Origin of the sequence: Thermococcus litoralis DSM 5473 (genome assembly GCF_000246985.2) — an archaeon.
GTDB classification, from domain to species: Archaea; Methanobacteriota_B; Thermococci; order Thermococcales; family Thermococcaceae; genus Thermococcus_A; species Thermococcus_A litoralis.
This window is the reverse complement of sequence record NC_022084.1, coordinates 223796-339138: the sequence shown is the minus strand read 5'-3', so window position 1 is coordinate 339138 and position 115343 is coordinate 223796. Positions and strand designations below refer to the sequence as shown.

Below are 115343 nucleotides of genomic sequence, written 5' to 3'. Positions count from 1 at the left end.
AGAAAAAAGAACTTTTAGCTCAAACAAAGTTCCCAGGAGTAATTAAGATATTCCCAGATGAACGCTACATCTTCCGGAGAAGCCATCCAGCAATAGTTGGAATAGAGGTTATTGAAGGTAGGATAAAGCCGGGATACCCACTAATGAAGCAAAATGGAGAGCGGATTGGGGTTATAAAATCAATAAAATCCAAAGAAGACTTCCTGCAGGAAGCAAAGAAGGGAGATCAGGTTGCTATAGCCATTGAGGGTGCAATAGTCGGAAGGCACATCCATCCTGGGGAGATACTTTACGTCGATATAAGCAGGGATGATGCAATAAGACTCGTGAAGGAGCTCAGAGATATGTTGGATGAGACCGACATAAGGGCACTAAAGGAAACAGCAAAAGTGAAGGCCCAAAAGGATCCATTTTGGAGTGCCCTATGATTTTAACCTTTTTTAACAGCTGGTGAACCCCATGGAGGTTTATCACCTCTACAGCGGAGGGAAAGATTCTTCGCTTGCGGCTTATATTTTGAGAAAGATTGGATACGAGGTAAAACTCATTACTATTAACTTTGGAATCCTCGACAGCTGGAAATATGCTAAGGAAACAGCTGAGGCTCTTGGCTTTTCTCATGAGGTAATCTTCCTTGACAGGGGGATTCTTGAGGAAGCGGCTGAGATGTGCATAAGGGACTCTCATCCTAGCAATGCAATTCAGTTTATCCACGAAAAAGCTCTAGAAGAGGTTGCAAAGCTTAGGCATGTGGAGAGGATAAGCGACGGAACAAGAAGAGATGACAGAGTGCCCTTCCTTGATCAGAGAAAAACGAGAAGTCTTGAAGATAGATTTAACGTTCAGTACATAAGACCTCTTCTCGGTTTGGGTTATAGGACGATACGGGAACTTACGGATAAGCTTTTCGTAGTGGAGCTTAAAGAGAGCGAAAAGCTCGAGAAATCCGACTATGAAGTGGAGCTGAGATATCTTTTAAGGGAAAAAGGGATAGATCCTCTCACAATTTTTCCGAAAAAGCATCTGCAGTCGAGGGTATTGGGGTGGAAAAAAGAAAAGGGTCACTTGTGAGCAAATATCGCTATCACTTTGTCTCCCTCAACTTTGTCCACCCTTACGAAACCAAAGCGTTCAAACTGCACGATATCATCGACCTTTAAGTCCGCATCCCTCTCAAGTAGCCCCTTCCTCACGATAAGTTCATCTCCTTCTGGGACGAGAACTTCACACGGCTTGCCCTGGGGAACCCAGTGAATCATCCTCCACCTGTGCTCCCTAGCTTTCTCATATTCAACGCTGTCGAACTCCGCTATGATTTTTTCTTCGCTAACTTCGACTATTCTGACGTTGAATAAGTCCTTGAGCCTAACGTATTCGTTGCTCTTCAAGAGCTCAAGGTCGTCCTTTGAGACATAGATAGGCTTTCCGGGGATGAACTTGAGTTTCCTAACCCCTCTCTCTGGGTAATCTGGATGGAGAGGAATCTCCGCTGTAAACTCTTCTTCATAACCTCTAATCTCCATTGGAATTGGGTCAGCAACGAAAAAGTATCTGTTCGCTATTGGTTCGATTATCCTTCTGTTTATTGCAGCTAGGTTGTCCCAGCTTATTGTGGTGTCGCTCTTCTTGAGCCCGACCTCGATTATAAGCTCCCTAATAGCCTCCGGCTGAATGCCTCTCCTCCTCAACGCCCTAATTGTTCCAAGTCTTGGGTCGTCCCATCCGAGGTACTTACCCTCTTCAATACCTTTTCTTGTCTTGGACTTGCTTAGAATCACTCCTTCGATGGAGAGCCTTCCATGATGAACTGTTTCTGGGTATTCCCATCCAAAGTATTCGTAGATGTATCTCTGCCTTGTCTCGTTTTCGGCATGCTCTTGCCCTCTGAAGATGTGTGTAACACCGAGCTCGTGGTCATCTATAGCGGAGGCAAAGTTGTAGAGAGGCCATACGCGATACTTGTTTCCGGTTCTTGGGTGATTGGGGTTATCAATTATCCTAAGGGCAGGCCAGTCCCTAACTGCAGGGTTTGGGTGATTTAGGTCGGTTTTAATTCTAACAACAGCTTCACCCTCTTTGTACTCTCCGCTGAGCATCTTTTTCCACTCTCTTAGCTGAACTTCTGGAGGAAGGTCTCTGTGGGGACAGGCTTTTCCTTCGTCTCTGAGCTTTCTGAAGTGTTCTGGGTCACAGGTGCAGACGTAAGCTTTCCCCATCTCAAGAAGCTTCTCTGCATAGGAATAATAAATCTCCAACCTGTCGCTTGCGTGGTGAATCTCATCTATTTGAAAGCCAAGCCACTTCAAATCTTCAATAATCCATTCGTAGAATATGGGCTCAGGTCTCTTGACCTTCGGATCGGTGTCATCAAACCTAAGAATGAACTTTCCATCATAAAGCCTTGCATATTCGTGGCTTAAGATAGCTGCCCTCGCGTTTCCAAGGTGAAAAGCTCCATCCGGGTTCGGTGCAAACCTCGTGACGACTTTTCCCTTTTCTGCCTTTGGCAGCGGTGGGAGACCTTTCTTTTCTTCTTTTTTCTCCTTCTTCTCCTCAAAGAACTCTGGATAAATCTCTTTGAGTTTTGCCTCTTGCTCCTCCTTGCTCATGGAGTTAACTTCTTGAACAACCTCATTTACAAGGGGGATTATTTCCCTCGCCCTTGGCCTCAGCTCTGGGTTCTCGCCGAGTATTTTCCCTATGACAGCCTTTGGATTTGCCTTTCCATCGTGTTGAATCGCATTGATGAGCGCATATTTGAGTATTGTTTCCCTTAACTCCATTTTCTTCACCAGAGAAAAAAGGCAGAGATGAGTTATAAACCTTGTGCGGGATTGAAAAGAATTTTAAATCTTCAAACTTATTCTTCTCGGTGTTGCCGATGAACAAGACGGAAAGGACTCTTGTGATTATAAAGCCCGATGCCGTTGTTAGGGGTCTTATAGGTGAAATTATAAGCAGATTCGAAAAGAGAGGCCTTAAAATAATCGGGATGAAGATGATCCACATTGATAGAGAATTAGCGGAGAAGCACTATGAGGAACACAAGGGGAAGCCCTTCTTTGAGCCTCTGATAGACTATATTACCAAAGCGCCAAGTGTAGTAATGGTTCTCGAAGGCAGGTATGCCATAAGCGTCGTTAGGAAAATGTGCGGTGCAACTGACCCCAAGGATGCAGAGCCGGGAACCATAAGGGGCGACTACGGTCTTGATGTTGGAGATGCGATTTACAACGTGGTTCATGCCTCAGACAGCGAGGAAACCGCAAAGAGGGAAATAGCACTCTACTTTAAAGAGGACGAGCTCTTTGAATACTGCAAGGCTGCTGAGTGGTTCTACCACTCCCACTGGGACAAGGAGAAAGGGGAGTACTTAGACTCCACAGATTGCTTGAAGCTTTGATGCTTTTCCAAATTGTTAAAAACATCTACCTCTAATCTTTTTTAGGTGCTGTGGATGTGCGATATTCTCGTTGCAATTCCCGAAGCAACTAAAGAAAAGGTTATGCTCTTTGCGAAAAACAGCGATAGAGATCCAAACGAGGCTCAGATTCTGGAGGTTATTCCAAGACAAAAACATGAGGAAGATGCTGTTAAGCTGACCTACGTTGAATTTCCTCAAGTCAAGGAAACCTATGCGGTAATTCTCTCACGCCCTTGGTGGATCTGGGGTGTGGAGATGGGGGTGAATGAATTTGGTTTAGCTATAGGCAATACTGCAGTTTTCACCAAGGAGAAGATTCCAGATAAAGGTATCTTGGGAATGGACATGATAAGGCTCGCCCTTGAAAGAACAAAAACCTCTAAAGAGGCTCTTCATTTCATAATTGATATAATCGAGAGCTATGGGCAGGGAGGAAATGGTAGCTACGAGCACAAACTGCTCTACAGTAACTCATTCATAATTGCGGACCCAAAAGAGGCGTGGGTTCTAGAAACTGCCGGCAAACACTGGGTTGCAAAGAGAATTGAAGATGTATACTCTATTTCAAATGCTCTCACGATAGAGAATGACTGGGACTTAGCTTCAGAGAGCGTCGAGAGGCTTGCCAAGAGACCAAAGTTTAGTTTTGCCAAGCATTTCTCTGATAGATTCTATACCCACTTCGCCCATGGAAGGGAGAGGAGAGCCTTCACATATCGGAAACTCAAAGAAAGAGAAGGCGAAATAACTCTCGAGTACATGATGGAAATCCTGAGGTCTCACCGCTTTGAACCGTATTCCCCAGAAAAAGGCTCCATGAGGGATATATGCATGCACTATGGTGGTTTAACGAGGCCTTCTCAAACCGCCTCATCCCAAATCTCGGAGCTTGGAAAGGATATACACTGGTTTACCGGGACTTCGCTTCCATGTTTAAGCATTTTCAAGCCAATATCTTTTGAGGGTGGAATTCCAGAGTCAGAATCACCTACGAACCTCTATAATCCCAAAAACTACTGGTGGAGGATTGAAAAGTTCCACAGGTTGTTCCAGACCAACTATCAAAAGTATATTGGGAAATTCTCAAAGGAAAGGGATGAGCTGCAGAGGGAGATAATAAGAAGGACGAGGGAACTTAAAGAGAACGAAAGCCTTGCAGAACTCACAAAATGGGCTTTTGAAAGAGAAAAAGAGCTTGTGAAAAAATGGGAGAAGCTTATTGTTCCCGGCAAGTTCCCCTTTTTGTATGGGATGAGATGGAGGAAGGTGAACCAAAAGGCTGGCTTGAGATAAGTTTTTTAACTTCTCTCCATTTACGTTTTTGGTGTTAAAAGTGAACGGTCTGCTTGAGGTGTTTTTACTCTCACTCCTTCCAACATTTGAGGGAAGATATGCCATAGTTTATGGGATTGGTAGGGGTTACTCTCTCTCTGGCACTTTAATCATGGCATCGCTTGGAGTGCTGCTTCTCTCCTTAACTTTACCACTCCTTCTGCATCTGATAGACTGGGTAATGCTTAAACTTGAAGATACCCCTTTAGGGAAGTTTGCGGAGCTCTATTTGAAATATGTGGAAAGAGTTAGAAGGAAAGCTCATCCCTACGTGGAGAAGTGGGGGTTCTTAGGCCTAATTGTTTTTGTTGCCATACCTCTTCCAGGAACTGGTGTATGGACGGGAAGCTTAGCGGCTTACATATTTGGAATGGAAAAAAGAAAAACAATCCCTGCGCTGATAATTGGAGGGCTTTTGAGCATCTTGATAACCCTCATACCAAGCTTAGGTCTGGTAAAAATAATTTAAAAAGAAATTCGCCAAAGAAGAATCACTTTGTAGCCTTTGTTATTCCCACATCCTTTACGAGAACGTAGGGGGTGAACACGGGGGTAGCTACTTCCCACCAGTGGATGTGATAGAGATCTTTTCCTAATGCTTCAATGCTCTCAAGTATGTGTTGGAAGTTGTCGCTTACCCTTATATTTCTTATGGGCTTTACTATTTCGCCGTTCTCAATTAAAAACGCTCCATCCCTTGGAATTGTTGAGAAATCCCCGGTAACATAGTTTTGGAACCTTGTGTACCATACGTTGGTTATGTAGATTCCACGCTTAACCTCGCTGAAGAGCTCCTCCTTTGAATAATCGCCGGGCTCTACATAGACGTTCCAAGCTTCAGGCATCAATAAACCTGCGTTTGCCGTGGTTTCCCTCTTATATTTCCTTGCAAAGCTTGTGTTGAGGAGGTAAGTGTTCAGAGTTCCGTTCTCAATGATTGTGGTTTCCCTTGTAGGAACACCCTCATCATCAAATTTCCTTGTGCCATAGGCGTTTGGCATGTTTCCAACGTCCTTGATTGTTACGATATCGTTTGCAACCTTCTGTCCGAGTTTGCCAACCAAGAAGCTGAACCCAGCCTCTACGGCAAAAGCTGAGGCCATGAAGCTCATGTAGCTCATTAGGTTGGCGAATGCTAGCGGGTCGAATATTACATCAAAAGTCCCAGCTTCGCCTTGGACTGGATTAACGGCCATCTTTGCAATTTCCCCAGCTTTTCTTCCCGCGCTTTCTGGATCAAACTTTTTGAGAACCCTTACCGAATTAGTCCCATGCCCGCTCTCTTCATCGCCTATAAATGCCCTTATGCTTATCTCTATTCCCGTTCCCTCGTCAAAAGCCTCGACGCCGTTGCTCGTTGTTAGGTAGAGCTTATTGTGATCTGTGTAAAGGACACCTGCGGTTCTCTTTGCCCCCTCTTCAAGAGCAGCGTTTATTGCGACCTCAACGTATTCGTTTGGCTCATCAAGCTCTACTATTGCCTTATCGAAGGTCTCTGGAATGTCTTTGTACTCAAAAGGCCCCTCGGCTATTCCGTAGTAGTCCTCTTTGGGAGCGAGGTTTTTAACGCTCTTCATCAACATCTGAAGGGTTTTTTCTATCGTCTTCTCATCCAGAGCTGTTAAAGTTGTTGAGGCCAATCTCTTCTGGTACTCAACGAAAAGGTTTACCTTTTGCGTATGCCAGTTCTTTGCAACCGTTATTTCGTTGTTGGCAAACCTCACCTGTCTTCTGTTTTGCTCGTAAGCCAATACAACAACATCGCCAAAGCCGAGCTCTTTCGCCTTTTTCAGGATTAGTTCGTTAATCTCGAACATCTTTTTCACCTCCTCAGCACTACATCCCTAAGTCTCGCATGGGCTCCTCCCATCCATACCGGGACTCCCTGTCCGGGTTCACCTTTTCCACATGTGCCCGGGTAAAATTCCACTTCCTTTCCGACGGCATCGACACTGCTCCACAACCCTTTGGTGGTTATCTCAAGAATTGGTCTCCTTACGGGGTGCTTTATCTCGCCGTTCTCGATTAAATAAGCCTCTCTACCAATGTACCTCTGCTGGTACCTCCTATCGTCTATGTTCCACTCGTTAAAGCTCACCATGTAAACTCCTAACTTAACGTCCTCAATAAGCTCCTCGAAGGAATAATCACCCGGAGCTAAGTAGGTGTTTGCCATTCTCACTATTGGCTCGCGGTTGTAGTTAATTGCCCTCGCAGCTGCGTTTGATTTCATTCCAAGATAAGCGGCGTATTCCCTGTTCATGAGAAGCTCGTTTATTATACCCTCTCTAATGAGGTACCTTGGTCTTGCTTTGACACCTTCGTCATCGTATAGGTAGAAACCCCAGCTGTTTGGAATCGTTGGATCCTCTATAACAGTTACAGCTTCACTTCCAATTCTCTCTCCAAGCATTTCCGGCTTCACAAAGCTCTCTCCAGCTTGGGCTGCCTCTCTTCCCATTATTCTGTCGAGCTCATAGGGGTGCCCAACGCTCTCGTGAACTGCTATACCAGCAACTTCTGGGCTTATGACAACATCGACTTTTCCTTCCGGCGGCTTTTGTCCTTCCTTTATAAGTCTTTGGAGGGCTTTGACGTCTTTAACAGCCCACTCCCATGGCTTATCCTTCTCAATAAGCTCAAGCCCACCGGAAAATGCCCTCTGGACGAAGGGAGCCTGCTCCATTTGCCCTTCTTCAAAAACAACAAGGTTGTATGTTACGGAAACCCTTGGGATAAGGCTCTCAACAAGTGCTCCCTCGTTGTTCATGAAAACCTTGTGCCACATGAAGTCCCCATACCTCAAAAAGCGCATTGGTACGTTTACGCCAGTCTCTTTTACCCTTTCCTCAATGAGCTTGAGGTACTCCATCTTTTCTTCAGCACTAACGTCTCTGAAGTCCTTCTTCATCTTCACTTCGTAGAAAACCTGGTGGAAGTCTTCCTCACTGAACTGTATGGGCTTATTTCTTAGTTTTGCCGCAGCTTTTGCGAGCTTTACAGCTTTTTTAACAGCCTCTTCCACGCTTTCTTTTGTTAAGACGTTTGTAGAAGCAAATCCCATCCCGCCGTTCACAAGAACTCTAATACCTATACCTCTATCGGCTAATATTCCAAGCCCTTCCGGGTTGCCGTTTTTCATGACTATCTCTGTTCCGCTCTTTTCCTCAAACCTTGCTTCTGCATAACTTGCACCCAGCTCCTGGGCTTTTTCAACGGCGAATTCAACAAGCTCATGCATGTACATCACCTCTAGTTAATGCATATAAAAGTGCTCCCTTGAAGTATAAAATCGTTTCGATGTGCATTGAAGCGAATTGAGAAAAACTGATAAACATTAAACTACAATTTTACTCGGGTGGTAGCATGTCAATTACGACCAAAACTGGAGATAAAGGAACAACGGGAATTTTTACTGGAGAAAGAATAGCTAAGTTCTCTCCGGTAATAGAGGCCAACGGCACTATCGATGAGCTGAGCTCCTTTTTAGGGGAGGTAAAGCACTATCTCGATGAAGAATTGAAGGAAATCCTCGAGAAGATCCAGGTTGAGCTCTATTCGCTCATGGCTGAAATTGCAAGCAAAGGAGAGTACAAAAAAGTTGGAGAAGAGGAAATAAGGCGTTTGGAGGAGCTCATTGAAAAGTTTGAGGGCGAGATAAAGCTCGAAGGATTTGTTGTTCCTGGTTCAACAATAGCAAGTGCAAAGCTTGACATCTGCAGAACAGTTGCTAGAAGAGCCGAAAGGAGAGTTTCCAAAGTGGTTTTGGAATATGGGATTGGCGAAGATGTTTTGAAGTATCTCAACCGCCTGAGCGATCTGCTCTTTATAATGGCTCGTTATGTTGAGCTTAAAGAGGGAAAGATCAAGTACGTAAAGTGATTGATATGGAGAAGGTCATAGGGATTTTAGGCGGGATGGGCCCTCTTGCCACTGTGGATCTCTTTAAGAGAATAGTACTCAAAACTCCCGCAAAGAAGGATCAAGACCATCCAAGAATAATTATCTACAACAACCCCAAGATTCCCGATCGAACTGCTTATATTCTCGGAAAAGGCGAAAATCCACTTCCAGAACTCATTGACAGCGCAAAAAAACTTGAGAAATGGGGGGCAGATTTTATAATCATGCCCTGCAATACCGCTCATTACTTTGCAGATGAGATTCAAAAAGCCATCAAGATACCGCTGATAAACATGATAGAGGAGACCGCATCTTATGTAGAAGCCTTGGGCGTGAAAAGGGTAGGCATCCTTGCAACGACGGGCACGATAGTGAGCGGGATCTATCAGAAAGCCCTCAAAAAGAGAGGAATTGAAGCGCTCATTCCCTCAGAAAAGGATCAGGAAAAGTCATGAAAGCTATCTATGAAGGAGTAAAGGCAGGTGATATAGAACTCGGAAGAAAACTGCTTCTCGAGGTCGCAAAAAAACTTGAAAATGAAGTTGAAGCTATAATAGCCGGATGTACGGAAGTAAGTGTAGCTTTAAAGCCGGAAGATTTAAGCGTCCCCCTCGTAGATCCTATGGATATACTGGCTGAAAAGGCCGTGAAACTTGCCCTTGGTTTATAACCATCCTTTCTTTTTGAAATAATAGCGCATTCCAATTGTGGCCGGGTAGCCATAGTACCAGTTGAGCTCGGGCATGTTGTAGGGCTGTTTCGTAGATAGTTGAAAGCGTTAAGTTTGGGTGGTTTGTATCATCAAAAAGTTTATAAACTTCTAAAGCCATATGTATGGCGGTGGATGTATGTGGGGAAGATGACTATAGTGATTGATGATGATTTAGAAGAAGAATTCAGAAGACTTGTTGCCCTAAAATACGGGACACGAAAGGGGGTTCTTGGAGCGGCAATAAGCGAGGCCATAAAAACGTGGATCAGAAAAACCAAAAAGGAGCTAGAAAATGCCGAGTGAAACAATCAAACTCACTGCAAAATTCAAACTCAAGGAGATACCTAATGGGTTAGATGTTCTCTTCTCCACCTATCGGGAGATTGTGAACTACCTCATCGGTTATGCTTTCGAGAACAACGTTACTAGCTTTTACAGGCTTAAAAAGGAAACGTACAAAAGCCTGCGCAAGGAGTATCCAGAGTTACAAGCCACTACCACTACACGGCCACCCAAATGGCTACTGCAATTTACAAGAGTTATCGGAAGAGGAAAAAGAAGGGTAAAACTAAGGGGAAGCCCGTTTTTAAGAAGGACGCCATAATGCTCGACGACCATCTCTTTAAACTCAACCTTGAAAAAAGAATAGTAAAACTCTCCACTCCAAAAGGAAGGATTGAGCTGGAGTTTTATCCTGCAAAGTATCACGAGAAGTTTAAGGACTGGAAAGTTGGGCAAGCGTGGTTGGTGAGGACGCCAAAAGGAGTTTTCATCAACGTAGTCTTTTCCAGAGAGGTTGAAGTGAGAGAGCCTGAGGCCTTCATCGGCGTGGACTTGAACGAGAACAACGTTACGCTGAGCCTTCCAAACGGCGAATTCGTCCAGATTATTACACACGAGAAGGATATTAGGGCTGGCTACTTCGTAAAGCGGAGAAAAATACAGAAAAAACTTAGAACTGGAAAGAAGAGGGAAGAGCTTCTCGAAAAGTATGGGCAAAGAGAGAAGAGCAGGCTGGACGACCTTTACCACAAATTGGCCAACAAAATCGTTGAATTAGCTGAAAAATACGGTGGTATTGCTCTGGAAGATTTAACTGAAATCAGGTATTCGATTAGGTATTCGGCTGAAATGAATGGTCGTCTTCACCGCTGGAGTTTTAGAAAACTCCAGAGCATAATCGAATACAAGGCTAAGCTAAAAGGGATAAAAGTTGTCTTCGTTAATCCTGCCTTCACGTCATCCCTGTGCCCGGTGTGTGGGGGTAATTTAAGCCCGAATGGGCGCAGGGTTTTGAAATGCGAGTGTGGTTTTGAGGCTGATAGGGATGTTGTTGGGAGTTGGAATATTCGTTTGAGGGCCTTGAAGATGTGGGGAGTTTCCGTTCCCCCCGAAAGCCAGCCAATGAAGACGGGAGTGGGGAAGGTCAGCCGTGCTGATGTTTACGAACTTTACACAAATCACGGCTGACCAGAACGGGAGACATGTGTATTGAAGTTCATTCCATATATACCTGTTATGAATGTTAGGGGTATGAATATTGTGGATACTACTGTGAGAATCCTTATGATGTCGTTTGTTTTCATGGAAAGAGTGGAATAATAGATATCGATCAAACCATTGGCCATTTCTCGGTGGTTTTCAATGATATCAAGGATTTCCATAACGTGCTCATGGAGTTCTTCCAGGTATTTCTGCGTTTCTTCACCGAAGAATTCTTTTCCCTCCAACCTTAGCCGTCTAAAGATCTCCAACAGAGGAAATATTGTTCTTCTCACAAACAGTATCCTTCTCCTAATTCCGTGTATCTTTCGAAGCACTTCTTTGTCTCCATCTTTTAGGACTTTGGTTTCTATGACCTCCATTTGTGAGCTGATGTTCTCTAGAATTGGAACGTAGTTTTCAACTATCGCATCAAGAAGTGCAAAGAGTAGGTAATCCGCGCCTTTTTTTCTAAAAATTCCTTCTCCGTGCCTTATGCTTTCCCTAATTGTGTTAAACGCATCACCAGGCCGTTCCTGCATTGTTATGACGAAGTTATCTTTTAGAAAAACCGCGGTTCTCTCTTTTTTCAAGCCCCCTTTCAGCTCGTAGACCTGATGAAGTAAAACAAAAATATGGTCTTTTAGAATGGAAACCCTTGCCCGGGTCTTTGCTCTAAGAATTGACTTAATAGCAACTTCATGAAAGTTGAAGATTTCTTTAAGCTCTTGGAGATAAGCGATTCCGTCTATGTTTACCCAAACTACCTTGTAATCTTTGTATTTGAGGACATCTTTGACCGTTTTGACCCTCTTTTCCTCAAATTTGTCTTCTGAGTATGCAAAGACTGTTATCTTTGCCTCATCCATTATGAACACCACGACGAAAGCCACTAATTTGAATTTCGCTATAATGGTAATTACAGTTTTCTCTCTTCAGGATCATTGGGGAAACATTTAGACCAAGTAAGCTCTAAAAACCTGGCATAAAAATTTTCAAAGAAGAAGAGAATTTGACCTTTACATTCCGGTAGTTGTCCTGAATCCAATCTCCTTAAGAGTTTCAATAACCTTCTTGAACGATTTCTCTATGACCTCTTCGTCCCAGTACTCTTCAAGGGCAAGGGAGCGATAACGCCGATGTTTTTGTTCCTCTGGTAGATGGGCTGATTTGGTGGAGTTTGCGAAGAGAGAAGGCATTAACATGTCGCGGTTGCTGGAAGAAGTTTTAAAAGCGTTTTATTCTGGGAGAAGGGTGATTCTGGGGCCGGGGCCGGGATTTGAACCCGGGCTAGGGGATCCACAGCCGTCTAAACTATTAAATCCAAAAAACGACCCAAAGATAGGTAAAAATGAACTATACGGACATTATATAGCTTTTTCCAGAAAATTACAAAATAGTAACGTAACTCAAGAACAATCGGAAGAAATCAAATATTTTATAACACAAGAGCATTTAAACATGCTGTTTCTAGAATTAAAAGCAAAAGGAGTTCAAGAACACCATTATAAATTTGTGGAGCGTTCAATTAAAAGATTTTTGGATTACATAACTCAAGAAGGAAATTACTACGTTTTTACACTCAATGACTTGATTTCGTACCTTGAGAAGCTCCAGAATGAGTATCATCCAGTAACATATCGTAAACAATTAACGTACATAAAGAAACTTTTCAGAATCGCTCAAATCCCTTTGGAGAGTTATCTAAAGTCAAAACGAATAGTAGGTGTCGACAGAACAGTAGTTACTGTAGATGACATCAAGAATCTGATCAACATTATAAAAAGCCTCAGAGAAAAGGGTAGACTAGCAGAAAAAACTGCAGATAGAATGCTTGTTTCACTCTTGCTGATGGCAACCAGTGGCATTAGAACTCACGAACTAATTAGATTGAAACTCAAGAATATAGACATCCGGAATAGGACAATATTTATCGATGAGAACATCTCAAAGACAAACAGGGCGAGGGTTACTTTCTTCACAAAAGAAGTTCAAAAACTTCTCAAGAGATATGTGCAAAAATACAATTTAAAGCCTGAGGATAACATAGTGACATATTTTGCCCTAGAAAAACCATTTCTCAAGAAAAACGAGCTGAAGACCCAGCCAATACGGCCAAAACATATGAGGAAGTTCTTTAGCCAAGAGTGGGATCGTAAAAATGGAAATAGTACCGTAAAAAAGCTTCTAATGGGGCATTCTATCAGAGAAGACATCAATGTGCTTCACTATTCCCACCATACTCCAGAAGAATTAAAGCAGCTATACGACACAGTCTTCGGAAACCTAAAATTCGGAGTTTAGGGGTATCTCCTCATTTTATTTTAAACTTTTAATAGTAACTGAATCATGATTTGTTGAACAACCAATAATTTTTATATGATTGTTCAACAACTTGAAACATGAGACGACTCGCAATCAGATATATAATTCTCAAAATTTGAGGGCAGTGCTATTACAAAAGAGGAATTAAAAGAGGTTAGTGAGAAGTTTAACATTGATATCGAGTATTTTGTCAATTACTTGCTATCTAGGGGTTATATAATTAGAATTCTCAGGGGCATATATTACGTTAAAACGATTGAAGAAATTGGATTAAAACAAGCGCCTGATGTATTTAGAGTAATTGCAAAGGGCCTCAACAAGCTCAACTTGACATGGTACTATGGACTATTTACAGCCTTGAGACTCAATGGCATGACTCACGAATATTTTAACATAATCTTCGTCCTCAATGATAAAGTAATCAGGTCAAAAACAATTGAAATTCTTGGAGAGAATGTCAAATTCGTAAAGATAAAACCAACTTTAGCTTCTTTTGGAATAATCAAAAGTAACGAAGTAAAGTTTTCAGACCCTGAAAAGACAATCTTGGACTTTATATATCTCTCAAGGTACAACAAACAGCTCAGACCACATGCGGAGGAGGTTTTAACACAATACCAAGACAAGGTTAACTGGGCTATTTTATGCAGTTACCTAGAGAGATATCCAAGAAGTGTACAGAAGGAGGTTTTAAAGAATGAACGAAAGGGAATTTGTTGAGCTCATAATTCAAAAACAGGAATTAAAAAGGGAAATCTCATACGAAAGGATATTATTCTGCATTCCATTTTGAGAGAATTGTACTCAAATGAGTACTTTTCTAGCAAATTACCTCTTCAAAGGAGGGATAGGTTACTATCGCTTCAGTGTTGATTTAGACTTTACAAGTAGAACTCCTCAAATATGGATGGAACTTTCAAGACGAAGCCGAGAACGGGAACTCAAGGCTGAAGCTACAAAACTTGCAAGGCTAATTGAAAATATCGCCAGTAAAAGGGGTCTAGAATTTAAAGCAGATTTGAGAGATAGGAATTACGTGGAATTTGGTGGAGGATCAAGGATGATTACTTTCAAGCTGTATTATCCTGAAGGAGTAATGCGGGAAATGATAAAAATTCAAATCAACTTGGTGGAGAAACTTCTTTTTGAACCTAAAAGAGTTAGTGCTAAATCCCTACTCTCAGACATCCAATTGAATGATGAAGAGAGGATATATTTCTCAGAATTCCTTGATAGTTATTCTGATATTCCTGTCTGGGCATATAATTTGCGAGAGATTCTAACAGAGAAAGTTAGGGCGCTTTTAACTAGAAAGAAAGTAAAGTTTAGGGACATTTATGACTTGTACTACCTTGAAAAAGAAGCAGGCTTGAAAATCGAGGATTATACTGATGAAATAACCCAGAAGATGCAATTTGCACTAAAATTTGAAAAATATTCTATTAATCTCCAAGAGGTTATACAATCACTTTCATTTCTCGAAGCTACTACACCGGAAGAGGAATTGCTTTTATTGAATGTCTCATTTAATACGGAAGACCTCAGAAAGTTCTTGGAGAAGTTACGCAACTATACTTTAACCCAATTTGACTAGAAGTGCCGGAGCAATCATAACAAATCACGAATCTAGCAAACAAGCTAGTGTTTATTGTCACATGTTTGAAAAGCATGTTAAAGGACAAGAAATGTTTTTGAGGCCATTTTTCTCATTTCCCTTTCTTCCTTTTTCTTTTTTTCCTTGACAGATATTTTGCTATTAATTTTCGTTGATCTGGGGTGAGAACAGAGAGATTGTAGTATACACGGCGATATTCTTCGTTGATTTCTTTCCAACCTAATCTAGTATAGTGGAGATAGTTTATGTTTCGAGGGGAATGCCCCATTAGCTCAAATTTTACATATAGGTTTCCACCCCTTCTCTCCCATTCCTGCGAAAAAAATTTTCGCAGGTACTTGATTTCGAATTGCGCACCTCCAATGTCGAATTTCAGCTCTTTCTTGAACTTTTTTGTTAGTTTATGTAAAAATATTGGATTTCCTGCTTTCCTTTCAGGGGATGAGAAAAGGTATCCATCTCTTTTTTCTTGGATAAATTTTCCGTATTTTTTGAGGAAAAATTTTAACCAAGCGACCGTTTCTTCTGTCAGAGGTATTCTCTTGTAACCATCCTTGACCCCTAATATTTTTCCTTCTTTTGTGTACTTTAGGGGTAGGATGATGTATCCTTCCTCCAAGTTTAGCCATTCTACTTTCATGCCCGAAATTTCTTCTACTCTCCTCCCAGTTGAAACTCCCAAAAGGACAAAAGCTACTGCCTTCTGGTACGTGTACTCCGTTACTTTTCTCTCTTCATAGAGTCTTTCCAGCCTTCTCAGGAATTCAGTGACATGGTCTTTGTATACTGTAACCCCTTTCAGCCGCGTTTCAGCATTAATCGTCTTGGAAAGCTCCTCGAGTTTCCTATCAATTATATCGTCAAATTCTTTTATTGAAGGATCAAAGTGATGCAGAAAATTCTTTAGTTGTCTAACTCTTTTTATCATAGTGCGCGGTTTTAGTTTCATTTTTTCAAGTTTTTTCAAATATTTCTCAATTTCATTTATAGAAAGGTAATATTCGTTATTTCTTTTTGGTAACTCTCCTAAAAACTCCCATATCCACTTTTCTTTTTTCTTTTTCTGTTTTTCGCTAATATTTTTCTCTAAAATCTCGTTCCGGATATAGTACTCTATATCCTCCTCGGAGAATACGTAAATCTCTCTTTTAGGCCTCATACTAACCCTAACAACATATCCTCCCTGGATTACCTCTGGTCCAACAACCTCCATTCACACCCCTCAAAATAATAAAGTAGGATGTAAAAATATAAAAATTTGCGGAAAAGCTTTTAATTTTACAATCTCCTTTCGGCGACTATTCAAGTGATGAGTAGGAAACACTTGCATTATTTTTGGTTTCTAAAAGAAAGCTCCATTCGCAGAAATCTCAAATGAACATATTGAACAAAATCTATATTGGTACTGGTGCGAGAGCATCAGAATAAACTAAATAAAGCATTGGGCATTATTATAGAACAAATGATATGAGCAAGTGCTATTTGGGGGTGGATTCATGATTGAATACTTGCTAGGTATTCTTGTTTTGATTCTAGGGTTCCTTTTATGGAGACAAAGTAGTCACCTCACAGAGTTAAAAACAAAAGTGGAGCAGATAGAGACGAATTTTCCACAAATGGTAGAATATTCAGTAATGAAAACAATCCAAGGCTCCACGGATATTTTTGAGAAAGTATTTGGTTCGGCAATATCAAAAAATACTAATGTGATAAAGGGAGCTTTTGCAGAGTCTCTAAAAGAGCTTGGAATCCAAGAAGACCTAGGGAAGTTGAAAGAAGCTTCAGGAGACCTGAAAAAAATAACTTCTGATCTAAAGTCCATGTTTGAAATAAAAAGTGCGAGAGCAAAATTCGGAGAATTACAGCTAGAGGCTATATTAAAAGACATAATTCCCTCCCAGAGGCTAGGAATTCGAAAAAGCATTGGACGCGAAATTCCTGATGCCTACATCATTGTTGATGAAAACAAGTATCTTTGCATTGATTCAAAGTTCCCACTAGAAAATTTCAAAAAATACACTGAAGAAGAAAGCCCAAGTAAAAAAGAAGAATTTTGGAAGAACTTTTTAAAGGATGTTAACAACCACGTACGGGCAATAAAAGAAAAATATGTTGGAAAAGAGAATACCATGGACTTTGCTTTTATGTTCATTCCATCCGATGCGATATATTACAAGCTTGTTTCTGAAGCTCACGAACTTGTATCTGAAGCCGCAAAATCGGGGGTAATATTAACTTCTCCATCTCTCCTTCCAGCCCACATCAGTTTGATTCTCACAAAAATCAAAGCAGAAGAAATATCAAAGAGAGCTGAAGAAGTCCAGAGAAAAATAAACATCCTTGGAACCTATATAAAAGATCTTGAAGATAAATTTGGAACTCTCACTAGGCACTTGAACAATGCAAATAGTAATGTTCATAAAGTTCAGCAAGCAATTAATGAATTAAAAACCTATTACTCGTCGCTCACTACCTTCGAGCTAGAAGAATAATCTCTAACAGGAGAAAAAGAATCTTCAAGAGAATGTTCACAGTTTAGAAGACAGATCAAATGAAAGGAGCAAGAAAAATACCTACAATTTTTCTTTTTTAACTATTGTGAATGTTTCGAAAACATCTTTAAAGAAATCCACCGTCTGCTCTACCGCCGCGTCCTTTTCTTGCAGCCATGAAAAGTTAAATTTTAGCACTTCTAGAGCATTGTTAATTATTTGCAGATTATCACTCATTTTGTTATAAAGTGAGTCCCAGCCTTTGAACTCTTTAAAGTTTGCCAAGAAAAAGTCATTTTGGGTAATTTTTTTGTATCTTTCGTTTATACGGTAAAATTCAGCAGTAACATCCTCCGTAAAACCTACGACCTCATTAACCTTTATTTTCTTCAGAGCCTCCTCTAGCTGTTGTGTATCTATCGTGAAATACTCAATATGTGACAACTCTTCGTAAAGTGCTTCTATAGCATCTTCAGGGGGATTAATAATTCTTGGAATATTCAAGAACTCAAAGTACACCTGCTCAAACAGTCTTTCTGGTTTACCTTTTGGCTGTATTATTCTAACAGGGATAAAACGAAAAATTAACTCTGCAGGCCCAATACGAGACAGGGGGACTACTTTATATGCATCGTATCTCTCAAGAGTTTCTCTTCCCCACTTGTGCCTGTATTGTTGTTCGATAACTTTCGTATTCTCTTTTATACTGCCTACTACATCATAAAGGTCCTTTAAATGCAGATCCTGAAGAATTACAGGTTCTTTCACTCCCTGAAAAACACTCCTAATTATTGAGGTTTTCCCAACCGCCTGGCTTCCAAAAACTAGTGTTTTGAATCCAGTAAACTTCGAATATATCAATGCAACTGCTGCAATCTCATGTTTTGATAATCTCCATCCGTGATTTTTCAGGATTTTTGCGATAGTGTATTTTAGGTTGTAATAATCCCGAATTTTAGAGAAATCCAGTTCGACATAGTTTTTTTCTACGAATTTGTATGTGAGGGGATTTTTTGAAACAACTTCTAAATAACCTTTATCAACGAGTTCTTTCAATGCTTGAGTCAAAACTCGCCCAGTAATCCCAGTTTGCTTGGAGATCTCGTTCCTAGTTGCTAACTTCACCTCTTCAAGGTAGGACATGATTTTTGACTTTATGTCCTCCCTACTCATACCACTACCTCAACCTATGTTAACTAGATGAGAATAATTAATCCTAGCTGTGTGATTAAATTCAGTTTTAAAAATCGTCAATTTTTACTGTTTTTGCATGATTTTACACACACAAACCTTTTTTCTGCGAAAGTAGGCTTTGGTACAGTTTAGTCACGATCTGGTATTCTCAAAACTCCCAATTCCGCAATAATACTCCTAAAAAGATAAAGATATAGATAAAAACACACGGAGATATACTTTAATTCCAAACACACTTTAGAAGAATACCTTTCCTTGTATATGTATATTTGATGTATATTTATTTATTATAATGTGACCAAGCGTACCAATGCCTCCTATTCCCGGATGAAGAATTTAGAACTGACCAAGCATTGAACAAACAAACAAAAACCTCCATTTTAATTAAAATGCCAGGGTGCTGGCTCTGAAAAGCGTCCGAGAGGACAAACACTAAACTCACCAAAGCCAAGATAGTTTTAATTTTTGTTTGATAACCCACATTCATGGGTGATCCAGATGTTAGAGTGGAAAGTAAAACAAAAGATAGAGGAGCTCGAAACAGAACTTTCAAGGAGAAAATTATCCCTGAACTCGTACCAAGATCTAAAAAAGGTTGAAAAATTAGAAGAAGAGCTAGAAATGTTAAAAAGGATGTATTATGGATTGTTAACTGCAGAAATTTGATTTCCATACGTGTCTCCTTTTATTTTACCTTTTTATGACAATAATTAGTCACCTTTAATTTTTCATCAGGTACTGTTACAATTGGTGACACGCCATGCGATAGTTCAGCATGAATTTGTAATCCATTTAGAATTTTGTTTTTGGTGGTTCCTTTTCTTTTTAATTTTTTTGAATTAGTTTGAACATGTGACTCTAACGATTCTTTTTGTGATTCATTTTTGAGGGAGGGCAATGTAATATCATAAAACACTTCTCAGAGCTAGTCCACACTATCATTCCTTGTTTGTAATTCTCCCCTAAATAGCGAAATACTCATTGTCAACTTGTCAATAATTTCCTTTATGTGTCAATGATTTATATGTGAGAAACTTCTCATATAACATAACAGAAAGAGACAAGGAAAACCTATTTTTCCCTTCACTCAGATATGCATGCGCATTATATTCTTTCTCCCTATTCCTTTTTTATCTCCCCTCTTCTTGAACTCTTTGGCAATCTTCCAGCTCTGACTCTTTCTTTAGAGCAACATTTCCCTTTACACGGGCACAAGAGAATTAACTCTGCTTTATTTAAAAGTCTGGTATATACATAACTTCTTTTAAAATTTTGAGCTAGAATTTTATTTTGTTGATCCAATACAATGAGAATTCAGGCAGACTTTTAAAAAACAAAAAGAAAAAACCCAAAACAAGGCAACTCACAAGAAAGGTGGGGGTTAGAGAGTGGAAAGCCACAACCCAGTAGTAGTGAGTCGACCCAATATAGTAGTAATTAACCCCCGGAGGTTCGAGAGTGGAAATAGTGCTCCAAAACACTGCATATTTGGTGAGCAGGTGGGGGTCCGAGAGTGGAGACATCACCCCCTAAAGAAACAGATGCTAAAGAAAAGCAAAGACAAAGTTATTTCAAAACATTTAGCTATAAAACACCAGCATTCTTCAGAATCCACTCGTATTCTTGCCCTCTCACATATCTTCCAGATACTGCTACAAATCTCTTTGGTTTTACAACCCTGGGATACCTCCTAATATTTCTCAGCACAATAGCCATCCACGGCTTGTGTCTTTCCCGACCCCAACGCTTCTGAGAAGCAACATACTCCTTGAACTCCTTCTCAGTCAGAAATAACCTATCCCCATATCTTTCCAGAATTTTTAGAGGGTTATCAAACACCTCTACACTCTCTACCTCTGCTTCCCCATGAAAACCCTGATCCTCACGAGAAGCATAAAATACAATCTTCATACCCTTCTTCAGTTTAGTTAGTGTAGCAGGCTTTACAAAGACATCCTTCTTCCCATCTAGGATTCTTTCCAAAAAGCTTTTTGGAACGGGAAACGTTGCACCAACAACATCTTCCACAGGCATCCCCTCCATGATTGGTGTATTAATTATGCCCTCCATCAAATAAAACCCTTTCTAAAAAATGGTTGATATGCGACACAAGAACCACGAAGGGTTTATAATGTTCTTTAATAGAATACTATAGGAGGGTGTAACTATGCATATGTATTTTATTGAAAACCCTGACTTTCCAGCAAAAGAAATAAATGATGCCAGTAAAAAAGAGAAAGGCCCCGGAAGACCCCCATATTGGGAAATGGTATTCTGGTGGACACGAAAACCTCTAATCGGTGCGAGAGGAGTAATCACCGGAGCCTTCCTCCCGTACAATACAGACCCCAAAAGATTCAAAACAGCCATAGGTCTCAATGAGAAGACTCCCCACCGTGTTAACCCGAAAATCCCACCAGAATGGGAGAAATACTTCAGAGGGAAAAAACTTCTCGACCCCTTCGCAGGTTTTGGATCAATTCCACTCGAAGGTCTGAGGCTTGGTCTCGACGTTACTGCCGTTGAACTATTACCAACAGCATACGTCTTTCTCAAAGCCGTCCTCGATTACCCCAAGAAGTTTAGAAAACCCCTCGTGAAGGATGTTGAAAAGTGGGGCAACTGGATTACCGAACAGTTGAAGAACGACCCTGAAATCAGGGAGCTTTACGATGATGACGTTGCCGTTTACATCGGCACGTGGGAAGCCAAGTGCCCTCACTGTGGAAGGTGGACTCCGATAATCGGCAACTACTGGCTGGCAAGAGTAAAAGACAGCAAGGGCAAGTACCAGCGTTTGGCATATATGAAGCCAAAGAAAAATGGAGATGAAATCGAGATTGAAATCATAGACTTGAACAAAATCGTGGGCGATGTCTCAAAAGCAAAAGTAAACACTAACACAGGCAAGATAATTTTTGAGGACGAGAAAACCGCGAAGGAAATTCAGCAAATGATCCAAAACGGGGAGCTTGATAGCGACATCGCTAGGGTTGAAGGTAACAGAGTGATCTTTGAGGTTCCAAAGCCGAACATTGAGGCAAAAAAGAACCAAATGGCATGTCTTTACTGTGGAAACCTTGTGAAATATGCCGATAGTGAGGGCAATCATTACCTTGCCAAGCCCAAGGGAGGGGACAAGAATGACTTTGACTTCTACGTAAAGTGGGCTTTGAGAAAATACCACGAGGGTGATGAGAGGTTCGCGAGGCAGAGAATCCTCGTTAGAGTGAAGGTAATAGATGGAGATTTAGTCTTTGAGCCTGCCACAGAAGAGGACAACGAGAAGCTCTTGAAGGCGAAGGAGAAGGTCAAAGAAATGCTCGAAAAGAAAGACCCTGACGTGCCGACTGAACCGATACCTCTTTACGAGAACCGTCGTATTACTCCAATACTCAGTGCAGAAAAATGGTATCAGTTCTTCAACCCCCGCCAGCTCTTGACGCTGATAAAAATTGTAAAACTCATCCGCGAGGTCGGGAAGCGCGTTGAGGAAGAGAAGCTCAAGGAAGGCTGGGATAAAGAGAAAGCCTTCGAGTACGCGGAGGCCGTGGCGACGTATTTGAGCATAGCAATGTTGAAGTATGCATACTACAATTCAATTGTTACTCGCTGGGATTCAACTTGGTGGAAAATTGGGGAGACGATGTCAACACGTGGAATTGCAATGAACTGGAACTGGACGGAAAGTCCTTGGTTCGGTAATTTTGGAGGGATAATCAAAACGTTCCCTGCGATTCTGAGAGGTCTTGAATATCTCACTTCTACCCTCTCTTCATCCCAAAGAACCCTTGCGGACTTCGCGGGCAACTCCATCAGAGTTCTCCAGGGCGACGCGACCTCGCTCAACCTCGGCGAGAAGTTCGACGTCATCGTAACGGATCCACCCTACGCCGACGATGTCCCCTACACTGAACTGAGCGACTTTTACTACGTGTGGCTGAAGAGGGCTTTGAGCGACGTTGAGAACGGCAAGCTAGTCCCGAGGTTCCACAAGAAAGCGTTCTTCAAGGAGATAAAGATCGGGGGCAAGAGTATCTTTAGAGAAATTCCTACTCAGTGGCAAGAATTCGCAAAGAAGGAAGTCTCAACGAACCCGGGGAGATTCATGGATCAAGAAAACAAGAAGGAAGTGGCGGAGAAGCACTTTGAAGATCTCTTTAGCCAAGCCTTTGTCTCAATGAAAAAGCACCTGAAAGAGGATGGGCTGATCGTTACGTATTATGCCCACACCGACCCGGCTTCGTGGGCGAACCTTTTAGAGGCTGGGTGGAAGAGGGCTGGGCTCCAGATAACGAGGGCGATTCCATTAACGACAGAGTCAGAGACTAATATAGTCAGCAGGGGCAAGCTATCTCTAGATACCTCAATCGTCGCAGTATGGAAAAATGTTGAACGGAAGGAGAGGGAAATCTCAATCAGGGATCTTCTCCAAAAGATGAGGGTGAAAGGAGAGGAGACCGCGAGAGTGCTAATCGATCACGGTTATCAAGAGCTTGATTTGTTGTATGGAACAATGGCCGGTATCCTTGAAGAAGTCACGAAGTACGAGGAAGTCTATGGGTCCACTGGCAGCATATCTACAAAAGAGCTCCTAGAAAAGTACGTGTACCCATCGACAATTTTGAGCATAATAAACGCTATTGCAACGGGTGAATCTGGAAGGAGTGTTTCATCGAATTATGGTGTATTCTACACTGCGTACAAGATACTCTTTGGTAGCAGGAGTTTGAGCCCCAATGACATCGTGCTACTGAGGCTTGCAACGGGTGTTGATATAGACAAGATTACAGCATCACAGAAGAAGAAAGGGCTTGCGGTATTAAAAGAGACCGGTAGTTCCGACAAGAAAGAATTTACACTCTACACGGTTGATTTGATAGCCAAAAAGAATGAACTGCCCAAACCATATGATATTCAAGCCCTTCTCTCCGAGCGGGGAATCAATATGAAAGACCCCAAGATCAGGACGTCAGTAGATGCATTGCACTTGCTCGAGTACTACGCATACATCCTGCCAAAAGAGGAGTTCAGCCGGATCCTTGAAGAATTGAAGTCCAAAGCCCCAGCCGAAGTTGAGGAAGCCATTAACATGGCATTCTTGATACACAGGTATTACAGGAGAGTGCTCGGGGGCGACGTTAGGGAATATGAAAGAGAATTGAAGGACAAAGGACTGTTGGAGCTTTATTTAATTAATAGGCTCGTGGGTATTTTATCGGGGGGTGTTGTTGTATGACCAAGTTGGGGCAGTTTCTTGAAGTTAGAGAGGACGTTATGGATGAGAGTCTTGACGGCCAAGTTGCTCCCGAAATCGGCGACGTTGTGACTGGGCAGTCTCCATACATTTACTCAGACCCAGTAGAGTTCTTTAGAAGGACGTACTTCACAGACTCGATGCTCGACATTTTCGAGAGGCTGCTTGATACTTTCGAGGGCAAGTCCAAACAGAATGTGTATCTTGTTTATTCTCTCTTTGGTGGTGGTAAAACCCACACATTGCTGGCACTCTACCACGCGTTTAGAAATCCTGAGGCACTACTAGACGATGAAGTTCTGGCAGGTTATCCCGAGGAGAAGGTGCAGAGAATAAAGGCAATCGCTGAGAGGCTCGAGAATGCCAGCGTCGAGATTGTCGTAATCTATGGAAAAGAGAACATTGGACAGCCAAGCAATCCTCTCGATTTTGGGGCATACAAGGTTCAGACGGTGTGGGGATACCTTGGCCACGTTCTTGGCAAGTATTATTTAGTTAGGGCCGACGATGATAACTTGACAGTCCCTGCTGTGAGCACGATTAGAAAGCTCTTTGAGGACAAAAAAGTCCTCCTATTAGTGGATGAGATCGCCCACCACTTCAGCCATTTAAAGAACAGCGACAACGAGAGAGATAGGAGATATGCCAAGAATGGAGCAATGTTTTTTGATGTCTTGGCGACTGCGATTTATGGGAGCAACACAGCCCTTGTGGTGACTCTACCGGTCAGTGAAAGCCTGAAAGTTGAAAAAGAGTATGATAACGAAGTTGTAATTTCACTCTGGCAAGGATTATCAAGGTCCGCGGGGCACGCAACGTTCTCTCCCCTTCGTACCGAAGGCCCAGCTGGCGGAGAAATTGCCGAAGTTCTGAAAAAGAAGATATTCAAAACTATAAAAGGAAAGGATGAAGTAATCTCGATTTACAGGGATGTTTATACGTCCAACGAGGAAGTTTTTGGAATGGCTTCAGATGTTATTAATGATATTCAGAATACGTATCCATTCCATCCGGAGTACATCTCGGTTTTGAGAACCATCATTGAGAGGGTTGGCTTGCAAAAGACGAGGGATATGGTCAGAATAACTAGAATTGTGGTTAGGAATTTAGTGAGGCAATACGAAGAGACAGGCTTTGCACCTTCCTTGATAATGCCCTACCACATTCCTCTCAAGGACAACCGCATTAGGGGTTCATTTTTCGCAAGAAAGTCTGATGTTGAAATAGACTTTAGCAGTTATGGAGTTGTTGTTGACCAAGACCTCGCGGATTCTAACTTTGGAAAAGAGTTGAAGGGGGAGCTTGGGAAGATAATAGTCACATACATATTCTTGAAGACATTCCCCTATGACCAACCAACTCCGCTTCCAGTGTTCCCAACAAGACAGACAATCGCAAAGGCGGTATATGAGCACAACCTGTTCGAAAAAGAAGGATGGCTTCCAACTGATATTGCAGATGTGGTTGGCCTGTTAACAAAAGCCGGAAAGTTTATTTACCTAAACACTAGCGATGATGGTCGTTTCTGGTTTTGGCGCATAGCTAACGTGCGGGAAATGATTAACTCAAAGAAAAAAGAAATACTTGAATCGCGTAAAGGAGAAGTTCTCGCAAGACTTGAGGATTACATAGAGAAAATGGTGTTCAAGGGCAGTGTAACAGGTAGAAAGAGAAGTGATCATAAAATACCTTTCTTTAGTGAGAAAAACATTATAGTTACCAGGGAAGTGCAGGAGGAGTTGGTGGACTCGGAGGATTACAAGCTCCTAATACTGTTAAAAGAGGAAAACTTTGTGAGCAAGGATGTTCTGAGGAATATCCTGTACAAGTCAGGCACGGGAACAAAAACGTACAAGAACACGACCGTGGTTGCATATATGAAAAATGGCTCTCTTGAGAAGCTCATGGACTATACTGCAGAAATTATCGCTTGTGATGAGGTCAAAGAGGAAATTAAAGTCAAATATGGAAATTATGGAAGGGATCCTCTTGAAAGAAAGCAGATCATAGAAGTACAAACAAGCATAGCAAGGAGGACTCAAGAAACCGCCCTAGGGAATTTAGAAGAATCTTCAGTAGAGGCTTTTGGCGTTGTTGCATATCCGGAGGACGATGATGTTTCAACAACCAACGCATCCCCAGCATCGAAGTCAATCGTGCAAAACGTGTACGACGCACTTGTTCAGGCTAGAAAGATTGAGACGGATATTAATTTCGATGGGCTTTCAAGATATCTAAAAGACAAAGCCAACATAAACCTCGAAAGAAGGAGAATTCTTTTTGAAGAACTGAGAAGGATAATTAAATCCAACACAAGGCTCCCAATGGTGGAGGATTCGAAGCTGAAAGACGCAATAAAAGATGGAGTAGTGAACCTAAAAATCGGTATCAAGAGGGGAGACAGGGTAATATTCAAGAGAATTTACAATGAACGCCCGCCATTACACGAGGAGAGGGGCGAAATCGATTCCATCAGAGATGGTGATCTAATTATTCCAGCTCGCGAGGCGCTTGAAGAGCAAATAAATAGCATCCTACCTGAAGAAAAGGAAGAAGTACGTGGCAACAAACTCATTAAAGTATGGTTTGAAGTGTATGAAACGCCCACTTCAGAACCACGATTGCTCAGAGATTTAGTTGAGAAAGAAGGGGAGAGATATAGGATCAAAGAGGACAATTATGAGTCGCTGCTTTACGGATATATTGTGAGGAAATATGAGGAGATACTCATCGAGGAGGAGAGAGACTTTTTGGTAAAACTATATCCAAAGTCAGTTGAAGGAAAACCGGGAAGCCTGGCAGAAATTAGAGTAGAAGTAACCCCATTGACGGGCGGAGAAGAGTTTGAGGTTGAATTAGAAGTTGAAGAGGGAGAACTTGAATCCACAGGTGGTAAAGTGCCGTTTAGCACAACATGGACGCTCGAAATTCCAAAAGAGAAGAGGCGTTATAGAATAACCGTGAGGGCGGATGGGCTTTCAAAGTCCGATGAAGTCACCCTGATCCCAAGAACCGACGTGGTTGAGGTTCCTGAGATAACAAAAGAACACATTGGAAGCAAGCTGCTTGAGATAAAGAATATATCAACGCTTGAAGACTTTGAAAGGATCCCAGAAACATTAGAAGGAATCGCAACGGGACACGTTGAAATCGCAGAACCGTATGAGTATGAGGCTACATTTAGAAATCTCGACGTAGCTTTGCTCAGAGAGCTCATCAAGCCCGTGAAAGACTTCAAACCACTTCTCAACCTTGAAGTTAGCACAAAAATTGACATCGAACCATTGGAGGAGATCACTATTGACGAGTGGTGGGTTGAAGCACTACGGCCGCTGGCAAGAAAAGCCATTTTCAAGATCAAAAAGGAGGGATGAAGCATGGAGGAGCTCAAGAACAAGTACATGATAAAAATAAAGTATGCAAGGCCCGTGCAAACCCCAGTAAAGCGCGAACACAAGCTCGCGGAGTTTATCCCCATAGTACCGCTGAGGACCTCAAAGGGCGTCGAGTACGTGAAGGCAAAATCGGAAGGAGTCGCCAGAATATTTTTACCCGAGTTCATAGAGTTCGCAAAGAGACTCGGCTTTGAAGTAAAGGGCAAAAAGAGACTAACACTAGTCGGGCAAGACGATTACGCATACCTCAGACTATACCTGTATGCTATGGGCATGCAGGTGCTCAGAAAACCCTCAGAATGGGCCAGATTGGAAGATCATGTTTTGCAGATGGAGCCAATTGCACTACGCTACTGGGCAGCCACTTTCAAGAATGCTTGGTGGGAGCATGAGGATAGAAGGAAACTATTGCACCTGGCTCGGCTATTCCTTGAAGTTGAAGGGGTGATACAGAAGTGAGCGAGGAAACAAAGAACGCATTGCTTCGAGAAGTTGTATTAGGGACCCCTCCTCTTTTCTTCTATTCCCTGAATAGGTATCCAGGCGTGGAAATCAAGCCCTTCTTGCACCAGATACACCTTCTTTATCATGCGGTCATGACTAGACCCGTGAGGCTTTTGATTGGAGATGAAATTGGTTTGGGGAAAACAATAGAAGCCTTGGCAATCGCGAGATACCTTGAACTGAGAGGCGAGGTTAAAAGAATACTTGTTTTAGTGCCCAAGATTCTTTTGAAGCAGTGGGAGTCTGAAGTTAAAAGAGTGGGTGGAATTCCACGGGTTGTAAAGAGCGGTGCAGACCTTGAGAGAGAGTTGCGCTTCTCAAATGGAAAATACATTATAATCTCAATAGACCTCGCTAAAAGAACTGAACACGCTAGAAAAATACTTGACGTGGACTGGGATCTCGTGATTGTAGATGAGGCTCATAACGTAACCCTTGGCACGCAAAGGTATGAACTCGTGAGAAAACTCGCGGAGAAAAAAGAGAGACACCTACTATTGCTATCCGCAACACCCCACCGCGGGGATCCAAAAGACTATCTTGCGAGACTTCGCTTGATCGATCCAACCCTCGTTGAAGACTACGGAAAACTTCACAAGCCCGGGTTCTATAAAAGAACCCACGATACAATCCTGTTTAGGAGGACAAAGAGGATAGTTAACAATCTAGAAGGCAAAGAAATTTTCAAAGGCTGCGAGTTCAGGGCAGTAGTCGTGGATGTTGACCCTGAAGAGAAGGAATACTATGAAAAACTCGAAGGCGTTTTGGAAGAAATGGTTAGGGATTCAGAAAAATACTCAGTGCAAGCCCTCTTGGCTGTTCTTTTGAGGAAAAGGGCTTCTTCGAGTATCCAAGCAGCATTGAAGACTTTAACAAAAATCGTGGGAACTGCAAGCGAGCCCCCAAGGTACTCGCAAGATGAAATTAACAATTATCTGAGCAAACTTTTTGCCATGAGTTTTGATGAGATCGAGCTCGAAGAATATGAGGACGAAATTGACAACATTGTTTATTCGATCCTCGAGAAATATTCGGGGGCACTGAGTACAAGTCAAAGGAAAAGCCTGGAAGAGATAATCAGACTGGGCTACAAGGTCTCTGGGAAAGATAGCAAAGTCAAAGCCCTAGCAAATATAATTGCCACTCACTTGAAAAATGGAGAGAAGGTTGTAGTATTTACCGAATATGTTGATACTCTTGAACACTTGAAGGAGGCATTGCCAAAATACCTTCGTGAGAACGGGATTTATTTGAGGGACGACGAGATTCTCACGATTTCTGGAAAGGACAAAGGAGACTTTTCAGAGATTAATGAGAGGCTAAAAAGGGATGCGATGGTTTTAATTTCTACTGATGTGGCAAGTGAGGGTTTGAACCTCCAAGTGGCAAGTGTTGTTATAAACTATGAGGCTCCGTGGAGTCCAATTAAACTTGAACAACGAATTGGAAGAGTCTGGCGTTTAGGACAGGAAAGAGAAACTACGGCGTATATTATGTTCCTATCAACAAGCGGGGATCGAGATGTTTTACAGAACTTGTATTCAAAAATAATGAATATTCAAGAGGGCACTGGTGCTATATTTGACACTCTACAATTTGAAGAGTATGTTTACCTAGTGGATGAAAAAGGGAAGAAAGTTTCAGAGTATGATCTAATCTACGCATCTCTAAAGAAGCAGTTGGGTAGCTATACGGAGGCACTAGTTAGGACTATAGCTAGTTTGAAAAATGCACTAGAGCGAAACCAAGTATTTCCAACAGCAAAATCCGAGGAAATTCGCCAAGAGCTTTCAAAGCTACTCTTTGACGAGAAATATTTGAAACAAGACAAGATCGAGGAGCTCGCAAAAAAGTATGAAAACATTTTGAGGATTATATTTGTGGACAAAGGAGGAGTAATCCCTCCGAGATTGTTTATAGCCTCTGACGTTCCACAACGGGAGTACTTGTACTTCGTAGCCTTGAGGGATACAAGTGGAAATGTGTTGTACAGGTTTCCAGTAATAGTGAGTATCGAGAATGGAAAGCCCGTAGTAAAGAAAAAGGGCTTTGAAGTCTTTAAATACCTGATGGAATTGTTCTCCGGAGAAGTCCTCCCTGCTCCTAAACCGAGGCAGAAAGAATTGCCCTTCGGCATGGAGGGGCTTGTGAAGAAAATTGGGAGGGAGACATTCTACTCTACCATAGTCAGAAAATACTTGGAGTCATATGAAAGCCAGTTGGGTTCTTTAAAACAGGGGCGGCTCTTTAGAGAGGTTTACGTTGATGTGGAACTTGGCACTGTTTTGGAATATGTTCCTCGCGAAGAGTTTAACCTCTACAAGGTTGTGCCTGTCGGGTTGTTAGACATTCTGGGTTTGGATAAAGAAAAAATAGCTGCCCCGAGGGACAAGGACTTGCTGGTACTTGAGAGGAATTTTGTGCCCACGGAGGAGATATTCAGAATGGAGAAGAAGGCTATGGATATTGTAATGAACCTTGAGGCTGAGAGGCTCGCGAGGAAGTTCGGTGCTGATAGCAGGGGCAAATTGTGGGATGTTGAGGATGTTTCCTTGAGGGAGCATTATGATGTTTATGTTTGGTGGACTGAGAATGGTGTCCGGAAGGAGAAGTACATTGAAGTGAAGGGGCATGGTCCTCTGATACTATTTGCTGAGTTGACCGAAAAGGAAAAGGAGTTTGCAGAACAACACAAAGAGGATTATGTCCTTTATCTCGTTGCTAACATCAAGACAAAGCCCGTGATTTTGAGAATTCACAATCTTTTCGATGGGGCGGAGAGAAGAGTATTCCTCTTGAAAGATGGTCTTGAAGTAGACATCACTACTCGGGTAGATTTCAAGGTAGATGAAAAGCGGAGGTATGTTATTGGCGTTTCCATGTGATGGGGGCGGGAGATGCCAAGCGCTAAAAAAGAAAATATCGTGCAACGTCTCGAAGAATTGCTTGTGAATTTCGAGGTTGTTTATAAAAATTTTCTAAAAAACAAGGACAAACTAGAATTGTACGGCCAAGTTCCTATTACAGTTGCTCTCTCCGAGCCTGTAGAGGAGTTCATTCATTATCTCTGTGCTAATTTACAGAATAGTGGGATCGACTGCCCAAAGTCTGCATTAATCGAAAAGATTCTTGTATATGTTCTCTCTAATCCAGAACGATTAGCTGAAGTATTAGCATCTCTACTTCCTGATGATTTCCAAGTTTAAAGAGCAAGAGAATATCCTTTATCTAAATCTTGGAATTGATAATTGATGTATAAATCCAGCTAGGATCTTTTAAATGCAAGATCTAGGGACCATAACTGTTCAGATGTAAAAGATACTCAAAACAATATCCTTGCCATCTTGTTGAACTTCTATCTTTGTAATCTTTTTTGTATTCTCACAGAACTCATTTAGTATTTTGTTTTTAAAAGCACGTGCCATTGAATACTCTACAATTTCATCTTTTTCATATTTCAAAGCCATATCTTTTAGTCGAATTGACTTGATTTTCTCGACCTTGTTTGATGTTGTTGTTTCTTCAATACCTAGTTCTTCTGGTAGTTTTCTATTGAGAGAGTTCACATCTACCGTGGGAATATTGAGATTTTTGACTTTTTTCTGGTCTACTTTTTCTATTTTTATTTTACCCTTCTGATAAACTGCTTTCAGAATTGTAACCTCTAGTGCCTTTTTATTTAATCTTGACTTCCAATAATGTATCCATTGGTCTAATGAAGTTATTGGCAATTTTTGATCCAGTACATAGATTTTATCCCTAATTTTTATTCCAGTCGCAACGTGATTAGGGATTTCAATAAAGTATATTTCGTTTTCAGGGTAGAGATTAAATAATAACGCAGCTGTTAATTTTGCATAGTCCCTACACACCGCGAGGCGATAACTCAAAATTTTTTCTACTGGTAAACTCGTTTCAAAAGTATCGCTCAATTTGAAATGAGGAGAGTAGTATTTTATTGTCCGGTATTTTACCCACAAATAAATAATAGGGGAAATTAGCCCTCCTAAAATTACAGCCAACACAATTATTTGACCAAGAGAAACTATCTGTATGCTAACTAGTGGATTGGTAATATAAATGGACCATAGAACGAAAAGAAGCCAACTCAGCAAGATAATTTGTGGTAAAAGATATAAATATATGTTTCCGGCATAGAGAATCACAACAATTACCAGTATCAGAATACCTTTAATTTGCAGCTCTAATTTCGGTATGAATAGAATTAGCATTATTGCTATTATCCAAAACAATGCATGCAAGTATCCTCGCTCGTCCCAGTACCTAATATTACGCTCTTGCCATTCGAGGATATTTGTGAGTGTCTTTACATCAGAATCCTCTTTTAAAATGTAGGAAAGTTCTTTGATGTCTTTGCGCTCTATATCTTTTTCTGAAGGCAAATATTGTCTTTTATCCAAAGTTCTAATCGTGTGCATTATTCTCGGGAACATGATTCTCATCCCGGTGGGTATTTTGTTCTATAGGCTTCTCGATGAGCTACCTCTGGTATAGGAATAAATAATATGGACACTACTATGCTAAAGAAGAAATTAACGAAAGCAACAAGGATTTTTGGATTGTCCAACTCCATAGCCCATCCAAAATAATTTTAGTTGCTAATTTAATAAAACTCTTTTCCACTATGTTGCCAGTTTGAGAAGTAATGTTTCCTCAATATTCTTCGTTGTTATTATCAGTTATTATTATGTTATCAGTTTATATTATCGGCTGTGTATGTGATTGTATTTATGTATCTATTTTTATCTTCAGAAGCTGACTCGAGCAATACTAGTAATGGCAATATTGTCGAATAAATTTTTTCTTCATATCTTGGTACAACATTTAGTTCATACGAAAAGCTATTATACTAAAACGCGACAAAGATATTGTACGTAGGGGTGTTCTAAAATGGCCTCGGACATTCTATTTGATAAAGGATATTGGATAGAGAGAGCAAGACACAGAGAAGAAGTATTTCAAAATTTAGAAAGATTCCTACAGAAAAGAAATAAAACTGCTTTAGAGTCCCTATTGAGGTCTTTATGGGCTTCAGAAGCTATCAGTTCAATAGACAAAGCAATTGACAGAAGGATTATAAACCGAGGATTTACTGTTGGGGATATTGCAGAAAAACTCGAAGTAGTAAAGAAGGATCCAGAAAAGTTGGTAGAAGAAAAGATCCCGGGGTTTGGACCAGCGAGTATTACTGAGATTTTGTTCTGTATTGACCCAGAGAGATTTGCAGTATTTAACAAGAGAGCAAATGTTGGATTGAAAAAATTTGGTCATGGTGATTTTGAAAGAAATGTATTTACAAGGGATTTGTACAAAAAGTTTACGATGGCTATTGAACAGGTTGTTCAGGATTTCGAACTCGTGAAAGAGAATATTGAGGAAAAGGTAGGCATTTCTATTCCGAAATTTGATTTTATTGATGGTGTGTTCAATTTACTATACGAAGGCAAGTTGAGTATAGATGAGTTTAATGAACTAAAACAACAATTGGCAATTGGAAATATGCGTAAATGGGTTTCAAATAATGGGATATATGAGGTTATTCAAAAAGTTGCACAACAGTACATTTATCAGCTCGAGAAGGGAGATTCCAAAGAGAACGCAATAGAAAAGGCTGTGTACTATGGGGTAGGGATGATAGATTCTTTCAAAGAATTTCATGATCCAAAAAAGAAACATTCGCTCGTAATTACATTAGAGACAATAGCAGAGTTAACGAGAGGCATAGCAAATTTGCTGAGAGAACGTTCTTGACTTTTCTTTTTTGTTTAATGAGATCAGGATAATAAAGAGGGGAGTTAGAGAATTGTGAAGTTGTAAATGGAGGAGATAATGTATGTCTCCTAATACGTATTTGAATACGTATTCTGTACAAAAGCGTGCATCAAAGAAGAAGGTAACGCTTTCAGTCAGAGCGGATTTGGTGGGGTTCGCGAAGAGAGAAGGCATCAACATGTCTCAATTGCTTGAGGAGGCTCTTTTAAATCTCTATTTTCAGAAAAGTCTGTTTCTGGGGCCGGGGCCGGGATTTGAACCCGGGCTAGGGGATCCACAGTCCCCTGTGCTAACCAGGCTACACCACCCCGGCCATGTCCACTTTAGCTATCTGGGATATCTTTATAAACTTTTCGCCAAAATATGGTCAAAAAGTGCTAAGAATGGATTAATGACCAATTAGCCGTCTTAGAAAAAGTTTGCTGGAGAGAATTGTCTTCAGAGGTGAGCTGGAGATGAGAGCAAAAAGAGAAGCCTTGAAGACACTCTTTACCGCAATAAAAGAGTGTAAGGTAGATAGTGATATAATTGACCTTCTTTTGCTTATCAACTCAATAAAAGGAGTTTACACAACGAGCTCATGTTCCGGGAGGGTGGGAATAATCGAAGAGCCCAAAATAGGGGCTAAACCTTTATCAAGATGGCTCATTAAGAAACACTTCCCAATAACGTTTGAAGAGGCAAAAAATAGCTTGAAAGCTGCACAAAAAGGAGTAATATTCCTTAAAGCCCAGCCTCCAATTTTTCACATAGTTGGAGAAAATGTAGAAATCGGAAAAAAGCTTCACGAAATCGGTCTTTCTTCGGGCTTTAAGTACACCACTTTCAAAGCTCTGAGCAAAGAACGAGTATTAGTAGAGATAAATAGTACCGAATACTTAACCGTTCCACTCGGCGGGGATGGGAGAATATTAATAAGCGACGAATACCTTGAGTTTTCAATTAACCTGGCAAATGAGATGCTTAAGCGAAGCAAATCAAGGCTACCACGACTTGAGAAGAACTTTAAAAAACTGAAAGAGGAGCTTGGGGAAGACGAGCTTTTCTACGAGCTCAATCCTCCCATGGCTCGGTATATTTGAGTGCCCATCCGAATTCTTCTTTTAGTATGTCTATTGCCGCATATGGAGGGATAACAGACTTTTCGGTAATTATAACGTCTATGTACTCTGGTGGTGTGACATCAAAGGCAGGGTTCTTAACAACAATGTTTTTAGGCCATGTGTCGAGCTCTTCTTTCGGAACAACCTCATAAGGATCTCTCTCCTCTATTTCAACTAGCTGTCCCAAGAGTGTCTCTGGATGGAACTTATACGTTTCTGCGGCTATCATGACCCATACCCTATGTTCTTTTGCCGTTAAAGCTACCAGAGCAGTTCCTACTTTGTTGATAACGGCACCGTTAGCTGTTATTGAATCTGCACCCATAACCACCTTGTCGGTCATTTTCATGTAATGCCTCGCTGCGCCATCAACGACGTAGATAACAGGGATTCCCGCTTCAGCAAGCTCCTTAGCGGTAATTTTTCCTTGATATCTTGGCCTTGTTTCAGTGACAATGACCTTGATATCCTTCCCTTCTTCCCATGCTTTTTTCATAACCCCAACAGCAGCCTTCGAGTGGCAGTGAGTCATTATAATGTCTCCATCTTCAATTCTCTTTGCACCAAACTCGGCTATTCTTTTAACGGCGTTTTCTGAGTTGTGTATGAACTCTTTTGCTGAATTGATCACTATGAACTTGAGCTCTTCTAAATCTGCACCGCTGTTGTATGCTACCTTTGTGCGATATGTGACGTATCTGAGGGCATTTGGAAGAGAAACGGCAGTGGGTCTTGTGTGGTATAAAATTCTCGCTGCTTCTTTAATTTCCTCCCAGAGTTCATCTACAGTCTTTGCTTTGCTGTTTTCAGCTTGTAATTGTAGAGCATATGCAGCGGATCTTGCTATTTTTCCTGCTCCCCTTATTTCCATCGTCTTTATCTTCTCCGCTATCTCTAAAACCTCTTTTATTACGGGCATTTCAATCCCCCCATTATGATCTTAATTCCTCAGATGGGTTTATATAGCTCACTCCTATTGCTTCAATTTCTGTTCGTTAATGTTTTTATATGTTCCTTGATGTACATAAAATTATCACGTTTCAAATCTTTACAAACATAAAGGGTATTTCCGACCAACGCCGAAAGGTTTATATTTAATTGCCACAAAACTATCAATGCATAAAACAGGGTACGTGTTCACTTTAGTACATTAAATAAACTGTACGGAGGAAGATTAAGATGGAGCTTGAGAAAAGGCTTAAGGAGAAATTGGAGGCACCAACTTTGGATTATGAAAAATACTTCTCGGAAAAGGCTCTTGGGATGAAGGCTTCAGAAATTAGGGAGCTTTTAAAGCTCGTTGAGACTTCGGATGTGATCTCACTTGCTGGCGGTCTTCCAGCGCCTGAAACCTTCCCAGTGGAGATAATTGGGGAAATCACTAAGGAGGTTCTTGAAAAGCACGCAGCTCAGGCACTTCAATATGGAACCACTAAAGGTTTTACTCCTTTGAGGCTTGCATTGGCCGAATGGATGAGAGAGAGATACGATATCCCTATCTCCAAAGTAGATATTATGACAACAAGTGGCTCACAGCAAGCTCTTGACCTAATCGGTAGGGTCTTCATAAATCCTGGGGATATTATTGTAGTTGAAGCTCCAACTTACCTTGCCGCCCTTCAAGCTTTCAAGTACTATGAGCCCGAATTTGTTCAGATACCTCTTGACGACGAGGGAATGAACGTTGATCTTCTTGAGGAAAAATTACAGGAGCTGGAAAAAGAAGGGAAGAAAGTGAAGATAGTTTACACAATTCCAACTTTCCAAAACCCAGCGGGCGTAACAATGAATGAAAAGAGAAGAAAAAGGCTCCTCGAACTTGCAAGTCAATATGACTTTATAATAGTTGAAGACAATCCCTATGGGGAGCTCCGCTACTCTGGTGAGCCGGTAAAGCCCATTAAGGCATGGGATGAAGAGGGCAGGGTTATATATCTCGGAACGTTCTCCAAGATACTTGCCCCAGGATTTAGAATTGGATGGATAGCTGCAGAGCCTCATTTCATAAGAAAACTTGAGATAGCCAAGCAGAGCGTTGATCTCTGTACAAACACCTTCAGCCAGGTTATAGCGTGGAAGTACGTAGAGGGAGGATATTTAGATAAGCACATACCGAAGATAATTGAATTCTACAAACCAAGGAGAGATGCAATGCTAAAAGCCTTGGAAGAGTTCATGCCAGATGGCGTTAAGTGGACAAAGCCAGAGGGTGGAATGTTCGTTTGGGCGACCCTCCCTGAGGGGATTGATACAAAACTTATGCTTGAGAAGGCCGTTGCAAAAGGCGTCGCGTATGTTCCGGGAGAGGCTTTCTTTGCCCACAGGGATGTTAAGAACACAATGAGGCTTAACTTCACCTATGTTCCAGAGGAGAAGATTAGAGAAGGTATAAAAAGGCTTGCCGAGACAATAAAGGAGGAAATGAAGAAATAGCAAAGGTTATTAATGAAAAGTTCCAATTACCTCTGCCCGGGGAGCACCGCCGAAGGCGGAGTCGATGAACTCGGGCGGGTTATTACCCCCTTTCTATAAGGCAATTGCCGAAAAACTTATAACAACTTAATGTGAGGAATTAATTATGTTGGAGAAAGAGAAGGAAGCTCTGGCAAAAAGAATTGCTGGGGAAATAACCCTATCTTCAGATCCCGGAAAGACCATGAGAAAGTGGAGAGAAATATTTGGCATAAGTCAGACTGAACTTGCCGAGTTTCTTGGTGTATCTTCTTCGGTGATCAGCGATTATGAGGGTGGTAGAAGAAAAAGCCCTGGTGCTTCCACGATTAGGAAATTCGTTGAGGCCCTCCTAGAAATAGATGAGAAGAGAGGAGGGAATGTCATAAGGGCTTTTAGCAGGACTATAGGTAGTGATCTCCCCACAAATGCTATCCTCGACATAAGGGAGTTTGCCTTTCCCGTTACAGTTGCCGATATAGTTACTGCGGTAAAGGGAGAGATTGCTGCAAATGAAGATCTTCTTGGAAGGAAAATTTATGGTTATACCGTTATAGACAGCATACAAGCCATTTTAGAAATGAGCAGTGATGAGTTTTTGAAGCTCTACGGGTGGACCACTGAAAGAGCGTTAGTCTTCACCAAAGTGACCACGGGAAGGAGTCCAATGATCGCCATAAGAGTCCAGGGATTAAAACCAGCGGTAGTTGTCCTCCATGGGGTTAAAAGACTTGATGAACTCGCTGTAAAAATAGCGGAGAGGGAGAGAGTCCCTCTGGTTATATCAAAAGCTAAAGACGAAAACGAGCTGATTGTAAGCTTAAGGGCTCTAGTAGAAAAAGCTGAAAAAATTTAAAGATTTTCTCTCCTCCAAACACCTTCTTCGGCTAGTTTCTCTAGTCTAGACTTCATATGAATTAAAACGTCACTGAGTATCTTCCCGTTGTCGTATTCCGCCACTATCTTTTCGAGTTCCTTCCTAGGGAGTTCTCTCATTTCCTTGGCCAGCTCGATCATTCTTGGGTATGCCCTTACTATGTTGTCAACTATAGTGATGTCCGCCATTCTTGCACTCCGTGAGAGAGGATTCAAATCAACTGTTATAACGAACTTGCCCATCTTTACGAGTGCTTCCGTTCTGTCTCCATCCTCCAATGGTACAACGACAACGTCTGCCTTCCATATGCCATTCTCATCAACTTTGCCCCTTTCGCTTTCTAGGTTTGGAATTCTTTTGGTTGGGTTTATGCCGAGAAGCTCAATTTCCGGGTCGTATTTTTTGAGCTCTTCCGCTATTGCCCTAACCCTTTCCTCTGTCCGGTAGAAGAGGTTTATCTCAAGTTTTGCATTGAGGGCCTTTGCAAGCTCTATTGTTTCCTTTGGAACCAGCGCTGCCACGTTTCCATTTACTGAAAGTACCGGATGCTCAGCTAGGAGGAGTTTTGCAATTGCGGCTTTCATGGCTTTTTCTGCTGGTTCGATGGTGGTTTCTCCGATAAGGTAATCAAAAGCTTCTCCCCTTCCATGGGCAATTAACCCCGCCGTAGCCAAAATGCCCTTTTCAAGAGCTTCCTCCAGTTTATGCCTGTAATAAAGGCTCCAATACCTAGGATGTGATTTAGGCACAAAAAATTTTGCCATTTTTATCACCGAAGGGATATAAGGGAGAGAAAATAAAAGTCTTTTCTTATCTCTTCAAGTACCTCTGGAGGAGTGGAGCCAGTGTGAAAAGCACAATTACTAAAATTGCCTTCTTCTGTCCCCCAAGAAGACTTTCATAAAACCTGAGAATTCCTCGCCCCTAAAGTCCTCGTAGAGCTTTTGAGTTTCTTCCTCGCTTAGCCACTCCATATCATCGGGAATGCCTTCAAAGAAATCGTAGTAAATCTCATTACCTTTCCTCACCACATTTATGGTGTAAATTTTCTTCTTAAGTTCTTGGGCGATTTTTATTTCCCGGCTAACGAGAGAAGTGAATTTACCAACTATCCCAATAGCAACAAATATCTCTGCATCTTTTATCATGTGGTGTGTGGGCTTTAGCCCATAATCTGAAGGAAGTATAAAGTTGTTCGAATTAAGCTTCTCCTCAATAACCCTCAGCAGCGCCCTTTCGGTTTGGGTATGGTAAATAATCGTAGGCTCGCTCACATATATCAAGGCACCATATTTCCTCTTCTTCTTGAAAAATTTGAACATTTTCTACACCTCAGGTGGGGATAAAACTTCGTCACCATTCGGCTGGGATGACACTCATCATCGGTTGTTCTTATTTTTGAGTTTTAGCGTGATCTTAAAAACTCTTCCCTTTGTGTCCCTAACATAGCAAAACTTTTTATTTCGATCTCGGCAATTTTGTCTTAGACTGGGGGTGAGAGAATGAAATTCTGTCCAAAATGTGGGAGCATAATGCTGCCAGATAAGAAGAAGGGAGTCTTTGTGTGCAGGAAATGTGGATATGAGGAACCTCTTGATCCAGAGACGGCAAACAGATACAAAATAACCCAAAAGGTCAAGCACGAGAGAGAAGACATCCCCGTTATTGAGCAGGACATAGCTACACTTCCAAAAGTAAAGATAACCTGTCCAAAGTGTGGCAACGATGAGGCCTACTGGTGGGAAATGCAGACAAGGGCTGGAGATGAGCCTTCAACGATCTTCTACCGCTGTACAAAGTGTGGCTACACATGGAGAAGCTATGAATAGCGGTGAAATTCATGGAGAGACTTGAAATAGAAGTGCTTAAACGCCTTGTAGAAAAAGCTTTAAAGGAGTTGGACGAAGCATATAGAAGGATACCCGATGTGAACAATGGAAAAACTTATTTATGGAGAGGTAAAGAAAGGATAAGGTTGATGGCTAAAATTCTCAACGATATGGAGGGATAAAGATGCCGTTCGAGATAGTTTTTGATGGGGCAAAGGATTTTGCAAGCTTGATTGACACGGCAAGTAATTTAATCGATGAGGCGGCCTTCAAGGTTACAGAGGAAGGCATATCAATGAGGGCCATGGATCCAAGCAGGGTTGTTTTGATTGACCTCAACCTCCCCGCCGGGATCTTCAGCAAATATGACGTTGAAGGAGAAGAAACCATCGGCGTTAACATGGATCACTTCAAGAAAATCCTCAAGAGAGGAAAGAGCAAAGACATCCTTGTCCTTAGGAAGGGAGAAGAAAACTTCCTTGAGGTAACCCTTGAGGGAACTGCAAAAAGGACATTCAGACTTCCCCTCATTGAAGTTGAGGAGCTTGAGCTTGAGCTCCCCGAATTACCTTTCACTGTAAAAGCAGTCGTTCTCGGTGAGGTTCTTAAGGAGGCAGTTAAAGATGCCTCCCTTGTTAGTGACTCCATAAAGTTTATTGCCAAAGAGAATGAGTTCATTATGAGGGCAGAAGGGGAGACTCAAGAGGTCGAGATAAGGCTCACGCTTGAAGACGAAGGCTTACTCGACCTTGAAGTTGAAGAAGAAACTAGGAGCGCCTATGGTGTCAGCTACCTCGCGGATATGGTGAAAGGAATCGGAAAAGCTGACGAAGTCGTTCTCAGATTCGGAAACGAAATGCCCCTCCAGATGGACTATCCAATTAGGGACGAGGGAAGGCTTACGTTCTTGCTTGCTCCGAGAGTTGAGGAGTGACCTCCTCATACTATTTTTTAGGTGGTTAAATTGGATCTCGCAAAGCTCAGGGAACTTCTGGAGATGGAATTATCTTCAAACGAATTAACTTCCTTAGATGAAGAGTTTTACAAAGAGTTCGACAGCCTTGTAAAGGCATTAAAGCTTAGGGCAGAGTCTTCCAAGGAGAGGGGAGAAGAAATCGAGGAAAGATTGTATCTTGCAGAGATGAATGTTGCGGAAAAGCTTATCAAGGAAATACTTCGCATAAGGCTTCATAAAATAGTGGACATGGTCTTTGAAGGAAGACCACATAACCTTGTTGGTGAAGAAAGGAAGATCTTCTCCATTCTTTTGGCGTTTGTGAACAGGGAGCATATCCCCATGGAAGACATTGAAATAGTTGAAGAAGAAGTCGAAGAAAAAATTCCAGAGAGTGGAAAACAGATTTGGGAGGCTTACCTTATTCTCGAAGATATTCCAAAGGTCATGGACGAACGCTTGAGGGAATATGGACCCTTCAAGGCAGGAGATCTAGTTACTCTTCCGAGAACCCTTGGGCATGTTCTAGTTCAGAGAGAAGCGGCTAGAAGGGTGAGCATTTCCCATTAGGTGTTTCCAATGTTCAGCGTTTGTATGAGGGACTGCTACGACACCTGTGCAATTATAAGCGAGCTTAGAGATGGAAAGCTTTTTGTTAAGGGGAATCCGGATCATCCAATAACGAGGGGCTTTTTGTGTCCGAAGGGCGCTCTTCTGCCAAAGTGGTTCCACAGCGAAGAGCGGTTAAAAAAGCCGCTAATGAGGGAAATGCTGAAGGATAAATTCAAAGAGGTAGAATGGGACGAAGCTATCAAAGCTGTTGCAGACAAGTTGAAGGAAACAATAGAAAACTATGGAAGCGAAAGTGTTCTTGTTTATAACTATGCCGGCGATAGAGGGGTTGTTAATTATGCCTTCCCGTTGAGGCTTTTCCATTATCTTAACACTGCAATGCTCGATTATGGAATATGCGATAGAGCCGGTCAAGAGGCTTTAAAAGACGTCTATGGGACTGCTGTGGGGATGGACCCAGAAGATCTCAAGAACCAAAAGCTTATCGTGTACTGGGGGATAAATGCGTTTTGGACGAATCTCCATGGATTCATGTTTGCGAAAAAATACAACCTCGAAAAATGGGTTGTTGATGTCGTTAAAACAGAGACTGCAAAAAAGAGCGAAAAGTTTTTCCAGATAAGGCCCAACACAGATGCTCTGTTTGCCTTGGGAATTGCAAAGGTAATCGTTGAAAACGAACTCTACGATAAGGACTTCGTAAGAGAAAACGTATACGGGTTTGAAGAGTTTACGGAATATCTCAAAAAGATAAACTTAGACTTTGTAAGCGAGGAAACCGGAATTGGAAGGAAGAGAATAGAGGAGTTTGCTTTCGAGTATTCCGAGAAGAGGGGAGTTATCCACATCGGATATGGTTTTCAACGTTCCCTCAATGGCGGGGAGGCCGTGAGGGCTGTTTCTATTCTCCCAGCTCTTGTGGGACATAAGTTTGGCTTTATCTACGATATGAAAACAATCGATAAAAGCTATGCGGAGGGAGCTTTTCTAAGAACAAAACCGGTCAAAAGAGTACCCCAGATGAAGCTTGCCGAATACATAGAGAATGGTGAGATTAAGTTCCTCTACATATACAACGCTAATCCTCTGGCTTCGCTTCCGAATCAGAACAGATTAAGAAGTGCCATAATAGAGAACGATGTGTTTGTCGTGACTCATGACATCTTTTTAACTGATACAGCCCTTTATTCTCATGTGGTTTTACCTGCGAACACGTTCTTTGAGAGGTTTGATATTGCGGATTCCTATTATCACCGCTATGTTGCATTAAACGAGCCCGTGACGAGGCTCTATGGGAAGAGCAACAGTGAAGTAACTAGAATGCTCGCTAAAGCCATGGGTATAGAGAATCCCTACCTTTATGAAAGCGATGAAGAGGTTGTGAGAAAGGTCTTGGAGATGAACGGTTTAAGCTTGAAGGAGCTCAAAAAGAAAGGCTTTGTAAAAGTTGAAGCAAAGGAAAGAAAATATGGCACCCCAAGTGGGAAGATAGAGTTCTACTCTCAGAGGGCTCTTAAGCGGGGTCTTTCACCTTTCCCCGAGTATAAACCGCTGAAAGGGAAAGGGCTCCAGCTTTTGAGTCCAACGTGGAAGCTGACAATCACAAGCCAGTATCACAACACCTACAACATAATTGACCCTCACCTCTACATTAACCCCAGGGATGCTAAGGTGAGAGGTATCAAGGAGAACGATGAAGTGGAGGTTTTCAACGAATACGGAAAAATAAAAACGGTGGCGAAGATTAGTGAAGACGTTCCCGAAGGAGTCGTGATTCTCTATAAGGCATTCTGGGTTCGACTGCTCGGCTGGAATGTGAACTTCCTTACAAGCGATGAGACCGTGGAGAAATATGGAAACGCCTCAGCTTTCCATTCAACCTGGGTAGAGGTGAAAAAGGTTTAACCAAATTTGTCCAAAAATGTTTTTATGTATTCTCTCCAATTCTTAAGTGGTGAGGAAAAATGAAAGTTTATAGAAAGGATAGGGAGTATCCTCAAGAATACAAAGAAGTTCTCGAGGAGTTAAGCACTGTTATTGATCCAATAAGCACGATGAATATACTCGATGCCGGTCTTTTAGCTGGACTTGACGTTAGTGATAACACCCTCAAGATATGGCTAGCTGTGGAGAGCAACGCCTACTACAACATGATTGGGGGCGCTGCAATAGCTCATTCAAAGATAATTGGTGATATAATGGAACGCTTTGCCCTTGTGAAGTTTCCAAGGGTTTACATATATGACATGAAAAACAACCTTCTTGCAAAATTTGAGAAGAAGTGAGGAAGATGGGATTTCTAGATTTCCTTAAAGAAAAACCTAGGGGGACCCTAAAGGAGCTTCCTCCTGAGGTTAAAGATGTTGTGGAGGAGCTTAGAAAAGTTAGAGACCCGGAAACGGAACTTAATATAGTGGATGAAGGTTTAGTGTATGGCTTAACTGTGGAGAATGAAAAGGTTATGGTATGGCTTTTCCTAGCTAGAACTACTCCCGAGTGTCATTTTTGTCAGGCGATTGCCATGAACGTGCAGAAGAGGATTATTAAAGACATCATTGAAGTATTAAGGGAAAAAGGTTTTAGGAGCGTTAAGGTGTATAATGAAATTGGACTTTTACTTGAGGAATGGAGGGATAAAAATGAGGGTTAAGGCGTTTAATGATCTAAAAAGAATTGGAGATGACAAGGTTACAGCCATTGGAATGGGTACATGGGGGGTAGGAGGCTGGGAGAGTCCGGACTACTCAAGAGATAAAGAGCACATAGAGGCTCTTAGATACGGGCTTGAACTCGGAATGAACCTCATAGACACGGCGGAATTCTACGCCTCTGGCCACAGCGAAGAGCTCGTTGGGAAAGCCATAGAGGGATTTGAAAGAGAAGATATTTTCATAGTGAGCAAAATCTGGCCTACCCATTTTGGATACGAGAGTGCCAAAAAAGCAGCAAGGGTAAGTGCAAAGAGACTGGGCACTTACATAGACCTCTATCTCCTTCACTGGCCTACTGAAGACTTTAGGAAAATAGAAGAAACCCTTCATGCCCTGGAGGAGCTTGTAGATGAAGGTCTCATCAGATACATTGGCGTTAGCAACTTCGATCTTGAACTTCTCAAGAGGAGTCAGGAGGTTATGAGGAAATACGAAATTGTGGTAAATCAAGTAAAATACTCTCTAAAAGACCGAAGACCAGAAGAGAGCGGCTTGCTGGAATACATGAAGAGAGAGGGCATCACGTTGATGGCATACACCCCATTGGAAAAGGGAACCCTAGCCAGAAACGAGTGTTTGGCAGAGATAGGGAAAAAATACAACAAAACCGCCGCTCAAGTTGCATTAAACTGGCTCATATGGAAGGAAAACGTTGTCGCAATTCCAAAAGCGGCAAACAAGGAACACATTAAGGAGAACTTCGGTGCAATGGGCTGGAGATTGAGCAAAGAGGATTACGAAAAAGCCCTCGAATGCGTCCGATAATTTTATTAATATTTACGTATCTTGGTTAAGACATGAACATCTTCATCCCCCTTGTACTGGGCGTCTTTGTAGGTTATCTGCTCAGAGGTAGAATAAAGTCTAGCATGGACAAGCCGATGAATATTGCTTTGCTGTTTTTGATATTTTTCATGGGTGTCGAAGCGGGCAGAGTGGAAGTAGATGCCCTCCAGCTTCTCATTTTTTCCCTCGTTTTTGCCTCTTTTACAATACTCGGAAGCCTTTTCATAGCTCTGCTGGGGGTGAGGGAGTGAGTTTTCTCTATCTGGTAATCTCATCCCTCCTCCTTGGCATGCTCGTTGGAAGGTACACGAGCTTAGAGTTTGGCAACCTCTACGAGCTCATGCTCTATCTTCTCATATTTATTATAGGCATCGACATTGGAAAGAGCAAGGGATTAAGAGAAGAGCTTAAACGACTTGGCAAAATGGCTATTTTACTTCCTGCATCAACTGTTTTGGGATCATTGATCGGCGGTTTAGCTGCATCTCTCCTTTTGAAGGTTCCCCTCAAATGGGGATTAGCTATTTCTGCCGGTTTTGGATGGTACTCTCTCACAGGTCCTCTCTTGGCAACTTATTCTCCGATATATGGAGTAATTGGATTTCTGGCAAACTTAACAAGGGAAATTCTAACGATCATCTTCTATCCCCTGGCAGTAAAGAAGGTTTCAAAAGAGAAGGCGATAGTCATGGGAGGCGCAACTACCATGGATACAACCCTTCCATTGATGGCAAAATTTGGGGGAACGGAAATAACCCTTCTTGCTTTTGTACATGGGTTTATTTTAACGGCAATAGCGCCTTTTTTGATTCCTCTAATCCTTCAGCTTTTGTAGTGCTCTAGGAGCTTTTCAAGCATCTTTTTGTGCTGTTCTTTGTTGTTTTTGATGTCCTTTGCGATTCCCTTTAGCACTGGGTGCTTGGCCTTCTCCGAAAGTTTCTCATAGTTCATTATGAGGGCTTCCTTGTTCTTTATGTATTCCCTTAACTTCTCTTTAATCTCTTCCATGAGCTCCGCTGGTACTATGGGCTCCCCTGGGAATTCTCCGAAATACTCCTCTAAAATTTCATCTGTGGGGATTTTAGTGCCAATAGCGTTTACTTCCCTTGGAAGAATTATTGTTGGCACTCCCGGGAAGAGGACTGCTGTTCCCAGTTCTACTTCTTCCTCTGGTGTGTACTCTCTCACAAGCTCTTCAACTTCCCGATAAGCCTTTTCCAGAGCTTCGGAGATGTGCTTGTGCAGTGTTTCGTCTATGGTCAGCTTTAGGAGAAAGTTTCTCAGATCCGCATATTCTGGATCTTTGAGCTTTTTAAGGAGTTTTTTGTAGCTCTCGAGTTCTTTTTCCTCCAGCCCTTTAATCTCATGAAGGAGCTCTTCCAGCGTCATTGCCCCTCACCCCGATTTTTAGTAACATTTTGTATTTAAAAATTTTTCTGAGCTTCCAAAAACGTTTTAAAGGGTTCTATGTTAGGGGTTCTCGGACTGTCATGGGTTCATGCTCGGGGGTGTCCGTAAAGGAACCTACCGGGCGTGTTAGGGAGGTGGAAAGATGAAATACCCAAAGCAGATAAGGACATACTGCCCGTTTTGTAAGAAGCACACAGTTCACAAGGTAGAAAGAGTGAAGAAGAGACCTAGGAGTGAGCTTAGCGCAGGCCAAAGAAGATTCAGGAGAATCCTTAAGGGTTACAAAGGTTTCCCAAGGCCAAACCCAAGTGGAAGGGAAAAGCCAGTAAAGAAGCTTGACCTTAGGTTTAGGTGCACAGAGTGCGGAAAGGCACACACAAGAGGCGAAGGATTTAGAGTAAAGAAGTTTGAACTTGTGTGAGGTGAGAAAAGATGGCAATGCCCAAGAACCTCATTCCAATGCCAAGATCAAGGTTCCTCAGAGTTAAGTGCATTGACTGTGGAAACGAGCAAATAGTTTTCAGCCACCCAGCCACGAAAGTGCGCTGTTTAGTTTGCGGTTCAACTCTCGTCGAACCAGCTGGTGGAAAGGGGATCATAAAGGCAAAGATTCTCGAAGTTCTTGAATGATCTCTCTTATTTTTCTCCAAAACCTTAAAAAACCTCATACAACTACCTTTATTAGGTAAAATTTTGGGAGATGGTGAAAATGCCGAGGAGAGCTAGAGAATTTCCTGAGGAAGGAGAGTTTGTTGTGGCTACCGTTAAGAGCATCCACCATTACGGTGCGTTCTTGACACTTGACGAGTATCCCGGAAAGGAAGGTTTCATGCACATAAGCGAAGTTGCTCCGACTTTTGTGAGAAACATTAGGGATTACCTTAAAGAAGGCCAGAAGATTGTGGCAAAGGTTATACGCGTTGATCCAAGTAAGGGTCATATAGATTTAAGCCTCAAAAGGGTCAAGCAACAGGAGAGGAAGGCAAAGCTTCAGGAGTTCAAGAGGGCTCAAAAAGCAGAGAACCTCTTAAAGATGGCGGCTGAAAAACTCGGCAAGGACTTTGAGACAGCTTGGAGAGAGGTTTGGGTGCCGCTTGAGGAAGAATACGGAGAGGTTTATGCGGCATTTGAAGACGCCGCTCAAAATGGCATTGAAGGTCTTAAAGGTCTTATTCCAGATGAGTGGTTACCGGTTCTTGAGGAGATAATAAAGAACTACGTTGAAATTCCAACCGTCACAATAGATGCGGAGTTTGAAATAAGTGTGCCGACTCCTAACGGTATTGAAATCATAAAAGAAGCCCTTATAAGAGCCAGAGACAGGGCGAATGAAGAGCAGGGAATAGAGGTTAAGTTTAGTTATCTCGGTGCACCGAGGTACAGGATAGATATCACCGCTCCGGACTACTATAAAGCCGAAGAAGTGCTAGAGAAGATAGCCTCGGAGATACTTCAGGTCATAAAACAAGCCGGTGGGGAGGCCTCTCTCATAAGGAAGGAAAAGAAGATAAGGAAGATAAAGAGGAGAGAGGCATGAGGTTCAGAATTAAAAAATGTCCAAAATGTGGCAGATACACACTAAAGGATATTTGTCCGGTTTGTGGAGAAAAAACTAAATCAGCTCATCCTCCTAAGTTTTCCCCGGAGGATCCGTACGGGGAATATAGGAGGAGACTTAAGAGGGAACTACTTGGTATTGGTGTGAAAAAATGAAGGAAACGATGATAGTTGTTTATGAAAAGCCCGACATATACGACCCGGTCTTTATTGAAGGTCTCCCGGGAATTGGTTTAGTTGGTAAGCTGGCTGCAGAGCATTTAATTCAAGAACTTAAGGCAAAGAAATTCGCTGAGCTTTACTCTCCTCACTTCATGCATCAAGTCATAGTGAAAAAAGATTCGACAGTGGATTTGATGAGAAACGAGTTCTATTACTGGAAGAGTCCCGATGATGAGCACAGAGATTTGATAATAATCACAGGAGACACTCAAGTACCTCCAACCGACAGCTATGGACACTTTGAAGTTGTTGGAAAGATGCTCGACTTTGTAGAGCAGTTTGGAACGAGGGAGATAATTACCATGGGCGGTTATCAAGTTCCAGAGCTTGAAGGGGAGCCAAGGGTTTTAGCCTCTTTCACCGATTTGGAAACAAAGGAGAAATACAAACACCTACCCGTTGTGTTTAGGGAAGACGAAGGAGGAGCAATAGTTGGAGCAGCAGGTTTGCTCTTGGGCATAGGAAAGCTCAGGGGAATGAGGGGAGCATGCTTCCTTGGAGAAAGCCTTGGTTACATAGTGGATGCGAAAGCTGCCAAAGCAGTTCTAAGCGTCGTTGCACAGGTTCTCAATTTAGATATAGACATGAGTGCTCTCGATGAGAGGGCAAAAGAAACTGAAGAGATCCTTAGAAAGGTCCAAGAAATGCAGAGGGCAATGTTTGAGCAGCAACTTCCACAACCAGGCCATGAGGAAGAAGATAGAGGCTACCTTTGATTTTTCCTTTTCTTTTGAGGTGCTTTTATGATAACTGATGCTGATCTGCACATCCACTCCCGCTACTCCAAGGCGGTCTCAAAGTTAATGACCTTCCCTATTTTAGCAGAAAACGCAAAGCTCAAGGGTCTCGGAATTGTGGGCACTGGAGATATTCTAAATCCTCAATGGGAGAAGGAGCTTTTAAAAGCTGCTCAAAAAGTTGATGAGGGAAGTTATGAAATAAAAGGTGCGAGGTTTCTCCTTACGGCTGAAGTTGAGGATAACAGAAGAGTTCATCATCTCCTGATTTTTCCCTCTATTGACGCGGTAAGAGAGATGCGTGAAAGGCTCAACCCCTACTCAAAGGATATTGAAACCGAAGGAAGACCGCATGCAAATTTAAGTCCCGCTGAAATAGCGGATTTAGCAAATGAGCTTGACGTTTTGATAGGTCCCGCGCATTGTGTACCTCCCGATACACTCTTGATCTTAAGGAAGGGCATCACAAAAATCAGCGATGTCAAAGAGGGAGATGAAGTGCTAACCCATAATGGAAGATTTAGACGGATAGCGAGGGTCTATAAAAGGAAACATACTGGCAACATTTTGAAAATTAAAGTTAGATACATTCCAGAGCCGATAATCGTAACGCCCGAGCACCCAATTTATGCAATCAAAACAAGTCCTGCATGCCACGGAGTCCGAGGGATATGCAAACCCACATGTAAGAGGCAGTTTTCAATGAAGAAGAGGGGAAGGAACTGCAAAAGATATTATTCAACTTATAAACCCGAATGGGTTATGGCAAAGGATCTAAAAATCGGTGACGTTGTCCTTTTCCCTGTTTTGAAAGAGATTAGGGATATCAAAAGAATTTCCCTTAAGGAATTTATAGATAGTGTTGCCTCAAACAAGTGGAAAAAGGACACCCCCGAAGAAATAGAAGTCTCAAAAGAATTTTGCAGATTAGTAGGGTACTTCTTGGCCGAAGGTAGTTGCTTTAGGGATGGGATAACCTTCTCATTGAGTGAAGAGGAAACTGATGTTATAGACGATATAACTACATTGCTAAAGGAAATCTTCGGAGTCAAGCCGAGTATTAGAAATGACAAGCGAGGAAAAGGATACGAATTAAAAGTTTACAGCAGAGTTCTGAGAAATTTCTTTGGAGAAATGTTTTACATTAAAGGCAAAGAAAAGAGGGCATGGAACAAGCAACTGCCGCATGAATTTCTATATCTCCCACCAGAAAAACAATTTGAGATATTTGTGGGATGGTGGAAAGGGGATGGTGGAGTAACTACCTCAAGGATCCTGATGAACCAAATGAACATTATAGCGATGAGGAATGGCTTTATTTCAACTTTTAGCAGACACAAAGTCAAAAGTGCTAAAATTGGTAAAAGAAATGCCAAAACTACTCATGACAGATGGCAAGCAAGGATAAGTACATTTAACGATGAAATTGAAAACATGCTGAAGAAAAGAGGAATAACCAAACTCCCAAAAGGGGACATTAGATATGGGTGGTTTGATGGAGTCTACTTCTACTTGCCAATTATCAGAATTGAAAAGGAACCATATGATGGTATCGTGTACAACCTCGAAGTTGAAGAAGATTCAAGTTATGTAACTGAATCTGGAACACTTCACAATTGCTTCACACCTTGGACAGCTCTCTACAAGGAGTACAACAGCCTTAAAGAGGCATATGGCGACGCTAAGGTTCACTTCCTTGAGCTCGGCCTTTCTGCCGATTCTTATATGGCCGACAGGATAAAGGCTCATCACAAGCTTACCTATTTAAGCAACTCCGACGCTCATTCTCCAATGCCCCATAGACTTGGTAGGGAGTTTAACCGCTTTGAGATTGAGGATGCGACGTTTGATGAGGTTAGAAAGGCTATCTTAAAGCGGGGAGGGAGGAAGATAATCCTCAACGCCGGACTTGATCCAAGGTTGGGCAAGTATCACCTAACAGCCTGCTCAAAGTGCTACACCAAATACAGGCTCGAAGACGCGAAGAGATTAAACTGGAGATGTGAGCTTTGCGGGGGAATTATAAAGAAGGGAGTTCATGATAGGATTCTTGAGCTTGCCGATACAAACGAAAAGCCAAAGGACAGACCTCCTTACCTCCATTTGGCTCCCCTTGCGGAGATAATAGCCATGGTTCTCAACAAAGGTGTTGAAACCAAAGCCGTCAAAAGTGTATGGGAAAGGCTGCTTAGGGAGTTCGGCAGTGAAATTGCCGTTTTGGTCGATGTTCCGATAAAAAGTATAGCCAAGCTGATTGGAGAAGAAATAACCAAGGCAATCTGGGCGTTCAGGAATGAAAAGCTTATCGTAATTCCCGGTGGAGGAGGCAAATACGGAGAAATTAAGCTTCCGGAAGAGGTAAAGAAAGCTAAGCTTGAAGATATTGAGGGTATAGAAATAAAACATGAAGATGTCTACTACAAACCAAAACAGAGCTCGATTTTGAGCTTCTTGAAGAAAGCCTAAAAACACCTGCCCTCTGCGTTTAGCCTTTTTACAACTCTTTTGCAGGCTTCTCTGAGCTTTCTCGCGTTCTCTTCTGGAACTCCATCATAAGTGAATTCCCATGTGCCCAATTCAATACCGGCAGTATATTTGACCTTTCCGTTGTCCCTTAGGATTGGGTAGAACTCGATGTGCAGGTGGTAGAAGGGGTATTTCCCTTTAAACGGTGCCTGGAAGATCATCATCGTGTAGGGCATGTCTCTCTCTAAGACTTCATTTAGGCTTCCAGTAACAACTTGAAGCACATCGGCTAAATCTCTCGTCTCTTTGCTGTTAAGCTGAGTTAAATACTGAACATGCCTCTTTGGATACACATGGATTTCAAAAGGCCAGCTGGCGAAGAAGGGCATGAACGCAATGAAGCTTTCGTTTTCATAGATAGCTCTCTCTCCTTTAGCCTCTTCTTCAAGTATTCTACAAAATAGACATTCTCCAAAACGGTGGTAGTAGTTCCTTGAGTTTTCGATTTTCAATCTAGCCTTGAGCGGGATAAAGGGAAACGCATAGAGCTGACCGTGAGGGTGAGTTAGGCTAACCCCTATCTCTTCCCCTTTGTTGCGAAAGATTGCGAGATAAGCCACTCTGGGGTTTTCCATGAGCTTGGCAGTTGCCTCTTTCCACAGCTCTACGACTTTTATCATCTGCTCCTTCGGAAGCTCGTCGAGATCCCTCAGTTCGTGTTCGGGGGTTTCTACTATAACACTGCACTGCCCGATGGCTCTAGCTTTTGTGTAAAATTCCTCCTGCTCCGGCTTTGGAGCATCAAAAGACAGCATGGGGAATCTATTCGGTAAAAGAAGAACCTCCCAGCCGTAACCCGTCTCTTCACTTCCAGGACAGAAAGGACAAAAGTCTCTAGGCCTCCAAGGGCGGTTCCTCCTAACGGCGGAAACCATTATCCACTGCCCGGTTAAAGGGTTAAACCTCAGCTCTCTCATTTGATCACCACCGATAATTTAGGTTCGGCTTAATATTTGGAGTCATGATAAAAGATTTATACTTAAGTGCATTTAAATGTTCGGTGCTGTCCAATGTTCCCGGAGAAGTTTTTGTTTGGGACTTCTACTGCCGCTCACCAGGTTGAAGGCGATAATAGGTGGAACGACTGGTGGTATTATGAGGAGATAGGCAAGCTTCCCTATAAATCCGGTAAAGCCTGCAACCACTGGGGGCTTTACAGGGAGGATATAGAGCTAATGGCCCAGCTCGGCTACAACGCCTACCGCTTTTCGATAGAGTGGAGCCGTCTCTTCCCGGAAGAGGGGAAGTTCAACGAGGATGCCTTCAACCGCTACCGGGAGATCATTGAGCTCCTGCTTGAGAAGGGGATCACACCAAACGTTACCCTGCATCACTTCACGTCACCCCTGTGGTTTATGCGGAAGGGAGGCTTTTTGAAGGAAGAGAATCTCAAATACTGGGAGAAGTACGTTGATAAAGCCGCAGAGCTCCTCAAGGGAGTCAAGCTTGTAGCTACATTCAACGAGCCGATGGTTTATGTCATGATGGGTTACCTCACGGCATACTGGCCGCCCTTCGTCAAGAGCCCCTTTAAGGCCTTCAAAGTTGCTGCAAACCTCCTTAAGGCCCATGCAATGGCATATGATATCCTCCATGGTAACTTTGATGTAGGAATAGTTAAAAACATCCCCATAATGCTCCCTGCAAGCAACAGAGAGAAAGACATAAAGGCTGCTCAAAAGGCAGATAACCTCTTTAACTGGAACTTTCTTGATGCAATATGGAGCGGAAAATATAAAGGAGCTTTTGGAACTTACAAAACTCCAGAAAGCGATGTGGACTTCATAGGAATAAACTACTATACAGCCAGCGAGGTAAGGCATAGCTGGAATCCGCTAAAGTTTTTCTTCGATGCTAAGCTTGCAGACTTAAGCGAGAGAAAAACAGATATGGGTTGGAGTGTCTATCCAAAGGGCATATACGAAGCTATAGCAAAGGTTTCACGCTACGGAAAGCCAATGTACATCACGGAAAACGGGATAGCTACCTTAGAGGATGAGTGGAGGATAGAATTTATCATTCAGCACCTCCAGTACGTTCACAAAGCCTTAAACGATGGTTTTGACTTGAGAGGCTACTTCTATTGGTCTTTTATGGACAATTATGAGTGGGCTGAGGGTTTTAGACCACGCTTTGGGCTGGTCGAGGTGGACTACACGACCTTTGAGAGGAGACCGAGAAAGAGCGGTTACGTATATGGAGAGATTGCAAGGGAAAAGAAAATAAAAGACGAACTGCTGGCAAAGTATGGGCTTCCGGAGCTATGACGTCCCTTTTACGAGCTCCTCTGCCCTCTTCTTTAGTATTTCCTTTACTGCTTCTCTGTCCTCGGGATAGCTTTTTCTTATCCAGAGCCATACTAACGCACAGGGTATCCAAAATAGTGCCCCAATTAGAAGTGTATACTCATACGCTAGTGCATCTGAGTAGCCCATGCTCCTAAGAGTTTCTATCAAAAATCCACCAAACAAAGGTCCAGTTGCTTTCCCAACGTTGTCCAAGATATTAAAAAGGCCAAACACAGTGCCTCTGTCTTCTGGAAGATTAACTTGAGACACTATCGCCCTAACGTTTGGTCCTGCATAGGAAACAAACTGAATAAAGGCGAGGGAGTAGAGGGTTAAACCCATCCAGTGAATTGAAGTTAATTTGCTCGGAAGGGGGTAAATGATAAGGCCTATAGCAGCTATCATTCCAATGAAAATTGCCAAACCGGTAATTACAGCCCTTCCGCCCTTCTGCCTTGCCTCAAAGTAATCCCCCACAAACCCGCCTAACAGACTTCCTATGACGCTTGAGATGCCAACTATGAGGAGGACAAACGTAGCGGTGCTTTTCTCCATGCTCCTCGTTACAATGAAGAAAGAGATAAGCCAGTACATTATGACTCCCCACGGTACTGTCCCTATTATGCCCTGAAGGAAAATTAGGATGTTTGTCTTGGTCTTGAGGGACTTTTTGAGTGCTTCCTTATTCAACCGGTAAGTGTATTCATAGCCCCTCTCCAGCACTTCTCTGAGCTCCTTTTCTCCCTCCCCTCTTTTGGGTTCCTCTGCTACGAAGTAGAAGAGCGGTGCGAGGATAAAGTTTGGAACCGCGGCGATTATAAATGGAGTCCTCCAGCTCACTATTAAACCTGCTATTATCATTCCGAAGAGCGTCCCAAAACCAAAGGCAGTTTCTATATAGGAGTATCCTCTTCCCCTCTTTTCCTCCTCAAACATGTCTGCTATTAGAGAGTAACCTATGGGAATTATCGAGCCTATACCTATCCCCGTAAGAAAGCGCATTGCCAAGAGCTGCCAGTAGCTGGTAACGTAAGCCGTTAGGAAGCATGGGATTTCTCCAAGGAGAACCCCTACCACGAGAAGCTTCTTTCTGCTTTTTATATCAGAGAGCATGCCCCATAAGATAGTGATCAATGCACTCGTTGCAACAAAAATAGTCGAAACAAGGCCCATTTGAGTCTCGCTTATACCAAATTCTGCCATTATCTGCTGATAGTTTGGAGGAAGAAGGTTCTGATCGGCCATCAAAAAAGCTGCCATCAATACAAGCAGTGCAATCGAAACCCTTCTTCTAAGGTTCCCCATTTTCACCCCTCCAATCGTTGTATATCGCCCGGAAGGCGTCGAGCCTCCTCTCAGGGAGGGGCTCCCACCCACGGGCATCACTGTTTTCAGCCAAAAAGGCGAGTTCGCCCCTCATATTGTAGGACAGCATGTTTAGCCTTGCGTTCCCCTCATCCTCCGTCCATATCCTCAAGCTCTTATCTGGTGCCCAGCTTGAAGTCCGTAAGTAGAGCTCCCTTCCACTGTGCTTCAGCTCTGAGGGAAGGCACAGTTCCGAGTTGAGCTCCTCTATAACCTCTAACAATCCCTCAACACTCATTCTGTAGCCTGCAATGTCCCTATAGCCAATGAACTCTATGTCTGTGCCGTATAGGAGAATGTTGTCCTTGTCCTCTATCCAGCTTGCCACTTTCTTAGGGTTCATAAGGGGAAGCCTTCCGATGCCGAGCATTACAGCAGTGTTCACGGACACCCAAACGGGTACGGCTTCGATGTTTTTGACTGCCTTTAGCGTTACCTTACCTTCAAAAACGAGCTTTATCGCCTTCCTAAGCTCCCTGAGACCAAGGAGATAGTTGATGTACCTAAAGCGCTTTTCCCTCTGGGCCTTTATGAGATGCGGATAGAGCGGTTTAATTGGCTTTATCGCCGAGTTGAGGTGAGCTGAGAAAAGCATCGCCTCCCCGTCGGCGAAGAGATACTCATAGCCGTTGTCCTTCAGTATGGCAGGGATTATCGGGTCATAGGCGAGTTCCGGCAGCCAGAAACCCTTAGGGGAGACCTCGAAGAGCTCTTCCTTAACTTCCCTATCTCCCTGAACTTGTGCTTCTACTCTGTTAAGCGGCAGGAGGGGGAGTATTGCGTGCGTGTAGCTCGTTCCAATTATCTCAATCAAGTTATTCGCGATACCCTCCTTAACGAGGTCTATGATCTCCTTCGGGAGGAGCTTTAAGGTATAGCCCGTTATGTTGAGCCCAAAGGGAATTTCTTCTTTAATCAGCGTCCCAATAGTTGGAGTGTATGCCTTCTCTATGACCTTTGGGATTTCACTCTTTGGAATTTCGGCATACTGAAGGTTGCCGTGAAAGACGAGCGCCCTCAACTATCCCACCCCATCAGATGGCTCTACGATGAAGTACTTAGCCTTCCACGGGAACTTCTTTCCATACTCCTCAAGGACTGCTTTTCCAACCTCCTCCGCCTTTTCCTTGTCAACGAGGGCTATTGCCGAGCCTCCAAAGCCTGCTCCTGTTAACCTTGCCCCATAAGCTCCAAGTTCCCTGGCTTTTCTTACGAAGAAGTCCAGCTCCTCTGAGCTCACTCCGTAGTTTCTTGCAATGTCCCAGTGGGCCCTGGTTAATATTTCCCCGACCTCTTCAATATTCCCGTTCTTCAGGGCGTCCCTTACTTCGAGGACACGCCGATTTTCCCTAACGATATAGCCAAAGAACTTCCGGTAAAGGGAGGGGAGCTTAATAAGTTCACTTTCATCAACGTCTTTTGAAGTTCTTTTTCCAAGAAAACGAAGTGATTCCTCTGCGATTTTCCTTCTTTCCGCGTATGCTGAAGAGGCAAGTTCTCTTTTAACTCCCGTGTAGAACACCAGCACCGAAACGTCGCTGGGGAACGGTATGTACCCGTAGCTTAGTGTGTCTGTATCCAAAAATATTGCGTGTCCCTTCTTTCCAAAAGCTATTGCAAACTGGTCAAGAATTCCACAGGGCACACCTACAAATTCGTTTTCCGCTTTTTTGGCAAACAATGCCATTTCGAGACGAGAAAGGTTGAGGGAATATGCCTTGTCTAGAAAAGCCATAACCGCAAGTTCCAGGCTTGCTGAAGAACTTAATCCGGCTCCAATTGGTAAGTTGCCTAGTATTTTCCCTTTAATTCCTCCTATATTGTACCCTTCCGACTTTAGAACCCAATAAACTCCTTTTACGTAGTCTATCCATGTGTTCTCCTTGTAAAGCTGATCCAAGCTGAAGAATTTCTCCTCTCTAAAGTGTTCTGAATAAAGAGTCACCACTTCCGCTTTTTCTCCCTCCAAAATTGTGTAGAGGTTTATTGCCATCGGCATTACGTAGCCGAAGGTATAGTCGGTGTGCTCGCCTATTAAGTTCACCCTGCCAGGGGATTCGACCCTTATCATAACCATCTTTAAAAATTTGAGCCCTTAGGGTATAAATTTCTTTCCCTAAGACTTTTTAACCTGCATGTCTCACTATCAAAGGGGATCACGGTGGAGCGCGAGATAATAGAGCTCTTCATGAAATACTTCAAGAATCAAGGGGAGCTACCTTTGGGAGATGACACTGGAGCACTAAAGCTCGGTGGTGAGTGGCTCATAGCAACAAACGACATGCTGGTGAAAAGCACAGACGTTCCGGAGATAATGACGCCCGAGCAGGTTGGCTTTAAAGTCTTCACCATGAACGTGAGCGATGTTGCCGCTATGGGAGGTAAACCGATAGGGTTCCTCTTCTCCCTTGGAGTGCCCAGAGATATTGATATGGAGTATCTTGAGGCCATTGCAAAGGGGATCGCTAAGGCTTCTGACTTCTACAGCACGCCCATAATAAGTGCCGATACTAACGAAGCATGCGATCTCATAATAGACGGGATAGCCCTTGGAGAGACCAAAAGGTTGCTCACGAGAAGCGGAGCAAAGGAGGGAGATTTGGTCTGCGTTACCGGTGACATTGGAAGGGCTCTAGCGGGGCTTAAAGTCTACTTTGATAACCTTGGAGTTAGTCCAAAAACAAGGAAAGCTCTCTATGAGAAGCTCCTTGAGCCCAAGGCGAGGCTCAGAGAGGGGCAAATTCTGTCGAACTATGCAAACGCCGCAATAGACATAAGCGACGGCATGAGCAAGGAGCTCCATTTGATAGCGGAGATGAGCAAAGTGAGGATAACCATCTATGCCGAAAAGCTCCCAATAAGGAAGGAAGTTTTTGAGGTTGCAGAGCTCTTGGGAGTTGACCCTATTAACCTTGCACTGGCAAGTGGAGAGGAGTTTGAGCTCATCTTTACTATCCCCGAGGAACACCTCGAAAAGCTCGACTTTGAGTTTTCCATAATTGGAGAGGTTGAAAAGGGAGAGGGCGTTTACCTGCAGAGAGATGGAAAACTTGAGAGGATGCCCCTTTTGGGATGGGAGCACTTGGCAAAGCCTTAAAATTCAAACCTGTAGGTTAGAGCTGGCCATCTCGGCAGGTATTTCGCAACCTTAATGTATCCCGGCACGAAAACTTCTTCTCTTCCATTTTCTATTGCCTTTATTATGGCATCGGCAACCTGCTCCGGTGAGATAGCTCCCTTCGGAGTTTTGTCCCAGAAAGGCGTGGCAACCTGCTTTGGATATACCCTTATGACCTTTATTCCATTTTCCCGGAGCTCTTCGCTAAGTGTAAGTGATAAGTAGTGAAGGGCGGCTTTTGCGGCACCGTAGGCTGGAATTTCAGGAGTTCTAACAAAGGCAACTCCACTCAACACCATTACAACCTTCGAACCGCTTTGCATAAGGGGTAGCAGTTCTTTAGTCATTAAAACCGGGCTTATTGTTAAAACTCTAAACAGCTTTTGAAGTTCTTCTTCACCGTGCTCCAGAAGGGGCTTTTTTACAGCAAACCCGGCGTTGTTGATGAGGAGGTCAACCTTATCCACCCCCAGCCTCTCAAGGGCTTTCTTGACCTCTCTTTCTGCGCCATTCTGGGCTAAATCTTGGACTACATATTCAAAAGAGTCGCCGAATCTAGCTTTAAGCTCCTCCAGTGCTTCTCTGCTTCTCGCTATCCCCACAACTTGGTAGCCCTTTTTGATTAACCTCTCGACCAAAAGACGGCCGATGCCTCTTGATGCTCCCGTAACTACAGCCAGCATCCTGTTCACCGTCTAATCTTTTTTGGCTAGCCATTGGATATAAGTCTAACTAAAACGGCTTTGGCAAAATTAATAACTTTTGCTTTCCAACTATCTTTGATGCCTATGAAGAGGATAAAGTTCAGGTTTCTCAATTCTTCGGATGTGTTCTCGGACTTTAAATGGTTTATAGAGGCGATTGACTGGGCATACGGGGACACGCACTTCATGGTCGGTGACGAAATCATAAAGCTCGCGGAATTGAAGTTCAAAGAAAAAGTTAACCCCCAAGATATCATGAATCGAATGAGGAACCTTCCCTATGTAGAGGACGTCAAGCTGATACCCCTAAAAAACGGCCATTACTACCTGTACACACGTGCAAAACTCCCAAGACACCCTAACGCAGAAGAAGCCTTTGACATACTTGAGCTCCAGAAAAGAGGCTTTTTAATATTTGAGAAGGGCACGATGACTCGCGAGGAGAGTTTTCTCTACGTCGTGTGTGAGGAGAACCTGGTTCCTGAAGTCATATCGGCCATTAAGAGAATCTATAACGCAGAGGTCGCCAGCATAGAAGATTACACGCCAAAGGAGGGCATATTCTCAAAGCTCACAGAAAAACAACTAAAAACCCTGCTGGTGGCCTACAAGAGCGGCTACTTCGACAATCCAAGGAGGATAACCCTCCGAGAACTGGCGCAAATACTCGGCCTAAGTCCATCAACCGTGAAGGAGCACTTAAGGAAAGCGGAGAGGAAAATCCTTGAGGAGCTTATAGGCTAATTTACCGAAATACTTAAATCTGTTTTTCAGTAATTATCTACAGGTGAGACTTATGGGAAAGATCAAAACCAGCATTTATATAGACGATGAACTATGGTGGGAGCTCAAAAAAGATGCTGCGGAAGAGAAAAAAGATCTAAGTAAGCTTCTTGAAGAGATTATTTCTGAGGGCCTTTTATTGGATATTGAAAGTGCTTTGGAAAAGATGTTGGAAAAATTCGAGAAAAAAATTGAGTTTGAACCAGTCCCTGCCAGGGGTTCTATAAGTGAACTTGTTAGGAGGATGAGGGATGAGCGAGAAGACAGTCTACTTGGACAGTAGCGCGATAATAAAGCGCTACATAAAAGAAGAAAACAGCGAAAAAATAGTGGGGCTGTACACTAGGGCATATCAAGGTGAAATTAAGCTAGCCTTTAGTTTGTGGAATATAGGAGAAGTTTTGGGGGTATTGGATAGAGCAAAAAGAATAAAGCGAATTAATGAGGAGGCTCATGAATTAGTTAGAGCCAGATTTCTTTCTGAAGTCCTTAGGATGAAGAGACTTGGGATATTAAAGATAATTCCGATCTATGGCTCAATTCTAACAAATTGTTGGGGCCTTTTGGAGAAATGTCATATTTATCAAGCAGATGCTATCCAAATTGAGTCTGCAAAAAGAGTGAAGGCTTCTGAATTTTATACCGCGGATAAAAAAATTACATCAGATAGCACTTTCAGAAAGTTTGAATTCATTTCTGGTTTAGTGATGCATGTTTTTGAGACATAAAATAGAAACGGATTGGGTTAAAAGGAGAGTGAACTTATGAAAAAGAACGTATGGGAAGAGTTCTTCAACAGGGAGGCACCTCACTACCTCGATGAGCCTTTTACAAAGAATACAAAGGAGGAAATTGAATTCATAATGCGGGAGTTTAGGCTCCCTAAAGGAGCAAAGATTCTTGATGTTGGCTGTGGTGTGGGGAGACACTCCTTAGAACTCGCAAAGAGAGGGTACAAAGTCACTGGAATAGACATCTCCGAGGGCATGCTTAGGGAAGCTATGAAGAAAGCAGAGGAAGAAGACGTGCAGGTTGAGTTCATCAAGGCCGATGCTACAAAGTTTAAGAGGGAAAACGAGTTTGATGCTGCCATTTGCCTTTGTGAAGGTGCATTCTCGCTTCTTGGTTTAAGTGATGACCCAATAGAGCACGACCTTGCAATACTTCGGAATGTCTACGACTCGCTGAAGCCGGGAGGGAAGTTCTTGCTGACGGCCCTGAGTGCCCTTGGGAGGGTAAAGGGAGCGACTAATGAAGATATAGAGAAGGGCATATTCGACCCAAATTCAATGACTTTCTTCGAGGAGATTGAAGCCCCTGATGGGACAAAGTTCCCCATAAGGGAGCGCGTTTATGTGCCTACGGAGCTGTACTTGATGTTTAAGATGGCCGGTTTCAACGTCCTCGGCATCTGGGGCGGCACTGCCGGAAGGTGGGGGAAGAGGAAGGTTGACTTTGACGATATTGAGATAATGGTGCTAGCTGAAAAGCAGGGGTGATTTGTAAGGTATCGTAAGGTATTCTTGTTTTCAGATCCTTTATCTCATCCATTTTCTTGCTATGACCGCAACAATGAGTGCCATGAAGACGGCACCTGTGAATGCTTCGAGGGCGCTTAGTGCTTTAAGCCAGCCCGTTGGATGCATGTCGCCGTAGCCAAGGGTTGTGAATGTGACGAGAGAGTAGTAGAAGGCGTTGGCAAAGCGAACGAGGTAATTGGATGTTTGAGGGAACCCCTCAATGAAGTTGCTCCAGATGGTGTAAGGAATAGCATTCCCGATAATCACAAGCAATGAAATTCCTAACAAGCGAATCCAGTTTGTCCCGTATTCTGAGGGTAAGTCTCCAAGAAGCCATTCAAAGAAATTATGGGTATAAGCTTTGAGCTTTTCAAACTTCGTTTGCGCATTTTTGAGACGGGCTTTTCGTTTAGCCCGCATTTCGAGGACAAACATTTTGTCTGCGTTTTCTTTATCACCAAGTCGCTCGTATATAATGCGTTGCATTTTGGCAATTTCTGCGAGTGGTTGAGGATGGCAAAAACGTTTAATACACATCTTAAATGAGTTATTTACGGTTATGTCTTTCCAACATTCTTTATCTACGCAGTTTTCATCCAACAAAGAGTTTATATCTGAAGAGTTAGGTTCAATAAACATCGCTCTATCCGTAATTACAGCTCCATCGAAAGATATGTAGGTGAGGACTCGAACTCTCGTAAAGTACAACTCATTAAATTTTGCACCTTTAAAATTAGCCTCGTTAAATTTAGTCCACCCTTCGTAGATAGTTAAAAGCTCCCCAGGATACACTATTGTCTCATCAGTAAAGTATGCTTTTTTGAATTGTGCTCTCGCAAAGTTTGCTTTGTTGAACTTGCTTTCCATGAAGTGAGCTATGTTAAATTTTGAATCTTCAAAAATAGCTTCTTCAAAGACTGCCCAATTGAAGTCTGCAATATTGAACTGTGCCCACATAAAATCAGCATATTTAAATTCCGCATTCTCAAAAATTCCTCGATTAAACTGTGCACCCATGAATCTAGCAACACTAAATTTTGCTCTTTCAAATAGTGCTTCCTTTTCGAATTTTGAGTATCGAAAGCTTATAAAGTTCTCAATTGGAATCATGCTTTGCAGGTCTTTATAGATCATGTCAACGTCTAGAGTTTTAAAAGAGTCAATTTCCACATCAGGAACCTGATCGCTTCCAAAACTTTGAAAAAGCTCTATATCCTTCAACTCGAGACTACTTTGAATATATGCTTGTTCGAAATTTGAATAGCTAAACCATACATTTTCCTTAAATACTGCCCACTCAAAAGAGAAAATTTCATCTAATGTATTCCCCTCTGGATCAGAATATTTAATTAGTTCGTTTGGAATCCGCGGAAACACGAACCCTCTAGCATCAACCAGTTCCTCAAAAACTAACCTCTTTACCTTTTGTCCATGAACTTCAATCTCTTCGACTCTTGGCTTAAATCTCTCCAAAAACTTCCTGTAGAACTCTCTCGCCTCTTCCTCACTCTTGTTCGGCTTATGAAAAATACAGTACTTCTGGTTAGCAGTATCTGGGTCACAGTTACCGAAGTGCGCCATCTTGCACATGAATGTATCTTTATGTGAACTTTCCTAAAAACTTTCCGCACCCGCACATGTGCGGGGTTAACTATAACTACTTCAAAGCCCTATTTTAAATTGGTGAAAACATGCCTGTGATTGAGGTTAAGAATGTTAGAAAGTATTACGGCGATGTTAGGGGTGTTGAGAACCTCAGCTTCGAGGTTGAGGAAGGGGAAATCTACGGTTTTCTGGGGCCAAACGGGGCCGGAAAAACCACAACCGTCAAAATTCTCGTCAAGATAATAAAGGACTATACTGGAGAAGTTAAGGTTTTTGGCAAAGACCTTAGGAGGTGGGGCAAGGAGTACTACAACAAAATCGGCGTTTCCTTCGAGTTTCCAGCTGTTTACTCCCGCTTAACGGCCCTCGAAAACCTTGAGTTCTTCGCGAGCTTCTACAAGAAGCACCTCGACCCGATGGAAGTCCTCAAGATGGTGGGACTTGATAAAGAGGCAGACCAACTCGTTGCCGGCTTCTCCAAGGGCATGAAGAAAAAACTTGATTTGGCAAGGGCTCTACTTCCCGATCCAGATATACTCTTCCTCGACGAACCGCTTGAGGGCCTTGATCCAGCGAGCGCGAGGAAGTTCAAAGACTTATTCCTTGAGATGAGGGAGAACGGAAAGACGATTTTCCTCACCACACACAACATGTATGTTGCCGATGAACTCTGCGACAGGGTTGCCTTCATCGTTGACGGCTCCGTAAGGCTAGTGGACAACCCGGGCGAGCTCAAGGTGAAGATGGGTAAAAAACTCGTTAAGGTGGAATACGTTGTTAATGGTGATGTCGCTGTGAAGGAGTTCCCGCTCGAGGGCATCGGCCGGAACGAGGAGTTCCTTAGGATTATCAGAGAGCACGAGATAAGGAGAATCAACACGGAGGAGCCGACCTTAGAGGAGATATTCCTCAAGGTGACGGGGAGGCGGCTCGTATGATGAAGAACCTGCTGAAAACAAGCGTAATCGTCGGATCAAGGAGCTACGTCTACCCTATATACGTGCTGATAGGCCTCGCCTACGGCCTGATGCTCCTGGCGTTTCCAGAGCAGTACCTCCCTACAATGGTGCCCATATTCCTCCTCTTCGAGCCGGGGCTCGTTGGATTTATGTTCGTTGGAACGGAGATATTCGCGGAGAAGAAGGATGGCGCAATAAGCGCCCTCGCAGTGACGCCGATAGAGTGGAGGAGCTACATTCTAGCTAAGACTGTCATAATGAGCGTTCTCTCGATAATTGGGGCAGTGCTAATAATGGCTATTGGCACGCGCTCCCTCGACGGGCTTCCCTACGTCATCACTGGGGTCTTCCTGTGCTCGGTGGTTTACACACTCCTCGGCATAGGGATAGCGGCAAAGTACCACGATCTTGATGATTACTTCGTGCCAATAATGGCCGTCCTGGTGGTTTCCCTGCTCCCCTTCGCCCACTACCACGGCTACTTCACAAACGAAATATGGAAAGTCCTCTACATTGTTCCCAGCTATCCAGCCCTCTACTTCTTCAAAGCACCATTTGTAGAGGTCTCAAGGGATACCTTGGCGCTTTCAGGGGTAGCTTTGCTTCTCTGGTTGGCTATAGCTTACTACATCGCTAAAATCAGGTTCTACAAGTACGCTGTGGAGGGATTGAGATGAGTTTTGTGAAGAAGTTTGGAGCTATTTACAAGACCGACCTCAAGCTCCTGAGGAGGGACCCGATGCTCCTGTACAGCGTTGCTATGACTCTCGTGATCCTCCTCATCATCCGCTACTTCAAAGACCGCATCGGGATTTATTATTCCCTCTTGGCTCTCTTAGGCTTGATATTCATACCCATGATATTCGGCATGATACCTGGCTTCATGATGGCCGACGAGAAGGAAGACAAAACTATTCAAGCCCTCCAAGTTATCCCCATCTCAAGCGAGGCCTTTTTGGCATATAGGCTAACTTGGGCTTCAATAGTAGTGGCTGTATTTACTTTCGTTGCCCCCTATATACTCGACATAGAAATACCTCAAAAGGGCATTCTAGCTCTGATGACTCTCTTCCTCTTCGAGGTGTGGATCTACGGGCTGCTCATCACGGTGTTCTCGGAGTCAAGGATGCAGGCTTTAACAGTAAGCAAAGTCATTGGCTGGTTCCTAATGCTCCCACCGGTGATAAAGCTCGTCGTCGTATGGAGAAACCTCTCAACGGACTGGAGTAAGTTCACTGCTTTCCTCCCAACTTACTGGCTCTACAAGGTCTTTGAAGGAATCCCACTTAACGACTACAGCAATTTCCCAATAGCTCTTGCGGTGCATCTGGCGTGGCTGATACCTCTGGTAGTGCTGTTTAGGAAGAGAGTGGTGTAGATCTTACCAAAAGTCCAATAAGCTGCTCTATTCTCTCTTTTATTTAGCCTGTTTTTGAACCAAAAGCTTAAACTATAGTAAGTGCTATTTTAGAATGGTGGTTTTATGAGAGAGGCTATGTATTGGGAGCCCTTAGAGGGCAACAGGGTGAGATGTTACTTATGTCCCTTGAACTGTCTCATAGATGAAGGACAGAGGGGTTCCTGCAGGGTTAGGAAGAACATTGGTGGTAAGCTTTACACCCTCAATTATGGGAAGGTATCTTCTATGGCTGCCGATCCGATTGAAAAGAAGCCGCTCTTTCACTTCTATCCAGGCTCCTGTGCATTCTCTATAGGCACAGTTGGGTGTAACATGCACTGCATCCACTGCCAGAACTGGGAGATAAGCCAGGCTGATGAGACTTTCCCCTACTTGGAGGATGTCACTTCGGAGGCTATAGTGAGGCTGGCCAAACATTATGGATGCGAGAGCATAGCTTACACATACAACGAGCCAACGATATGGTATGAATTCGTTCTCGAAACTTCAAAGATCGCCAAAAGAGAAGGCCTCAAGAACATTCTCGTGACGAACGGCTACATAAACGAGGAACCCTTTAGGGAGTTAGCTCCTTATATAGATGCCATGAACATTGACATAAAGGCATTCAAAGATGAGTTTTACAGAAAGATCTCGAAGGTGCCAAGTTTGGAGCCGAGCAAGAGAACTGCAGTTATAGCCAAGAAGGAGTTTGGGATTCACGTTGAGCTTACATACCTCATAATACCAACGCTAAACGACAGTGAAGATGAGATAAGGGCTTTTGCGAGATGGGTGGTTGAAGAGCTAGGTGATGATACACCAGTACACTTCTCACGCTTTTTCCCCCATTATAAGCTCCTCACGTTGCCTCCAACGCCAGTTGAGACCATTGAAAAGGCTTATCGCATAGCTAAGGAGGAGGGGTTGAAATTTGTGTATACCGGGAATATCCCGGGCCATGATGGAGAAAACACATACTGCCCAAAGTGTGGAAAACCTTTAATAGTCAGGTGGGGCTTTACGATAGAGGAGTACCACATAAAGGATGGAAAGTGTGAATACTGTGGTGAACCAATACCGATAATTGGCGAATATAAAAAAAGACATTACAGAGGAATGTGGTGGTAATATGGCAACAATGAGGGTTAGATTTTATATAGAGGCGCTTTCAAACCATAAGAAAGCTTTGGAAAGGGCTGTCGAAGAGATCGTAAAGTCCCTAAAGAATGAAACCAATGTAAAGGTTGAGAACATAAGAGCCGAGGATATCCTTGAAAATCCTGAAGAGGAGATGCTCAAATACTCAAGCATGGTTGAGGCAGAACTGGAGGGTTCTTTTGAAGAAATAGTGAAAGCCACCATGAAATATGCCCCCGCAATAGTTGAAGTTGTATCCCCTGCCAAAATTGAAATAGAAGGTAAAGACCTTATGAAAATCCTTGGGGAGGTTTCTTTATTCATGGGCAAGCTCATGGAGAAGTTTGGAGGTCTTGTAGCGTATCCTCCGCTTGATGAGATTCCAAAGCCAAGAATAGGTTACAGTAGGGAAGAGATTGAAGAGATGATAATTGACGGCAAAGAGATTCTCTACCGATTCGTTATAGAAACGTATGGGAAAAACAAGGAAGTCGTGGAGGAGACCATGCTGAAGGCCTTCGCATATGAGGGCTGTAAGATAAACAAAATCCTTGTAAAAGTGCAGGAGGAGGGGGAGGAGAGAATATACGCCCTTGTTGCGAGTGAGCTAGTATCACCTTTTGAGGTTCTCTTCCAGCTTACGGCAAAATATGCACCGGTTGCAATATCGATAATCGAGCCAGAGATAGTTGACATCTCTGCAACGGAGCTTCAAAATGCTCTCACAGACCTTGGAGGTTTTGTCCACGAACTCATCCACAGACCGCTTAAGAAAAAGCTCATAGAAAAGGACACCTTCAAATTCAGGCTCTCTTGATCCTTTAATTTATCGAAGGGGAAAAGTTTATAAGCAGAGATCATTATTGCTGGTAGAGAATCTATTGTCATCTTCAACTTTTGTTGAGATATTATCGGCAAAAGGCGAATTGGGTGTAGGCATTAGGTAAATGCCACTTTTGGCCATTGAGGGAAAAATACGGCTTTTCTAATCGTTAGAAAGGGTCTGAAAGCGAAAAGTATATAAACCCTAAGCTACATATAGCTACTGAAGAATACCATAGTTGGGGGTTTAGCCCCCACAAGGTATCGGAGGTGTGAAGACATGAAGGTAAGAAAAATCGCGGCCCTTGCTGTTGGTGCCGCAATGGTTGGAGCAACCCTTGGGTATGCAAGCGCCCAATCAGAGCTTCCAGGAAAGGAATTCTTTGTTAAGGATGGAATGCCAAACGTTAAAATCGTAGTTGGAAGCAACGCTGCTGCTATGGACGTTGTGAGTGCAGCAGATGTAGCTGTAGCGCTCGGTACGCTCCTCTACACCGAGAAAGAGGTCGAAGCAGGGGCAACGGCAGTTGTTGTTAAGGAGGACACTGCCCCTGACCCAGAGGACATCCCACTCTACTCAAGCTTTGTTGAAGACTCAGACGATGAGTACGATGAAGTTACTGCTCAAAAATACAGTGAGTTACCAGGAAACAGATGGTGGAACGGCTCATTTGCCGATGACGACAGCGCTCTCAGCGATGCATACTACTCAGCAGAGTTTGATGAGCTATTCAGTGTAGATGCGGATGGAGAACACGACATCCTTGAATTGGAGAACACCGACTATTACTCAACGTTCTTTGACGAGTACGATACGGACATACAGCCATTTGGTGATACAATTACCGGCATACAGCTCGCAGACGTTGAGTCAATAGAGCTCGGCGACAGTGAAAGCGGAACCTACGGTGAAGACACACCATTTGAGACAGAACTCGAGCTTGAGGAAGCAAAAATAGTTGACTACCTCATTAACATAAAGCAAATCGGTCTTTACAAGTTCGATGAAGATGACGAGGATTATCTAAACGACGATGATAAAACAATCCCACCAAAGAGTGTTAAGCTGATAGTTCCAGAAGAAGGTCTTGAAGTGTACATAGACTTCACAATAGAGGTTTATGACGAAGCAGATACAGATGACTTCGGCTTTGAGAGCCACAGCTACTACTACGACGACCTATCAACTGATGATGTAGAGGACGACAGCTTTTATGAGGGACTTCAAGAAGGGGATGCATTCACACTCTTCGGAGAGAAGTATGAGATACTATCCATTAATGGTACCGAGGGTGAAATTGAAATCGGTAAGGACTGGGGAACTGAGTGGATTAAAGTAAACCAGGTTCTGGAATTCAACGGCTACAAAATTGAAGCAGTCGACCTTTCAATTAACGAAGAGAGAGCACTGTTTAGGGTTACAACCCCTGATGGAGACACAGAACTCGTAAGCGTTGACGTGGGAGAATCCGACGAAGTAGACGACCTAAGAATTGAACTTGAAACAGTGTTTGTTGGTATCGAGGGCTCAACGATAGCTGAGATAAGCATTCAGACAGATGTGGGCACTATAGAAGATGGGGACGAGGACTTCCTCGATGGATGGAAAGTGGACCTCATATTCAATGATGATGGGGACAGACTGCTTGGTATAAAGCTCACAAACACAGACGACCTCGTTGGTTCAACAATAAACCTCTTTGACAGATATGTGCTCAAGTATGAATTCGAAAGTGAGACAAAGGAAAACCCAGAGGATGAAGAGAACTACTATGCCGCGAGGGCATATATAGCAGTGGATCCAAAAGAACCACAATATGAGACTAAGGAAGTTAAGATCGGAGAGGAACTTGATGACTACATCATTGACAGCGTTAAGACCGAGAAAGTCAAGACCGTCGAGGTCAACAAGATTGCAGAATCAATCACAGTGCTTGACACTGAGGTTGACGTCAACGCAGTCGACAGCAACCTCATCCTCGTCGGTGGACCAGTTGCGAACGCAATCACCAAGTACCTCGTTGAACAGGGAATGTTCGATTGGGAGAACAGAGACGGGGACCTTAACTACTTAGAGGATGTCTTTGGCGAGTATGACGTCCTTATTGTTGCTGGTGAAGACAGGTACGCCACAAGAGACGCAGCCAAGGAGCTCATGGAGTACTTGGCTGGCCTCTGAAGCCTTTTCCTTCTTTTTTAATTAACTTTTCTTGGGGGTTTTGAAATTGAATAAAAAGATACTGGCAGTTTTGTTATCCATTGTTCTCATTGCCGCTTCTCTCGGAGTTGTCTTCTATGGGTATTTGAATTGGGAAAAAGCAATCACTCCAAAAGGAGACCCTCTGGATAAGGTTTTGGTTAAAGTTCCTTATAGCGGGAGACAGTATAAGGTTCTTCTCGAAAGTTATATAAGTGGTGATCCCTTTTTGGAGTTGAATCTTACTTTGAGAAGCAATGTTTATGATGATCTTACGATAGTTGTTGGCGATCCAATCTTTAGGAACTGTGACGTTTCACAATACGGGCAGATGTGTGTTTTGAGGAGCAAAACTGCCTCTGAGCTTTCGGTAACTGTATCACCAATATTCACGGCCGCGAGATACTGGTACTACATCCACAATGGTTATAATGAAACAGAAGCCCTTGCAAGGGCTCAGGCGGATAAGGATAAAATTCACACAACAACTCTCGCTTTTGCCCAAAAGGCCAAGCTCGGCCTTGGATTAATGGGGAACAAAAAACACCTCGTGATAATACTAAAGGGCCCTGTTGAGGGGGCAAAGACGAACAGAATTTACGTCCCGAGGGAAGGAGTGCTGATAATTGAGGCTACAAGCGAACAAACCCTCTTCATTGAAGTCTTGGCACTGAAAACAATAATTGCATCACAGGCAACAGGAGAGAGCAGTTAAACTTCTATAGCTCTTTTGTACATTTCTCTTTTCTCATGCTCCACAATTTCTAAAAACTCCTCCTTGCTTTTGAACGGTCTTTTTGCAAGGATCTTTGCAACTTTTTTCTTTCCAATTCCAGGCAGATAGCTCAAAACCTTTGAGCTCTCCCTGTTCACGTTTATAGGAATCGGTATTCCAGTTATGCTCCTAAAGCCGTGATCAACAATTAAAACATCATAAAACCTGTTCAGTTCAATTTTCTTTGGAATTCCGACTATCAGGGGATAGCTCCCTATCTGCCTGCCGTATGTTAGGCCGTTATCAAACACCTCCGCCCTAACATCCCTCAAAATCGTTCCCACTGGTAATAATCTTTTAAGCATAGGGTAGTCTATTTCGTGCCTTATCTTGTACTTGTAGTGCTTTATGAGGGCTTTGTGCTTTTCGGTCTTTACCTTATCCCTCATATGCCACAAAGGTGTCCCTGGAAAGACAACGACCTGCCTTATGTTTATCCTCCTCACCAACAGCCCATCGTCGAGGATTTTCTTTAAGAACTCATAGGTAAGCTCGTAAGTCTTCTTGGTTTCTCCAGGAAGGCCGAAGAGGATGTTTATTCCTGGTAAAAGCCAGGGCATTCCGTTGTAGCCCCTTTTGGCACCAACTTCATTCAAAATCCTAACCGCTTCGTAGGTTTCCTCCGCTGTGGAGTTCAGGTTGTTGAGCCTTGCAACCTTTGGGTCGGCCGTTTCAAGCCCAAAGGCAACGACGTTGCCAGGTGTGCCGTATTTTATAAGCGTCTTTGCAATTTTAATGCTTTCCTCAGGATAATTTGCTATAACCGCTGGGTTGGCATTGTCTACATGCAAGGTCTTCACATCCGGTGCAACTACTCTAATTCCCTTGAAGAGCTTCTCAAGGGCTTCTGGGTTTGGAATCGGAACCCTGCCGTTCGGCTTAGCCATGTATGAAAAGATACAGCTCTGCCTCCCTATCCTAAAGTGCCTTACTCCCAGGTTATAGAGCACTTCAACTTCCTTAACGATGTCTTCAATAGGTCGGTCTTCTATTGATTTGTATCTAACCGGCTCTGTACAGAAAGAACAACCTCCTATGCCTGCAGCTTTGGGGCATCCTCTCTGGGTTTCGATTTCCACTATAACAAAATCCGGATAATCGGGAAATTGCTTCACGACTTCGGCACCTAAGAGTGCGTAGTCCCTTAATTCCAAATAGTCCCTAAAGCGAAATGGATTTGCGTCCTTGGGGTTTGTGAAGAAGTCATAAAGAAAAGCTTCCAAGTCACTGTAAACGATGTGGTCAAAAATTGCATGGGCAAGGGTTAGTCCCCTTGAGCTTATCTTTGTACCACCTTCATGGGCTGAGCCCATAAAAGCCGGCCCGCCGAGGATTTTAATGCCCTTGAAGGGTTTTATAAACTTTGCAACCTCTTCCACTTGAGAAGGAACCGCAGAAAGGTATTTTCCTGGGGTGTGTAGTCCACCGATGTATATAATCACATCAGCCTTCTCAAGAATCTCTTTTGTTTTATACACGTTGGGAGTTTTGTTTTTGGTTTTTATCCCTTGCTCGCCTTCAAAAGTAAAGCGGAGGTCATCTATCGTGAGGTAAAAAATTCTCGCATCTTTTCTGGCTTTTTTATTGCACCATAGGCGTATCTTGGGTAGATCCCCAAATATGGAGGCACTCCAAGCCCCGCTGGTTCGTCGGTGTAGCCATCAACTATCGCAACTATCATGTGTGGGGATTTTGGTTAGAGGTTTAAAAATCCAGCGGGTCATTGGGGTTTGATACTCAAAATTGGGTATGCTTTTAAACTTCAAAAGTGAAAATAAAATTTGGGTGTTGTTATGAGTGGAGTGTCCTCAACCGTTAGGGAAAATATAAAGAAACTTCTTCAAGCACTTCCCAGATTAAGCATGCAGGAAATTCTTTCCTACTGGATAAATGCTGAGATAGAGGAAGCCGAGATGTACGATCGCCTTTATGAGTTGAGCAAGGAACTAACATGGATCGAAGAAATCCCTAAGGTTTTTCGTAAGCTTAGCGAAGAAAGCCTAGAACATGCAGAAAAGTTGCTTCAACTTTACAAAAAGCTGTTTCCGGATGAAAATACTGTATCAGTTAATTTACCTCCCTTAGAGGTTGTATTGGCTGAGAACAAACTTAGAAGGTTTTTAGAGCGGGGAAGGCTGGAGGAGCTTTTTGATATCTTAATGGAAAACGAAAAGATGGCTGCAGAAGCTTATGAATATCTCCAAAATGCGAGCAAAAACCCTGAGGTGAAGGAGATTGCAAAGTGGTTGGCTAATATTGAGTGGGAACACTACAACCACATAAAAGGGCTGAAAGAAAAGTACCTTTCATTAAAAGACCATGCTACCCAATGATATTATGACCTCTTAAAAACTCTTCTATGTCTTTTATCTCCTCTATGGACAGCTGAAATACTCTTTTTTGAGAGTGGGGAATGTGTTCAATGATGGGCTTAAGTTTCTTGAACTCATCTTTTGTGAGGCCTAGCATATGGTAAGAGTCCTTTAGGGCCTTGCTTGCCAGCTTTCTCCTGTGCTGGAAGAGGGCCTTCACGAGGTTCTCGTTTAGATCGACTTGTTCATCTTTGGGTTTGGGCGTCATTACTATTACTGCGGAATCAACTTTCGGTTTTGGGTAGAATGCTCCTCTGCCAATTTTTTCAACAAGCTCAACCTCGGCCTTAGCCTGCACCATTACAGAGAGGCGGGAGTAGTTCTTATCTCCTGGCTTTGCCACCATTCGCTGGGCAAATTCAAGCTGATAAATAAGCACGGCTTTCTTGAAGTCATACTTCAGAAGTTTAAAGGTTATGGGGGAAGATATCTGGTAGGGAAGGTTGGAAACTATCTTATCAAAGTAAGGAAAATCTATTTTTAGGGCATCTCCGTGTATGAGCTCCACATTATCCCATCTGTACTCTCTCCTCAGGATTTCGATTATCCGTGAATCCTTTTCTATGGCGTAAACCTTCTTTGCCCTCTTTGCCAGCTCGTCTGTTAGCACCCCTAAACCGGGTCCTATTTCAAGAACGGTCTCGCTTTCCTTTATTTCTGCCCTTTCTACTTCTCTCTGAATAACATCTTCCACTATGAGAAAATTTTGGCCAAGATCGGAATTCGGCTTTAGATGGTATTTAGAAATTAAAGAAAAGACCTTGGAGTACATATCTACTCCCTGAATATTCTCCTTGAGCCTACAAAAAGCCTGTAGCGGTCTTTGTTCTCAAGCTCGTCCAAGATTCTTCTCGCTATCATTTTCACGGGATCTGGAAGTCCCTTTACCCTATGCTTCAAATCCTCAAAGCTCTTGAATGGTTCCCTTTCCCTCTCTTCCAAGATGTCCCACATGTGCTTTTTCCCTATTCCGGGAAGCAATTCTAAGCTGTGAAGTCTGTTCGTAATTGGCGGAGCAAGGTTGAAAAACTTCACAAAACGCTCTTCATTGTTCTTTACGATTTCCTCAAGGACGTACGGAAGTTCAGCCTTCGCAGTTGGAGTCAGGTCATCGTAATTAAGCTTTCTGGTTATCATTAATACCTTGTCCCTCTGTCCCTTTCCAACAAAGACCCTTTCATAGAGCATAAGGTCTGTCTTGGGGATTACCTCGAGCAGGGTAAAAGCCTTCTCCCCAATAACCTGTGCTATAGGCTTGTTTTCCCTAAGGTTTCGATGCTCAAGATCGAGATAACCGGTGGGAAGATAATCTAACACATATGCGTATTCTTCATACTCTACATGACGCTTTTTTTTATCGGTACTTTGGGCATAGGAATGTCTTCTACGATAATAATCCATGGTCTCTCCCCCCAAGAATATACAGCTTAGGGCTTTTAATACTTTTCGAGAAATTTTGAAAAAGAAGAAAAGAGTGCTACTCCCTATATTCTTCAAGTATTTCGAGTATCTTTTCTGCTTCCTCTTTGGTGGGCATGTGTTCTTCCTTGGCAAAGATAACCCTTATGTCAAAGTAGTCTTCGGGCATTATGTCAACAATTTTTGTCGCTATTCTCCCATCAAGCCATTCAAAGAGGCCTGTTAGCTTTTCTCTAAGCTCTTTTGCCTTTTCTGCTGGTAGTTTTGAGAACCTCTCGGCATGCTCAATGCTGACCCTTGCCTCATAGAATATTGGCTCCTCTGGGTTTTCTTCAGCCCCTTCCTCTTTTCTCTTGAGCAGTAATTCCCTTGCCTCTGGAATTGAGATGTATTCCTCCTTAAGCTTCTTGCGCCCTATCATAGCTCTCACTTCTGGGGTCTTAAATGGACTGGGTGAATAAAGAATGTCTTAACCTTACCGCCATCGGTGAGCTGGACTATGTATGCATCTCCCCTCTTTCCAACCACTGTGCCGGTTCTTCCATGGAACCTTGGATCGGGCATTCCTTTGTGGTAGCTTGGCTCAATCACTATGTGGACTTTCTGTCCGACTTCAAACTCTTGGAGGAACCTTGTTAATGGAGGAAGGCCTCTCCTCCTTGGTGATTTGCTAAGCTTACCTCTGGTTTTCCTTCTAACAGTATGGGCTTTTTGAACCATATCAATCACCTCTTAGAGCTTATTTAGGAGTTTCAACAACTTATACGTTTAGGAACAAGCTTTTATCAACTATGGGTCTTTCCCAATACCATAAGCTCATGTGCTCAACCATTTATAAAGTTTTCACTGCTCATCTAGGATGTTCAGCACATCAAGTTTTTCGCACCAAGCCTTCTTTCCTAATATCTCGCTCACCGAAGGGGTTGTCCTCCCCTTGTCTCCCGAAATTAGTTCTTTTATGTAGAGCCCTCCGTCGGTTATCAGGCGGAGTTTAAAATGCCTCTCATCTAAAAGCTCACCTTCAGCCTCATGGACTTTTCTCACTCTCACCAAATCGGCCCTTCTCCCTAAAACCCTTCTAGGGGTTCTTTGATGAATGGTTGCTCCTTCGAGTGCCTTAACGACCTTTTCAACCTCTTCTCTGCTGATGCCCTCCTCAACGTAAACAAGTGCCTCGTATTCTTTTTTGTGGTTTGATGTGAGAACCTTTTCGGCTTCTTCCTTGGTTATAAACCTGAGCCCTAAAACCTCAACTTTCCCGCTCTTGTTGATTTCCTCTTCAATTCTCCCTAAGTCAATATGCCTTTTTATTGGCCTCTTAACCTCAACAACAAAGGGTCGCCCATTCCCAAGCATTCTCACATCTACATCCTCTCTTCCAGCTCCGTGGAATATGCATTTTCCTTTTGTCGCTTTTGAAAAAGGTTTGCAGATTATTGACGCAACACTTTCTTTGAATCCCCTTAATGGCGTTTGAGGGATCCCCCTAACTAGCTTCCTGTAGCGACCATAGATGTAGAGAGGCTTTATCTGGAGTTCCACCCTCTCGTTGTATGGCTCCACTATAAAAACAACATCTGGGTTGCTCTTGTTTACAGGCTTTTGAAGTATGAGTTCAAGGAGCTTTCCAATTTCCCTGTTCAATTCCCTGTTTATTGGTTCAGCATACTTCAACCCAAACTTTTCAATTATCTCCCGTTCTTTCTCTACAATTTCCTTGGGAACCCTTGAGCCAACGAGAAAGCTCTCAAACTCAAGTCCAAGCCTTGAAACCTTATCATAGCAAAGCCTTGCAAGATATTCGGTCTTTTTGAAGATATTTCCGCAAAGCTCACACTCTTGAGGCTCCTGAAAGCCCTCCTCGCCTCTAGCTTCTCTTTCCATATTAATGACTAACCTTATTGATTTCCCTCGGATGTGATTGTCCCCCTTCCCAAGCAGGGCAAAGGCCCTTCCCAAGCAGTGGTCACAGAGTTTGTGCTCTTTGAGTATCTCTTCGGCCTTTTCTATTATCATCACTCGCACCCTTAAGCTTTTTAATGCCCTTTCAAACTTTCCCCTATGATGACGAGAAGACAGAAGATAATAAAGCTTTTGGAGGAGAGGGACTACAGTGTAAGTGAACTTGCAATGCTCCTTGAGATGAGAGGCAAAGGGAGCAAGAAGGTAATCCTTGAAGACCTTAAAGCTATTGCAAATATCGTAAAGCGTGAAGGAAAGGCTCTCCTCATTCAGCCAGCCCAGTGCAGGAAGTGCGGCTTCGTATTTAAACCAGAGATAAAAATTCCTGGCAAGTGTCCAAAGTGCAGGTCGGAATGGATCGAAGAGCCGAGGTTTAAAATCGAGACTCGATAGGGGCCATACCTGGAGTGGAAAAGAGACAATGTTTATATCCCTCTCACCTCTATCTAGCCTAAGATTCAAAGGGGGTTTCGCTATGAGAAAAGTCGAGCTTTTCATGAAGGAAAAAGGCATTGAAATTGGCGATTATGTTGAGGTTGTGGAGGAGGAAAACGGCACAAGAGTTACTCACAGGGGCATTGTAATGCCCCCATATGAGCTTTCAAAGGGAGAAACCCTTACAATAAAGCTGGACAACGGGTACAACATCGGGATTTTAATCGACCAGATAGTTGAAGTGAAGATCCTCGAAAAAGCCAAGCCAAGAGAAGAGATTTCATTTAAAGAAGTTTTACCTAAAAAACCTGGGCTTCCAAACGTTACCATAATAGGAACCGGAGGAACCATAGCGAGCAAAATAGACTACAAAACCGGTGCGGTTCATGCGGCATTTACAGCTGAGGAGCTCGCAAAAGCCGTTCCGGAAATTTTTGAAATAGCAAACATAACCCCAAAGCTTCTCTTTAACATAATGAGTGAAGACATGAAGCCTCAATACTGGAAAAAGATGGCTCATGAGGTTGCAAAGGCACTCAACAGTGGGGAGGATGGAGTTATAATAGGCCATGGAACAGATACGATGGGGTATTCTGCTGCTGCATTAAGCTTCATGCTAAGAGATTTAGGAAAGCCTGTAATCTTCGTTGGCTCCCAGAGGAGTAGCGATAGACCTTCAAGCGATGCCGCGATGAACTTAATATGCTCCACCAGGATGGCAGTTGAGGACTTTGGTGAGGTTGCTGTTGTGATGCACGGAGAAACCAGCGACACCTACTGTTTGGCACACAGAGGGACAAAGGTTAGAAAAATGCACACCTCAAGGAGAGACGCCTTTAGGAGTATAAACGACGTTCCCATAGCAAAGATATGGTCTGATGGAAGAGTCGAGTATCTAAGGGACGACTACAGAAAAAGAAGGGAGAGCGAAGTATGGGTTGATGACAAGCTTGAAGAAAAAGTTGCCCTAATAAAGGTTTATCCAGGCATGAGCGGGGAGCTCATAGACTTTTTAGTGGATAAAGGCTACAAGGGAATTGTAATAGAGGGCACAGGTCTCGGTCACACACCAAACGAGATAATCCCAACAATAGAGAGGGCAGTTGAGGAAGGTGTTGCAGTTTGCATGACGAGCCAGTGCCTCTACGGTAGAGTCAACCTCAACGTCTATTCCACTGGGAGAAAGCTCCTTAAAGCCGGTGTTATTCCATGTGAGGACATGCTTCCAGAGACGGCTTACGTGAAGCTCATATGGGTTCTTGGTCATACGCAGAACCTTGAGGAAGTTAGAAATATGATGCTCACGAACTATGCTGGAGAGATTACCCCCTACACAAGATTTGACACTTATCTGAGGTGATAGATATGGAGCTTGATTATAAGGCACTTGGTCTCAAAGTTGGTCTTGAAATTCACAGACAGCTCGATACGAAAAAGCTGTTCTCCCCGGTACCGAGTGAACTTCATGAGGAGGTGGATTTTACAGTTGAGAGAAGACTAAGGCCTACAATGAGCGAGCTTGGAGAGATTGACCAGGCTGCACTTGAAGAGTTCAAAAAGGGTAGGGTTTTTGTCTATGAGGGGAACTACAGGTACAGTGATCTGGTTTATCTGGATGAAGAGCCGCCCCATCTACCGGATGAAGAGGCATTAAGGGTTGCCCTCCAGATTACCTATCTCCTAAATGCCATTCCGGTTGATGAAGTTCATTTTATGAGGAAGATCGTCATAGACGGCTCCAACGTCTCGGGCTTCCAGAGGACTGCCATAGTTGGCATGAACGGCAAGGTGGATACTCCATGGGGGAGCGTTGGGATTCCAACGATCTGTCTTGAAGAAGATGCGTGTAGGATTATAGAGCAGGGAGACAAAAAAGCAGTTTACAGGCTTGACCGTTTGGGGATTCCTTTAATTGAAATAGCAACTACTCCAGACATTCACCATCCGGAACAGGCAAAGGTCGTGGCAAAGTTCATAGGCGATGCTTTGAGGGCAACGCGCAAAGTAAAACGTGGTCTCGGGACAATAAGGCAAGATTTAAACGTTTCCATCAAAGGCGGGGCTAGGATTGAGATTAAGGGTGTTCAAGAGCTGGATATGATACCTTTGATAATTAAGCGCGAAGTTGAGAGACAGCTCAATCTCATAAAGATCAAAGAGGAGCTTGAGAAGAGGGGAGCAAAAGAGGAAGAGCTGAAAGAGGAGTTTTATGACGTGAGCGACATCTTTGCTAACACAGGCTCAAAGATAATTGCCAATGTCTTGAAAAAGGGAGGAAAAGTTTTGGCTATTAGGCTTCCAAAGTTTAGAGGTCTTATAGGCTTCGAAATTCAGCCCGGAAGAAGGCTTGGAACGGAAATGGCTGACAGGGCTAAGAAGTACGTAAAAGGTATATTCCATATCGATGAGCTGCCAAACTATGGCATAAGCCAAGAGGAAGTCGACAAGGTCGTTGAGAGACTCAACCTTGGGGAACTTGATGCCTTTGTGTTAGTTGCGGCTGAGGAAGAGATTGCCAAGAAAGCCCTTAGAGAGGTTCTTCAGAGGGCAAGAGAGGCCATTAGAGGTGTCCCCGAGGAAACGAGAAGGGCTTTGCCGGATGGAAATACCCAATACATGCGCCCTCTCCCAGGAAAGGCTAGAATGTATCCAGAAACAGATATTCCGCCGATATTTATCAGTGAAGAGCTTAAGAAAGAGATCTTAGAGAACCTTCCAGAGTATCCACAGGCGAGAGTGGAGCGCTACGTTAAGGAGTACGGCATAGACAAAAGCTTAGCACAGACGTTAGTTGATGATGAGAGAGATGAGCTCTTTGAGGAGCTTATAGGGATGGGTGTTAAACCCTCCTTGGCGGCTTCAGTCCTTGTAGTGGTTCTCAAAGGTCTTAAGAAGGAAGTGCCAATTGAGAACATTACGGAGAAGCACATAAAAGATGCGTTCAAACTTTTCCTCGACAACAGGATAGCAAAGGAGGCATTTGAAGAAATATTCAAGGAGCTTGCACTCCATCCAGAGAAGACCGCTTTGCAGGTTGCAGAGGAGAAAGGACTCACGTTGTTAAGTGAAGAAGAAGTTGAGAGAATAGTCGAGGAAATAGTTCAGGAGAACATAGACGTGGTAAAGGCAAAAGGCATGGGTGCAATGGGAATGCTCATGGGAAGGGCAATGGCCAAGCTTAGAGGAAAGGCCGATGGGAAGCTGGTTAGCCAGCTCGTGAGGAAAAAGATTCAAGAGTTCAGCTCTTAATTCTCCTTTTTCAATAACTTTTTAAGATTTGAAGTTGTATCCTAAGCGGGAAGAGAGATGACCTTTGTTCCGGGCCCGATTATAATTCCACGAAAGCCTAAAGAGAAACCAGAGAACAAAAAGAAAGTGGAAAAAAAGACTATCCCTCGAAAAAGAGAGAAGAAGTTAGTCTACGTTCTCATTAAATTAAAGCCCGAGCAAATGATAAGCGAAAAAGCTAAGGAGCTAGAGGAGCTTTTTAAGGGGAAGACCTTTAACAGGGTGGTTAACCCTGATGAATATACCCTCTTAATGAACGCCCAAAACCTCTTCTCAAGATCAAGCAGGCTCTATGTGGTTGAACTGACTGATGAGATGAACCGCTGGTTTTATCTCGTGCCGAGTGAGGAGAGAATTAAGTTCAAAAATAAAGACAAGTACATGGTGTTCCTTATCAAAAAGGACTCTGCCCTTGAGGAGATATTTAAGAAAATCGCTGAGGGCAAGTTAGCTAAGAGGAGCACGTTTGAACTTGTAGTGACGGCAATAGAAGTGGCCTTAGGTATTTTAACATTTGTGGCTGGCTATTTGGCACTTGAAAATGTTATTGACCTTTCTCAGCTCAGCAACATTGTAACTTTTGTATTGTTTTTCATCTTCGCACTGCAGAGCATTAAAAAAGGATACAAAAGGAGAGGTTGGGAGGATTGAGAATCCCACTACATTATCCCCCAAGCTCAACCTCGAAAAAGCCCAAGAGATGTACCTACTCTGTAATATCAGGCTCTCTTGCAGAAACTTCAAGGGCACTTGAAGAGCGCTTTTCGTCTCTGGGAATACGCCCAATTAGGCTCATAGACCCGGAATGTTATACCTTAGAAAGCCTCGCAGAGTCTTTATGTGAGAGTGAACATATTGGAATAGTAGAGGTGAGGAGAGAGCTAAACAGGATGTTTTACCTTTTCCCTGAGAGAGTGGAGTTTGAAGAGGAGCTTGAGTTTGATGTTTTTACTCCCGAGGGATTAAAATATCTCCTTAAGCTCATATGCGAAGGCAAAATAGACCCAAAGAAGCGCAGGAGATTCTCCATGATGACCTTTTTGGTCTCTATGGTGGGAGGTGTTGTTACATCTGCGTTCTTCGAGCCTAAAAGTTATTGGGACTTCTTGCTCTCCTCAGTTCTGATTGCAATAGTGGTGCTTTTGATAGCTCTTCTAATAGACTGGCCCTCGCTAATTCTTCCCTTTAAAGGAGTTAGATTAGTAGAGAAGAAAAAGAAGACTAAAATCACAAAGATAAGCTTCCCGCCATCAGCTTTAGAATTTTTAGAAAAGAAATAAAACCTCAACGTCCAAGCTCTTTGTGCGCTTTTGCTAGGTGCTTTGCCGCTATAGCTGCCAACAAAGAGAGCTCTCCCGCTAATACTGCACCTGCAACAATCTCCGCAAACTTCTTTGCATTTGTTCCTGCTGGCTCTCCACCGCCAGCAACGCCCATGATGCTTAATGCTTCCCTCTGCGTAGGAACTCTCGTTCCTCCCCCCACTGTTCCGATTTCGAGGCTCGGCATTGTTATGCTTATGTATAAATCCCCCTCAGGAGTGACCTCTGCAAGGGTTATTCCATGGGAGCCTTCGGTTATTTGGGCTTCATCCTGGCCAGTTGCTAAGAATATTGCCCCCACAATGTTTCCAAAATGGGCGTTGAATCCATAACTTCCAGCCTGGGCTGAGCCTACGAGATTTTTCCTATAGTTTACTTCCGCTATGAGTTCCGGCGTTGTCTTGAGCTTTTTCTCCACGATCTCCCTTGGAATGATCGCCTCGGCTATCACTGTTTTTCCCCTTCCGTTGATGAAATTCATTGCGTTGGGCTTCTTATCAACGCAGAGGTTTCCAGAAAGGGCTAGGTACTTAACATCCGGGAAGTGTTCTTCGATAACCTTCATTATCTCTTCACTTGCTATCGTGACCATGTTCATTCCCATGGCATCGCCTGTCTCGAACTCAAACCTCAAATAGAGATTGTTGCCGACGATGTATGGCTTAACTCCCCTAAGCTTTCCATGCCTAGTTACTTTTGAAACCGCTTTCTCTTGGAGATATTCGAGGTTTTCTTCGACCCATTGGGCAACTTCTCTAGCCCTTCTTGCATCGGGGCATTTTAAAAGAGGCGCCCTTGTCATTTTGTCGTCGATTATGGTTGTTTTCACACCGCCTGCGGCAGTTAAAGCTGAGCACCCTCTATTAACGCTTGCAACCAATGCTCCTTCAGTTGTCGCCAAGGGAATATAGAACTCCCCTTTGGCATATTCACCATTTATCTTTAAGGGCCCGGCCACTCCCATTGGTATCTGGACAACCCCAATCATGTTTTCTATGTTCTTCCCAATAACTTCCTCGGGGTCGATAGAGTAATGCCCGATGTTTTTGAGGGATATCCCCAATTTTTTCTCAAGGGCTTTTCTTCTTATCTCAGTTGCAAGCCTTTTGCTTCCGGTGTATTTTTCCACTTGGTGAAGCTTAATTTCTCCACTGGCTACCTTTTCGATAAGTTCTTCCAAGTTCATCTCCCTACCCCCAAAAGAGATTTCAGATCTTTTTAACCTTACTTAAATATCCATTCCTCTAATATCTCTCCGGCCTCATAAAACGCTATAGCCGCATCGCTTCTTGGTTTATATGCAAGTACTGGGATCCCCACGTTTATGGATTCTGGAACATATTCATCAAATGGTATTACCCCAACAACCGGCAGGCCAACGTTTTCAGTGATCTCGTCTATTATGTGGTCTATAACATCTTCCGATTCCCTGACCTTGTTTAGCACTACCCCAATCTTTAACCCATATTCCTCGCCTATTGCCTTAAGCTTGTTAATCTCATTCTCCACCATTGTTTCAAAGGAATAAATCGGTGATCTTTCAACTTCAACAACTATTATTTGATAGTCAGCAACTTCAAAAGTTGGAAGGGTATCAAAGGGAATTCCAGTGGGAGAATCAACAAAAACCACCGGAAACTTATACCTCATCTGCTCGACGATATCCCTTAATCTTTTGGGTGATATACCTATTACATCCTGCAGCCTAGTACTACCGGGCATCACGTTAACTCCAGTCTTTGCGTGTTTGTAGATTGCCCACTCCGGATCAACTTCGGGATTTTTGAGAAGGGAATGGACAGTATAGTTGACATTCTCCAAAGCAAAATGGAAGCCGAGATTGGGCAAGAAGAGATCACCATCTATAGCTAAAGTCCTATACTCCTTTTGAGCAAAATACACGCTTAGATTTGCAGTGGTTGTGGTTTTACCAGCTCCCCCTCTCCCGGTAACGATTATAACCGGCATTACTCACACTTCCTTGATAATCAATCTTTAAATCAGTGACAAAGTTGCTAAATCATCGCAGTGATAGGTACACTACTTCTATTACAAAATGAAATATAAGATTTTCGTATAAGGGGGGAAGAAAGGAAAAGAATCAACCAATAATTTCTCCGAATGCAAACTTCTGTTTCACGGAATTTATAACAATCTCTACCTCATCCCCCACTTTTGTGTTAGGGACAAAAATCACAAAGCCCTTAACTCTTGCTATCCCATCTCCACCTTTTCCAAGGGCTTCTATCCTTACCTTGTATCTTTCTCCAACTTTAACTGGAGGCAGTCTTGAGCCTCCTCTGTCCATCCTTCTCTTTCCAAATTTCCTATCCTCCAATTCAGACACCACCAAGCAAGTATCTGCAATCTTAATTGTGATGATGGTGGTATTTAAAATTTTTGGTGGTTTCACAACTTTTTCAAACCTTTTGTTGCTTAATTTCGCTTTTTCCTTCTGAAAAAAAGAAGCCAACTGCCAAGTATTTTATGGGGACAAAAAGCTTTATATCACAAAACAATGAAGATATTAATGTTAAAAAACCTGTGGAGATGGTAACCATGGGCGAAAAAATGACCGCTATCATGAAAACTAAGCCCGCTTACGGTGCTGAACTTGTTGAAGTTGATGTTCCACAGCCAAAAGAAGGGGAAGTCCTCATCAAGGTTCTTGCAACTAGCATCTGCGGAACCGATCTCCATATCTATGAATGGAATGAATGGGCACAGAGCAGAATAAAACCCCCCCAGATAATGGGTCACGAAGTCGCTGGAGAGGTTGTGGAAGTTGGAAAAGGAGTGGATGACATTCAAGTAGGCGACTACATCTCTGCAGAAACGCATATAGTTTGCGGAAAATGCTACCAATGTAAAACCGGCAACTACCATGTTTGTCAGAACACTAAAATATTTGGAGTAGACACCGATGGTGTCTTTGCGGAATATGCGATAGTCCCAGCCCAGAATGCATGGAAAAATCCAAAGGAGATTCCCCCAGAATACGCAACCCTCCAGGAGCCCTTGGGTAATGCCGTCGATACAGTTTTAGCTGGGCCAATTTCAGGTAAGACTGTTCTCATAACCGGTGCTGGACCCTTAGGTCTTCTAGGCATAACGGTAGCGAAGGCAAGTGGGGCTTCTCTGGTAATAGTAAGCGAGCCGAGTGACTTCAGAAGAGAGCTGGCTAAAAAAGTGGGTGCTGATGTGGTTATAAACCCCATGGAAGAGGATGTTGTTAAGGAAGTGAAAGACCTAACAGATGGCAATGGAGTTGACGTTTTTCTTGAATTCAGTGGTGCTCCAAAGGCCCTTGAGCAGGGGTTACGGGCGGTTACGCCGGCGGGAAGGGTTAGTCTTTTGGGTCTCTTCCCGAGGGAAGTCACATTCGACATTAACAACCTCGTTATCTTCAAGGCATTGGAAGTTCATGGAATTACCGGAAGGCACCTATGGCAAACTTGGTACACCGTCTCTAACCTCCTTAGAAGCGGAAAGCTCAATTTAGACCCGATAATCACGCACAAGTACAAGGGATTCGATAAGTTTGAGGAAGCTTTTGAGCTCATGCGTGCTGGAAAAACGGGTAAGGTTGTGTTCTTCCCCCACAAGCACTGACTCTTCTAACCCTTTTATCTTTACCACCGCAATTTTTAAGTAAGTCTTGTGAGACTTCTTTCGGGGGGTTGATAATGGAATTAAGCTATCAAGAAAAATTAACTCTCATCAAGCTCAGGGATTTAAAAAAGGCGAAATTTGAAGACCTAGTTAAAGAGACCGGACTTGACCAGGTAGCGGTAATGAGAGCCGTTCTCTGGCTCCAGAGCAAGGGGCTTGCAAAGCTCCATGAAAGACAGAAGAGAATCGTAAGAATAACAGAACTAGGGAGAAAATATGCAAAAATTGGACTTCCAGAAAGGAGAGCCTTGAAACTGCTTGTTGAGAGAGGCAAAGTTTCTCTTGATGAGTTAAAGGAAGTACTGAGTGAGGATGAGCTTAAGCCTATCGTTGGAATCTTAAGGAGAGAAGGATGGGCGAATGTTAGAAAGGAGGATGGAAAGCTCGTTCTTGAGGTCACTGAAAAGGGAAGAACAGCGATTTCTGAGGAGAGACCAATTGACAAAGCATTGAAAATCCTTGCAGAAAAAGGGGAAGTTGAAGCAAAAGAGCTTGAAAAGCTCATCCCTATTAAGGAGCTGAAGAGCAGAAAAATTGGGGAAGAAGACACTAAGGCGGAGAGAGAGGTAGAGATCACAGAGGAAGGGATGAAACTCGCTGGGAGTGGTCTTGAGCTCAAGGAAGAGGTCTCAGTTTTAACTCCAGAGCTCATAAAGAGTGGGGAATGGAGAAAGGTTGAGTTCAAACGCTTTAACATTCAAGCCCCTGTGAGGAGAGTCTATCCTGGCAAAAAGCAACCTTATAGGGTTTTCCTCGATAAGATAAGGAGAAAACTTATAGAGATGGGCTTTATTGAGATGACTGCAGAAAGCCTAATAGAGACTCAATTCTGGAACTTTGATGCTTTGTTCCAGCCACAGAATCATCCAGCGAGAGATTGGACGGATACTTATCAGCTGAAGTATCCAAAATATGGCTCTCTCCCGGATGAGGAGCTTGTGGAGAAGGTTAGGGCATCTCATGAACACGGATGGACAACGGGTTCAAGAGGATGGGGGTACAAGTGGGATCCAAGAATGGCTATGCTTTTAATGCCCAGAGCCCATGCAACCGCCCTGAGTGCAAGACAGCTTGGCGAAGGTGTCCAAATACCGGGTAAGTACTTCGCTATTCAAAGAGTTTTTAGGCCAGACGTTTTGGACAGAACACATCTAATCGAGTTCAACCAAGTTGATGGATTCGTTGTGGATGAGAGCTTAACATTCAAACACCTCCTCGGAATCTTGAAGAGGTTTGCAGTTGAAATCGCTGGAGCAAAGAAGGTTAAGTTCCTTCCGGATTATTACCCCTTCACAGAGCCGAGCGTTCAAATGAGTGCCTATCACGAAGAGCTCGGATGGGTGGAATTCGGGGGAGCGGGAATATTCAGAGAAGAGATGACAAAACCGCTTGGAATAGACGTGCCAGTAATTGCATGGGGAATCGGTATCGACAGGTTAGCTATGTTCAAGCTCGGAATAGACGACATAAGATACCTCTTTAGCTATGACTTAAAGTGGTTGAGAGAAGCCAAATTAATCTGGTAGAGCCTTTCCAATTTTTTAAAATGAAAATTGGGAAAGGAGAAATCACTCGCTCAGTGGATAGAGTGAGTCTCTGTAGATTGCTCTTATTACGTCTTCATTTGCTTCGACTGGAGCCATTGCTAGGAGACCGTCTAGCCCAGGGGTCTCCATCGCAAGCTTTGTTAGCTTGTCAATGTCATCTTCTCCGAATCCAACGTCTGTGAGCTTCTCCTTGATTCCTATACTGAAGAGCCATTGCTCGATTCTCTTTGCAACGAATTCCGCTTCTCCTGGGTATCCCTTCGCCTCCGGGGCTATTGGTCTGTATACCTCCGCGAGTATTTCAGCTGTTGCTGGATAGATGTGTTTGACCACCGCTGGGAGGAGCATTGCAAGGCCAAGTCCGTGTGGGAGATCTGGCTTGACAGCGCTCAATGGGTGCTCCAAAGCGTGTGTGAAGTGCAGGAGTCCGTTGTCAAAGGATATACCAGCTATTGCTGATGCGTAGAGGAGGTAGTACCTAGCTTGGAGGTTCTCTGGGTGAGCAAGAGCTGCAGGTAGGTATTTTGAGATCAACCTGACAGTCTCTTGCGCAAGGAGAATTGAGTATGGGTTTGTTGCCTTTGTTGTGGCTGCCTCGTTTACGTGGTTGAGGGCATCGATTGTAACGTATCTCGTCTGGTTAGCTGGGAGCTTTGTCATAAGGGCGGGGTCGTCGATAGCGTAGAGTGGGTATATGAAGTCATAGGCTATGGCTGGCTTGTACTCCTTTTCGAGGATGGATGCGACAGCAAATCTATCAACTTCAGTACCGGTACCGTGTGTGGTGTTTATTGCTATGATAGGTTTGGCCTTTGTTGGCTTGAACTTAAATTCATAAAGGTCCTTACCGGTTTTGTCTGGGTACTCTAAGAGGATTGCGACACTCTTTGCAGTGTCGATTGGACTTCCTCCGCCAATACCAATGACAGCCTGAGCACCAAACTCTACACCCATCTCCTTAGCTTCGTCAATCATGTCAACGGTGGGATTCGGGCCAACCTTGTCGTAGTGAACGTATTCAATGCCGTATTTCTCAAGGGCGGGCTTTATAACGTCCCAAGCGCCGCACTTCTTGTATGAGCTCTTACCTGTGACAAGAAGGACTTTATCAATGTCTCTGTTTTCTTTCAAGTCCTTTGCAATGTCATAGAATTTGTTTATAGCACCAACACCGAAGTAGTCTATGGTTCTGCATCTCAACTCAAAAACCTGGTTTATGGGGAGTCTTGATTCCCACAACATTGTACATCCCTCCAAATGTGTTCAATGTTATATTAAATATTGTTTTTTAAAATCGTTTCTTAAACCAAAGGTGAATATACAAAAATGTTTCTTTTAGCAAAGCTAATATATCAATCAGAGCAGTTATTAGTTGGTACCATACTGTAATGTCCAGAACATTAATGTACATTAATTTGGAAAAGGAAAGAGTAACGAATTTGTTATAAACTTTCACGAAACTTTTTTAGTTGGATAACAAAGAAGAAATCCATGAGAGCAAGATGATCATAATCGCTAAAAATTTCAAAAGGGAAAAGTCTATATGTCTCGCAAAACTAAAAAGGTTATCTACATTGTTCCGGTGGAGGTGTAAATATGCCGAAGTTCGATGTTGCCAAGCATGACTTGGAGAGATTAATTGGGAAAGAATTTACGATCGAAGAGTGGGAAGACTTATTCCTCTACGCAAAATGCGAGCTTGACGATGTGTGGGAGCACGAAGGTAAGATATACTTCAAAGCAGATGCCAAAGATACGAACAGGCCTGATTTGTGGAGTGCCGAGGGAATAGCGAGACAGGTAAAATGGGCTCTTGGAATGGCAAAGGGATTGCCGAAATATAAAATCGAAAAAAGCGACGTTGTTGTCTATGTTGATGAAAAATTGAAAGATATAAGACCCTATGGAGTTTATGCCATAGTTGAGAACCTTGAACTTGATGAAGAAGCCTTGAGACAGATAATCCAGCTTCAGGAGAAAGTGGCGCTCACCTTTGGAAGGAGAAGAAGGGAAGTTGCCATAGGAACGTTCGACTTCGATAAGCTCAAGCCTCCTTTCTACTACAAAGCCGTTGAGCCAGATAAAATAAGATTTATTCCATTAAACAGCGACCGAGAAATGAGTGCTGATGAGATACTTGAGGAGCACGAAAAGGGGAAGGAATACGGTCACTTGATTAAAGGAAAGATCTATTATCCATTGCTTGTTGACAGGGAAGGAAACGTTCTCTCAATGCCTCCGGTTATAAACTCCGAAACCCATGGGAAGGTCACTGAAGAGACCAAGAGCATCTTCATAGACATCACGGGATGGGATCTTAACAAGATCATGCTTGCTTTGAATGTAATTGTAACTGCCTTAGCTGAGCGTGGCGGAAAAATAAGGAGCGTCAAGGTAGTTTACAAGGATTTCGAGATAGAAACTCCCGACTTGACTCCCAAGGAGTTCGAAGTTGATCTTGGCTACATCAAAAGACTTACGGGAGTTGAGCTCAGCGATGAGGAAATAAAAGACCTACTTGAGCGCATGATGTATGAGGTTGAAATCTTTGATGGAAAGGCAAAGCTGAAGTATCCAGCATTTAGAGACGACATAATGCATGCAAGAGACGTTTTGGAGGACGTCCTCATTGCATACGGATACAACAACATTGTTCCAGAAGAGCCAAAGCTTGCCGTTCAAGGGAAGGGAGACGATTTTATAGAGTTTGAAAACGCTGTGAGGGATCTCATGGTTGGCTTTGGCCTCCAAGAGGTTATGACCTTCAACCTCACGAATAAGGAAGCCCAGTTTGACAAAATGAACATTTCAGAGGAGGAAATAGTGGAGATAGAGAATCCTATAAGCCAGAAATGGTCTGCGTTGAGAAAATGGCTCCTTCCAAGCCTGATGGAATTCCTAAGCCAGAATACCCATGAGGAATATCCTCAGAAGATCTTTGAGGTTGGTAAGGTGACCCTCATAGACGAAAGCAGAGAAACAAAGACTGTCAGCGAGAGCAAACTTGCCGTTGCCCTTGCTCATCCCAAAGTAACCTTCACAGAAGCAAAAGAAATCCTCGACAGCCTAATGCGCCATCTTGGTGCTGAATACGAGCTCAAAGAAATAGAACACGGCTCTTTTATTCCCGGTAGAGTGGGAGAGATAATAGTTGATGGGAAGAGCGTTGGGATAATAGGAGAGATCCATCCACAGGTGCTCGAAAACTGGGGAATAGAGATGCCGATAGCGGCATTTGAGATTTTCCTAAGGCCTTTCTACAAGGGGAGTTTTCTCTGATTTTCTTCCCTTTCTCTTAAAAAGGGAGTTAAAAAGACCTCCCTTCTCGGAGAAATTTCTTTGCAAATGTAAACATGATATCAAAGTTGATTAAGCACTCCATGGTCTCTATATCGATCTCAGTCACCATTTTGTCACCCCCAATTTTCTTTAAGGAGTAGGGGTTTTAGCTTTTATCCTATTTTCGTTGTCAAATTTCCAAAAACATTCCGGAACAAACTCGAATATATAGACATATTGACTTTGATATTTGTAAAGAGAATAAGACGGACAACCCTTTTATAGCCCCACTCAAATTTCCAATCATGAGGGTAGCTTTGAAAATTGCCTACGACGGGAGGAGGTTTTACGGCTTTCAAAGGCAGCCCAACTTAAGAACCGTTGAAGCCGAGATAATTAGGGTATTAACTAAGCTCGGAATAATTGAAAACCCCAAAGATGCCAACTTTAAGGGGGCTTCAAGGACTGACAGAGGGGTTTCTGCCTTTGGAAACGTTGTTGCGTTTAACACTTTCAAACCTGAACTAACGTCTCCGAGAATTTTGAATCATCACTTGAGAGATGTGTGGGTTTTAGGGAGGGCACAGGTTCCAGAGGATTTCCATCCAAGATTCTGGAGCAAAGGAAAGGTGTATAGATACTACCTCCTCAATGAGGGGTTTGATATTGAGAAAATGAAATCTTGTGCTGAAATTTTTGTGGGAGTTCACGACTTCTCAAACTTTGCTAAGCTTGAGGAGGATAAAAACCCTATAAGAAAGATAGACAGGATTGAAGTACTCCAAAGGGGAAAGGTAATTACAGTTGAAGTTGAGGGGGAGAGCTTTCTCTGGGAAATGGTGAGAAGGATTATAACGGCTCTCAAGCTCTGCGCCTCTGGCGCTCTCTCAATAGAAGAAGTGAAAAGAATGCTGGAAGAGGAAGTTGACAAAAAGCTCCCTCCTGCCCCCCCAGAAAACCTCGTCCTGTGGGAAGTTAAGTACGATGAAATATTCTTTGAAAAAGATCCTTATGCAGTTGAAAAGGCAAAAAGAGAATTCTTTGAGAGGTTTGCCCAACACTTAATAACAGCGAGCATTTTTGAAGACTGGTTCACGTCTTTATGAGCTTCTCGAGCTCCTTGTCATAGTACCTGCCATAGTACTGCCTCAAGGCTTTTTGTCTCTCTATGAAGTGAGTAAAGAGCAGTGGATCTTCATCTTTCACGTCAACTATAACAGCACCGCTCCCACCTTTAGGTCTTAGCGCTCTCCCGATTGTCTGAATTGTCATTATATCGCTCTTCCCTCCGCCAGCTAGTATTATAGCGGAAATTTCTGGGATATCTACCCCTTCTTTCAATAGCGTAGAGACCAAAACGTTAATCTCGCCATTTTTGAACTTTTCAAAAATCTCCCACCTGTTTGGACTTTGAGAGCTCAAAAACTCGGCATTTATGCCCTTCTTCTTAAGCATCTCCACAAGGATCTTTCCGTGTTCAATCCTTTTGACGTCTATTAAGACACGATGGCCTTGTTTCGCAAGCTTATATGCAGTCTCAACTATAGCCTTGTTTCTCTCTTCATTTTCCATGATTATTTCTTCATAAAGCTCTTTGTAGCGCTCTGCCAACGGCGGCATGGAGGATTCATATTCAATTACCTTAAACCTTGGCTTTGCCAGGAACTTTTCTTTTATCAGGTCTTCGGCTTTAACTTCATAGATTATTGGTCCTATCGCCCCTTCTATCTTTAGCTCTTCTCCTTTAATTCTCCTCCATGGAGTTGCAGAGAGACCAAACCTAAATCTCTGGGGGAGGCTTATTCCAAGTTCATAGAACTTTTCTGCGGCAGAAGTCCTGTGGCATTCATCAAATACAACCACCGCATATGGGAGCTGGAGCTTATCAACCCCCCTAGAGAGAAGGGTTTGTATCATAGCCACCGTCACCGGCTTTTCTATCCAGTTGTTATCCCCTACAAGTCCGGGCTCAATTCCGAGAACTCGCCTTATATTCTCAGCCCACTGATAAAGAAGTTCCTTGGTGTGCACAACAACGAGGGCTGATAGGTTAAGTTCATAGATAATTCTCAGCCCTATTATTGTTTTTCCACTCCCCACGGGTAACGCTAAGACTCCCATACCGGATTTTAATGCTTTTTTAACGGCTTTTTCTTGATACTTTCTTAGCTTATACTCTTCGTTCCATGTTGCGTTTATCTCTACTCCTTCAATTTTTCTTTCGTCAATTACCCTAATTCTATATCCTTTTGAGTTTAAAAGCTTCTTTACACGGGGAATTAATCCCACGGGGAAGGACTTTGTGTGAGGGTCGTATAGGCTCTCAGGCTTCTCCCATTTGCCGAAACTTTTCCGGTAAGTTAGCTCCTCGTATATCATGAAGTATATCTTAGGATCGGCCTTCTCAATATACACCAGTGCAGATTTATCCGGGATTCTCAACACCACGGTCTTCATAGCAACTCAAAAGAAATTTTTGGAATTCCCCCTTTATAGCTCTTTCTCTATCATTTTGAAAAATATTCAAAAATAGACACGAAAAAATGAAAACCTCCAAAAAGTTTATCACGATACAAGCAGAGTTTGAATGGGTGGTGTCATGATACAGGAGATATTAAACCAGTTTCATGATGAGCTCATTATCGTTGAGAAGCCCGTTAGTAAAAAGTTCGAGATAACGAGCTATCTTCTTCAGCATAAAACTAAGCCCGTTCTGTTTAAAGATGTCGATGGATGGGAAGTTGCAGGCAACATATGGAGCACGCGGGAGAGAATAGCAAGGTACCTCGGCATAAAAAGGGAAGAGCTCATTCATTTCATAATGGAAGCTATAGAGAATCCTAGACCATATAAAGAGGCAAAAACTGCTGAATTTTTTAAGAACTCCACAAAAGATTTCTCCCTCAAAGAGTTGCCGGTTCCGCATTACTTTCCAAAGGATGGGGGGCAGTATTTTACATCGGCGATCTACATAGCAAAGGATGAGAATGGATTTGTAAACCTTTCATATCACAGAACAATGGTGAGAGATGAAAAAACCGGGACTGTTAGATTAGTTCCTAGGCATCTGTATGCAATGTGGAAGGATAAGGCAGAACACAGTGAAGAGCTTGATGTTAGAATAATTGTTGGCAATCCAATCCATATCCTCCTAGCGGCAGCGACAAGCCCGCCTTATGGAGTTAGTGAGCTCAGCATTGCGTCATCTATGAGCGAGATTGCATTTGGAAAGCCCTTAGAGGTTGTAGACCTCAATGGAATTCCGGTTCCAGTTGAAAGCGAATTTGTCTTCGAGGCAAAAATTTTGCCAGAGCTTGACAAAGAGGGGCCCTTTGTTGATATAACTGGGACATATGACATCGTAAGGGAGCAGCCCGTTGTGGTTTTTGAGAAGATGTACCATGTTGAAAACCCGATTTTCCATGCATTGCTTTCTAGCGGATATGAGCACTACATGCTCATGGGGCTTCCCAAGGAGCCCCAGATATACAAGAGCGTTAAGCAGGTAGTTCCGAAGGTTCACGGCGTAAGGCTGACAGAAGGTGGATGCATGTGGCTTCATGCGGTAGTCAGCATCACAAAGCAGCACGATGGAGATGGGAAAAATGCCATCTTGGCAGCTTTTTCTGGCCATCCAAGCCTAAAGTATGTGGTAGTGGTTGATGAGGACATTAACATTTACGACGATAAAGAGATAGAATGGGCAGTAGCCACAAGATTTCAAGCGGATAAGGACTTGGTTGTGATTCCTAATGCGAGGGGAAGCTCTCTTGATCCCTCTGGGGAGAAGGGCTTCACTGCTAAATGGGGTATTGATGCTACAAAACCTTTAGGCAAAAAGGAAGAGTTTGAACGGGCTAGGCTTTGAGATTTTTGATTTTTATTCAAAACTTTTTTATGTGTTAAATTTCAAATTTTCTGGGGTGTTTATTGTGCACAGACACTTGAAGACTTTTTTCATACTCTTCCTCTTAACTTTCTCCACGATGTGCATAGGAAAAGAAACAACGCCCCAATCTTCAACTCCAGTACATACTGTGGCTGAGGAAAACGCCTATGAAGGGTGGCTGAAGAATGAAACAAAGTATTTTACGATCTACTACCCTCCTGTTAAGGCAGAAGGGTTTAACTTCAACATAAGGTTTCTCCTGGTTGGGATCGATTACGTGTACGAAAGCTATGCAAAAGCCTTTGGAAAAGCTCCAGAAAAAATCGAGCTTTACATATCTCCCTCCGAGGACGATCTAAAGTTTGACTACTCGACTGATCTCCCCTGGTATATAGAGGGAAACAAAATATTTACCTTTATTGAGAAGGACGCCAAAAGTCTTGACTACTACAACGTAGAAAGTGCACTGATAGCGTATTTAACCGGAAAAGTGAACGGGCTAACTTTTGTATTCCCTCTCCTGGGGGAACTCTACTTTAGGGGAGCCGATTACTCAGGACTTTCCTTTGGTGAGCTCTTGTCCTTGGTAGACAGCAGAGATGTTAGCAAGATTAAGGAGCAAGAGGGGAGCATGGTTGACTTTGTGGGCTTTCTTGTCCATAAATATGGTATTGGTGAAGTTTTAAGGCTTCTTGAAACCGATACTCCATCCAAGATAATAAAAAGCCTCCCCAACGCTGAAAAAGAGTACAACGAGTTCATCAGATGGTTCTGGGGAGGGGGAATCTTAGAGGGCTCTTCCGAGCTCGAGGAAATGAATCTTACAGTAAGCGTTGATGAAGAAAGTGCATTTTTCTTAGCAAATGGAAGCTTCAAGGTTAATTATACTAAGGAGTACTATCCGGTTTTCTTCAAGAATGTCTATCTCAATGTAAAGGCGATGGATATTCAATATCTACAGAGCTTCACTTTCCTGCTCCCCTATGAACGAAAAAATGTATATGAGCTATCCTACATTGGAAACTTCAGCATTCAGCCATTGACGTATGATGAGGGCATCAACTACTTCCTCTCCGGGATGTTTATGACACCCAACCTGACCCTGCTTTTCGACTATTATTTGTTCCCAAAGCCTGCTGCTCAGCAACTTCCAAAAGGTGGAATAAAAGTAGTTAGCAAGAACACCCCCATAACTACAACGTTGCCGAGCCAAGCTGTATTCCTTGTGACTGGTAGATTTAAGACATTTAAGAGCTTTGTAAACGGAACAGAAGTTGAGTTCTACTATACCAACGATGTGGAAAGCCCTGCAACTGTGTTTAAACAAAGTCTAAGCGCTTTCAACACTGCTTTGGAATGGTTTGAGCTTCCCTCCTCTAACTTCAGAATCGTCTACACAAGAGGGCCTATCAAAGAATACACCTATCGGTCGAGAGATCTGCTCATCTATAAGCCTAAAAGCGGGTATCACGAGCTGTACCTTCTTTGGGGCTTATATTATAGCTGGCTTAACAGCTTCAAGATAAAGCCGAAAGATGCATGGGTTCCAGATAGTTTATTTCCCCTCTTAGAGGGAGTCGAGTTAAATCGGCTTGGGGATTACAGAAAAAGCGCGCTATATAAATACAGAGTGAATTTGAGGGATTTTCCAGACGTTGGATATCCCTTAATTGAAGGCTACAGATACTTTTACAGCGACAAGTCATGGATAAGGAGCTCAATGGTCTACAAAGGTTTCTTGACGTTTTACCTCCTCTACACTCAAGCAGGAGAGGAAGCGTTTAAAGAGGCTTTGACAGAATTTTCAAGAGAAGTAATCTTCAAGGAAGCAGATTTCGATGATTTTGCAGAACTCTTGGCTAAAAAATCAGGAGATGAGAAGGTCATGCTGATTTGGAAAACTTGGACAACAAAGCCTGCACTTCCAAACCTCACAGTGGAAAATGTAGAGATAGCGAAAACCAATGGCAACTACACCGTAAGGTTTACTCTGGTGGACAAAAATGGCTTTGCGTTTCCATTTAAAATCGGGGTAATAGGATGGCAGGGGCAGAGAACCGAGGTGGAAGGCTTCTACTATGGCGAACCTCAGAAGGTCGAGATTTCCCTTCCCGGAGAGCCAAAAGAGATCGTGATATACGGAGCTCCATTCCTCAGCAAGAGCTTTGATGTGGAGGCAGATGGGACAAGGATAAGCGTTATGGTGTCTGGGAGTTGATTTCTCTTTATTTACAACTTCCAAAAACTGCATTCAAAAAGCAAAGAAAAAAGATAAAAGGACTCACTCTTTCATTGGCAGACCGTAGTCGAAGGAGTAGTAGACCTTCTGGAATTGCTTCCTGAACTCGAATACTTCCTTCTCTACCTTCTTTGGATCCTCCTTGTCAAGAAGGACTCTCCTCATGAATCTTGCTATCTCCTTCATGTCGTCTTCCATCATGCCAACTCTTGTCATCTCCTGCACACCGATTCTTAGACCGCTTGGGGTGTTGACCTTCTCAAGTGGATCCCATGGGAGGAGGTTCTTGTTGAGGATTATGCCCGCTTCCTCTAATAGCGGAGCAGCCCATCCTCCTCCAGCTTCGTGGAGCTCACTTACATCCACGATAACCTGGTGGCTCTCCGTGTAGCCTTTGTCCTCCCCAATGACTTTGAATCCTTCCTCTGCAAGAGCCTCGGCTAGGGCTTTTGCGTTCTTTACGATCTGCTCAGCGTAGGCTTTACCAAATTCGAGCATCTCCGCAGCTGTAATGACTTTTCCAGCCATGTGGTGTAAGTGGTGGTTGCTCAGAACACCTGGGAAGATTGCCCATTGCAGTTTTGCCGTGTCTTCCCCAAGGTCCTTGTAGAGTATTACACCACCTTGTGGGCCTGGGAAGGTCTTGTGTGTTGAGGAAGTTACAACATCGGCTCCTTCTCTAAGTGGGTCTTGGAACTTTCCTCCCGCTATTAATCCCAAAACGTGGGCTGCGTCATACATTACATAAGCGCCAACTTCTTTAGCCACTGGAGCAAGCTCCTTAACTGGGTGTGGGAACGGGAACAATGAACCACCGAAGACAACTATCTTGGGTTCGAGCTCTCTAATCATTTGGGCTGCCTTGTCGACATCGATGTTGAACTCTTCGTTATCAAAAGGCCATGTGTGGACTTCTAATCCCCTCATACCAGCTGCTCCAAAGGGCATGTGGCTTATGTGCCCACCGTGGGAGGTATGGAGAACAATAGCCCTATCGCCCGCATTTGTTAATCCAAAGAACGCGGCTTGATTTGCGTTAGTTCCAGAGATTGGTCTTAGATCTGCGAAATCGCTCTTGAAGAGCTTGCAGAAGAGGTCGACTCCTATGAGCTCAACTTCATCGACGTACTTACATCCCTGATAATACCTCTGTCTTGGCCACCCTTCGGCGTATTTGTGCATAAAACCACTTGCCACAGCCCTTGTAACGCTTGGGGAAGTCACGTTTTCACTTGCAATCAAATTTATTGTTGATGCTCTCCACTTTTCGTGCATCTCAACAAATTCCAAAACTTTGTCTCTATACATCTGGTAGCTCATGGTATCACCCCAGTGCTTTCTTGCATGTGATATTTTACATCCATGTAATTTAAATCTTGCCGTTAGAATACCTTTAAAAATTTCAAGGGGGAATTAGAAAGCGATGTCCTATGATGGAGGAAGCTGCCAAATTGATAGCCCATTCCCGATTTTTAATAGCTTTTACCGGAGCTGGAATAAGTGCAGAAAGCGGAATACCAACTTTTAGAGACAAAGGCGGTCTGTGGGAGAAGTACAGAGTGGAGGAGGTAGCTACTCCAGAGGCTTTTAGAAGAAATCCAAGGCTTGTATGGGAGTTTTACAAGATGAGAATGAGGCTTATGAAGGAGGCAAAGCCTAACAGGGCTCACTTGGCATTGGCAGAGCTTGAGAAAATGGGTCTTTTAAAAGCTGTCATAACTCAAAACATTGACAACCTCCACAGAGAAGCCGGAAACAAAAACGTTGTAGAACTTCATGGGAACATTTATCGAGTTAAGTGCACCAGCTGTGCTTATAGGGAAAATCTCCTTGACTCAGGAAGGCTTGAGGAGTTCTTGGAAGAAGAGGGCTTACCCAAATGCCCAGAGTGCGGTTCCCTCTTAAGGCCGGATGTTGTCTGGTTTGGGGAACCTCTCCCTCAAGAAGCCCTTCAAAAAGCCTTTAAGCTTGCCGAAAGGGCTGACGTTTGTTTGGTCATTGGGACGAGTGGTCAAGTGTTTCCTGCGGCGTATGTTCCTTACATTGTAAAAGAGAACGGAGGGTATGTGATAGAGATCAACCCACGGGAAAGCGGCATAACTCCGATAGCGGATATCTTTCTGAAAGGGTTTGCTGGAGAGACAATGGAACACCTTTTGGCAAAGGTTAAAAGATGCTTAAAAGATAAAGGCTGTTAAGGGTGGTGTTATGATACTCGTAATAGGGTTTGAGCAGGATGAAGTTTCCAGGGTGAGAGAGATCTTAAGTGAGTTCGACATTTATGAGGTTCCGGAATACTGCAGGGACTGGGTTGTGGAGGAAGTTGTAGCAAAGGCCCCTACTTTCCAAGGAAGCGGCAACTGGCACTGGAGAAAGTTCGTCATAATGCACAACCTCTCAAATGAAGAGGTAAAGAAGGTTATTAAGGGGATTCGCTCTCAAGGAATTAACCCAATCTTTGCAACCACAACGCCCACATCTCTAACGTGGAAGCTTGAAGACCTTCTTGATGAGCTCATTCGAGAGGACGAATACTTTAGAAAGCTAAGAGAGGAAAAGCAAAAGATGAAATCCTTTTATCTCGACATAGGGAAAAGTTAAATACTTTAACCTTTTTATTTGAGTGGGGATTAAAATGATAAGGGTCGTGTTTTTTGATCTCGATGACACCCTTGTGGACACCTCTCGTTTAGCTGAGCTTGCCAGAAAAAACGCCATAGAAAACATGATCCAGCACGGAATGCCTGTTGATTTTGACACTGCCTATAACGAACTTTTAGAGCTCATAAACGAATACGGGAGCAATTTTCCTCATCACTTTGATTACCTTCTCAGGAGGCTTGATCTAAAATACAACCCCAAGTGGGTTGCTGCAGGGGTTATAGCCTATCACAACACCAAATTTGCCCACATAAGGGAAGTTAAGCATGCAAGAAAAACCCTCATCAAACTCAGAGAGATGGGCTATCGACTGGGCATCATAACCGATGGCAATCCAATAAAGCAGTGGGAGAAGGTTCTAAGGCTTGATCTAGATGATTTCTTTGAGCATATGGTGGTCTCAGACTTTGAAGGGGTGAAGAAGCCACATCCAAAAATATACCAAAAAGCCCTTAAGATATTTGAAGTGTCTCCGGAAGAGGCATTGATGGTGGGGGACAGGCTTTATTCAGACATCTATGGGGCAAAAAGGGTAGGAATGCACACTGTATGGTTCCGCTATGGCAAATACGCGGACAGAGAGCTTGAATATAAGGAGTACGCTGATTTCAAAATTAACGACCTCTTAGAGCTTCCGGAGATTTTAGAGGTGCTCAAGGATGGTTCAAATAAGGAAGTTCCTGCTGATAGATAATTCATACAAATCCAAAATACTAAGCGGAAAAAAGACCACCACGATTAGATTTGGGGAGTATGAGGCAAAACCCGAAAGCGAGGTTTATCTGGTAATAACACCAAGCGACACCGCCGTTGCAAAGGTAAAAATCACAAAAGTAGAGAAGAAAAAGGTTAAGGAGCTTACAAATCAAGATGCGAAAAAAGACGGGTTTAAGGATGTCAAAGAGCTAGTAGGTGCATTGAACAAGATATACGGGGAACTTCATGGAGATGACGAAGTGACGGTAATTGAGTTTGAGGTAATAAAGAAGTTTGAAAGTGGAATCCCCTTAAAATGGCTTAAGGGACTGAACTACAGAGATCCAGAGGAGATAGCAAAGCTCTATGTAGAAAACAGCCTAAAAGATTCTCCCGATGTTGATTTAATAGTTAAAAGGGTTTATTCCGAAGGATTAAAAAGCGCGGTGAGAAGATACGGGCCAAAGAGGGTAAGGGATGCCCTTTTGAAAGCCTATCATAAACTTTATGCAGAGGGGAAAATTTAAAGCGGAAGCTCGGTTGTCTCTTTGTGTATCTTCAGCACAACCATTGTATGGGTCGCAACAACGCCTTCTATCTCCCCTATCTTATCAAGAAAGTCGTTGAGCTCTTCGCTGCTCCTCGTTCTTATCTTGAGTATCATGTCGTAATCGCCCGTGGTTTCATAAATTTCCACTATCTCTGGATAGGCGATGAGCTTCTCGGCAACTTCAGCATACTTTCCAGCTTTTGCCTTTATCAATATGAAAGCCAGTAGATGAAAGCCAAGGGACTCTGGATCAAGGATAATCGTGAATTTCTTTATTATTCCTCTCTCCTTCAGCTTCTTAATCCTTTCATAGACCGTTGATTCTGCAAGTCCAACTCGCTTGGATATCTCTCTTAGGGGAGTACGGCTATTTTTTTGAAGCACCCTCAAGATTTCCTTATCAATTTCATCTAAAAGTCCCTTCATATTCTCACCACCCTAAAATTTTTCGAGAAAGTATATAAAGTTGATGATAGTTTCACACCATAGATTTATAAAAACCCTCCATCATAACCCTAATGGGCTAGAGAAGGAGAGGTGAATAGAAATGCCAACAAACGTAACAGCAGAATATCTAGCGGCGGAAGAGGAATACAGACAAGCTAAAACAATACCCGAAAAAATAAGGGCATTAGAGAAAATGTATGCCACTGTGCCAAAGCACAAGGGAACAGAGAAGCTCAGACTCCAAATAAAGAGAAAGCTAGCAGAGCTCAGGAAAGAACTGGAAAAGCAGCAGAGCCAACGAAAAGGGGGAGGCTATTCATTTAGCGTTAAAAAGGAAGGTGCCGCCCAGATAGTTCTCGCGGGTTTGCCAAACGTCGGAAAATCTTCACTCCTTAAGGTTCTTGCGGGCGTTGATGTGGATGTTGCCGATTATCCTTTCACGACGGTTGAGCCAATTCCGGGCATGATGAAGCACAAAGACGTTCAGATCCAACTCGTGGAAGTGCCGGGTTTGATAGAAGGAGCTGCCCTTGGTAAAGGCATGGGGACGCAGCTTTTGAGCGTCATAAGAAATGCCGATGCAATAGCTATCGTCGTCGATCTTTCTCAGGATCCAATAAAGCAGATGGAGATAATATTGAAAGAATTTGAACGTGCTGGAATAAAAATCAACAAAAGAAAGCCAAAAGTGGAGATAAAGAGAATGCCAATGGGTGGAATTGTAATCAACGGGCAGGATTTGATCCAGGGAGATATAAGCGAAGTCATGAAAATGCTTAGGGAAGAAGGCATTCACAGTGCTGAGATCACTGTAAAGGAACCTGTTACCCTTGAAGAGTTTTCAGATGCTCTTGATGAGAGCCTTGTATGGAGGAAGGCAATAATCATTGCCAACAAAGGCGATGCACCGGGGAGCAAAGAGAACTACGAAAAGCTCGTTAAAGCTTATGGGGATAGGTTTAAAATAGTGCCCGTTTCTGCGAAAAAGATGGCAAATATTGAAACTCTTAAAGAAGAGCTCTATGAACTTGCCGGTATAATAAGGGTTTTCACCAAATCGCCCGGTGAAGAGCCGGCTTATCCCCCCATAGCTCTTAAAAAAGGCTCAACCGTTCTTGATGTGGCGGAGAGAATCCATAAAGACTTCGCAAAGAACTTTAAGTATGCAAGGGTGTGGGGAAAGAGCGCAAAGTTCCCAGGGCAGAGAGTTGGGCCAGATCATGTTCTTGAAGATGGAGATATAGTTGAGATTCATGCTAGGTAATCACTTACTCCCAGTTCCCGTAATGCGAAAGCGCTCTTTTTTGGAATTCTTCTCCATGTTAGTGGATCATAAGCTACAAGCCCAAATTTTGGCTCAAAGCCCTTATCCCATTCGTAGTTGTCTATGAATGACCAGTAGAAGTATCCCCTCACGTCAAAACCTTCCTCTATAGCCCGCTTAACCCAAGAGATATGGGCTCTTATGAAGTCTATTCTTTCATTTTCATCTTCTGTGGCAATTCCGTTTTCGGTAATATACATTGGCCTTTCATACCTTGAAGCCTTCACAATTGCCTCGTAGATGCCCTTTGGGTATATCCTCCATCCCATTTGAGTTCTTCCATATCCATCAAATTCATACTCATAGAGACTTACAACGGGATCCTTGTCTGGAGAGACTATGTGAAGGGTGTAGTAGTTTATACCGATATAGTCAAGATCTGACTCCAAAACTCTTAGCTCTCCGAAAGGAGTTTTTAATGTTCCTCCAAATATTGCATCGAAGAAATAAAACGTCTGAAGATTCTCAACTTCCTCGGCAATTCTCCCATCTGGGAACTTTATTGAGGGCATGCTTTTGACAATTCCAACTTTGTACTTACCACTCAGCATTTCATAGGCAATTGAATGGGCGTTTATTAGATTCTTTTCGACTTGGAAAGCCTTTTTAGGATCTCTGATGAATGGAGGCCAATTCCCAGTTAAATATCCCTCTATTACCAGCTCCATGGGCTCGTTTGTAGTGCTCACTAATTTTACCCCCTTCAAAATATCAGCAACAGCCTCAACGTACTTTTCCCAGTATTTTAAGTTCTCATCCCTTAGAAAGCCACCCTTAAGAGCGAACCAAGTTGGGAGAGTGAAGTGGTGGAGAGTGACCATTGGCTCTATTCCCTTTTTCAATAGCAACTCTATTATCTCCCTATACCTAACTAGAGCATCTTCATTTACTCTGTTTTCCTCGGGAAATATCCTCCCCCATTCAATTGAGAAGCGATAGGCATTGTATCCCAACTTGGCCATAAGTTCTATGTCCTCCCTATAGAGTTCCCAATGATTGCAGGCTTTTCCCGCCTTTGGAAGCTTTCCTTTTTCGGCCCAATACCACCAGTCGCTCCATTTATTGTCTCCTTCAATCTGATAAGCTGCAGTCGAGGTTCCCCACAAAAACTTCATACTCCTACCTCCTTTAAAAGTTCTAAGAGCTTTAAAATTCCCGCAGCGCTCCAAGCTTGAGGAGAGTTCGCATAGGGAATTGGTGAAAGTCTTTCAAGACCACTAAACAGCTCCGGTATTTTTCCTAATCTATAGCACGCTTCAATTAGAGATGACAACTTTTTAACTTCCTCATAGAATCCTAATTCAAAAAGACCAATCGCAATTATTGCATTATCATGAGGCCATACACTTCCATTATGATAGCTGAAAGGATTGTATGCAGCTTCCCTTGAGCTCAGCGTTCTTATGCCCCATCCTGAGAACATATAACTTCTAAAAAGCCTCTCCACTACTCCCTTTCTCCTATCCCTGGGCACAATACCAGTTATTAAGAGATGTCCCATGTTTGAAGACACAACTCTTGCAGGATTATTCTCCCCATCAAGGGCTATTCCGTAATACTCCCCAGTCCAAAAATCTCTGTTGAACCTCTTCTTTAGATCTTCAGCTACCTTATTGAGCATTTTTTCATCTAAATCCGTCAATTCAAGCTCAGCTGCCTGCTTAAGTGCCCAGTAGGCATATCCTTGTACCTCCACAACTGCCACAGGATGCCTCACTTGTCTTCCAGTCTCATCGGGTATGCTGTTCTTCCAATCCTTCCACCCTTGATTTTCAAGGCCGAGAGGAGTTTTGTTATACCTTATATAGCCCTCACCTTCCTCAAGACGCCTCAATATCCACTCCACAGCATTGGTTAGGTTTTCCTTAATTTCCCCGATAGTTTCATTATCTTGAGTTTTTCTGAGGTACTCTCCAGCTAGAGCTACGTACAAGGGAGTTGAATCTACACTTCCATAGTATGGGTTGAATGGAATAACTCCAGCTTGACATAGCTCTCCAAATCTGAATTCGTGGGGAATTCTACCGGGCTCTTCTTCCGTTTTCTCGTTAAATGTTCTTCCCTGGAGCTTAGAAAGAGTCATTAGAACTCCCTTTGCTATTTCTGGATACTCATCGAGCAAAAAGAATGCGGTCCATATGGAGTCCCTCCCAAAAACCGCTCCAAAATCTGGAAGTCCTGCAAGTGGGAAGGGATAACCGCCAATGCTTACAATTAGGCTTTTAAGGTCATTAATTGCCATCAGATACACTTGCTGATAGCGTTCGTTATCAAAACACTTCATCTTAAATGAAATGTCTGCACTTTTAAACGTTGGAATCCTAAAAGTTCCCTTCACGAAGGCCCTAGCTAAGAACTTGGTTTCTAAAGTCTCGTTTTCATTTAGCGTGAACTTAAATTTCTCACCAACAACTTCTAACCCTCTAACTCTGCCATCTATCCCTCTATAAACGTATTTATCCCGAACTCTTACAAAATTTCTCTTTAGCGTAAATTGGGGATAGTCCCTCTCGAGGATGTCCGAAAAAGGAGTTGAGAAATCGTATTTTCCCTCTATGGTGACCTCGCTATTCCCCCTGTTTACAAAAAGGCACCTCTCTTCATAACTTCCATTGTTCACCAATATCTCTCGCGTAAGCCAGACTCTATCACCATAATATAGAATCGTGACCAAATTTCTTGAGATGGAAACACTTATAGGTGTGAGGTTAGCCCCTAAGGAAAGCCTCAAATTTTCAACAAAGAGTGTACCGTATGCATAGAAGTCAACGGTCAGTTCTCGTTCCTTTAAGACAGCATATGAATGCCCATTTGAGAGTACTTTTCTCATCCACTACCCACCGATTTTGACTTTGAGCCCTAAGCCTTTAAATTCTTCCTTGATCCATTTTAATGTTTCGTCAGATGGCGCGTGGTGAACTTCCATTTTGTATTCCCTTCCCAAGCGGTTGAACTTTTCTCCAACATCATGGTATGGCAGCAGATCTATCTCCTGAATAGAACTTAAGTCAAGCTCTGAAAGGAATCTTGCCCAACCTTTTACGTTCCATTCTGTGTCTGTTATTCCCGGGATAACTGGAAACCTTAGGATTACGTTAGCTTTCTTTTCAACAAGGAAAATTAAGTTTTTCTTTATCAATTCATTTGGAACTCCAGTATATTTGATGTGTTCTTTTTCATCAAAAAGTTTCAGGTCATATAGGAAGAGGTCTGTGTAAGAGAGTATCTTCTCCAAAATTCTTGTTGGGGCGTATCCAGAGGTATCGACTGTTGTATGAATGTACCTCTTCTTGCACTCCTTGAGGATATCTTCCAAGAATTCTGGCTGGAAAAGAGGTTCTCCACCAGAGAACGTTACTCCCCCATCGGAGCTGTCATGGAACTTAATGTCCTTTTCAATCTCGCGAATGAGCTCATCCACAGTAACAACTTTGCCCACAAGCCTTAGGGCATTCGTTGGGCAAAGCTCTGCACAAATCCCACAACCTGTGCACTTTTCTCTATCGATATGTTGAATCTCATTTTCATCGAAGCTAACCGCATTTTCGGGACAAGCCTTAACGCAGGTGTGGCAGTGGATGCACTTAAAGCTGAAGTACATGATATCCGGCTTTGGGGATATCCCCTCTGGGTTGTGACACCACCAGCACCTCAGCGGACAGCCCTTCATAAAGATTGTAGTTCTGATTCCCGGGCCGTCATGGATTGCATAGCGCTTTATGTCAAAGATTATACCCTTGACCATCATTTGTCCTCCTCATCTTAAGAAAAATCCGTACTTGAGTGGATCTTGGGGGTCGATTAAAAAGGTATTCTTAGCCACTATGTAGGCGTTTCCTCCAACTTCAGGGATTATTGCCCTGTAAAGGCCGTATCTTGTCTCTTCAACAACTTTTCCGGTGAACTTTGTGCCGATTATGCTCTCGATTGTTATCTCTTCTCCTATGTCGATTTCTCCTTTTTCATAGAGGATTGCAAGCCTTGCACTTACGCCGGTTCCCGTTGGACTTCTATCAACTTCACCATCGGCGAATATGCAAACATGCCTGCTGTGAGAGTTCTCATCTTCCGGCTCTCCTATGAATATCGTCCCATACAGAAAGCTTAAATCCTCCTCAAATGGGTGCCTTATTTCTTTTTCGGACATTATAGCTCTTTTAATTTTCATGCCGACGTCAATGAGTTGCCTGTAATATTCTGGAGTGCACTTTAATCCAATCTCTTCAGCATTCACGAATGCGTAGAACGCTCCCCCATAGGCAAGATCGTATTTAACTTCCCCTATTCCTGGAACGTTGATAGTTTCATCTTTGAAAAGAACAAAAGATGGCACGTTGTGGAAGTAAACTTTCTCCACTTTTCCATCCCTAACCTTAACGTAAATCTTGATTAGACCAGCTGGGCTGTCCATCTTTATCTCGGTTATTGGTTCTTTAGCTTCAACAAGCCCGCACTCCACAGCAACTTTTCCAAGGGCTATGGTCGCATGACCACACATTGTACTATAACCTTCGTTGTGCATGAATATTACGCCGAAGTCTGCTTCTTCACTAACAGGTTCCGTTATTATTGCCCCATACATATCTGCATGTCCTCTTGGCTCCCACATTAGGGCTTTTCTAAGGTGATCTAGGTTTTCCATGAGATAGCGCCTCTTTTCTAGTATTGTTTTTCCGGGAATCTCTGGGAAACCGCTTAAGATTATCCTTAGTGGTTCTCCAGCAGTGTGAGTATCGAGAGTTTTAATTACCATCCAATCTTTTGGGGGTTCCCATTTCTCTAAGTTCTCAAGTTTTTTGAACATTATCTCACCTCAAACCTTCACTAAAAATAAAATCAAAAGGGAGTTAGAGTTCTTTGTGCTCTGTCCTCCTTATTATCTCCTCTTGTAGCCCTTTGGGCAGGTTTACGAAGTAGTCACTATAACCTGCCACTCTAACCATTAAATCCTGAAAGTCTTGAGGGTTTCTTTGAGCCTCCCTAAGGAGCTCAGCACTCACAACGTTGAACTGCACATGGTGGCCACCAAGTCTAAAGAACGTCCTTATTAGTTGTGCCAATTTCTTGAGGTTCTCTTCACTATCAAACAAATCTGGAGTAAGCTTCTGGTTTAGCAATGCCCCTCCCGTCTTGTCCCAGTCGCACTTGGTAACGCTCCTAAATACAGCAGCAATTCCTTTTCTATCCATACCTTGAACTGGAGAAACTCCCTCAGAGACTGGAAAGCCTGCCTCCCTTCCATCGGGCGTTGCTCCGGTAACTTTTCCAAAGTAAACGTGAACAGTCGTCGGGAGGAAGTAAGCCCTCTTTGATGCTTTCCTAACCGGAGAAGGTGGATAGCTCTCGATGAGGTCAACAACCTCATCCACGACTCTCTTGGCTATCTCGTCGACGTAGTCATCATCGTTTCCAAACTTGGGAGTTTTATCGGGGTTGCGGAGTATTTCCCTCATAAGTTCATAACCCTTCCAGTTGTTCTTTAATGCCTCAAGAAGCTCTTCCATCGTGAACGTCTTCTTATCAAAGATGTGGTACTTTATTGCGGCTAAGCTGTCTGCTATAGTTCCTAGCCCAACTACCTGAATGTATTGAGTGTTGTATCTAGCTCCCCCGCAGTTGTAGTCCTTAGCCTTCTCAACGCAGTCCTCTATCCACAGAGACATGAATGGCACCGGCAGATACTTTGCGTAGAGGGTCTCAATTATGTCGTTGCCTTTCATCTTTATGTCCATGAAGTGTTTTATCTGCTTCATGAAGGCCTCCCAGAGCTCCTCAAAGCTCTTGAAGTTCCTCGGGTCGCCGGTCTCAAGGCCAATCTTTTTGCCAGTTCTTGGATCAACGCCGTTGTTGAGGGTTATCTCGAGGATTTTTGGCAGGTTGAAGTAGCCGGTGAGTATGTAGGCTTCCTTCCCGAAGGCTCCGCTCTCCACGCAGCCGCTCACTCCCGAAGTTCTCGCATCCTCAAGGCTCTTACCCTGCCTGAGCATCTTCACTATGACGCCGTCGAAGTTGAAGAACGGCGGCTCGCCGAATCCTGGTCCAACTACCTTCAGGGCTTCAATGAGGAAGCGGTCAGGATTTTTCTCGCTCACCAGCACGGCGGTGTTTGGTTGCAAAGTCCTCATTTCACTGAGGACTTCGAGAATCAAATAGGAGAGCTCATTAACTCCATCGGAGCCGTCTTCCTTCAGTCCGCCAACGTTGAGCTTTGAGAAGTCGTTGTATGTGAAGCTCTCCTCTGCAGTCACCCCAACCTTCGGAACGGCAGGCTGGTTGTTGAACTTGAGCCAGAAGCACTGGAGGAGCTCCTTCGCTTTCTCCCTCGTAAGCCTTCCCTCCTCTATGTCCTTCTTGTAGAAGGGGTAGAGGTGCTGGTCTATCCTGCCGGGGTTGAATGAGTCCCACGGGTTGGTCTCATAGGTGACTCCCACGTGTATGAACCAGTAGTGCTGTAAGGCCTCCCAGAAGGTTCTGGGGGGATGAGCGGGCACCCACCTGCATATCTCTGCCATCTGCTTCAGCTCTTCTTTTCTCTTGGGGTCGGTCTCCTCCTCCGCCATTTTCTCCAGCTTTTCAGCGTACCTACGGGCGTAGATTAAAATCGCATCTGCAACGATGTCCATTGCCTTAAGCTCTTCCATCTTCTCGTAATACTCAGGGTCGCTCGGGTCGAGTTCCTCCATCTTCCTCCTGATCTCCTCTTTGATGTCGAGAACGCCCATCTTGAAAATTCTCTCGCCACCCGCAGTGTGTCCCGGAGCCCTCTGCTCCATGAACTCTGTCCAGACGCCGGCTTCGTAAGCGTCGATCCACTCCTGGGGTAGGTTCTCGAAAATTATGTCCCTCATCGCCCTTCCTTTCCAGAAGGGGATTATCTCCCTCTCGTAGAGTTCTTTAGTCTCCTCATCAACCCTGTATGGCATATTCTCCCTTGAGTTCAAAATTTCAAGATCCTCTATGCTGTGAACCGTGATTTCGGGATAAGTTGGAACCTCTTTAACGCCAGTGCCCCTAATCCCGACGATGAGCTGCCCGTCTTCAACGGGTAGGCTACAGTGTTCAAGGAGGTATTTAAATGCGAGAGCTCTTTGAACGGGAATTGATTTTCCTTTGGGTAAATCACTCTTGTAGAACTCGGTTATCAGCCTCGCCCTCTCAGAAGAGATTCTCACCTCAGTGTTCACGCTCTCTTCTCTGAGTTTAGCGACCCTCTCGTTTATGGGCCTTATAGAACTTCTGCGCCTTTCTAACTCTTTTTCTATTTTCTCCTTAACATCAACACAACAAGTAACGACCTCACTCATTTAGATCACCGCTGATATTACAATGAGACCAAAATATATAAATGTTCCTTCATCAATTTCACGCCCTTTAAATGGTTAATGTTATACAACGTGTATCAAAGTAGATCATTAATAACAAGTGAATAATCAGAAAAGTATAAATATGAGTATTACAAACATGAAGATGCTATAGCTCCCTATATAAGGGGTTGGAAGATTTTGTCCACAAACTAGGTCGGGGGAAGGAAAAATGGAAAAAGTTGAAACAGGTGAACACTGGGGAACTCGATTGGGGTTTATTTTTGCCATTATAGGTGCAATGGTCGGCAGTGGTAACATATGGCGTTTTCCAAGAATGATGGCAATGTACGGTGGCGGTGCCTTCTTGATTCCCTACAGCATTGCATTGTTCACAGTTGCAATTCCACTGCTTATTGCAGAGGGTATCATAGGTAGAGAAACTGGAAAAAGCACAATCCTTGGCTTTGCAAAGTATACTGGGAATAAAAAGTATGCATGGCTTGGAGCATGGGTTGCATGGGTTAACATAGCAATTATGTTTTACTATGCAGTTGTCAATGGATGGGCACTCGCGTACTTCCTTAAGGGGCTTACTGGACTTTATGCAAGCTATGCTCCAGGAAAGGGTCTGGAAACATGGAATGCATTCATAAGTGGATGGCAACCAGTGCTATTTACAATACTCGTCTGGATATTTACATGGTACGTAATGGCAGTTGGTGTTAAAAGAATTGAAAAGGTTGCCAGTTTCATGGTCCCATCACTGATACTTTTCCTTGTGATTGTCATTATAAGAGCAATTACAATGCCAGGAGCTGATGTAGGCTTAACATACATGTTCAAGTTTGACACCACAAAGCTATCAAACGCAGAAGCTTGGCTTCAGGCATACAGTCAAGTGTTGTGGAGCACTGGTGCTGGATGGGGTATCTACTTAACATACTCCTCATATTTGAAGAAAAACGATGACATTAATCTCAACTCCCACATTACCGGATTTGGTGATACAAGTGCGGCACTTTTGGGCGGTTTGGCAGTAATTACTACTGTTGCCGTTACGGCACCCCTTATTGGGTTAGATCCTTTCAAAGTATATGCTGAAGGTAACGTGGGATTGACTTTCATTTGGTTGACTGAACTCTTCCCCAAAGTACCAGCAGGATTTGCCATAGGTACCCTCTTTTACTTAGCCCTGTTCTTTGCTGCATTCACATCACAAATAGCAATTACAGATGTCTTTGTTAAGAACGTAGCAGACTTTGGGGTTCCAAGAAAGAAAGCCGCTACCTATGTTGCCATCATCGGTTTAGTAGCAGGCCTTCCAGCGGCACTCAGTATTAACTGGCTCAACAACCAAGATTGGGCTTGGGGTGTTGCGTTGCTGGTTAGCGCAATTGTCATATCCTTCATAATGGTCAAGACAGGCTTAGAAAAGAACAGAGAGACCGCAAACAGAGGATCAGACATCAAGATCGGCAAGTGGTGGGACATTATGATAGGCTATGTTTCCCCAATAAGCATAATCATCGTCATGCTCTGGTGGCTCAAGCAGTCAATCGATTGGTATCCAGAAACCTGGTGGAATCCACTTGAGATTTATAGCGCGGGAACAGTAATTGTGCAGTGGATTATAGCTGCAGTTGCCATCTGGATTATAGTGAACAAAGTACTCATGCCTAAAATTGAAGCAAAGCTAACTGAGGAGGGGGTCTGAAATGGAGGCATCAGTGATAATCTCCATGATAGTGGTTCTTGGATTTTACTGGGGACTTACACTATATTTCGTTAGACTTGCGCTACAGAAAGAAAAAGAGAAAGCTAGGGCTCAGAGTTCCTGACCTTTAACTTTTTCTTTTTACCTTAACAAGAAGCCCTTCCAAAGAGGGTCGTTCTTGGAAATAATATCCTGAGAAATTTTTGTTATATAAGCACTTCCTGTAATTTCGGGAATTATTGCAGTATATTCTCCAATCTTTGTTGTCCCAACTATTTTGATTCTAAATTGAGTTCCCAATATGCTCTCGTGGACAAAGATATCCCCCTCTTTTAGGATTCCTTTTGAATATAGAGTAGCAACTCTAGAAGCACTCCCTGTTCCACAGGGGCTTCTATCTACGCTTCCCTCTCCCCATATTACGACGTTTTTTCCGTCAGAATCTTCCCTTTCAGGTTCATCGGTGAGCATTGCGAGATTTATTCTATTCTGAACACCTTTCCTTGGGTGTTGCACTTTTATCTGCTCATTGGCCACTTTAATGAGCTTCAATGCTGTGGGAATTAACTCTTTTATGTACTCCCGTCTGACTCTAAGTCCCAAATCTCTGGCATCTGCAATAACGTAGAAGTTACCGCCGAATGCTACATCTACCTTTATCTTCCCTCTTCCTGGGTATTCTATCACAAATTCTCCGACATAAAAGCTTGGCACATCAACAACGGTGACCTCTTTAACTACCCCACCCTTTACCTTAGCTTTAGCCTCCACGAGTCCTGCAGGAGTTTCAAGCTTTACCGTTGTGTATGGCTCTTTTTTCTCTATGATCCCCAGTTCCACCAGCACTGTGGCAACTCCCATGGTCGCGTGTCCACACATGTCGAGATAGCCAGAGGTGTCCATATATATAACTCCAAAGTCTGCTATATCCGAAGGAACTAGAACTGCCCCAAATTGATCCGAATGTCCTCTGGGCTCATGGAGCAGGGCAGTCCTAATCCAGTCGTAATGTTCCTTAAAATATTCTCTCTTTTCTATGATGTCCTCTCCTTTTACATTCACTCCAGAAAGGACTATTCTTGTAGGTTCACCCTCTGTGTGGGTGTCCACAACATGGAAGACATGATCTGCAAACATATGGAACACCAGTGTATCAAAAGAAGCAAAGAAGTATATAAAAGTTCCTAAAGCTCCACGTTAGTACCAACTCCATGTTCAAGGGCTTTTTCATATGCTAACTTGGCTGTTATTGCATCTTCTATTGCCAAACCGACGCTCTTGAAAAGGGTTATCTCTCTGTTGTTTTCCCTTCCTTTTTTAACTCCAGCAACGATTTCAGCAAGCTCGGCATGGATATGGCCCTCGTCAATTACCCCCTCTTTCATGGGAATTATTATGTCCCCTGATTCATTTAGGACACCCTCTTTTGAGTCCACAACCAGCTTAGACTTTCTCACTGTTTCGGAATCGAGTTCCCTGGCATCTCTCCCCACCCAGCCTACGGAGTTGATGTGCGTGCCTTCCCTAATCCATCCCCCTTAACTACTGGTTCTCTTGCCGTTGTTGCTACTATTAGGATATCGGACTTCTCAGTAGCTTCCCTTGCAGATTCAACTGTTTTTATCTCGATTCCAAGCTTTTTAGACATCTCTTCGGCAAATTTTTTAGCATTTTTGGGGTTAATATCATAGACAAGTGCCTTTTCTATGTTTCTAACTTCGCAAACTGCCCAGAGCTGAGTTCTCGCTTGAACCCCCGCGCCAATAATTCCCGCGATTTTTGAGTCTTTTCTGGCAAGATACTTTGTGGCAACACCACTTGCAGCCCCAGTTCTCATGGCAGTTATGAAGGTGCCTTCCATCAAGGCCAATGGAGCACCTGTTTTTGGGTCGTTGAGAAGAATTGACGCCAAAACGCTCGGCAGACCTTTCTTGGTATTTTCAGGGTATAAAGAAACCACCTTTACAGCCAAAGCCTCGGAATCTTCTAAGTAACTTGGCATGTACAGAATGAACCCGTTGTGCTTCTCAACCTCTATTATAGTCCTTAACGGAACTTTTGCTTTTCCGTTATAGAGCTCTAAGAATGCTCTTTCAACGGACTCTATGACTTCCTTCATTGAGATCAACTTCTCAAGATCACTTCTGCTGAGGAGCAACATGCCGAACACCATATTGTAATGCTCTTTGTTGTATAAATGTTCTTTGCTTTGAACACGAAAATATCAATAAGTTATCCATACGACCATAGGTTCTACACCTTTGTGTTTAAACAAAAGGTTTAAATAGTTTATATGTGTAAACTTTCATGATAAAACTTGTTCATGGGTGATAGCATGCGTCCGCTGGATCTGTATGAGAAAGACGCTTCTAAGAAAGTCACAATATATTTTGAGGGCAAAGCTCTGGAAGCATATGAAGGAGAAAAACTTCCAGTGGCACTGCTTGCAAACGGCATTTACTGGATAACGACCAGTCTTCAGGGAAGGAAAAGGGGTGCATTCACTTTTGGCCCGTTGCCGGTCATTGTAAATGGAGTTAAGAATATAAACGGGAGGAAAACCCTCGTTAAGGATGGAATGAGAATAGAGAGGCAGAACTACGGTGAATTTCAAGAAACTGTGGAAATAGACGAAAGTAAGGGAGTTCTTAGGGAGGTTGTTGACGTCGCTATAATAGGGGGAGGAATAGCTGGAATAGGCGCAACTTTGGAGCTTCAGGAGTATCTAACAGTTGCCCTAATCGAAGAGAGAGGGTGGCTTGGAGGCTTAATGTCCCTAAAGAGCACCCAGCAGGAAGGGTTTGAAGAAGAACCCAAGAAAGTCATCAAGGAACTGACCTCTCAATTCAACGATAACGTTAATGTCTTCAAGGGTACAATAGCTCTTGGGGTTTTTGATGAAGGGGAATACTTCTTGGTTCCCGTAGTCAAAAAAGACCAGCTGATAGAAATAATGGCGAAGAGGGTTGTATTAGCTACCGGAGCTGTGGAAAATATTCTTCTCTTTGAGAACAACGAGTTTCCGGGTGTCTTTAGGCTCGACTTTGCTCTTGAGGTTATAAACAAGTGGGGAGTTGCTCCGGGCAAGAGAGTTGCCGTCGTTGGAAGAAAACCTGAGAGAATAACACCGGAGCTTGAAAAATGTAACATTGAGTACATTGTAGTGCCAAATCCAAAGCGCGTTGAAGGGGAAGAGAAAGTTGAGAGGCTTATAGATACCAACGGCAATGTGTATGAAGTTGATGCAGTCATCGTGAGTGACTACCGCTTGCCCGATATAAACCCAATCACCCAAGCAGGAGGAAAGCTCAAATTCAAATGGGGCTATTATGTTCCGGTTCTTGATGAACAAAACCGCATAAGAGATGGGATATATGTTGCGGGAAGTGCAAATGGAATAAAGCCCCACTATGCCAATTATCTGGAGGGTAAACTTGTAGGGGCTTACATCCTAAGGGAATTTGGCTACGAGGCCACTCCAGCAGTTTACAGAGAAAAGCTTGAGGAATATGAGCCCGAGCCAATGCCCATGCAGAGGATAGAGTTCAAGGACATGAACCTAGAGGATGTCCAAATATGCGGCTGTGATGTCAACCTAAAGAAAGTTGACGATGTAGTAAAGAAGGGAATAACTGATTTGCAGATCGTGAAGCGCCTTACCCACTTGGCAATGGGATTCTGCCAAGGAAGATTCTGCTTATTCAATGGTGCACTGCTTGTTAGCCAGAGAACCGGAATAGATATGGCTAAAATAGACCTTCCCGTTGCAAGACCCCCGCTTAAGAATGTGAGAGTGAAAGCTCTTGCCAAAGGAGAGTGATAGTATGAAAGGGGATATTGTTATCATCGGTGGAGGAATAACTGGCATTGCTTTGGCTCATGAGCTTGCCAGAAGAGGAGAAGATGTAGTGGTTCTCGAAAAGAGGTTTATAGGTTCTGGATCTACCTTTAGGTGTGGAACTGGAATCAGGCAGCAATTCAACGATGAAGCAAACGTCCAAGTCATGAAACGCTCTGTGGAGCTGTGGAAAAAATACAGCGAAGAATACGGATTCCCATTTAAGCAGACGGGTTATCTTTTCTTACTCTACAGTGAAGAAGAGATCAATCAATTCAAAGAGAACATATCAATCCAAAACCGCTTTGGCGTTCCTACAAGGCTCATAACTCCTGAAGAAGCAAAAGAGATAGTACCTCTTTTGGATGTAAGTGAAGTCATGGCGGCTTCATGGAACCCAACTGATGGAAAAGCCGACCCGTTCCATGCAACGACAGCTTTTGCCCTACATGCCCAAGAGATGGGAGCGAAAATATACGAATACACTGAAGTCAAAGACATAATTATAGAGAAAGGCGAAATTAAGGGAGTAAAAACCAACAAAGGGATTATAAAAACAGGAATAGTAATCAACGCGACCAATGCATGGGCTAAGCTCATCAATGCAATGGCCAAGGTGCCCATACGTATTCCTATAGAACCCTACAAACACCAAGCAATAATAACCCAGCCGATAAAAAAGAATACAATAAATCCGATGGTAATCTCTTTCAGATACAAAGATTCTTATCTAACTCAAACTGACCACGGTGGAATAATCGGAGGAGTGGGTTACGAAGTTGGCCCAACTTATGATTTAAGCCCCTCTTATACGTTCTTGCGCGAGGTCACAGCCTACCTCTCAAAGATAGTTCCTGCAATTAGAGAGTTGTTGATCTTGAGAACTTGGGCAGGCTATTACGCAAAGACTCCCGATAGCAACCCTGCAATCGGAAGGATAAATGAAATAGATGAGTACTACATTGCGGCTGGTTTCAGCGGACACGGCTTCATGATGGCTCCAGCAGTTGCGGAAATGCTTAGTGATTTAATAACCAAGGGTAAAACATCACTTCCCATTGAATGGTATGATCCTTACCGCTTTGAACGTGGGGAGCTCAGACAAAAAGCCCTGCAGATGGGTTGACCCAATCTATTTTCTTTTACTACTTTTGTTTCCTCAACAACTAAAGGTGTACAACTTTTTTATGAAAAAATCTTCATAAAGTATTGCACTCTATTTTACACTGGTGAAACTTTATGCGACTTACTGAACATCCTATTTTAGATTTTGAAAGAGTACGCGGAAAGGAGATTACAATTTATTTTGAAGGAAAGCCGATAAAAGCCTACGAAGGCGAAACAATTGCAATGGCTCTCCATGCTGCGGGTATAAGGACTTTCCAGCACTCCACTAAGAAGCACAGACCAAGGGGGCTTTTCTGTGCAATTGGGAAGTGTTCCTCATGCCTAATGAAGGTAAACGGTATCCCAAACGTAAGGACTTGTATAACACTTGTTGAAGAAGGCATGCAAATAGAGAGGCAAGAAGAAAAGCCTGCCTTG

Annotated in this window: 109 protein-coding genes, 1 tRNA gene and 7 pseudogenes (2 of these 117 running past the window's edge); 77 read left to right on the top strand and 40 right to left on the bottom strand. The window is 43.2% G+C overall.

What is annotated here, in order from left to right:
- Both infB and OCC_RS01760 read left to right on the top strand, forming a co-directional pair.
- A protein-coding gene (infB, locus tag OCC_RS01765; protein WP_004068121.1) for a translation initiation factor IF-2 crosses the window boundary here: on the top strand, window positions 1-428 show its final stretch. 1366 nt of this gene lie to the left of the window's left edge; 428 of the gene's 1794 nt are visible here — the last part of the coding sequence; its start codon lies beyond the left edge, outside the window; its stop codon occupies window positions 426-428.
- A 31-nt stretch (window positions 429-459) separates the two neighbouring features.
- Window positions 460-1071 (top strand): DUF7411 family protein, encoded by a 612-nt coding sequence (locus OCC_RS01760; protein WP_004068120.1) that lies wholly within the window; start codon window positions 460-462, stop codon window positions 1069-1071.
- Here OCC_RS01760 and OCC_RS01755 read toward each other — a convergent pair.
- On the bottom strand, window positions 1062-2783 hold the full coding sequence (locus tag OCC_RS01755) for a glutamate--tRNA ligase (protein ID WP_004068119.1): 1722 nt from the start codon (window positions 2781-2783) through the stop codon (window positions 1062-1064). The two genes, OCC_RS01760 and OCC_RS01755, sit on opposite strands and share 10 nt — an antisense overlap.
- Window positions 2784-2881: 98 nt before the next feature.
- Here OCC_RS01755 and ndk point away from each other — a divergent pair, with 98 nt between their 5' ends.
- Genes ndk through OCC_RS01740 form a run of 3 tightly spaced genes read left to right on the top strand, consistent with a single transcriptional unit; the run spans window position 2882 to window position 5225 of the window.
- The gene (gene ndk, locus OCC_RS01750) at window positions 2882-3403 is read left to right on the top strand and encodes a nucleoside-diphosphate kinase (RefSeq protein ID WP_004068118.1); all 522 of its coding nucleotides are present in this window, start codon (window positions 2882-2884) and stop codon (window positions 3401-3403) included.
- 54 nt (window positions 3404-3457) lie between these two features.
- Window positions 3458-4717: a C69 family dipeptidase gene (locus OCC_RS01745; RefSeq protein ID WP_004068117.1), complete on the top strand. Its 1260-nt coding sequence runs from the start codon at window positions 3458-3460 to the stop codon at window positions 4715-4717.
- Window positions 4718-4757: 40 nt separating this feature from the next.
- On the top strand, window positions 4758-5225 hold the full coding sequence (locus OCC_RS01740; RefSeq protein ID WP_004068116.1) for a COG2426 family protein: 468 nt from the start codon (window positions 4758-4760) through the stop codon (window positions 5223-5225).
- Between the two features lie 22 nt (window positions 5226-5247).
- Here the strand turns inward: OCC_RS01740 and OCC_RS01735 are convergent, their stop codons facing one another.
- Complete coding sequence (locus tag OCC_RS01735; protein ID WP_004068115.1) at window positions 5248-6573, bottom strand: TldD/PmbA family protein; 1326 nt, start codon at window positions 6571-6573, stop codon at window positions 5248-5250.
- 5 nt (window positions 6574-6578) lie between these two features.
- Complete coding sequence (locus OCC_RS01730) at window positions 6579-7997, bottom strand: TldD/PmbA family protein (protein WP_004068114.1); 1419 nt, start codon at window positions 7995-7997, stop codon at window positions 6579-6581.
- A 125-nt stretch (window positions 7998-8122) separates the two neighbouring features.
- Here OCC_RS01730 and OCC_RS01725 point away from each other — a divergent pair, with 125 nt between their 5' ends.
- From OCC_RS01725 to OCC_RS01715, 4 genes and pseudogenes are all read left to right on the top strand, one after another.
- Window positions 8123-8638 (top strand): cob(I)yrinic acid a,c-diamide adenosyltransferase, encoded by a 516-nt coding sequence (locus tag OCC_RS01725; protein WP_004068113.1) that lies wholly within the window; start codon window positions 8123-8125, stop codon window positions 8636-8638.
- A gap of 5 nt (window positions 8639-8643) precedes the next feature.
- A pseudogene (locus tag OCC_RS01720) lies at window positions 8644-9329 on the top strand (aspartate/glutamate racemase family protein).
- A 180-nt stretch (window positions 9330-9509) separates the two neighbouring features.
- Complete coding sequence (locus OCC_RS12530; protein ID WP_004067399.1) at window positions 9510-9674, top strand: hypothetical protein; 165 nt, start codon at window positions 9510-9512, stop codon at window positions 9672-9674.
- Window positions 9664-10841 (top strand): annotated as a pseudogene (locus tag OCC_RS01715) (RNA-guided endonuclease InsQ/TnpB family protein). The gene OCC_RS12530 and the pseudogene OCC_RS01715 overlap by 11 nt, the downstream one beginning before the upstream one ends.
- Here OCC_RS01715 and corA read toward each other — a convergent pair.
- Together corA and OCC_RS12380 are read right to left on the bottom strand one after the other, a co-directional pair.
- Window positions 10832-11722: a magnesium/cobalt transporter CorA gene (gene corA, locus OCC_RS01710; protein ID WP_020953597.1), complete on the bottom strand. Its 891-nt coding sequence runs from the start codon at window positions 11720-11722 to the stop codon at window positions 10832-10834. The pseudogene OCC_RS01715 and the gene corA overlap by 10 nt on opposite strands.
- Window positions 11723-11872: 150 nt before the next feature.
- Window positions 11873-12058 (bottom strand): hypothetical protein, encoded by a 186-nt coding sequence (locus OCC_RS12380; RefSeq protein WP_148290380.1) that lies wholly within the window; start codon window positions 12056-12058, stop codon window positions 11873-11875.
- 7 nt (window positions 12059-12065) lie between these two features.
- Between OCC_RS12380 and OCC_RS01705 the strand changes: the two genes are divergently transcribed.
- From OCC_RS01705 to OCC_RS01695, 3 genes are all read left to right on the top strand, one after another.
- Entirely contained in the window at window positions 12066-13157 is a 1092-nt protein-coding gene (locus OCC_RS01705) for a tyrosine-type recombinase/integrase (RefSeq protein ID WP_171814828.1), read from the top strand.
- 219 nt (window positions 13158-13376) lie between these two features.
- Window positions 13377-13898: a type IV toxin-antitoxin system AbiEi family antitoxin domain-containing protein gene (locus OCC_RS01700; RefSeq protein ID WP_004069015.1), complete on the top strand. Its 522-nt coding sequence runs from the start codon at window positions 13377-13379 to the stop codon at window positions 13896-13898.
- An 88-nt stretch (window positions 13899-13986) separates the two neighbouring features.
- Window positions 13987-14772, top strand: coding sequence for a nucleotidyl transferase AbiEii/AbiGii toxin family protein (locus OCC_RS01695; RefSeq protein ID WP_004069018.1), 786 nt, complete (start codon window positions 13987-13989; stop codon window positions 14770-14772).
- Between the two features lie 112 nt (window positions 14773-14884).
- Here OCC_RS01695 and OCC_RS01690 read toward each other — a convergent pair whose 3' ends face one another.
- Window positions 14885-16006, bottom strand: a complete 1122-nt coding sequence (locus OCC_RS01690; RefSeq protein ID WP_004069019.1) for a tyrosine-type recombinase/integrase — start codon at window positions 16004-16006, stop codon at window positions 14885-14887.
- A gap of 283 nt (window positions 16007-16289) precedes the next feature.
- Between OCC_RS01690 and OCC_RS01685 the strand changes: the two genes are divergently transcribed.
- Complete coding sequence (locus OCC_RS01685) at window positions 16290-17285, top strand: DNA recombination protein RmuC (protein WP_004069021.1); 996 nt, start codon at window positions 16290-16292, stop codon at window positions 17283-17285.
- Window positions 17286-17366: 81 nt separating this feature from the next.
- On the opposite strand, the gene OCC_RS01680 is transcribed toward OCC_RS01685, so the two are convergent.
- Window positions 17367-18458, bottom strand: a complete 1092-nt coding sequence (locus OCC_RS01680) for a MarR family transcriptional regulator (protein WP_004069023.1) — start codon at window positions 18456-18458, stop codon at window positions 17367-17369.
- 519 nt (window positions 18459-18977) lie between these two features.
- Here OCC_RS01680 and OCC_RS12525 point away from each other — a divergent pair.
- Window positions 18978-19145: a hypothetical protein gene (locus tag OCC_RS12525; protein WP_020953595.1), complete on the top strand. Its 168-nt coding sequence runs from the start codon at window positions 18978-18980 to the stop codon at window positions 19143-19145.
- A 918-nt stretch (window positions 19146-20063) separates the two neighbouring features.
- Here OCC_RS12525 and OCC_RS01675 read toward each other — a convergent pair.
- Window positions 20064-20549 (bottom strand): DUF365 domain-containing protein, encoded by a 486-nt coding sequence (locus OCC_RS01675; protein ID WP_004069025.1) that lies wholly within the window; start codon window positions 20547-20549, stop codon window positions 20064-20066.
- A gap of 97 nt (window positions 20550-20646) precedes the next feature.
- Between OCC_RS01675 and OCC_RS01670 the strand changes: the two genes are divergently transcribed.
- The 5 genes from OCC_RS01670 to OCC_RS01650 are packed head-to-tail and all read left to right on the top strand — an operon-like array spanning window position 20647 to window position 30841.
- A complete protein-coding gene (locus tag OCC_RS01670; RefSeq protein ID WP_004069027.1) occupies window positions 20647-23718 on the top strand; it encodes a DUF1156 domain-containing protein in 3072 nt (1023 codons plus the stop codon).
- Window positions 23715-27110, top strand: coding sequence for a DUF499 domain-containing protein (locus tag OCC_RS01665; RefSeq protein ID WP_004069029.1), 3396 nt, complete (start codon window positions 23715-23717; stop codon window positions 27108-27110). The genes OCC_RS01670 and OCC_RS01665 overlap by 4 nt, the downstream gene beginning before the upstream one ends.
- A 3-nt stretch (window positions 27111-27113) precedes the next feature.
- Window positions 27114-27590 carry a hypothetical protein gene (locus OCC_RS01660; RefSeq protein WP_004069032.1) on the top strand — a complete coding sequence of 159 codons (477 nt, stop codon included), beginning with the start codon at window positions 27114-27116 and terminating at the stop codon, window positions 27588-27590.
- Window positions 27587-30520 (top strand): helicase-related protein, encoded by a 2934-nt coding sequence (locus OCC_RS01655; RefSeq protein ID WP_004069041.1) that lies wholly within the window; start codon window positions 27587-27589, stop codon window positions 30518-30520. The genes OCC_RS01660 and OCC_RS01655 overlap by 4 nt, the downstream gene beginning before the upstream one ends.
- A gap of 12 nt (window positions 30521-30532) precedes the next feature.
- Window positions 30533-30841: a hypothetical protein gene (locus tag OCC_RS01650; protein ID WP_004069042.1), complete on the top strand. Its 309-nt coding sequence runs from the start codon at window positions 30533-30535 to the stop codon at window positions 30839-30841.
- A 99-nt stretch (window positions 30842-30940) separates the two neighbouring features.
- Here OCC_RS01650 and OCC_RS01645 read toward each other — a convergent pair whose 3' ends face one another.
- A complete protein-coding gene (locus OCC_RS01645) occupies window positions 30941-32089 on the bottom strand; it encodes a transglutaminase-like domain-containing protein (RefSeq protein ID WP_004069043.1) in 1149 nt (382 codons plus the stop codon).
- A gap of 457 nt (window positions 32090-32546) precedes the next feature.
- Between OCC_RS01645 and OCC_RS01640 the strand changes: the two genes are divergently transcribed.
- Both OCC_RS01640 and OCC_RS13130 read left to right on the top strand, forming a co-directional pair.
- On the top strand, window positions 32547-33407 hold the full coding sequence (locus OCC_RS01640) for a hypothetical protein (RefSeq protein ID WP_004069044.1): 861 nt from the start codon (window positions 32547-32549) through the stop codon (window positions 33405-33407).
- An 82-nt stretch (window positions 33408-33489) separates the two neighbouring features.
- A pseudogene (locus OCC_RS13130) lies at window positions 33490-33624 on the top strand (hypothetical protein); the annotation flags it as partial.
- A gap of 40 nt (window positions 33625-33664) precedes the next feature.
- Here OCC_RS13130 and OCC_RS01635 read toward each other — a convergent pair.
- Window positions 33665-33741, bottom strand: a tRNA-His gene (locus OCC_RS01635).
- Between the two features lie 142 nt (window positions 33742-33883).
- Between OCC_RS01635 and taw3 the strand changes: the two genes are divergently transcribed.
- The gene (taw3, locus tag OCC_RS01630; RefSeq protein WP_004069046.1) at window positions 33884-34510 is read left to right on the top strand and encodes a tRNA(Phe) 7-((3-amino-3-carboxypropyl)-4-demethylwyosine(37)-N(4))-methyltransferase Taw3; all 627 of its coding nucleotides are present in this window, start codon (window positions 33884-33886) and stop codon (window positions 34508-34510) included.
- Here the strand turns inward: taw3 and OCC_RS01625 are convergent.
- Window positions 34482-35450: a ribose 1,5-bisphosphate isomerase gene (locus OCC_RS01625; RefSeq protein WP_004069047.1), complete on the bottom strand. Its 969-nt coding sequence runs from the start codon at window positions 35448-35450 to the stop codon at window positions 34482-34484. The two genes, taw3 and OCC_RS01625, sit on opposite strands and share 29 nt — an antisense overlap.
- 260 nt (window positions 35451-35710) lie before the next feature.
- On the opposite strand from OCC_RS01625, the gene OCC_RS01620 reads away from it, so the two are divergent.
- Window positions 35711-36964 (top strand): aminotransferase-like domain-containing protein, encoded by a 1254-nt coding sequence (locus OCC_RS01620; protein ID WP_004069050.1) that lies wholly within the window; start codon window positions 35711-35713, stop codon window positions 36962-36964.
- 145 nt (window positions 36965-37109) lie between these two features.
- A complete protein-coding gene (locus OCC_RS01615) occupies window positions 37110-37838 on the top strand; it encodes a helix-turn-helix domain-containing protein (protein WP_004069051.1) in 729 nt (242 codons plus the stop codon).
- Here OCC_RS01615 and OCC_RS01610 read toward each other — a convergent pair.
- Both OCC_RS01610 and OCC_RS01605 read right to left on the bottom strand, forming a co-directional pair.
- The gene (locus tag OCC_RS01610; protein WP_004069054.1) at window positions 37835-38623 is read right to left on the bottom strand and encodes a 4-phosphopantoate--beta-alanine ligase; all 789 of its coding nucleotides are present in this window, start codon (window positions 38621-38623) and stop codon (window positions 37835-37837) included. The genes OCC_RS01615 and OCC_RS01610 overlap by 4 nt on opposite strands.
- Before the next feature lie 99 nt (window positions 38624-38722).
- A complete protein-coding gene (locus OCC_RS01605) occupies window positions 38723-39181 on the bottom strand; it encodes a hypothetical protein (protein WP_004069055.1) in 459 nt (152 codons plus the stop codon).
- Between the two features lie 180 nt (window positions 39182-39361).
- Between OCC_RS01605 and OCC_RS01600 the strand changes: the two genes are divergently transcribed.
- From OCC_RS01600 to OCC_RS01560, 10 genes are read left to right on the top strand one after another with little or no spacing between them, the layout of a single operon-like run.
- A complete protein-coding gene (locus OCC_RS01600) occupies window positions 39362-39688 on the top strand; it encodes a transcription factor S (protein WP_004069058.1) in 327 nt (108 codons plus the stop codon).
- Between the two features lie 11 nt (window positions 39689-39699).
- On the top strand, window positions 39700-39870 hold the full coding sequence (locus OCC_RS12520) for a hypothetical protein (RefSeq protein ID WP_004069060.1): 171 nt from the start codon (window positions 39700-39702) through the stop codon (window positions 39868-39870).
- Between the two features lie 2 nt (window positions 39871-39872).
- On the top strand, window positions 39873-40622 hold the full coding sequence (locus tag OCC_RS01595; protein ID WP_004069063.1) for a DNA polymerase sliding clamp: 750 nt from the start codon (window positions 39873-39875) through the stop codon (window positions 40620-40622).
- 30 nt (window positions 40623-40652) lie between these two features.
- Complete coding sequence (locus tag OCC_RS01590; protein WP_004069065.1) at window positions 40653-41213, top strand: DNA replication complex subunit Gins51; 561 nt, start codon at window positions 40653-40655, stop codon at window positions 41211-41213.
- A gap of 9 nt (window positions 41214-41222) precedes the next feature.
- Complete coding sequence (locus tag OCC_RS01585) at window positions 41223-43121, top strand: molybdopterin-dependent oxidoreductase (RefSeq protein ID WP_004069067.1); 1899 nt, start codon at window positions 41223-41225, stop codon at window positions 43119-43121.
- A gap of 59 nt (window positions 43122-43180) precedes the next feature.
- Entirely contained in the window at window positions 43181-43501 is a 321-nt protein-coding gene (locus OCC_RS01580) for an iron-sulfur cluster assembly protein (protein ID WP_004069070.1), read from the top strand.
- Between the two features lie 5 nt (window positions 43502-43506).
- Window positions 43507-43866, top strand: a complete 360-nt coding sequence (locus tag OCC_RS01575) for an iron-sulfur cluster assembly protein (protein WP_004069071.1) — start codon at window positions 43507-43509, stop codon at window positions 43864-43866.
- On the top strand, window positions 43856-44692 hold the full coding sequence (locus OCC_RS01570) for an aldo/keto reductase (protein WP_004069073.1): 837 nt from the start codon (window positions 43856-43858) through the stop codon (window positions 44690-44692). The genes OCC_RS01575 and OCC_RS01570 overlap by 11 nt, the downstream gene beginning before the upstream one ends.
- 32 nt (window positions 44693-44724) lie before the next feature.
- Window positions 44725-44964, top strand: a complete 240-nt coding sequence (locus tag OCC_RS01565) for a hypothetical protein (protein WP_004069075.1) — start codon at window positions 44725-44727, stop codon at window positions 44962-44964.
- Window positions 44961-45548 (top strand): lysine exporter LysO family protein, encoded by a 588-nt coding sequence (locus tag OCC_RS01560; RefSeq protein ID WP_004069076.1) that lies wholly within the window; start codon window positions 44961-44963, stop codon window positions 45546-45548. Before OCC_RS01565 ends, OCC_RS01560 begins: the two co-directional genes overlap by 4 nt.
- Here OCC_RS01560 and OCC_RS01555 read toward each other — a convergent pair.
- A complete protein-coding gene (locus OCC_RS01555; RefSeq protein ID WP_004069079.1) occupies window positions 45536-46102 on the bottom strand; it encodes a hypothetical protein in 567 nt (188 codons plus the stop codon). The genes OCC_RS01560 and OCC_RS01555 overlap by 13 nt on opposite strands.
- A 163-nt stretch (window positions 46103-46265) precedes the next feature.
- Between OCC_RS01555 and OCC_RS01550 the strand changes: the two genes are divergently transcribed.
- From OCC_RS01550 to OCC_RS12680, 8 genes and pseudogenes are all read left to right on the top strand, one after another.
- Window positions 46266-46544 (top strand): 50S ribosomal protein L44e, encoded by a 279-nt coding sequence (locus OCC_RS01550; protein ID WP_004069081.1) that lies wholly within the window; start codon window positions 46266-46268, stop codon window positions 46542-46544.
- Between the two features lie 17 nt (window positions 46545-46561).
- Window positions 46562-46753, top strand: a complete 192-nt coding sequence (locus OCC_RS01545) for a 30S ribosomal protein S27e (protein WP_171814846.1) — start codon at window positions 46562-46564, stop codon at window positions 46751-46753.
- A gap of 79 nt (window positions 46754-46832) precedes the next feature.
- A complete protein-coding gene (locus OCC_RS01540) occupies window positions 46833-47660 on the top strand; it encodes a translation initiation factor IF-2 subunit alpha (RefSeq protein ID WP_004069085.1) in 828 nt (275 codons plus the stop codon).
- Complete coding sequence (locus OCC_RS01535; RefSeq protein ID WP_004069087.1) at window positions 47657-47836, top strand: RNA-protein complex protein Nop10; 180 nt, start codon at window positions 47657-47659, stop codon at window positions 47834-47836. Before OCC_RS01540 ends, OCC_RS01535 begins: the two co-directional genes overlap by 4 nt.
- On the top strand, window positions 47833-48618 hold the full coding sequence (locus tag OCC_RS01530; RefSeq protein WP_004069088.1) for a proteasome assembly chaperone family protein: 786 nt from the start codon (window positions 47833-47835) through the stop codon (window positions 48616-48618). The genes OCC_RS01535 and OCC_RS01530 overlap by 4 nt, the downstream gene beginning before the upstream one ends.
- Window positions 48619-48645: 27 nt before the next feature.
- A pseudogene (locus OCC_RS12690) lies at window positions 48646-49086 on the top strand (TIGR00375 family protein); the annotation flags it as partial.
- A pseudogene (locus tag OCC_RS12750) lies at window positions 49084-49758 on the top strand (LAGLIDADG family homing endonuclease); the annotation flags it as partial. The pseudogenes OCC_RS12690 and OCC_RS12750, both read left to right, overlap by 3 nt.
- A gap of 15 nt (window positions 49759-49773) precedes the next feature.
- Window positions 49774-51105, top strand: a complete 1332-nt coding sequence (locus OCC_RS12680; RefSeq protein WP_202950630.1) for a TIGR00375 family protein — start codon at window positions 49774-49776, stop codon at window positions 51103-51105.
- On the opposite strand, the gene galT is transcribed toward OCC_RS12680, so the two are convergent.
- Window positions 51102-52082 carry a galactose-1-phosphate uridylyltransferase gene (gene galT / locus OCC_RS01520; protein WP_004069092.1) on the bottom strand — a complete coding sequence of 327 codons (981 nt, stop codon included), beginning with the start codon at window positions 52080-52082 and terminating at the stop codon, window positions 51102-51104. The genes OCC_RS12680 and galT overlap by 4 nt on opposite strands.
- A 93-nt stretch (window positions 52083-52175) precedes the next feature.
- On the opposite strand from galT, the gene OCC_RS01515 reads away from it, so the two are divergent.
- The gene (locus tag OCC_RS01515) at window positions 52176-53432 is read left to right on the top strand and encodes a glycoside hydrolase family 1 protein (RefSeq protein WP_004069094.1); all 1257 of its coding nucleotides are present in this window, start codon (window positions 52176-52178) and stop codon (window positions 53430-53432) included.
- On the opposite strand, the gene OCC_RS01510 is transcribed toward OCC_RS01515, so the two are convergent.
- Genes OCC_RS01510 through OCC_RS01500 form a run of 3 tightly spaced genes read right to left on the bottom strand, consistent with a single transcriptional unit; the run spans window position 53427 to window position 56895 of the window.
- Entirely contained in the window at window positions 53427-54758 is a 1332-nt protein-coding gene (locus OCC_RS01510; protein ID WP_004069096.1) for an MFS transporter, read from the bottom strand. The two genes, OCC_RS01515 and OCC_RS01510, sit on opposite strands and share 6 nt — an antisense overlap.
- Complete coding sequence (locus tag OCC_RS01505) at window positions 54745-55839, bottom strand: glycoside hydrolase family 57 protein (protein ID WP_004069098.1); 1095 nt, start codon at window positions 55837-55839, stop codon at window positions 54745-54747. Before OCC_RS01505 ends, OCC_RS01510 begins: the two co-directional genes overlap by 14 nt.
- Window positions 55840-56895: a galactokinase gene (locus OCC_RS01500; RefSeq protein ID WP_171814827.1), complete on the bottom strand. Its 1056-nt coding sequence runs from the start codon at window positions 56893-56895 to the stop codon at window positions 55840-55842.
- Window positions 56896-56979: 84 nt separating this feature from the next.
- On the opposite strand from OCC_RS01500, the gene OCC_RS01495 reads away from it, so the two are divergent.
- On the top strand, window positions 56980-57915 hold the full coding sequence (locus OCC_RS01495) for a thiamine-phosphate kinase (protein WP_004069103.1): 936 nt from the start codon (window positions 56980-56982) through the stop codon (window positions 57913-57915).
- On the opposite strand, the gene OCC_RS01490 is transcribed toward OCC_RS01495, so the two are convergent.
- The gene (locus OCC_RS01490; protein WP_004069104.1) at window positions 57912-58619 is read right to left on the bottom strand and encodes an SDR family NAD(P)-dependent oxidoreductase; all 708 of its coding nucleotides are present in this window, start codon (window positions 58617-58619) and stop codon (window positions 57912-57914) included. The genes OCC_RS01495 and OCC_RS01490 overlap by 4 nt on opposite strands.
- A 99-nt stretch (window positions 58620-58718) precedes the next feature.
- Here OCC_RS01490 and OCC_RS01485 point away from each other — a divergent pair, with 99 nt between their 5' ends.
- From OCC_RS01485 to OCC_RS01470, 4 genes are read left to right on the top strand one after another with little or no spacing between them, the layout of a single operon-like run.
- Window positions 58719-59384: a helix-turn-helix domain-containing protein gene (locus OCC_RS01485; RefSeq protein ID WP_238565070.1), complete on the top strand. Its 666-nt coding sequence runs from the start codon at window positions 58719-58721 to the stop codon at window positions 59382-59384.
- A gap of 52 nt (window positions 59385-59436) precedes the next feature.
- Complete coding sequence (locus tag OCC_RS01480) at window positions 59437-59706, top strand: hypothetical protein (RefSeq protein WP_004069107.1); 270 nt, start codon at window positions 59437-59439, stop codon at window positions 59704-59706.
- The gene (locus tag OCC_RS01475) at window positions 59675-60151 is read left to right on the top strand and encodes a type II toxin-antitoxin system VapC family toxin (RefSeq protein ID WP_004069109.1); all 477 of its coding nucleotides are present in this window, start codon (window positions 59675-59677) and stop codon (window positions 60149-60151) included. Before OCC_RS01480 ends, OCC_RS01475 begins: the two co-directional genes overlap by 32 nt.
- Before the next feature lie 36 nt (window positions 60152-60187).
- Window positions 60188-60922: a class I SAM-dependent methyltransferase gene (locus OCC_RS01470; protein ID WP_004069111.1), complete on the top strand. Its 735-nt coding sequence runs from the start codon at window positions 60188-60190 to the stop codon at window positions 60920-60922.
- Window positions 60923-60961: 39 nt separating this feature from the next.
- On the opposite strand, the gene OCC_RS01465 is transcribed toward OCC_RS01470, so the two are convergent.
- A complete protein-coding gene (locus OCC_RS01465; protein ID WP_020953594.1) occupies window positions 60962-62533 on the bottom strand; it encodes an ion channel in 1572 nt (523 codons plus the stop codon).
- Between the two features lie 101 nt (window positions 62534-62634).
- Here OCC_RS01465 and OCC_RS01460 point away from each other — a divergent pair, with 101 nt between their 5' ends.
- The 7 genes from OCC_RS01460 to OCC_RS01430 all read left to right on the top strand — a co-directional run bounded on the left by OCC_RS01460 (window position 62635) and on the right by OCC_RS01430 (window position 69780).
- Window positions 62635-63486 carry an ABC transporter ATP-binding protein gene (locus OCC_RS01460; RefSeq protein WP_004069115.1) on the top strand — a complete coding sequence of 284 codons (852 nt, stop codon included), beginning with the start codon at window positions 62635-62637 and terminating at the stop codon, window positions 63484-63486.
- Window positions 63483-64184, top strand: a complete 702-nt coding sequence (locus OCC_RS01455) for a fluoroquinolone export ABC transporter permease subunit (protein ID WP_004069116.1) — start codon at window positions 63483-63485, stop codon at window positions 64182-64184. Before OCC_RS01460 ends, OCC_RS01455 begins: the two co-directional genes overlap by 4 nt.
- A complete protein-coding gene (locus OCC_RS01450; RefSeq protein ID WP_004069118.1) occupies window positions 64181-64885 on the top strand; it encodes an ABC transporter permease in 705 nt (234 codons plus the stop codon). The genes OCC_RS01455 and OCC_RS01450 overlap by 4 nt, the downstream gene beginning before the upstream one ends.
- A gap of 105 nt (window positions 64886-64990) precedes the next feature.
- Window positions 64991-66037 carry an AmmeMemoRadiSam system radical SAM enzyme gene (gene amrS, locus OCC_RS01445; RefSeq protein ID WP_004069120.1) on the top strand — a complete coding sequence of 349 codons (1047 nt, stop codon included), beginning with the start codon at window positions 64991-64993 and terminating at the stop codon, window positions 66035-66037.
- A gap of 1 nt (window position 66038) precedes the next feature.
- Window positions 66039-66863 (top strand): hypothetical protein, encoded by an 825-nt coding sequence (locus OCC_RS01440; protein ID WP_004069124.1) that lies wholly within the window; start codon window positions 66039-66041, stop codon window positions 66861-66863.
- Window positions 66864-67148: 285 nt separating this feature from the next.
- Window positions 67149-69047: an S-layer protein gene (locus tag OCC_RS01435; protein ID WP_004069126.1), complete on the top strand. Its 1899-nt coding sequence runs from the start codon at window positions 67149-67151 to the stop codon at window positions 69045-69047.
- Window positions 69048-69093: 46 nt separating this feature from the next.
- Window positions 69094-69780, top strand: coding sequence for a hypothetical protein (locus OCC_RS01430; RefSeq protein ID WP_004069127.1), 687 nt, complete (start codon window positions 69094-69096; stop codon window positions 69778-69780).
- Here the strand turns inward: OCC_RS01430 and OCC_RS01425 are convergent.
- Window positions 69777-71521, bottom strand: a pseudogene (locus OCC_RS01425) (radical SAM protein). The gene OCC_RS01430 and the pseudogene OCC_RS01425 sit on opposite strands and share 4 nt — an antisense overlap.
- 112 nt (window positions 71522-71633) lie before the next feature.
- Here OCC_RS01425 and OCC_RS01420 point away from each other — a divergent pair.
- Window positions 71634-72173, top strand: coding sequence for a ferritin-like domain-containing protein (locus OCC_RS01420; RefSeq protein ID WP_004069132.1), 540 nt, complete (start codon window positions 71634-71636; stop codon window positions 72171-72173).
- Here OCC_RS01420 and rsmA read toward each other — a convergent pair.
- The 5 genes from rsmA to OCC_RS01395 all read right to left on the bottom strand — a co-directional run bounded on the left by rsmA (window position 72163) and on the right by OCC_RS01395 (window position 75647).
- A complete protein-coding gene (gene rsmA, locus OCC_RS01415; RefSeq protein ID WP_004069134.1) occupies window positions 72163-72984 on the bottom strand; it encodes a 16S rRNA (adenine(1518)-N(6)/adenine(1519)-N(6))-dimethyltransferase RsmA in 822 nt (273 codons plus the stop codon). The two genes, OCC_RS01420 and rsmA, sit on opposite strands and share 11 nt — an antisense overlap.
- Window positions 72985-72986: 2 nt before the next feature.
- Window positions 72987-73613 (bottom strand): DUF655 domain-containing protein, encoded by a 627-nt coding sequence (locus OCC_RS01410; RefSeq protein WP_004069136.1) that lies wholly within the window; start codon window positions 73611-73613, stop codon window positions 72987-72989.
- A 76-nt stretch (window positions 73614-73689) separates the two neighbouring features.
- On the bottom strand, window positions 73690-74052 hold the full coding sequence (locus OCC_RS01405) for an RNA polymerase Rpb4 family protein (RefSeq protein WP_004069137.1): 363 nt from the start codon (window positions 74050-74052) through the stop codon (window positions 73690-73692).
- A gap of 5 nt (window positions 74053-74057) precedes the next feature.
- Window positions 74058-74351, bottom strand: coding sequence for a 50S ribosomal protein L21e (locus OCC_RS01400; RefSeq protein WP_004069139.1), 294 nt, complete (start codon window positions 74349-74351; stop codon window positions 74058-74060).
- A gap of 123 nt (window positions 74352-74474) precedes the next feature.
- Entirely contained in the window at window positions 74475-75647 is a 1173-nt protein-coding gene (locus OCC_RS01395; RefSeq protein WP_004069140.1) for a tRNA pseudouridine(54/55) synthase Pus10, read from the bottom strand.
- 45 nt (window positions 75648-75692) lie between these two features.
- On the opposite strand from OCC_RS01395, the gene OCC_RS01390 reads away from it, so the two are divergent.
- The 5 genes from OCC_RS01390 (at window position 75693) to OCC_RS01370 (ending at window position 80596) form a co-directional block, all read left to right on the top strand.
- Window positions 75693-75986, top strand: coding sequence for a transcriptional regulator (locus OCC_RS01390; RefSeq protein ID WP_004069155.1), 294 nt, complete (start codon window positions 75693-75695; stop codon window positions 75984-75986).
- Between the two features lie 82 nt (window positions 75987-76068).
- The gene (gatD, locus tag OCC_RS01385) at window positions 76069-77388 is read left to right on the top strand and encodes a Glu-tRNA(Gln) amidotransferase subunit GatD (RefSeq protein ID WP_004069157.1); all 1320 of its coding nucleotides are present in this window, start codon (window positions 76069-76071) and stop codon (window positions 77386-77388) included.
- Window positions 77389-77393: 5 nt separating this feature from the next.
- Window positions 77394-79277, top strand: coding sequence for a Glu-tRNA(Gln) amidotransferase subunit GatE (gene gatE, locus OCC_RS01380; RefSeq protein ID WP_004069160.1), 1884 nt, complete (start codon window positions 77394-77396; stop codon window positions 79275-79277).
- 57 nt (window positions 79278-79334) lie between these two features.
- Entirely contained in the window at window positions 79335-79967 is a 633-nt protein-coding gene (locus tag OCC_RS01375; RefSeq protein ID WP_004069161.1) for a hypothetical protein, read from the top strand.
- Entirely contained in the window at window positions 79964-80596 is a 633-nt protein-coding gene (locus OCC_RS01370; protein ID WP_004069163.1) for a hypothetical protein, read from the top strand. Before OCC_RS01375 ends, OCC_RS01370 begins: the two co-directional genes overlap by 4 nt.
- Before the next feature lie 4 nt (window positions 80597-80600).
- Here OCC_RS01370 and hmgA read toward each other — a convergent pair whose 3' ends face one another.
- The 3 genes from hmgA to OCC_RS01355 all read right to left on the bottom strand — a co-directional run bounded on the left by hmgA (window position 80601) and on the right by OCC_RS01355 (window position 82946).
- Entirely contained in the window at window positions 80601-81824 is a 1224-nt protein-coding gene (gene hmgA, locus OCC_RS01365) for a hydroxymethylglutaryl-CoA reductase (NADPH) (RefSeq protein WP_004069164.1), read from the bottom strand.
- 38 nt (window positions 81825-81862) lie between these two features.
- Complete coding sequence (locus tag OCC_RS01360) at window positions 81863-82606, bottom strand: MinD/ParA family ATP-binding protein (protein ID WP_004069167.1); 744 nt, start codon at window positions 82604-82606, stop codon at window positions 81863-81865.
- 133 nt (window positions 82607-82739) lie between these two features.
- Window positions 82740-82946, bottom strand: coding sequence for a TRAM domain-containing protein (locus OCC_RS01355; RefSeq protein ID WP_048874657.1), 207 nt, complete (start codon window positions 82944-82946; stop codon window positions 82740-82742).
- 251 nt (window positions 82947-83197) lie between these two features.
- Between OCC_RS01355 and tdh the strand changes: the two genes are divergently transcribed.
- Window positions 83198-84250, top strand: a complete 1053-nt coding sequence (gene tdh / locus OCC_RS01350; RefSeq protein ID WP_004069171.1) for an L-threonine 3-dehydrogenase — start codon at window positions 83198-83200, stop codon at window positions 84248-84250.
- 74 nt (window positions 84251-84324) lie between these two features.
- On the top strand, window positions 84325-85836 hold the full coding sequence (gene pheS, locus OCC_RS01345) for a phenylalanine--tRNA ligase subunit alpha (RefSeq protein WP_004069173.1): 1512 nt from the start codon (window positions 84325-84327) through the stop codon (window positions 85834-85836).
- A 42-nt stretch (window positions 85837-85878) separates the two neighbouring features.
- Here pheS and OCC_RS01340 read toward each other — a convergent pair whose 3' ends face one another.
- Window positions 85879-87099, bottom strand: a complete 1221-nt coding sequence (locus tag OCC_RS01340; protein ID WP_020953590.1) for an iron-containing alcohol dehydrogenase — start codon at window positions 87097-87099, stop codon at window positions 85879-85881.
- 354 nt (window positions 87100-87453) lie between these two features.
- On the opposite strand from OCC_RS01340, the gene pheT reads away from it, so the two are divergent.
- Window positions 87454-89136: a phenylalanine--tRNA ligase subunit beta gene (pheT, locus tag OCC_RS01335; protein WP_004069177.1), complete on the top strand. Its 1683-nt coding sequence runs from the start codon at window positions 87454-87456 to the stop codon at window positions 89134-89136.
- A gap of 305 nt (window positions 89137-89441) precedes the next feature.
- Window positions 89442-90242, top strand: coding sequence for a tRNA pseudouridine(38-40) synthase TruA (gene truA, locus OCC_RS01330; RefSeq protein WP_048874611.1), 801 nt, complete (start codon window positions 89442-89444; stop codon window positions 90240-90242).
- Here the strand turns inward: truA and OCC_RS01325 are convergent.
- The gene (locus tag OCC_RS01325; RefSeq protein WP_004069181.1) at window positions 90229-91593 is read right to left on the bottom strand and encodes a DEAD/DEAH box helicase; all 1365 of its coding nucleotides are present in this window, start codon (window positions 91591-91593) and stop codon (window positions 90229-90231) included. The genes truA and OCC_RS01325 overlap by 14 nt on opposite strands.
- Window positions 91594-91735: 142 nt before the next feature.
- On the opposite strand from OCC_RS01325, the gene OCC_RS01320 reads away from it, so the two are divergent.
- Both OCC_RS01320 and OCC_RS01315 read left to right on the top strand, forming a co-directional pair.
- A complete protein-coding gene (locus tag OCC_RS01320; protein ID WP_004069183.1) occupies window positions 91736-93004 on the top strand; it encodes a UbiD family decarboxylase in 1269 nt (422 codons plus the stop codon).
- A gap of 55 nt (window positions 93005-93059) precedes the next feature.
- The gene (locus OCC_RS01315; RefSeq protein WP_148290378.1) at window positions 93060-95243 is read left to right on the top strand and encodes a M1 aminopeptidase family protein; all 2184 of its coding nucleotides are present in this window, start codon (window positions 93060-93062) and stop codon (window positions 95241-95243) included.
- A gap of 63 nt (window positions 95244-95306) precedes the next feature.
- Here OCC_RS01315 and glyA read toward each other — a convergent pair whose 3' ends face one another.
- On the bottom strand, window positions 95307-96584 hold the full coding sequence (gene glyA, locus OCC_RS01310; RefSeq protein ID WP_004069186.1) for a serine hydroxymethyltransferase: 1278 nt from the start codon (window positions 96582-96584) through the stop codon (window positions 95307-95309).
- A gap of 110 nt (window positions 96585-96694) precedes the next feature.
- On the opposite strand from glyA, the gene cobB reads away from it, so the two are divergent.
- Genes cobB through OCC_RS01290 form a run of 4 tightly spaced genes read left to right on the top strand, consistent with a single transcriptional unit; the run spans window position 96695 to window position 99148 of the window.
- Window positions 96695-97462, top strand: a complete 768-nt coding sequence (gene cobB / locus OCC_RS01305; RefSeq protein WP_004069188.1) for an NAD-dependent protein deacetylase — start codon at window positions 96695-96697, stop codon at window positions 97460-97462.
- Window positions 97463-97472: 10 nt separating this feature from the next.
- Entirely contained in the window at window positions 97473-97865 is a 393-nt protein-coding gene (locus tag OCC_RS01300; RefSeq protein WP_004069190.1) for a DUF3783 domain-containing protein, read from the top strand.
- 28 nt (window positions 97866-97893) lie between these two features.
- Window positions 97894-98619: a TIGR02253 family HAD-type hydrolase gene (locus tag OCC_RS01295; RefSeq protein ID WP_048874656.1), complete on the top strand. Its 726-nt coding sequence runs from the start codon at window positions 97894-97896 to the stop codon at window positions 98617-98619.
- Complete coding sequence (locus tag OCC_RS01290) at window positions 98585-99148, top strand: ASCH domain-containing protein (protein WP_004069194.1); 564 nt, start codon at window positions 98585-98587, stop codon at window positions 99146-99148. Before OCC_RS01295 ends, OCC_RS01290 begins: the two co-directional genes overlap by 35 nt.
- Here the strand turns inward: OCC_RS01290 and OCC_RS01285 are convergent.
- Window positions 99145-99597, bottom strand: a complete 453-nt coding sequence (locus tag OCC_RS01285; protein WP_020953588.1) for an Lrp/AsnC family transcriptional regulator — start codon at window positions 99595-99597, stop codon at window positions 99145-99147. The genes OCC_RS01290 and OCC_RS01285 overlap by 4 nt on opposite strands.
- A 121-nt stretch (window positions 99598-99718) precedes the next feature.
- Here OCC_RS01285 and OCC_RS01280 point away from each other — a divergent pair, with 121 nt between their 5' ends.
- Window positions 99719-100882: an OBG GTPase family GTP-binding protein gene (locus tag OCC_RS01280; protein ID WP_004067938.1), complete on the top strand. Its 1164-nt coding sequence runs from the start codon at window positions 99719-99721 to the stop codon at window positions 100880-100882.
- Here the strand turns inward: OCC_RS01280 and OCC_RS01275 are convergent.
- Genes OCC_RS01275 through hypD form a run of 5 tightly spaced genes read right to left on the bottom strand, consistent with a single transcriptional unit; the run spans window position 100870 to window position 108246 of the window.
- Complete coding sequence (locus OCC_RS01275; protein WP_004067937.1) at window positions 100870-102057, bottom strand: glycoside hydrolase family 1 protein; 1188 nt, start codon at window positions 102055-102057, stop codon at window positions 100870-100872. The genes OCC_RS01280 and OCC_RS01275 overlap by 13 nt on opposite strands.
- Entirely contained in the window at window positions 102054-103772 is a 1719-nt protein-coding gene (locus tag OCC_RS01270) for an amylo-alpha-1,6-glucosidase (protein ID WP_004067936.1), read from the bottom strand. Before OCC_RS01270 ends, OCC_RS01275 begins: the two co-directional genes overlap by 4 nt.
- 3 nt (window positions 103773-103775) lie before the next feature.
- Window positions 103776-104690: a glycyl-radical enzyme activating protein gene (locus OCC_RS01265; RefSeq protein ID WP_020953587.1), complete on the bottom strand. Its 915-nt coding sequence runs from the start codon at window positions 104688-104690 to the stop codon at window positions 103776-103778.
- A gap of 9 nt (window positions 104691-104699) precedes the next feature.
- Window positions 104700-105746, bottom strand: a complete 1047-nt coding sequence (locus OCC_RS01260) for a proline racemase family protein (protein ID WP_004067934.1) — start codon at window positions 105744-105746, stop codon at window positions 104700-104702.
- Between the two features lie 43 nt (window positions 105747-105789).
- Window positions 105790-108246, bottom strand: coding sequence for a trans-4-hydroxy-L-proline dehydratase (hypD, locus tag OCC_RS01255; protein WP_004067933.1), 2457 nt, complete (start codon window positions 108244-108246; stop codon window positions 105790-105792).
- A gap of 229 nt (window positions 108247-108475) precedes the next feature.
- On the opposite strand from hypD, the gene OCC_RS01250 reads away from it, so the two are divergent.
- Window positions 108476-109960, top strand: a complete 1485-nt coding sequence (locus tag OCC_RS01250) for a sodium-dependent transporter (RefSeq protein WP_004067932.1) — start codon at window positions 108476-108478, stop codon at window positions 109958-109960.
- A 1-nt stretch (window position 109961) separates the two neighbouring features.
- Entirely contained in the window at window positions 109962-110084 is a 123-nt protein-coding gene (locus OCC_RS12935) for a hypothetical protein (RefSeq protein WP_020953586.1), read from the top strand.
- Between the two features lie 17 nt (window positions 110085-110101).
- On the opposite strand, the gene OCC_RS01245 is transcribed toward OCC_RS12935, so the two are convergent.
- On the bottom strand, window positions 110102-111097 hold the full coding sequence (locus tag OCC_RS01245) for a proline racemase family protein (RefSeq protein WP_004067931.1): 996 nt from the start codon (window positions 111095-111097) through the stop codon (window positions 110102-110104).
- Between the two features lie 47 nt (window positions 111098-111144).
- A pseudogene (locus OCC_RS01235) lies at window positions 111145-112079 on the bottom strand (ornithine cyclodeaminase family protein).
- Between the two features lie 216 nt (window positions 112080-112295).
- On the opposite strand from OCC_RS01235, the gene OCC_RS01230 reads away from it, so the two are divergent.
- From OCC_RS01230 to OCC_RS01220, 3 genes are all read left to right on the top strand, one after another.
- The gene (locus tag OCC_RS01230; protein ID WP_004067928.1) at window positions 112296-113780 is read left to right on the top strand and encodes an FAD-dependent oxidoreductase; all 1485 of its coding nucleotides are present in this window, start codon (window positions 112296-112298) and stop codon (window positions 113778-113780) included.
- Window positions 113781-113784: 4 nt separating this feature from the next.
- Window positions 113785-114924 (top strand): NAD(P)/FAD-dependent oxidoreductase, encoded by a 1140-nt coding sequence (locus OCC_RS01225; RefSeq protein WP_004067927.1) that lies wholly within the window; start codon window positions 113785-113787, stop codon window positions 114922-114924.
- Between the two features lie 113 nt (window positions 114925-115037).
- On the top strand, window positions 115038-115343 hold the start of the coding sequence (locus OCC_RS01220) for an FAD-dependent oxidoreductase (RefSeq protein ID WP_004067926.1). The gene runs 1128 nt beyond the window's last position; the window shows 306 of its 1434 coding nt (coding positions 1-306); it begins with the start codon at window positions 115038-115040; the stop codon falls past the right edge of the window.

Excerpts from the sequence above, each read along its gene's own strand:
- OCC_RS01760 (WP_004068120.1), top strand. The coding sequence starts at position 460 with ATGGAGGTTTATCACCTCTACAGCGGAGGGAAAGATTCTTCGCTTGCG.
- OCC_RS01755 (WP_004068119.1), bottom strand. The coding sequence starts at position 2,783 with ATGGAGTTAAGGGAAACAATACTCAAATATGCGCTCATCAATGCGATT.
- ndk (WP_004068118.1), top strand. The coding sequence starts at position 2,882 with ATGAACAAGACGGAAAGGACTCTTGTGATTATAAAGCCCGATGCCGTT.
- OCC_RS01745 (WP_004068117.1), top strand. The coding sequence starts at position 3,458 with ATGTGCGATATTCTCGTTGCAATTCCCGAAGCAACTAAAGAAAAGGTT.
- OCC_RS01735 (WP_004068115.1), bottom strand. The coding sequence starts at position 6,573 with ATGTTCGAGATTAACGAACTAATCCTGAAAAAGGCGAAAGAGCTCGGC.
- OCC_RS01730 (WP_004068114.1), bottom strand. The coding sequence starts at position 7,997 with ATGCATGAGCTTGTTGAATTCGCCGTTGAAAAAGCCCAGGAGCTGGGT.
- OCC_RS01725 (WP_004068113.1), top strand. The coding sequence starts at position 8,123 with ATGTCAATTACGACCAAAACTGGAGATAAAGGAACAACGGGAATTTTT.
- corA (WP_020953597.1), bottom strand. The coding sequence starts at position 11,722 with ATGGATGAGGCAAAGATAACAGTCTTTGCATACTCAGAAGACAAATTT.
- OCC_RS12380 (WP_148290380.1), bottom strand. The coding sequence starts at position 12,058 with ATGTTAATGCCTTCTCTCTTCGCAAACTCCACCAAATCAGCCCATCTA.
- OCC_RS01695 (WP_004069018.1), top strand. The coding sequence starts at position 13,987 with ATGAGTACTTTTCTAGCAAATTACCTCTTCAAAGGAGGGATAGGTTAC.
- OCC_RS01690 (WP_004069019.1), bottom strand. The coding sequence starts at position 16,006 with ATGGAGGTTGTTGGACCAGAGGTAATCCAGGGAGGATATGTTGTTAGG.
- OCC_RS01685 (WP_004069021.1), top strand. The coding sequence starts at position 16,290 with ATGATTGAATACTTGCTAGGTATTCTTGTTTTGATTCTAGGGTTCCTT.
- OCC_RS01680 (WP_004069023.1), bottom strand. The coding sequence starts at position 18,458 with ATGAGTAGGGAGGACATAAAGTCAAAAATCATGTCCTACCTTGAAGAG.
- OCC_RS12525 (WP_020953595.1), top strand. The coding sequence starts at position 18,978 with ATGTTAGAGTGGAAAGTAAAACAAAAGATAGAGGAGCTCGAAACAGAA.
- OCC_RS01675 (WP_004069025.1), bottom strand. The coding sequence starts at position 20,549 with ATGGAGGGCATAATTAATACACCAATCATGGAGGGGATGCCTGTGGAA.
- OCC_RS01670 (WP_004069027.1), top strand. The coding sequence starts at position 20,647 with ATGCATATGTATTTTATTGAAAACCCTGACTTTCCAGCAAAAGAAATA.
- OCC_RS01665 (WP_004069029.1), top strand. The coding sequence starts at position 23,715 with ATGACCAAGTTGGGGCAGTTTCTTGAAGTTAGAGAGGACGTTATGGAT.
- OCC_RS01660 (WP_004069032.1), top strand. The coding sequence starts at position 27,114 with ATGGAGGAGCTCAAGAACAAGTACATGATAAAAATAAAGTATGCAAGG.
- OCC_RS01650 (WP_004069042.1), top strand. The coding sequence starts at position 30,533 with ATGCCAAGCGCTAAAAAAGAAAATATCGTGCAACGTCTCGAAGAATTG.
- OCC_RS01645 (WP_004069043.1), bottom strand. The coding sequence starts at position 32,089 with ATGTTCCCGAGAATAATGCACACGATTAGAACTTTGGATAAAAGACAA.
- OCC_RS01640 (WP_004069044.1), top strand. The coding sequence starts at position 32,547 with ATGGCCTCGGACATTCTATTTGATAAAGGATATTGGATAGAGAGAGCA.
- taw3 (WP_004069046.1), top strand. The coding sequence starts at position 33,884 with ATGAGAGCAAAAAGAGAAGCCTTGAAGACACTCTTTACCGCAATAAAA.
- OCC_RS01625 (WP_004069047.1), bottom strand. The coding sequence starts at position 35,450 with ATGCCCGTAATAAAAGAGGTTTTAGAGATAGCGGAGAAGATAAAGACG.
- OCC_RS01620 (WP_004069050.1), top strand. The coding sequence starts at position 35,711 with ATGGAGCTTGAGAAAAGGCTTAAGGAGAAATTGGAGGCACCAACTTTG.
- OCC_RS01615 (WP_004069051.1), top strand. The coding sequence starts at position 37,110 with ATGTTGGAGAAAGAGAAGGAAGCTCTGGCAAAAAGAATTGCTGGGGAA.
- OCC_RS01610 (WP_004069054.1), bottom strand. The coding sequence starts at position 38,623 with ATGGCAAAATTTTTTGTGCCTAAATCACATCCTAGGTATTGGAGCCTT.
- OCC_RS01605 (WP_004069055.1), bottom strand. The coding sequence starts at position 39,181 with ATGTTCAAATTTTTCAAGAAGAAGAGGAAATATGGTGCCTTGATATAT.
- OCC_RS01600 (WP_004069058.1), top strand. The coding sequence starts at position 39,362 with ATGAAATTCTGTCCAAAATGTGGGAGCATAATGCTGCCAGATAAGAAG.
- OCC_RS12520 (WP_004069060.1), top strand. The coding sequence starts at position 39,700 with ATGGAGAGACTTGAAATAGAAGTGCTTAAACGCCTTGTAGAAAAAGCT.
- OCC_RS01595 (WP_004069063.1), top strand. The coding sequence starts at position 39,873 with ATGCCGTTCGAGATAGTTTTTGATGGGGCAAAGGATTTTGCAAGCTTG.
- OCC_RS01585 (WP_004069067.1), top strand. The coding sequence starts at position 41,223 with ATGTTCAGCGTTTGTATGAGGGACTGCTACGACACCTGTGCAATTATA.
- OCC_RS01580 (WP_004069070.1), top strand. The coding sequence starts at position 43,181 with ATGAAAGTTTATAGAAAGGATAGGGAGTATCCTCAAGAATACAAAGAA.
- OCC_RS01575 (WP_004069071.1), top strand. The coding sequence starts at position 43,507 with ATGGGATTTCTAGATTTCCTTAAAGAAAAACCTAGGGGGACCCTAAAG.
- OCC_RS01570 (WP_004069073.1), top strand. The coding sequence starts at position 43,856 with ATGAGGGTTAAGGCGTTTAATGATCTAAAAAGAATTGGAGATGACAAG.
- OCC_RS01565 (WP_004069075.1), top strand. The coding sequence starts at position 44,725 with ATGAACATCTTCATCCCCCTTGTACTGGGCGTCTTTGTAGGTTATCTG.
- OCC_RS01555 (WP_004069079.1), bottom strand. The coding sequence starts at position 46,102 with ATGACGCTGGAAGAGCTCCTTCATGAGATTAAAGGGCTGGAGGAAAAA.
- OCC_RS01550 (WP_004069081.1), top strand. The coding sequence starts at position 46,266 with ATGAAATACCCAAAGCAGATAAGGACATACTGCCCGTTTTGTAAGAAG.
- OCC_RS01545 (WP_171814846.1), top strand. The coding sequence starts at position 46,562 with ATGCCCAAGAACCTCATTCCAATGCCAAGATCAAGGTTCCTCAGAGTT.
- OCC_RS01540 (WP_004069085.1), top strand. The coding sequence starts at position 46,833 with ATGCCGAGGAGAGCTAGAGAATTTCCTGAGGAAGGAGAGTTTGTTGTG.
- OCC_RS01535 (WP_004069087.1), top strand. The coding sequence starts at position 47,657 with ATGAGGTTCAGAATTAAAAAATGTCCAAAATGTGGCAGATACACACTA.
- OCC_RS01530 (WP_004069088.1), top strand. The coding sequence starts at position 47,833 with ATGAAGGAAACGATGATAGTTGTTTATGAAAAGCCCGACATATACGAC.
- OCC_RS12680 (WP_202950630.1), top strand. The coding sequence starts at position 49,774 with ATGTTTTACATTAAAGGCAAAGAAAAGAGGGCATGGAACAAGCAACTG.
- galT (WP_004069092.1), bottom strand. The coding sequence starts at position 52,082 with ATGAGAGAGCTGAGGTTTAACCCTTTAACCGGGCAGTGGATAATGGTT.
- OCC_RS01515 (WP_004069094.1), top strand. The coding sequence starts at position 52,176 with ATGTTCCCGGAGAAGTTTTTGTTTGGGACTTCTACTGCCGCTCACCAG.
- OCC_RS01510 (WP_004069096.1), bottom strand. The coding sequence starts at position 54,758 with ATGGGGAACCTTAGAAGAAGGGTTTCGATTGCACTGCTTGTATTGATG.
- OCC_RS01500 (WP_171814827.1), bottom strand. The coding sequence starts at position 56,895 with ATGGTTATGATAAGGGTCGAATCCCCTGGCAGGGTGAACTTAATAGGC.
- OCC_RS01490 (WP_004069104.1), bottom strand. The coding sequence starts at position 58,619 with ATGCTGGCTGTAGTTACGGGAGCATCAAGAGGCATCGGCCGTCTTTTG.
- OCC_RS01485 (WP_238565070.1), top strand. The coding sequence starts at position 58,719 with ATGCCTATGAAGAGGATAAAGTTCAGGTTTCTCAATTCTTCGGATGTG.
- OCC_RS01480 (WP_004069107.1), top strand. The coding sequence starts at position 59,437 with ATGGGAAAGATCAAAACCAGCATTTATATAGACGATGAACTATGGTGG.
- OCC_RS01475 (WP_004069109.1), top strand. The coding sequence starts at position 59,675 with ATGAGCGAGAAGACAGTCTACTTGGACAGTAGCGCGATAATAAAGCGC.
- OCC_RS01470 (WP_004069111.1), top strand. The coding sequence starts at position 60,188 with ATGAAAAAGAACGTATGGGAAGAGTTCTTCAACAGGGAGGCACCTCAC.
- OCC_RS01465 (WP_020953594.1), bottom strand. The coding sequence starts at position 62,533 with ATGTGCAAGATGGCGCACTTCGGTAACTGTGACCCAGATACTGCTAAC.
- OCC_RS01460 (WP_004069115.1), top strand. The coding sequence starts at position 62,635 with ATGCCTGTGATTGAGGTTAAGAATGTTAGAAAGTATTACGGCGATGTT.
- OCC_RS01455 (WP_004069116.1), top strand. The coding sequence starts at position 63,483 with ATGATGAAGAACCTGCTGAAAACAAGCGTAATCGTCGGATCAAGGAGC.
- OCC_RS01450 (WP_004069118.1), top strand. The coding sequence starts at position 64,181 with ATGAGTTTTGTGAAGAAGTTTGGAGCTATTTACAAGACCGACCTCAAG.
- amrS (WP_004069120.1), top strand. The coding sequence starts at position 64,991 with ATGAGAGAGGCTATGTATTGGGAGCCCTTAGAGGGCAACAGGGTGAGA.
- OCC_RS01440 (WP_004069124.1), top strand. The coding sequence starts at position 66,039 with ATGGCAACAATGAGGGTTAGATTTTATATAGAGGCGCTTTCAAACCAT.
- OCC_RS01435 (WP_004069126.1), top strand. The coding sequence starts at position 67,149 with ATGAAGGTAAGAAAAATCGCGGCCCTTGCTGTTGGTGCCGCAATGGTT.
- OCC_RS01420 (WP_004069132.1), top strand. The coding sequence starts at position 71,634 with ATGAGTGGAGTGTCCTCAACCGTTAGGGAAAATATAAAGAAACTTCTT.
- rsmA (WP_004069134.1), bottom strand. The coding sequence starts at position 72,984 with ATGTACTCCAAGGTCTTTTCTTTAATTTCTAAATACCATCTAAAGCCG.
- OCC_RS01410 (WP_004069136.1), bottom strand. The coding sequence starts at position 73,613 with ATGGATTATTATCGTAGAAGACATTCCTATGCCCAAAGTACCGATAAA.
- OCC_RS01405 (WP_004069137.1), bottom strand. The coding sequence starts at position 74,052 with ATGATAGGGCGCAAGAAGCTTAAGGAGGAATACATCTCAATTCCAGAG.
- OCC_RS01400 (WP_004069139.1), bottom strand. The coding sequence starts at position 74,351 with ATGGTTCAAAAAGCCCATACTGTTAGAAGGAAAACCAGAGGTAAGCTT.
- OCC_RS01395 (WP_004069140.1), bottom strand. The coding sequence starts at position 75,647 with ATGATAATAGAAAAGGCCGAAGAGATACTCAAAGAGCACAAACTCTGT.
- OCC_RS01390 (WP_004069155.1), top strand. The coding sequence starts at position 75,693 with ATGATGACGAGAAGACAGAAGATAATAAAGCTTTTGGAGGAGAGGGAC.
- gatD (WP_004069157.1), top strand. The coding sequence starts at position 76,069 with ATGAGAAAAGTCGAGCTTTTCATGAAGGAAAAAGGCATTGAAATTGGC.
- gatE (WP_004069160.1), top strand. The coding sequence starts at position 77,394 with ATGGAGCTTGATTATAAGGCACTTGGTCTCAAAGTTGGTCTTGAAATT.
- OCC_RS01375 (WP_004069161.1), top strand. The coding sequence starts at position 79,335 with ATGACCTTTGTTCCGGGCCCGATTATAATTCCACGAAAGCCTAAAGAG.
- hmgA (WP_004069164.1), bottom strand. The coding sequence starts at position 81,824 with ATGAACTTGGAAGAACTTATCGAAAAGGTAGCCAGTGGAGAAATTAAG.
- OCC_RS01360 (WP_004069167.1), bottom strand. The coding sequence starts at position 82,606 with ATGCCGGTTATAATCGTTACCGGGAGAGGGGGAGCTGGTAAAACCACA.
- OCC_RS01355 (WP_048874657.1), bottom strand. The coding sequence starts at position 82,946 with ATGGACAGAGGAGGCTCAAGACTGCCTCCAGTTAAAGTTGGAGAAAGA.
- tdh (WP_004069171.1), top strand. The coding sequence starts at position 83,198 with ATGGGCGAAAAAATGACCGCTATCATGAAAACTAAGCCCGCTTACGGT.
- pheS (WP_004069173.1), top strand. The coding sequence starts at position 84,325 with ATGGAATTAAGCTATCAAGAAAAATTAACTCTCATCAAGCTCAGGGAT.
- OCC_RS01340 (WP_020953590.1), bottom strand. The coding sequence starts at position 87,099 with ATGTTGTGGGAATCAAGACTCCCCATAAACCAGGTTTTTGAGTTGAGA.
- pheT (WP_004069177.1), top strand. The coding sequence starts at position 87,454 with ATGCCGAAGTTCGATGTTGCCAAGCATGACTTGGAGAGATTAATTGGG.
- truA (WP_048874611.1), top strand. The coding sequence starts at position 89,442 with ATGAGGGTAGCTTTGAAAATTGCCTACGACGGGAGGAGGTTTTACGGC.
- OCC_RS01325 (WP_004069181.1), bottom strand. The coding sequence starts at position 91,593 with ATGAAGACCGTGGTGTTGAGAATCCCGGATAAATCTGCACTGGTGTAT.
- OCC_RS01320 (WP_004069183.1), top strand. The coding sequence starts at position 91,736 with ATGATACAGGAGATATTAAACCAGTTTCATGATGAGCTCATTATCGTT.
- glyA (WP_004069186.1), bottom strand. The coding sequence starts at position 96,584 with ATGAGCTACCAGATGTATAGAGACAAAGTTTTGGAATTTGTTGAGATG.
- cobB (WP_004069188.1), top strand. The coding sequence starts at position 96,695 with ATGATGGAGGAAGCTGCCAAATTGATAGCCCATTCCCGATTTTTAATA.
- OCC_RS01300 (WP_004069190.1), top strand. The coding sequence starts at position 97,473 with ATGATACTCGTAATAGGGTTTGAGCAGGATGAAGTTTCCAGGGTGAGA.
- OCC_RS01290 (WP_004069194.1), top strand. The coding sequence starts at position 98,585 with ATGGTTCAAATAAGGAAGTTCCTGCTGATAGATAATTCATACAAATCC.
- OCC_RS01285 (WP_020953588.1), bottom strand. The coding sequence starts at position 99,597 with ATGAAGGGACTTTTAGATGAAATTGATAAGGAAATCTTGAGGGTGCTT.
- OCC_RS01280 (WP_004067938.1), top strand. The coding sequence starts at position 99,719 with ATGCCAACAAACGTAACAGCAGAATATCTAGCGGCGGAAGAGGAATAC.
- OCC_RS01275 (WP_004067937.1), bottom strand. The coding sequence starts at position 102,057 with ATGAAGTTTTTGTGGGGAACCTCGACTGCAGCTTATCAGATTGAAGGA.
- OCC_RS01270 (WP_004067936.1), bottom strand. The coding sequence starts at position 103,772 with ATGAGAAAAGTACTCTCAAATGGGCATTCATATGCTGTCTTAAAGGAA.
- OCC_RS01265 (WP_020953587.1), bottom strand. The coding sequence starts at position 104,690 with ATGATGGTCAAGGGTATAATCTTTGACATAAAGCGCTATGCAATCCAT.
- OCC_RS01260 (WP_004067934.1), bottom strand. The coding sequence starts at position 105,746 with ATGTTCAAAAAACTTGAGAACTTAGAGAAATGGGAACCCCCAAAAGAT.
- hypD (WP_004067933.1), bottom strand. The coding sequence starts at position 108,246 with ATGAGTGAGGTCGTTACTTGTTGTGTTGATGTTAAGGAGAAAATAGAA.
- OCC_RS01250 (WP_004067932.1), top strand. The coding sequence starts at position 108,476 with ATGGAAAAAGTTGAAACAGGTGAACACTGGGGAACTCGATTGGGGTTT.
- OCC_RS12935 (WP_020953586.1), top strand. The coding sequence starts at position 109,962 with ATGGAGGCATCAGTGATAATCTCCATGATAGTGGTTCTTGGATTTTAC.
- OCC_RS01245 (WP_004067931.1), bottom strand. The coding sequence starts at position 111,097 with ATGTTTGCAGATCATGTCTTCCATGTTGTGGACACCCACACAGAGGGT.
- OCC_RS01230 (WP_004067928.1), top strand. The coding sequence starts at position 112,296 with ATGCGTCCGCTGGATCTGTATGAGAAAGACGCTTCTAAGAAAGTCACA.
- OCC_RS01225 (WP_004067927.1), top strand. The coding sequence starts at position 113,785 with ATGAAAGGGGATATTGTTATCATCGGTGGAGGAATAACTGGCATTGCT.